This is a genomic window from Coleofasciculus sp. B1-GNL1-01, from assembly GCF_040220235.1.
GTDB lineage: Bacteria > Cyanobacteriota > Cyanobacteriia > Cyanobacteriales > Coleofasciculaceae > Coleofasciculus.
Map to the genome: position 1 here is coordinate 1 of NZ_JAVJTO010000004.1, position 115,343 is coordinate 115,343.

Annotated in this window: 102 protein-coding genes and 2 pseudogenes (1 of these 104 running past the window's edge); 74 read left to right on the plus strand and 30 right to left on the minus strand. The window is 44.8% G+C overall.

The window, feature by feature from the left end; all coding sequences use genetic code 11:
• Nucleotides 1-273: 273 nt before the first annotated feature.
• Nucleotides 274-2,652 (minus strand): transglycosylase domain-containing protein, encoded by a 2,379-nt coding sequence (locus RID53_RS00200; RefSeq protein ID WP_446386309.1) that lies wholly within the window; start codon nt 2,650-2,652, stop codon nt 274-276.
• A 358-nt stretch (nt 2,653-3,010) separates the two neighbouring features.
• Between RID53_RS00200 and RID53_RS00205 the strand changes: the two genes are divergently transcribed.
• The 5 genes from RID53_RS00205 (at nt 3,011) to RID53_RS00225 (ending at nt 7,419) form a co-directional block, all read left to right on the plus strand.
• Complete coding sequence (locus RID53_RS00205) at nt 3,011-3,232, plus strand: hypothetical protein (RefSeq protein ID WP_446386203.1); 222 nt, start codon at nt 3,011-3,013, stop codon at nt 3,230-3,232.
• A 645-nt stretch (nt 3,233-3,877) separates the two neighbouring features.
• Nucleotides 3,878-4,177 carry a BrnT family toxin gene (locus RID53_RS00210; RefSeq protein ID WP_446386204.1) on the plus strand — a complete coding sequence of 100 codons (300 nt, stop codon included), beginning with the start codon at nt 3,878-3,880 and terminating at the stop codon, nt 4,175-4,177.
• Nucleotides 4,174-4,383, plus strand: a complete 210-nt coding sequence (locus tag RID53_RS00215) for a hypothetical protein (RefSeq protein ID WP_446386205.1) — start codon at nt 4,174-4,176, stop codon at nt 4,381-4,383. Before RID53_RS00210 ends, RID53_RS00215 begins: the two co-directional genes overlap by 4 nt.
• Nucleotides 4,384-5,462: 1,079 nt before the next feature.
• Nucleotides 5,463-7,076 (plus strand): B12-binding domain-containing radical SAM protein, encoded by a 1,614-nt coding sequence (locus RID53_RS00220; protein ID WP_446386206.1) that lies wholly within the window; start codon nt 5,463-5,465, stop codon nt 7,074-7,076.
• A 49-nt stretch (nt 7,077-7,125) separates the two neighbouring features.
• Nucleotides 7,126-7,419 carry a DUF2288 domain-containing protein gene (locus tag RID53_RS00225; RefSeq protein WP_006098254.1) on the plus strand — a complete coding sequence of 98 codons (294 nt, stop codon included), beginning with the start codon at nt 7,126-7,128 and terminating at the stop codon, nt 7,417-7,419.
• A gap of 408 nt (nt 7,420-7,827) precedes the next feature.
• Here RID53_RS00225 and RID53_RS00230 read toward each other — a convergent pair whose 3' ends face one another.
• The 4 genes from RID53_RS00230 to RID53_RS00245 all read right to left on the minus strand — a co-directional run bounded on the left by RID53_RS00230 (nt 7,828) and on the right by RID53_RS00245 (nt 12,001).
• Nucleotides 7,828-8,442 (minus strand): YdcF family protein, encoded by a 615-nt coding sequence (locus RID53_RS00230; RefSeq protein WP_446386207.1) that lies wholly within the window; start codon nt 8,440-8,442, stop codon nt 7,828-7,830.
• A gap of 258 nt (nt 8,443-8,700) precedes the next feature.
• On the minus strand, nt 8,701-9,681 hold the full coding sequence (locus RID53_RS00235) for an aldo/keto reductase (RefSeq protein WP_446386310.1): 981 nt from the start codon (nt 9,679-9,681) through the stop codon (nt 8,701-8,703).
• A gap of 181 nt (nt 9,682-9,862) precedes the next feature.
• Nucleotides 9,863-10,483: an LAGLIDADG endonuclease gene (locus RID53_RS00240; protein WP_446386208.1), complete on the minus strand. Its 621-nt coding sequence runs from the start codon at nt 10,481-10,483 to the stop codon at nt 9,863-9,865.
• 411 nt (nt 10,484-10,894) lie between these two features.
• Nucleotides 10,895-12,001, minus strand: coding sequence for a tocopherol cyclase family protein (locus RID53_RS00245; RefSeq protein WP_446386209.1), 1,107 nt, complete (start codon nt 11,999-12,001; stop codon nt 10,895-10,897).
• A 373-nt stretch (nt 12,002-12,374) separates the two neighbouring features.
• Here RID53_RS00245 and RID53_RS00250 point away from each other — a divergent pair, with 373 nt between their 5' ends.
• From RID53_RS00250 to RID53_RS00295, 10 genes are all read left to right on the plus strand, one after another.
• Nucleotides 12,375-14,216 (plus strand): fatty acyl-AMP ligase, encoded by a 1,842-nt coding sequence (locus RID53_RS00250; RefSeq protein ID WP_446386210.1) that lies wholly within the window; start codon nt 12,375-12,377, stop codon nt 14,214-14,216.
• Between the two features lie 65 nt (nt 14,217-14,281).
• The gene (locus RID53_RS00255) at nt 14,282-16,090 is read left to right on the plus strand and encodes an acyl-CoA dehydrogenase (protein ID WP_446386211.1); all 1,809 of its coding nucleotides are present in this window, start codon (nt 14,282-14,284) and stop codon (nt 16,088-16,090) included.
• A gap of 7 nt (nt 16,091-16,097) precedes the next feature.
• Entirely contained in the window at nt 16,098-16,496 is a 399-nt protein-coding gene (locus tag RID53_RS00260; protein WP_446386212.1) for an acyl carrier protein, read from the plus strand.
• Nucleotides 16,497-16,505: 9 nt separating this feature from the next.
• Nucleotides 16,506-16,673, plus strand: coding sequence for a hypothetical protein (locus RID53_RS00265; RefSeq protein ID WP_446386213.1), 168 nt, complete (start codon nt 16,506-16,508; stop codon nt 16,671-16,673).
• A 43-nt stretch (nt 16,674-16,716) separates the two neighbouring features.
• Nucleotides 16,717-18,186 (plus strand): MBOAT family O-acyltransferase, encoded by a 1,470-nt coding sequence (locus RID53_RS00270; protein WP_446386214.1) that lies wholly within the window; start codon nt 16,717-16,719, stop codon nt 18,184-18,186.
• A 51-nt stretch (nt 18,187-18,237) separates the two neighbouring features.
• Nucleotides 18,238-19,503, plus strand: a complete 1,266-nt coding sequence (locus RID53_RS00275; protein ID WP_446386215.1) for an NAD(P)/FAD-dependent oxidoreductase — start codon at nt 18,238-18,240, stop codon at nt 19,501-19,503.
• Between the two features lie 490 nt (nt 19,504-19,993).
• A complete protein-coding gene (locus RID53_RS00280) occupies nt 19,994-20,965 on the plus strand; it encodes a glycosyltransferase family 2 protein (protein ID WP_446386216.1) in 972 nt (323 codons plus the stop codon).
• A 116-nt stretch (nt 20,966-21,081) separates the two neighbouring features.
• Nucleotides 21,082-22,641, plus strand: coding sequence for a hypothetical protein (locus RID53_RS00285; protein ID WP_446386217.1), 1,560 nt, complete (start codon nt 21,082-21,084; stop codon nt 22,639-22,641).
• Nucleotides 22,642-22,861: 220 nt separating this feature from the next.
• Nucleotides 22,862-23,200 carry an SMR family transporter gene (locus RID53_RS00290; protein WP_446386218.1) on the plus strand — a complete coding sequence of 113 codons (339 nt, stop codon included), beginning with the start codon at nt 22,862-22,864 and terminating at the stop codon, nt 23,198-23,200.
• A 257-nt stretch (nt 23,201-23,457) separates the two neighbouring features.
• Nucleotides 23,458-24,468, plus strand: coding sequence for a glycosyltransferase family 2 protein (locus RID53_RS00295; protein ID WP_446386219.1), 1,011 nt, complete (start codon nt 23,458-23,460; stop codon nt 24,466-24,468).
• Nucleotides 24,469-24,538: 70 nt separating this feature from the next.
• Here the strand turns inward: RID53_RS00295 and RID53_RS00300 are convergent, their stop codons facing one another.
• Both RID53_RS00300 and RID53_RS00305 read right to left on the minus strand, forming a co-directional pair.
• Entirely contained in the window at nt 24,539-25,474 is a 936-nt protein-coding gene (locus tag RID53_RS00300) for a lysylphosphatidylglycerol synthase transmembrane domain-containing protein (RefSeq protein WP_446386220.1), read from the minus strand.
• Between the two features lie 193 nt (nt 25,475-25,667).
• Nucleotides 25,668-26,963, minus strand: a complete 1,296-nt coding sequence (locus tag RID53_RS00305; protein WP_446386221.1) for an acetylornithine/succinylornithine family transaminase — start codon at nt 26,961-26,963, stop codon at nt 25,668-25,670.
• A 623-nt stretch (nt 26,964-27,586) separates the two neighbouring features.
• Between RID53_RS00305 and RID53_RS00310 the strand changes: the two genes are divergently transcribed.
• The 3 genes from RID53_RS00310 (at nt 27,587) to RID53_RS00320 (ending at nt 29,622) form a co-directional block, all read left to right on the plus strand.
• Nucleotides 27,587-28,711, plus strand: coding sequence for an RNA polymerase sigma factor, RpoD/SigA family (locus RID53_RS00310; RefSeq protein WP_446386222.1), 1,125 nt, complete (start codon nt 27,587-27,589; stop codon nt 28,709-28,711).
• 63 nt (nt 28,712-28,774) lie between these two features.
• Nucleotides 28,775-29,272 carry an N-acetyltransferase family protein gene (locus RID53_RS00315; protein WP_446386223.1) on the plus strand — a complete coding sequence of 166 codons (498 nt, stop codon included), beginning with the start codon at nt 28,775-28,777 and terminating at the stop codon, nt 29,270-29,272.
• Nucleotides 29,273-29,415: 143 nt separating this feature from the next.
• Complete coding sequence (locus tag RID53_RS00320) at nt 29,416-29,622, plus strand: glycogen debranching protein (protein WP_446386311.1); 207 nt, start codon at nt 29,416-29,418, stop codon at nt 29,620-29,622.
• 136 nt (nt 29,623-29,758) lie between these two features.
• Here RID53_RS00320 and RID53_RS00325 read toward each other — a convergent pair whose 3' ends face one another.
• Nucleotides 29,759-29,956, minus strand: a complete 198-nt coding sequence (locus RID53_RS00325; RefSeq protein ID WP_446386224.1) for a hypothetical protein — start codon at nt 29,954-29,956, stop codon at nt 29,759-29,761.
• Here RID53_RS00325 and RID53_RS00330 point away from each other — a divergent pair.
• From RID53_RS00330 to RID53_RS00355, 6 genes are all read left to right on the plus strand, one after another.
• Entirely contained in the window at nt 29,948-30,769 is an 822-nt protein-coding gene (locus RID53_RS00330) for an ABC transporter permease (protein ID WP_446386225.1), read from the plus strand. The two genes, RID53_RS00325 and RID53_RS00330, sit on opposite strands and share 9 nt — an antisense overlap.
• Before the next feature lie 36 nt (nt 30,770-30,805).
• Nucleotides 30,806-32,080, plus strand: coding sequence for an ABC transporter ATP-binding protein (locus RID53_RS00335; protein WP_446386226.1), 1,275 nt, complete (start codon nt 30,806-30,808; stop codon nt 32,078-32,080).
• Between the two features lie 58 nt (nt 32,081-32,138).
• Nucleotides 32,139-32,330 (plus strand): hypothetical protein, encoded by a 192-nt coding sequence (locus RID53_RS00340; RefSeq protein ID WP_446386227.1) that lies wholly within the window; start codon nt 32,139-32,141, stop codon nt 32,328-32,330.
• A gap of 207 nt (nt 32,331-32,537) precedes the next feature.
• Nucleotides 32,538-33,302, plus strand: coding sequence for a sulfotransferase (locus RID53_RS00345; protein WP_446386228.1), 765 nt, complete (start codon nt 32,538-32,540; stop codon nt 33,300-33,302).
• 25 nt (nt 33,303-33,327) lie between these two features.
• Complete coding sequence (locus RID53_RS00350; protein ID WP_446386229.1) at nt 33,328-34,245, plus strand: hypothetical protein; 918 nt, start codon at nt 33,328-33,330, stop codon at nt 34,243-34,245.
• A 54-nt stretch (nt 34,246-34,299) separates the two neighbouring features.
• Nucleotides 34,300-35,007: a class I SAM-dependent methyltransferase gene (locus tag RID53_RS00355; protein WP_446386230.1), complete on the plus strand. Its 708-nt coding sequence runs from the start codon at nt 34,300-34,302 to the stop codon at nt 35,005-35,007.
• 202 nt (nt 35,008-35,209) lie between these two features.
• Here RID53_RS00355 and RID53_RS00360 read toward each other — a convergent pair whose 3' ends face one another.
• Nucleotides 35,210-36,616, minus strand: coding sequence for a calcium-binding protein (locus RID53_RS00360; protein WP_446386231.1), 1,407 nt, complete (start codon nt 36,614-36,616; stop codon nt 35,210-35,212).
• 188 nt (nt 36,617-36,804) lie between these two features.
• Here RID53_RS00360 and RID53_RS00365 point away from each other — a divergent pair, with 188 nt between their 5' ends.
• The 11 genes from RID53_RS00365 (at nt 36,805) to RID53_RS00415 (ending at nt 48,891) form a co-directional block, all read left to right on the plus strand.
• Nucleotides 36,805-37,653 (plus strand): glycosyltransferase family 2 protein, encoded by an 849-nt coding sequence (locus tag RID53_RS00365; protein ID WP_446386232.1) that lies wholly within the window; start codon nt 36,805-36,807, stop codon nt 37,651-37,653.
• A 50-nt stretch (nt 37,654-37,703) separates the two neighbouring features.
• The gene (locus tag RID53_RS00370) at nt 37,704-38,618 is read left to right on the plus strand and encodes a sulfotransferase family protein (RefSeq protein ID WP_446386233.1); all 915 of its coding nucleotides are present in this window, start codon (nt 37,704-37,706) and stop codon (nt 38,616-38,618) included.
• A 131-nt stretch (nt 38,619-38,749) separates the two neighbouring features.
• The gene (locus RID53_RS00375) at nt 38,750-39,838 is read left to right on the plus strand and encodes a glycosyltransferase family 1 protein (RefSeq protein WP_446386234.1); all 1,089 of its coding nucleotides are present in this window, start codon (nt 38,750-38,752) and stop codon (nt 39,836-39,838) included.
• 208 nt (nt 39,839-40,046) lie between these two features.
• Nucleotides 40,047-41,246 carry a glycosyltransferase family 4 protein gene (locus RID53_RS00380; RefSeq protein ID WP_446386235.1) on the plus strand — a complete coding sequence of 400 codons (1,200 nt, stop codon included), beginning with the start codon at nt 40,047-40,049 and terminating at the stop codon, nt 41,244-41,246.
• A gap of 25 nt (nt 41,247-41,271) precedes the next feature.
• The gene (locus tag RID53_RS00385) at nt 41,272-41,976 is read left to right on the plus strand and encodes a hypothetical protein (protein ID WP_446386236.1); all 705 of its coding nucleotides are present in this window, start codon (nt 41,272-41,274) and stop codon (nt 41,974-41,976) included.
• A 187-nt stretch (nt 41,977-42,163) separates the two neighbouring features.
• Entirely contained in the window at nt 42,164-43,189 is a 1,026-nt protein-coding gene (locus tag RID53_RS00390; protein ID WP_446386237.1) for a glycosyltransferase family 4 protein, read from the plus strand.
• On the plus strand, nt 43,186-44,595 hold the full coding sequence (locus tag RID53_RS00395) for a hypothetical protein (protein WP_446386238.1): 1,410 nt from the start codon (nt 43,186-43,188) through the stop codon (nt 44,593-44,595). The genes RID53_RS00390 and RID53_RS00395 overlap by 4 nt, the downstream gene beginning before the upstream one ends.
• The gene (locus tag RID53_RS00400; RefSeq protein WP_446386239.1) at nt 44,555-45,814 is read left to right on the plus strand and encodes a glycosyltransferase family 4 protein; all 1,260 of its coding nucleotides are present in this window, start codon (nt 44,555-44,557) and stop codon (nt 45,812-45,814) included. Before RID53_RS00395 ends, RID53_RS00400 begins: the two co-directional genes overlap by 41 nt.
• Nucleotides 45,815-45,883: 69 nt before the next feature.
• A complete protein-coding gene (locus RID53_RS00405) occupies nt 45,884-47,026 on the plus strand; it encodes a glycosyltransferase (protein ID WP_446386240.1) in 1,143 nt (380 codons plus the stop codon).
• A complete protein-coding gene (locus tag RID53_RS00410) occupies nt 47,027-48,226 on the plus strand; it encodes a glycosyltransferase (RefSeq protein ID WP_446386241.1) in 1,200 nt (399 codons plus the stop codon).
• A 59-nt stretch (nt 48,227-48,285) separates the two neighbouring features.
• On the plus strand, nt 48,286-48,891 hold the full coding sequence (locus RID53_RS00415) for a YdcF family protein (RefSeq protein ID WP_446386312.1): 606 nt from the start codon (nt 48,286-48,288) through the stop codon (nt 48,889-48,891).
• A 393-nt stretch (nt 48,892-49,284) separates the two neighbouring features.
• Here the strand turns inward: RID53_RS00415 and RID53_RS00420 are convergent, their stop codons facing one another.
• Entirely contained in the window at nt 49,285-50,700 is a 1,416-nt protein-coding gene (locus tag RID53_RS00420) for an NCS2 family permease (RefSeq protein WP_446386242.1), read from the minus strand.
• A 43-nt stretch (nt 50,701-50,743) separates the two neighbouring features.
• Between RID53_RS00420 and RID53_RS00425 the strand changes: the two genes are divergently transcribed.
• On the plus strand, nt 50,744-52,294 hold the full coding sequence (locus tag RID53_RS00425) for a dolichyl-phosphate-mannose--protein mannosyltransferase (RefSeq protein ID WP_446386243.1): 1,551 nt from the start codon (nt 50,744-50,746) through the stop codon (nt 52,292-52,294).
• Between the two features lie 160 nt (nt 52,295-52,454).
• On the opposite strand, the gene RID53_RS00430 is transcribed toward RID53_RS00425, so the two are convergent.
• On the minus strand, nt 52,455-53,078 hold the full coding sequence (locus RID53_RS00430) for a Uma2 family endonuclease (RefSeq protein WP_446386244.1): 624 nt from the start codon (nt 53,076-53,078) through the stop codon (nt 52,455-52,457).
• 325 nt (nt 53,079-53,403) lie between these two features.
• On the opposite strand from RID53_RS00430, the pseudogene RID53_RS00435 reads away from it, so the two are divergent.
• The 4 genes and pseudogenes from RID53_RS00435 to RID53_RS00450 form a co-directional block, all read left to right on the plus strand.
• Nucleotides 53,404-53,526, plus strand: a pseudogene (locus RID53_RS00435) (Uma2 family endonuclease); the annotation flags it as partial.
• 404 nt (nt 53,527-53,930) lie between these two features.
• Complete coding sequence (dnaK, locus tag RID53_RS00440) at nt 53,931-55,988, plus strand: molecular chaperone DnaK (protein WP_446386245.1); 2,058 nt, start codon at nt 53,931-53,933, stop codon at nt 55,986-55,988.
• Between the two features lie 216 nt (nt 55,989-56,204).
• Nucleotides 56,205-57,200, plus strand: coding sequence for a DnaJ C-terminal domain-containing protein (locus tag RID53_RS00445; RefSeq protein ID WP_446386246.1), 996 nt, complete (start codon nt 56,205-56,207; stop codon nt 57,198-57,200).
• A gap of 141 nt (nt 57,201-57,341) precedes the next feature.
• Complete coding sequence (locus tag RID53_RS00450; RefSeq protein ID WP_446386247.1) at nt 57,342-57,521, plus strand: hypothetical protein; 180 nt, start codon at nt 57,342-57,344, stop codon at nt 57,519-57,521.
• A 64-nt stretch (nt 57,522-57,585) separates the two neighbouring features.
• Here RID53_RS00450 and RID53_RS00455 read toward each other — a convergent pair whose 3' ends face one another.
• The gene (locus RID53_RS00455) at nt 57,586-57,798 is read right to left on the minus strand and encodes a hypothetical protein (protein ID WP_446386248.1); all 213 of its coding nucleotides are present in this window, start codon (nt 57,796-57,798) and stop codon (nt 57,586-57,588) included.
• A 146-nt stretch (nt 57,799-57,944) separates the two neighbouring features.
• On the opposite strand from RID53_RS00455, the gene RID53_RS00460 reads away from it, so the two are divergent.
• The 6 genes from RID53_RS00460 to RID53_RS00485 all read left to right on the plus strand — a co-directional run bounded on the left by RID53_RS00460 (nt 57,945) and on the right by RID53_RS00485 (nt 62,893).
• Nucleotides 57,945-60,431, plus strand: a complete 2,487-nt coding sequence (locus RID53_RS00460; protein ID WP_446386249.1) for an NACHT C-terminal helical domain 2-containing protein — start codon at nt 57,945-57,947, stop codon at nt 60,429-60,431.
• Nucleotides 60,432-60,483: 52 nt separating this feature from the next.
• Nucleotides 60,484-61,137, plus strand: coding sequence for a restriction endonuclease subunit R (locus RID53_RS00465; protein ID WP_446386250.1), 654 nt, complete (start codon nt 60,484-60,486; stop codon nt 61,135-61,137).
• Nucleotides 61,138-61,425: 288 nt separating this feature from the next.
• Nucleotides 61,426-61,656 (plus strand): hypothetical protein, encoded by a 231-nt coding sequence (locus RID53_RS00470; protein ID WP_446386251.1) that lies wholly within the window; start codon nt 61,426-61,428, stop codon nt 61,654-61,656.
• Nucleotides 61,653-62,066: a PIN domain-containing protein gene (locus RID53_RS00475; protein ID WP_446386252.1), complete on the plus strand. Its 414-nt coding sequence runs from the start codon at nt 61,653-61,655 to the stop codon at nt 62,064-62,066. The genes RID53_RS00470 and RID53_RS00475 overlap by 4 nt, the downstream gene beginning before the upstream one ends.
• Nucleotides 62,067-62,310: 244 nt before the next feature.
• Nucleotides 62,311-62,565 carry a hypothetical protein gene (locus RID53_RS00480; RefSeq protein WP_446386253.1) on the plus strand — a complete coding sequence of 85 codons (255 nt, stop codon included), beginning with the start codon at nt 62,311-62,313 and terminating at the stop codon, nt 62,563-62,565.
• A complete protein-coding gene (locus RID53_RS00485) occupies nt 62,558-62,893 on the plus strand; it encodes a hypothetical protein (RefSeq protein ID WP_446386254.1) in 336 nt (111 codons plus the stop codon). The genes RID53_RS00480 and RID53_RS00485 overlap by 8 nt, the downstream gene beginning before the upstream one ends.
• 8 nt (nt 62,894-62,901) lie before the next feature.
• Here the strand turns inward: RID53_RS00485 and RID53_RS00490 are convergent, their stop codons facing one another.
• Entirely contained in the window at nt 62,902-64,011 is a 1,110-nt protein-coding gene (locus RID53_RS00490) for an AAA family ATPase (protein ID WP_446386255.1), read from the minus strand.
• 416 nt (nt 64,012-64,427) lie between these two features.
• On the opposite strand from RID53_RS00490, the gene RID53_RS00495 reads away from it, so the two are divergent.
• The 10 genes and pseudogenes from RID53_RS00495 to RID53_RS00540 form a co-directional block, all read left to right on the plus strand.
• Complete coding sequence (locus RID53_RS00495; protein ID WP_446386256.1) at nt 64,428-65,867, plus strand: cation:proton antiporter; 1,440 nt, start codon at nt 64,428-64,430, stop codon at nt 65,865-65,867.
• Nucleotides 65,868-65,880: 13 nt separating this feature from the next.
• A complete protein-coding gene (locus RID53_RS00500; RefSeq protein ID WP_446386257.1) occupies nt 65,881-66,054 on the plus strand; it encodes a hypothetical protein in 174 nt (57 codons plus the stop codon).
• Nucleotides 66,055-66,148: 94 nt separating this feature from the next.
• Nucleotides 66,149-66,511, plus strand: a complete 363-nt coding sequence (locus tag RID53_RS00505) for a cation:proton antiporter subunit C (RefSeq protein WP_446386258.1) — start codon at nt 66,149-66,151, stop codon at nt 66,509-66,511.
• Entirely contained in the window at nt 66,508-67,941 is a 1,434-nt protein-coding gene (locus tag RID53_RS00510; RefSeq protein WP_446386259.1) for a cation:proton antiporter, read from the plus strand. The genes RID53_RS00505 and RID53_RS00510 overlap by 4 nt, the downstream gene beginning before the upstream one ends.
• 47 nt (nt 67,942-67,988) lie before the next feature.
• On the plus strand, nt 67,989-68,378 hold the full coding sequence (locus tag RID53_RS00515; RefSeq protein ID WP_446386260.1) for a Na+/H+ antiporter subunit E: 390 nt from the start codon (nt 67,989-67,991) through the stop codon (nt 68,376-68,378).
• Complete coding sequence (locus RID53_RS00520) at nt 68,375-68,656, plus strand: hypothetical protein (protein ID WP_446386261.1); 282 nt, start codon at nt 68,375-68,377, stop codon at nt 68,654-68,656. The genes RID53_RS00515 and RID53_RS00520 overlap by 4 nt, the downstream gene beginning before the upstream one ends.
• Complete coding sequence (locus tag RID53_RS00525) at nt 68,640-68,924, plus strand: monovalent cation/H(+) antiporter subunit G (protein ID WP_446386262.1); 285 nt, start codon at nt 68,640-68,642, stop codon at nt 68,922-68,924. Before RID53_RS00520 ends, RID53_RS00525 begins: the two co-directional genes overlap by 17 nt.
• Nucleotides 68,917-69,522: a DUF4040 domain-containing protein gene (locus RID53_RS00530; RefSeq protein WP_446386263.1), complete on the plus strand. Its 606-nt coding sequence runs from the start codon at nt 68,917-68,919 to the stop codon at nt 69,520-69,522. Before RID53_RS00525 ends, RID53_RS00530 begins: the two co-directional genes overlap by 8 nt.
• A complete protein-coding gene (locus RID53_RS00535; protein WP_446386264.1) occupies nt 69,522-70,193 on the plus strand; it encodes a Na(+)/H(+) antiporter subunit B in 672 nt (223 codons plus the stop codon). Before RID53_RS00530 ends, RID53_RS00535 begins: the two co-directional genes overlap by 1 nt.
• Before the next feature lie 24 nt (nt 70,194-70,217).
• Nucleotides 70,218-70,419, plus strand: a pseudogene (locus tag RID53_RS00540) (element excision factor XisI family protein); the annotation flags it as partial.
• A 57-nt stretch (nt 70,420-70,476) separates the two neighbouring features.
• Here the strand turns inward: RID53_RS00540 and arfB are convergent.
• Nucleotides 70,477-70,893: an alternative ribosome rescue aminoacyl-tRNA hydrolase ArfB gene (gene arfB, locus RID53_RS00545; RefSeq protein WP_446386265.1), complete on the minus strand. Its 417-nt coding sequence runs from the start codon at nt 70,891-70,893 to the stop codon at nt 70,477-70,479.
• Nucleotides 70,894-71,003: 110 nt separating this feature from the next.
• On the opposite strand from arfB, the gene RID53_RS00550 reads away from it, so the two are divergent.
• From RID53_RS00550 to RID53_RS00560, 3 genes are all read left to right on the plus strand, one after another.
• On the plus strand, nt 71,004-72,713 hold the full coding sequence (locus RID53_RS00550) for an ABC transporter ATP-binding protein/permease (RefSeq protein WP_446386266.1): 1,710 nt from the start codon (nt 71,004-71,006) through the stop codon (nt 72,711-72,713).
• Between the two features lie 173 nt (nt 72,714-72,886).
• A complete protein-coding gene (locus RID53_RS00555) occupies nt 72,887-73,153 on the plus strand; it encodes a Precorrin-3B methylase (RefSeq protein ID WP_446351456.1) in 267 nt (88 codons plus the stop codon).
• A gap of 181 nt (nt 73,154-73,334) precedes the next feature.
• Nucleotides 73,335-74,180: a TlyA family RNA methyltransferase gene (locus tag RID53_RS00560; protein ID WP_446386267.1), complete on the plus strand. Its 846-nt coding sequence runs from the start codon at nt 73,335-73,337 to the stop codon at nt 74,178-74,180.
• A gap of 108 nt (nt 74,181-74,288) precedes the next feature.
• Here RID53_RS00560 and RID53_RS00565 read toward each other — a convergent pair whose 3' ends face one another.
• Nucleotides 74,289-74,591, minus strand: coding sequence for a DUF6464 family protein (locus RID53_RS00565; protein ID WP_446386268.1), 303 nt, complete (start codon nt 74,589-74,591; stop codon nt 74,289-74,291).
• 303 nt (nt 74,592-74,894) lie between these two features.
• Nucleotides 74,895-75,293, minus strand: a complete 399-nt coding sequence (gene speD / locus RID53_RS00570) for an adenosylmethionine decarboxylase (protein ID WP_446386269.1) — start codon at nt 75,291-75,293, stop codon at nt 74,895-74,897.
• A gap of 837 nt (nt 75,294-76,130) precedes the next feature.
• On the opposite strand from speD, the gene RID53_RS00575 reads away from it, so the two are divergent.
• The 6 genes from RID53_RS00575 (at nt 76,131) to RID53_RS00600 (ending at nt 86,244) form a co-directional block, all read left to right on the plus strand.
• Complete coding sequence (locus tag RID53_RS00575) at nt 76,131-77,300, plus strand: AI-2E family transporter (protein ID WP_446386270.1); 1,170 nt, start codon at nt 76,131-76,133, stop codon at nt 77,298-77,300.
• Nucleotides 77,301-77,617: 317 nt separating this feature from the next.
• Entirely contained in the window at nt 77,618-78,628 is a 1,011-nt protein-coding gene (locus RID53_RS00580; protein ID WP_446386271.1) for a 3'(2'),5'-bisphosphate nucleotidase, read from the plus strand.
• 777 nt (nt 78,629-79,405) lie between these two features.
• Complete coding sequence (locus tag RID53_RS00585) at nt 79,406-80,920, plus strand: ATP-binding protein (RefSeq protein WP_446386272.1); 1,515 nt, start codon at nt 79,406-79,408, stop codon at nt 80,918-80,920.
• A gap of 57 nt (nt 80,921-80,977) precedes the next feature.
• Complete coding sequence (locus RID53_RS00590) at nt 80,978-81,379, plus strand: response regulator (RefSeq protein ID WP_446386273.1); 402 nt, start codon at nt 80,978-80,980, stop codon at nt 81,377-81,379.
• A gap of 182 nt (nt 81,380-81,561) precedes the next feature.
• Nucleotides 81,562-84,270, plus strand: coding sequence for an ATP-binding protein (locus tag RID53_RS00595; protein ID WP_446386274.1), 2,709 nt, complete (start codon nt 81,562-81,564; stop codon nt 84,268-84,270).
• 261 nt (nt 84,271-84,531) lie between these two features.
• Complete coding sequence (locus RID53_RS00600) at nt 84,532-86,244, plus strand: adenylate/guanylate cyclase domain-containing protein (RefSeq protein ID WP_446386275.1); 1,713 nt, start codon at nt 84,532-84,534, stop codon at nt 86,242-86,244.
• Nucleotides 86,245-86,480: 236 nt separating this feature from the next.
• Here the strand turns inward: RID53_RS00600 and RID53_RS00605 are convergent, their stop codons facing one another.
• Nucleotides 86,481-88,460 carry a protein kinase domain-containing protein gene (locus RID53_RS00605; RefSeq protein WP_446386276.1) on the minus strand — a complete coding sequence of 660 codons (1,980 nt, stop codon included), beginning with the start codon at nt 88,458-88,460 and terminating at the stop codon, nt 86,481-86,483.
• A gap of 555 nt (nt 88,461-89,015) precedes the next feature.
• On the opposite strand from RID53_RS00605, the gene RID53_RS00610 reads away from it, so the two are divergent.
• The gene (locus tag RID53_RS00610) at nt 89,016-90,611 is read left to right on the plus strand and encodes an alkaline phosphatase D family protein (RefSeq protein ID WP_446386277.1); all 1,596 of its coding nucleotides are present in this window, start codon (nt 89,016-89,018) and stop codon (nt 90,609-90,611) included.
• Between the two features lie 118 nt (nt 90,612-90,729).
• On the opposite strand, the gene RID53_RS00615 is transcribed toward RID53_RS00610, so the two are convergent.
• The 6 genes from RID53_RS00615 to RID53_RS00640 form a co-directional block, all read right to left on the minus strand.
• Nucleotides 90,730-92,016, minus strand: coding sequence for a glutamyl-tRNA reductase (locus RID53_RS00615; protein WP_446386278.1), 1,287 nt, complete (start codon nt 92,014-92,016; stop codon nt 90,730-90,732).
• Nucleotides 92,017-92,311: 295 nt separating this feature from the next.
• Nucleotides 92,312-93,352, minus strand: a complete 1,041-nt coding sequence (gene glpX, locus RID53_RS00620; protein WP_446386279.1) for a class II fructose-bisphosphatase — start codon at nt 93,350-93,352, stop codon at nt 92,312-92,314.
• A 152-nt stretch (nt 93,353-93,504) separates the two neighbouring features.
• Complete coding sequence (locus tag RID53_RS00625; protein WP_446386280.1) at nt 93,505-94,425, minus strand: class I SAM-dependent methyltransferase; 921 nt, start codon at nt 94,423-94,425, stop codon at nt 93,505-93,507.
• Between the two features lie 188 nt (nt 94,426-94,613).
• A complete protein-coding gene (locus tag RID53_RS00630; protein ID WP_446386281.1) occupies nt 94,614-94,745 on the minus strand; it encodes a hypothetical protein in 132 nt (43 codons plus the stop codon).
• The gene (locus RID53_RS00635; RefSeq protein WP_446386282.1) at nt 94,742-95,740 is read right to left on the minus strand and encodes a diguanylate cyclase domain-containing protein; all 999 of its coding nucleotides are present in this window, start codon (nt 95,738-95,740) and stop codon (nt 94,742-94,744) included. Before RID53_RS00635 ends, RID53_RS00630 begins: the two co-directional genes overlap by 4 nt.
• Before the next feature lie 2 nt (nt 95,741-95,742).
• Entirely contained in the window at nt 95,743-95,871 is a 129-nt protein-coding gene (locus RID53_RS00640) for a hypothetical protein (RefSeq protein WP_446386283.1), read from the minus strand.
• 201 nt (nt 95,872-96,072) lie between these two features.
• On the opposite strand from RID53_RS00640, the gene RID53_RS00645 reads away from it, so the two are divergent.
• Together RID53_RS00645 and RID53_RS00650 are read left to right on the plus strand one after the other, a co-directional pair.
• Nucleotides 96,073-96,462 (plus strand): hypothetical protein, encoded by a 390-nt coding sequence (locus tag RID53_RS00645; RefSeq protein WP_446386284.1) that lies wholly within the window; start codon nt 96,073-96,075, stop codon nt 96,460-96,462.
• Nucleotides 96,440-97,456, plus strand: coding sequence for a S66 peptidase family protein (locus tag RID53_RS00650; protein ID WP_446386285.1), 1,017 nt, complete (start codon nt 96,440-96,442; stop codon nt 97,454-97,456). Before RID53_RS00645 ends, RID53_RS00650 begins: the two co-directional genes overlap by 23 nt.
• Before the next feature lie 31 nt (nt 97,457-97,487).
• Here the strand turns inward: RID53_RS00650 and RID53_RS00655 are convergent, their stop codons facing one another.
• The 4 genes from RID53_RS00655 to RID53_RS00670 all read right to left on the minus strand — a co-directional run bounded on the left by RID53_RS00655 (nt 97,488) and on the right by RID53_RS00670 (nt 103,492).
• The gene (locus RID53_RS00655) at nt 97,488-98,357 is read right to left on the minus strand and encodes a DUF4388 domain-containing protein (protein ID WP_446386286.1); all 870 of its coding nucleotides are present in this window, start codon (nt 98,355-98,357) and stop codon (nt 97,488-97,490) included.
• Nucleotides 98,358-98,887: 530 nt separating this feature from the next.
• On the minus strand, nt 98,888-100,753 hold the full coding sequence (ilvB, locus tag RID53_RS00660) for a biosynthetic-type acetolactate synthase large subunit (RefSeq protein WP_446386287.1): 1,866 nt from the start codon (nt 100,751-100,753) through the stop codon (nt 98,888-98,890).
• Between the two features lie 529 nt (nt 100,754-101,282).
• Nucleotides 101,283-101,951, minus strand: coding sequence for a hypothetical protein (locus tag RID53_RS00665; protein WP_446386288.1), 669 nt, complete (start codon nt 101,949-101,951; stop codon nt 101,283-101,285).
• Complete coding sequence (locus tag RID53_RS00670; protein ID WP_446386289.1) at nt 101,948-103,492, minus strand: AAA family ATPase; 1,545 nt, start codon at nt 103,490-103,492, stop codon at nt 101,948-101,950. The genes RID53_RS00665 and RID53_RS00670 overlap by 4 nt, the downstream gene beginning before the upstream one ends.
• A gap of 311 nt (nt 103,493-103,803) precedes the next feature.
• Between RID53_RS00670 and RID53_RS00675 the strand changes: the two genes are divergently transcribed.
• Together RID53_RS00675 and RID53_RS00680 are read left to right on the plus strand one after the other, a co-directional pair.
• Nucleotides 103,804-105,609, plus strand: a complete 1,806-nt coding sequence (locus RID53_RS00675; protein WP_446386290.1) for a tetratricopeptide repeat protein — start codon at nt 103,804-103,806, stop codon at nt 105,607-105,609.
• A 478-nt stretch (nt 105,610-106,087) separates the two neighbouring features.
• Nucleotides 106,088-108,121: a tetratricopeptide repeat protein gene (locus RID53_RS00680; RefSeq protein WP_446386291.1), complete on the plus strand. Its 2,034-nt coding sequence runs from the start codon at nt 106,088-106,090 to the stop codon at nt 108,119-108,121.
• Nucleotides 108,122-108,262: 141 nt separating this feature from the next.
• Here RID53_RS00680 and RID53_RS00685 read toward each other — a convergent pair whose 3' ends face one another.
• Genes RID53_RS00685 through RID53_RS00695 form a run of 3 tightly spaced genes read right to left on the minus strand, consistent with a single transcriptional unit; the run spans nt 108,263 to nt 110,593 of the window.
• On the minus strand, nt 108,263-109,144 hold the full coding sequence (locus tag RID53_RS00685) for a hypothetical protein (RefSeq protein ID WP_446386292.1): 882 nt from the start codon (nt 109,142-109,144) through the stop codon (nt 108,263-108,265).
• Nucleotides 109,110-109,793, minus strand: coding sequence for a helix-turn-helix domain-containing protein (locus RID53_RS00690; protein ID WP_446386293.1), 684 nt, complete (start codon nt 109,791-109,793; stop codon nt 109,110-109,112). Before RID53_RS00690 ends, RID53_RS00685 begins: the two co-directional genes overlap by 35 nt.
• Nucleotides 109,793-110,593 carry a TIGR04255 family protein gene (locus RID53_RS00695; RefSeq protein ID WP_446386294.1) on the minus strand — a complete coding sequence of 267 codons (801 nt, stop codon included), beginning with the start codon at nt 110,591-110,593 and terminating at the stop codon, nt 109,793-109,795. Before RID53_RS00695 ends, RID53_RS00690 begins: the two co-directional genes overlap by 1 nt.
• A 232-nt stretch (nt 110,594-110,825) precedes the next feature.
• Here RID53_RS00695 and RID53_RS00700 point away from each other — a divergent pair, with 232 nt between their 5' ends.
• From RID53_RS00700 to RID53_RS00715, 4 genes are all read left to right on the plus strand, one after another.
• Entirely contained in the window at nt 110,826-112,355 is a 1,530-nt protein-coding gene (locus tag RID53_RS00700) for a YifB family Mg chelatase-like AAA ATPase (RefSeq protein ID WP_446386295.1), read from the plus strand.
• 195 nt (nt 112,356-112,550) lie between these two features.
• Nucleotides 112,551-113,726, plus strand: coding sequence for a DNA cytosine methyltransferase (locus tag RID53_RS00705; RefSeq protein ID WP_446386296.1), 1,176 nt, complete (start codon nt 112,551-112,553; stop codon nt 113,724-113,726).
• Nucleotides 113,716-114,705, plus strand: coding sequence for a hypothetical protein (locus tag RID53_RS00710; protein ID WP_446386297.1), 990 nt, complete (start codon nt 113,716-113,718; stop codon nt 114,703-114,705). The genes RID53_RS00705 and RID53_RS00710 overlap by 11 nt, the downstream gene beginning before the upstream one ends.
• A gap of 73 nt (nt 114,706-114,778) precedes the next feature.
• Nucleotides 114,779-115,343: the start of an ATP-binding protein gene (locus tag RID53_RS00715; RefSeq protein ID WP_446386298.1), read on the plus strand. 809 nt of this gene lie beyond the right edge of the window; the window shows 565 of its 1,374 coding nt (coding positions 1-565); its start codon is at nt 114,779-114,781; the stop codon falls past the right edge of the window.

The following is a 115,343-nucleotide window of genomic DNA, read 5'->3' on the forward strand; positions in this document are numbered from 1 at the left end:
AATACTTTGAGGCGTATGGACAGTGGATAAAGTGCCAGGAAATGGGGTAGCATCCTTCCTAAGTATGGCATCACCTTGTTCAGGGAAAATGTACCCTTGCTCCCCCAGCTCCCTCAGCTTCCCCTGCTTCCCCTGCTCCCCCTGCTTCCCCTGCTCCCTCAGCTTCCCCAGCTTCCCCTACTCCCCCTGCTTCCCCTGCTCCCCCTCACCTCACCACTTATTCAGCAAGCCCTACATATCATGTCATGCCCTTGAAGGTCGTGAAGGAAAACCTTACTCCTCAGAGGCGGGAGGCGCTGTTACTGGTGCTGGTGCTGGTGCTGGTGCCGCCGGAGCGGGTTCAGGTGCAGCTTTGCGCGAGGCTGGAGGCGCTGGGGGCGGTGCTACAGGCGCTGGGGCGGGTGCAGGGGCTGGCGGAGCCGAAACCGCCGCAGGTTGAGCTGGGGCTGGGGCTGGGGCTGGCGGAGCGGGTTTGGGTGCAGGTGCTGACCGTCTGGGGGGTGGGTTGCTGGGCGCTGTGTTGCGAACCGGGGCTTGGCGACGGGTAGAACGGGCGGGTGCAGGTTGGCTCCTAGTGTTACTGCGACTACTTCCACCACTGCTTCTGCTGCTTGAACGGCGTGGGGTATAACTACGACTGGTGGAACGAGAGGTTGATCGTCTGGTGGTCGAAGCGCGGCGGCTTGTCCGTCTTCTGCTAGAGTGAGTCTGGGTTGTCTTCTTGGTATAGGTTTTTTTCGGCTCGATCGGTTTGGCTTCAATCGTCCCTTCCCGACCATCGAGTTTATCCGGTCGATCCGGAAAGTCTTCCGCCCTCATATTTTCGACGGCTTCTTCCATAAATTCGCGCCAAGCGATCGCGGCGGTGCTACTGGCTCCCCAAGTTGGTTTATTATCATCATTACCTAGCCAAACACCAGTCACCAGTTGGGGAATATAGCCGATGAACCAGAGGTCGCGGGCTTCGTCTGAGGTTCCCGTTTTGCCCGCTACGGCGCGATCGCGTAACTGAGCGTTCCCCCCTGTCCCCGACGTGACCACATTGCGGAGCATCCAGGTCATAATCGCAGCCGTGTCTTCGTCAATGGCTCGCTCGCGTTGGATCTGTTCTCGATAAATCACCTTACCCTGTCGATCCAGGATGCGGCGAATCCCATGGGGGTGGACGTGTATGCCTTGAGTGGCTAACGTGCCATAAGCACTGGTCAACTCCAGTAAATTCACTTCTGACGCCCCCAACGCCAAGGAATAGGTTTTGTTGAGGGTCGATTCAATGCCCATTTTCTCGGCAATTTCCACTACCGGGTCCCAACCCACCTTGATTAAGGTTTTCACTGCCACAATGTTCACTGAATGGGTGAGAGCATCCCGAATCGAAGTCCAACCGCGAAAGTTTTCACTATAGTTCTTGGGTTCATAACCATCCACGACAAAGGGGGCATCCTGATAACTTTGATAGGGAGAGAAACCTGCCGCGATCGCGGTTGTGTAAACAAATGTTTTAAATGTCGAACCTGGTTGGCGTTGTGCCTGGGTGACGCGGTTAAATTGCTGATCTAAAAACTCCTTACCCCCAACCATGGCTTTGATTTGACCATTACGCGGATCAATTGCCACTAATGCGGCTTGTTCAAACCGTTGGTATTTGCCATAGGTTTCGATTGTCTCTGCCACCGCCGCTTCTGCGGCTACTTGCCATTGAGGATTGAGGGTTGTTTCCACGATCAATCCCTTTTTACCCAAAACATCGGGGGGAACGTATTTCGGCAGTTCTTGTTGAATATATTCAGTAAAATAAGACGCCTGTCGATCTAAACGCTTCGGGTTGCTGCGCTTTGTCCTTAAAGGAGTCGCGATCGCGGCGTCTGCTTCCCCTTCGGTAATATACCCATTTTTCTGCATCCGGCGTAGCACCACATTCCGCCGCTCTTGGGCTATTTTTTTATTAATAAAGGGAGAATACTCGCTCGGTGCGGGTGGCAAGGCAGCTAAGGTTGCCATTTCCGCTAAGGTCAATTCTGTGACAGGTTTACTAAAATACACCCAAGCCGCATCCGCGACGCCATACGCCCCAGACCCCAAATACACCAGATTCAAATAGCGCTCCAAGATTTGATCTTTCTCCAAATCCTGCTCAATTTTTTGCGCCATCCGCATTTCTTTGAGCTTACGCCCTAGGGTTTGTTGCTGATCAAAATAGACAATCCGCGCCAACTGCTGGGTAATCGTACTGCCGCCTTCCACCACATCTCTGGCTAACAGATTCGAGAACGCCGCCCGGACAATCCCTTGGTAATCCAGTCCGCTATGCTTTTCAAAGCGTTGGTCTTCTATCGAAATAAACGCTTGCTTCAGCTTGTCCGGAATTTCCCATATTTTTAGATTATCGTGAGTCGCAGGTCCAATTTGGTGGAGAATCGTACCATCAGCCGCTTTTACGGTAATCGTCTCATCCCGGATATAGGTCAACACATCATCCGTGGACTCCGGTAAGGTTTCTTCCAGGGCTTGCCAACCCAAACCGAAGGCGATCGCACCACCACTGATCCCCACCATTCCTATCCCCACCCAAAACTTACGCCGACGATAGATAGGAGGGGGTCCGACAAATGACTTAACCAGGGTACTCGAAATTCCCTTGATCCCATTCATCGTCACCGTTACACCCCGGCGGCATCGTTTTGCCATACCCAAGCCTGGTGACGGTTTTTGCTGGGAGTCTGGTTGAATCTGATCCTCTTCCTCTGAGGCAGACTGGGCGGGTTGTTCCGTTACCGCCTCTGAATTCAACTGACTTGATGGATCTTCGTGCTTTGGGATAGAATTTGACACTTGAACTCCTCAATTAAACCACAAGCCGCCATGACCTCTTGCTTATTTTAGGGCTTGGGATCAAAATTTGCCGGATGGATGAAGCCAAGCTTCCTTCTCAGTAAAATCCCGATGAGTAAGACTTGGCAATATAGCGTCATCCTAGCATCGGTTTCGTTGGCGTTGAGGTGTCGCCTGGGTGCAATCGATTTTGTCTGCCAATGGTTATCATTTTTTCTTTTTAAGCCGTTTAAGTCACTCCAGCGCTCAAATTGTATCTCAACTATTGGAAAAATCCCACCGTACCCAGGGATACTGGGATTGGAGCCAGTTCGGACACCATAAGGCGATCGCACTTAAAGAGGTAACATCTGGAGAGCCAAACACAGATTACCTAGTGCAAGAAGGCAGAAATAACTGAACAGCTAATATCTCCCCCCGCTTCCCCTGCTCCCTCTGCTCCCCCTGCTTCATCGTATCTACGAAGCTGCTCAAGTATTTTTATGCCCGCTGCACTAGCGCGATCGCATGAATTATTTATCCCGTAGGGTGCGTTAGGCGCTGGCTTGGGTTTAGTTAAAAAATTGAGGATTTTCTCGCCGTAACGCACCGTTTTCGGTTGGGATGGTGCGTTACACTTGCGTTTTCACACCCTACAGCGATCGCACTTCATTTCAACCTAATGCGATCGCACTTCTATTTTTACCCATTTATACGATAGAGGCTTGACTTTGGTTAATTTATTAGGTACTATTTTATCATGGAAAAATGTGCCAGCCTATAGACTCTTTCCTCATCACTTCAAAAACACAGATTACACAGATTGAATAACACTAAAGAGAAGACTCAAAGCGTGAAGGACGCAGATTGACACAGAGGACTTAATAATATCCCGACAATTCTTACATCTCCTGCCAATTGAGAACTAACACCTCTGTGAAAGAGCGTGCAACTAACCTCTCACCCCCCACCGCTACCGTTTCTCTAAATCCGTGAAATCAGTGTTACTGTGATCGCAACAGCTAGGTTAGAATTGTTGTAGCCTAGGCAGAGAGTGAGGTAAGGATTGCGTTATAGCTTTGATTGGGACTCGACCAAAAACCAGCAAAACATTCGTAAACACCGGGTTTCTTTTCGTCAAGCTGCGACAATCTTTCGAGATCCCAACCAGCTTTCTATTTATGATGAGGAACATAGTCAGGATGAGGAACGCTGGATTACTATGGGAATAGACAGCACAGGTGTGGTTCGCGTTGTCGTACATACTTATGAACAGATCAACGATGAATTGTGCCAAATTCGGATTATTTCGGCACGTAAAGCAACAAATCAAGAAATGAGCCAGTATAGGGAGGGGAATCAATGAAAGCAGACTATGATTTTTCTAAGGGTGAACGAGGCAAGTTTTATCATCCTGATACCGTTTTCAGCTTTCCCATTTATCTTGAACCTGATGTCAATGAGGTTATGAACAAGCTTGCTAATGAGAATGGCGTTGAGGTTGAGATATTGGTGAATGAATGGCTCAGAGCTAATATAAAGCTGATTGAAAGTGTTCGGCGAACTAATTGATAGGGCGATCGCACTTCTATTTTTACCCATTTATACGATAGAAGCTTAAGCTTGACTTAGGCTAATTTTTTAGGTACTATTTCATCATGGGAAAATGTGTCCGCCTATAGACTCTATACTCATCACTTCAAAAACACAGATTGCACCGATTGAATGTCACTAAATAGAAGACTCAATAGCGAAGCACACAGATTGACACAGAGGACTTAATAATTTCCCGAAATTCAAACATCTTGTGGCTATTGATGACTAACACCTCCGTGAAATCAGTGGATGCTCACCTCTCACTTCCCACCGTTTACGCTTCTCTAAATCAGCGAAATCAGTGTTACGGCGATCGCTACTTTGAGCCTAATAGTTTGTCTTATGGGGCGTGTGTTCCGATCCAAAACCAAACTAGATCATTTACCAATTTGTGGCTGTTGTATCCATGGCTACAGACATTGTTTAGGCTTTCCTTCAAGTTGTTTGGGCTACACTTGTCAAGTTCTGATAATTCAAACTATTCTTTCCCAAAAAAAAGTTTGAATATTTAAATCTGTTTGATGTCTTAACACAACATCATAATTGCTCGTTTTTTACTCAGTTTCCGGAATAATCTACGAATTATCAGGGGATTCAGCTAATGTGAGCCAGATGTGCGATGTTCAGGTATATTATCTATGGTGGATATTTTGTGTGCAAAAATAATTCAAATACAGCTAAACCCCGTGAATCTTGGTAAAACATTGTATAAGTTCTGGTTTTCGTCTCCCGCCCAACGTTCCCTTGGAGGCATGTATTTTGGTAAAGTTGGGATAAAAATTATTACAAGGGATTGACAAAAACACAGAGTACACAGACAAGGAAATGGCACAGACAGAATACTAAATCGTGAGGGACACAGATTCACACAGACAACTAACTAATTTCCCCACAATCATCTTTTTCTCTTTTGCCTCCCCAGAACTAACGCTTCTGTGAAATCAGTGCTATTAACCCCCCAACGCCCCACCCTTACCATCTCCAAAAATCCGTGAAATCAGTGTGCCAGATTCTTACAATAGAAAGCACAAACCTAATTGCCTCAAACGCTGCTTGTGACTGCTTCTGCTTTTACCGCTGAACGCCTACTCTTTACACCCACTACCCCCGAAACCGATGCCATCCCCACCATCTTTGCCTTTCCCAATGACTACACCGTAGGCATCACCAGCCTAGGCTATCAGGTGGTTTGGGCAACCCTAGCCTCGCGATCTGACCTCCAGGTGAGTCGCTTGTTTACTGATTGCCATGAACCATTGCCCAGACAAGCCGAATTACTCGGCTTGTCTATATCATGGGAACTCGATTATGTCAATATATTGTCCCTACTTGAATCCTTAGAGATTCCGGTACGATCCGCACAACGAGAGGATCGCCATCCCCTCGTGTTTGGTGGCGGACCCGTTCTAACTGCAAACCCTGAACCCTTTGCTGATTTCTTTGATCTGATCTTGTTAGGGGATGGGGAAACCCTATTAGGGGATTTCATTAACGCTTATAAACAGGTTCGCCAAGCCGATAGACCCGAAAAATTGCGGCATTTAGCCCAAGTTCCAGGGATATATGTTCCCAGTCTGTATACCGTAACCTATCAGGATCAAACAGGCGCGATCGCATCCATTCAACCTGTTGATGCCCAGATACCCCCAACAGTAACCAAGCAAACCTATCGCGGTAATACTCTATCCGCCTCCACCGTTGTCACGGAGAAAGCCGCTTGGGAAAATATTTACATGGTGGAAGTGGTACGCAGTTGCCCAGAAATGTGCCGTTTCTGTTTAGCCAGTTATTTAACCTTGCCCTTTCGCACGCCGAGTGCCACGGATTCGTTGATTCCAGCGATTGAACGCGGATTGACGGTAACTAAGCGGATTGGCTTACTGGGGGCGTCGGTGACTCAGCATCCAGAGTTTGAAGTCTTGCTGGATTATCTGGCACAACCAGACTATGATGATGTCCGCTTGAGTATTGCCTCAGTGCGAACCAATACCGTCACGCCCAAGCTAGCGGAAACCTTGTCGAAACGGGACACGCGATCGATCACTATTGCTGTGGAAAGTGGTTCGGAACGATTACGGCAAATTATTAATAAGAAATTGAATAATCAGGAGATCATCCAGGCGGCAATTAATGCCAAGGCGGGAGGATTAAAGGCACTCAAGCTTTATGGGATGGTGGGTGTTCCCGGAGAAGAGATGTCTGATGTGGAACAAACCGTAGCCATGATGCAGGCGATCAAAAAAGCCGCCCCAGGTTTACGTTTAACGCTGGGATGTAGTACATTTGTTCCCAAAGCCCATACCCCCTTTCAATGGTTTGGCGTGAATCCCGCCGCCCAGAAGCGGTTGAAGTATTTACAGAAAACCTTGCGATCGCAGGGGATTGACTTTCGCCCGGAAAGCTATAACTGGTCAGTAATTCAGGCGCTAATCTCTAGAGGCGATCGCCGATTGTCGGAGTTGTTAGAATTAACACGGCATTATGGCGACTCCGTGGGCAGTTTTCGACGGGCATTCAAGCAGTTAAAAGGCAAGTTGCCAGAATTGGATTTTTATGTACATGACGATTGGTCAACAGAGCAAATATTGCCTTGGAGTCATTTACAAGGATCTTTACCTCAAGGTACATTAATAAAACATTTGGATGCGGCGATGTCTATTAGTCATTAGTCATTAGTCATTCGTCCTTTGTCCTTTGTCATAAGTCCTTCGATAACTCATGCAAGATTTAAAAGCCGAACTCGCCCAATCTGTCGATGAAGCTGCTTGGGACTGGCTGGTTCCTCATGCTAAACGAGATGTTGTGATTGTGGTGAAGCCAGAGTTAGATTTACTCGATGTGGGAGTCGCGATCGCGAATGATGATACGTTGTCTGTCCAGTCTTGGATTAGTCACCAACAGCTTCACAAACCGTTTGCGAATCAGTTAGCCGATTGGAATAGCGATCAAAGTAAACGTTTTCAAGCTTTGATTGTACAACCCTATGTTTTAGTGCAAGAACTCGCCGCCTAAAACATTGCTGAGTTTAACCTCATTAATCGGTTATATTCCAGACGTGCCATGGAACGTCTGTAGCAAGTCATTGGAGGGGCGGGTTTAGCCACCATTGTAGGGGCGGGTTTAGGGACAATTGTAGGGACGGGTTTAGGGACAATTGTAGGGGCGGGTTTAGGGACAATTGTAGGGGCGGGTTTAGGGACAATTGTAGGGGCGGGTTTAGGGACAATTGTAGGGGCGGGTTTAGGGACTAAATTCAGATCTTCACCGATAAAGGAACAACAAAACCCGCCCTCCCCACCGATAAAGGAACAACAAAACCCGCCCTCCCCACCGATAAAGGAACAACAAAACCCGCCCTCTTCACCGATAAAGGAACAACAAAACCCGCCCTCTTCACCGATAAATAAACTCTCATACGTTTTATTTGTTCAGGAAATTGGATGTCTGACCCAGAGTCGCGCCAGTATGTCCAGTTGTCACCCACAATAACGCCCTCGCACCATCCCGTAGGGATTTCTCAATCGGTTCCGGATCACGTCCTAATGACACCGGGACAGGTTTAATAGTGATCCCGCGACTACCAAATACAATTTCACCAATTACCCGCGCCCGTAACATGTGATCGTCGGCTGTAATCAAATAGACACCATCGATTCCTTGGGCTTTCAACTCATCCACCAACGTCGTAAAGTTCGTCACCGTATCGGTAGCGCGGCGATCAATATGCAGGTGATTGCGGGGAATTCCCGCCTTGGCGAATACCTTTTCGGTGTACCAAGACGGACTACCCGACGATACCCAGATGTGGAGATCGGGGTGATGCTGGGCAAAATCCGCCGCAAACAGTTCTCGTTCTTCTTCTCCCCCTAAAACCAAAATAGCTTCCGGCTGGATCAAATAACTTTGAATTTGCTTATAGCCACAGAATAGCGAAACCGCCAAAATCGGCATCAGCCAGGATAGCAATCTAATCTTAGAGCGCCGCGATCGCGAAAACCCATATCGCCGTTGACGCACAGAAATCCTCAAAAGCATGAATAAACAGATGAATCAGGTGGTATCAAGGAGGAGCGCTCGTTTGGGCGGAACCTGGAAATCCCCCCTACATCGCAAGATACCAGTCTAAAGGTACGCTTAACCGCAATGCAATCCATTACTGGAAAAGTTCCACGATCCCCTGAAAACTTTCCACTCTAATTCTCTGCTAGTCCGTAAAGCTTCTAAAAATCTACTGTCAGATGACTTCAAATTAGGCAGCCGCCGTGATAATATTCGACACAAAGGTGGAAGATGTCACCGATTGACACTGCTCATGTCCGGATAGCGATCGCCTGCGGCAATGTTCTGGGGAGCTACCTCGTCAATGCGCTGGAGTTGGTCTTGGGTGAAGGTGATGGTCGTTCCCTCAACATTCTCCTCCAAGTATCGGCGATGCTTGGTTCCAGGAATCGGTACAATGTCATCACCTTGAGCCAATAACCACGCGATCGCTAGCTGACTTGGAGTGACCCCTTTCTCCTGGGCAATTTCCTTAATCCGCTCAACCAGTTGCAAATTCTTGCTAAAATTTTCCCCTTGGAACCGAGGTGAACTTCGGCGGTAATCATCCGGTGCTAAATCCTCTGGACTGGTAATCCGACCCGATAGAAATCCTCGACCCAGTGGACTATACCCGACAAAACCAATCCCTAATTCCCGAACTGTAGGCAGAATCTCGTCTTCTGGATCACGACTCCAGAGCGAGTATTCCGTCTGCAACGCAGTAATCGGGTAAACCGCATGAGCGCGTCGAATCGTCGCGGTAGCCGCCTCAGATAGACCAATGTAGCGTACTTTACCCTGTTGGACTAACTCAGCCATTGCTCCAACCGTTTCCTCAATCGGAACATTCGGATCAACTCGGTGTAAATAGTACAAGTCAATGTGGTCAATCCCCAGCCTTTCCAGGGATGCATCACACGCTTGATGGACATATTCAGGACGCCCATTGACGCCACGAATCTGACTATCTTGACCCCGCACAATCCCAAACTTCGTGGCTAGGATAACTTGGTCGCGATGGTTGGCAATTGCTTTACCCACCAACCGCTCATTATCGCCACAACCATACATATCTGCTGTATCCAGAAAGGTCACTCCCAGTTCCAGCGCCCGGTGAATGGTAGCAATGGATTCGGCTTCATCCCTACCACTGTAGAACTCAGACATTCCCATACATCCCAGCCCTATGGCTGAGACCGTCAGTCCATTTTTGCCGAGTTGTCGTGTCTTCATCATTATCCTTCTGTTGTTAATCGTGTTTGTCGATTCGGGTAATCGATTTGAAAACACAGGGATGTCAACAATGACGTTTTACTGACGGGACTGGCCGGATTCGAACCGGCGACCTAGCGCTTCAGATTGGTGTGAGTTTCCTCACTCTCTGGACTATCCCTTCACCTTGGGCGTATCGCCTTTAGGTGGTAGCCGTTCTGTTTAAGGACGTTTGTACTTTATAGAGCATACTGTCGTGGATGTAAGGGCGAATGAACGCTAAAAAGCGTTTTCCTTCCTTCGTTCCCATTCGCAGACGATAAAGTCCTTTGGCTTTACTCAGCCCCCACTTAAATCCCCAAACCTCGGCAAAATAAGCAACAATGATCTCATTTTGTTCTTTAGAGAGATAAGTATTCAGCTTAAGCGTTAAAGCGTGAACCTTTCCGTCTTTTTTGGGGAAGGACTTAGACCCATCATCCATAAACCAAATTGCTATTCCCTGGGGGGTTAAGAAATTCAGGAACGTTCGCGTGATTGTTTGGGTTCCAGCTTGATAAAGCCTCTTAACTAAGACCCGTGTCAGGGGAATCAACTTTGGTTCTAGGCGAATTTGGTCATAGCCCTTTTTTGTACTCCAGCGTCGGAGACTGACTGGTTTACCAGTTATCTGTTCGAGAAGCTTTTTCTTAAATAAGAGATACTCCTCATACTTCGATGAATTCTGGATAAAGAAATTGTTTTGATTTCTTTTTCCATCACCTAATAACAGTCCAGCCAGAATACCGCGTTGCTCTACTTTCGATGAGACATTATAGTCCATCTTTTATTGGTGTCCTTAAACCAGTCTCTGCACCTTCCGATTCGTTTTTAGAGTGGAGTTTTGCCAGATTGACTTAAACTCAAACAAATCGGCTTGGCTCAAGATTACCGTATCTGGGATCAGATTTAGGCTTCCTTGAATTTGACTACATTCACTCGTCAGGTTTCCCTGGCGGTGCCCGATTTTTCAGGAGGCGCTTGCTCTATCCATCTGAGCCACAGCCCCATTTCAACTCAACTATTATACCCAATCCTTTCTCTCTAGTCATTTGGTCGGGGCGGGTTTTGCAGCTAAGCTAGGGATAACAATCAATATTAGTCCCTAAACCCGCCCCTACACACAGACATGCCATAGCACATCTCCCCCATCTCCCAGACGTGCCATGGCACGTCTCTACATGCTCCCCAGCTACTAGGAAATCCAGGGCAATTTCGCCTCACCTATCCACGCCTCATCCCAAGGTTCGCCTCCCACTTCTAAGCCGCACAGTGAGCTATGGGCGTTGAGAATCGTTTTCGGGGTTCCTCCTTGTCGCGATCGCAATTCCAGCGTAATCTCACCCTGCATGGTATCGCGGCAAATAAAGATTAAACCCTGTTCCGTTGGGGCGCGGAGGGGAGTACCTGGTCGATTTGTTGTACTGGTTAACTCAACCTCATAGTCAGCATTACGGGCTTGCATTTGCCAACTTCCCCAGGGCTGAATCTGCCAGCACACCTGGGAATTCCAGGGAACGAATTCATAAAATTTACCCTGATAGTGGATACCAATTAATGCGGCGGATTCCATCCACCACAGCACGCCGCGCCTACCGCCCCCCGCCGTGAGTGCTAAGTCGGGTTCATGATCAAAACTGTTGCAATTGAGCCAAAACCACTTTTGCGGAAACGAACGCCCCCAGTTCTTTTCACCGTAAGCGGGAGCATTGGTAAACTCGTAGCGTTGACCCTTCCACTCAATCCAACCCGTCGCCCAGCCGTGAGCCATTAAAATCTGCCAACCGGGTTCAAATATCTGAAAGGACGATAACCAGCCGGCTGTGGATTGCTGAGGCTCATCGCGACTTGCCCAACCATAGATGGGTTCAATTTGATAGCGCCAATGACAGTAATCTCCAGTAGCGGGATCGCTAATTTTACCTTGATTCCAGGTGGCGGTGGCTTGATACCCTTGCTGGATGTGATTATCAAAGGTTAGGGGATCTAAATATTTGGCGGGAATGGCTAAGTCCGTTTTACCCCAATGTCCTAGGGCTAATGATGAGGGAGATGCCCAAAATTGCTCAACATCTGGAAAAGTACGGCAGAGGTAGCCATCCTCAGGACCCAAAACTTGAGCCGAGCCACCACTGTGGGGTTGACAGCCAATGGGATCTTCAATGGAATACATAAAACCAAAAGTCTGACCCCAATCGGGCAAGGTGACTCGATAGTACCACCCTTCAAAGAAGCGAGAACTACTTCCATCCCAGTGATAGCCGCTATGGGGGGTTTGCAGGAGATTGGCGAATTGGTTCATTGTTTATGGTTCATTGTTCATTGTCGTTAGCGTTATCACAAAGGCTGTGAGGTGAGGTGCGGAGGGTGCGGAGGGTCTGCCAGTAAACAAAGGACGAATGACGAACGACGAACGACGATCAAAACTTTACCAAAACTTTATAGAGAATTAGTATCATTCATAAATATTAAGCCATAATGATCTAAAGCACTGGAAGAAGAATAATTATGTCACGTTTTGTTATCAATTTTTAAGATGAGTTAAATGTGCGTGCGGATCGGGGTAGCTGAGCTAAGGTGGCGAATCAAACACCGACTACGAATGGATGGAGCGATCGCGGCGACAAGGTCTTAGACTTAGCCCCAGCCAACTGCTTAGATAAGGTTATATAAAGATGGTTCAAAACCCTGCGAGTTCTACAGTTTCCCTAGCTGAATTTTCGACACTGACAGAACTGCTGCGTTGGAGGGCGCGACAGCAGTCGGACAAGTTAGCGTATAAATTTCTCGTTGATGGCAAGCCAGATGGACCGGAACTCACTTATGCAAAACTTGACCGTTTAGCCCGGGCGATTGGCGCTTGGCTACAACAGCACAGTGCTAGAGGAGAGCGAGCGTTACTCCTGTATCCCCAAGGATTAGAGGTGATTGCCGCCTTTTGTGGCTGTTTGTATGGGGGAATTATCGCGATTCCGGTGCCGCCTCCCGATGGGGGACGGATGAAGCGCACGTTACCCAGACTGCGATCGATTGTTCAGGATGCTCAAGCCTCGATTTGTTTAACTACAGGTCGAATTCTGTCTCTACTGGAGAATGGACGGGAGGACTTTCCGGAATTCGATCAAATGCAATGGCTGGATACTGAACAGGTGGATCTCAATCTGGCTCAAGCATGGCAAGATCCACAAGCAAGTCGGGATGATCTGGCGTATCTTCAGTACACATCAGGGTCAACCTCCACACCCAAGGGCGTGATGCTATCTCACCATAACCTGATGTTTCATTCCGGCTATCTGAATGAAGCCTGCGGTTACGATTCAGATAGCGCCACCGTGACTTGGATGCCTTATTTCCATGATTACGGGTTAGTCCAAGGCATGATCCAACCCCTCTATAACGGTACGCCCTGTTATGTGATGTCGCCCTTCTCCTTTATTAAGCAACCGATGCGCTGGTTAGGAGCAATTACCCATTATCGGGCAACCCATAGCCAAGCACCGAACTTTGCTTACGATTTGTGCGTGCGGCGGGCAAAACCAAAACAACTGGCAAAACTGGATTTGAGCAGTTGGCAAGCGGCGGGAAACGCGGCGGAACCAATTAACCCGAAAGTAATGCAGGCGTTCTTTGAAACCTTTGAACAGTGTGGGTTTCGCTGGAATGCCTTTGCTCCGGCGTATGGATTAGCGGAAGATACGTTGCTGGTATCCAGTAAGCCATTACTGACTCCGCCCGTTCTCTGTATCCTGGATGCGTCTGCTTTAGAAAAAAATCGGATTGTTCCCCTATCTAGCCCCCAAGAGGGAGTAAGGATGTTACCCAGTTGCGGTCGTCTGGTTTGTGATACTCAAGTGGTTATCGCTAATCCTGATACATTGACCCAATGTGAGCCTGATGAAGTAGGAGAAATTTGGGTGAAAGACCCCAGTGTCGCTCAAGGGTATTGGCAACGACAAGAGGCGACAAAGGAAACCTTTCAGGCTTATCTGACAGATACTGGCGATGGTCCATTCTTGCGAACCGGGGATTTAGGATTTTTACGGGATGGTGAACTGTTTATTACGGGTCGGATTAAAGACCTAATTATTATCCGAGGTACGAATCATTATCCGCAAGATATTGAATGGACAGTGCAGCAGGTTCACTCCGCCTTGCGTCCTGATTATGGGGCGGCATTTTCCATCGAGGCTGGCGGCGAGGAACGGTTGATTGTGTTGCAGGAGGTTGAACGCCGGACTCACGATGTCAGCTTTGAGGAAGTGATTACGGATATTCGCCAAGCGATCGCTGAGGAACATGAAATCCCAGCGTATGCGGTTGTCTTAGTTAAATCTGGCACGATTGAGAAAACCTCAAGTGGCAAGATTCAGCGCCGTGCGGCGAGAACCAAGTTCCTGGATGGAGAACTGGGTGTGATTGCCGATTGGAGTGAAAATCCGAAACTGACGAGTAAGTTCCGTACTCTCCAGGGAGAAGTGGATGCTTTGGCGCAGCAATTACAAGTTCCTAAGTCTTAGGGTTTGTCATTCGTCATTCGTCATTTGTCATTTGTCATTTGTCATTTGTCATTCGGTACAGGTTTATGCATCAACTGAAACAGTATCAAATAGCGGAAGCGCTAGAACGGGATTTGGGCGATCCGGGTCATCCAGAGAGTACGATGTCCTTTAAACGGGTGATGGAACTGGATGAGAGCGAAGAGTTTCCAGAAGCGGAAGTGGATTGGCTTTATAACTGGAAACTGCAAGATTACTATGTTCCTGAAAACTGTGGTGGGAAGTTTTCCTCCTTTGAGGAATTCGTCGCCTTTGTCCGGGTGATGTCACGGCGGGATCAGACGATCGCGATCGCATTCACCACGATGTTCTGGTCATTCCTTACCTGGATGGCGGGGACAGATGACCAGAAAAAGAAACTCTCCCAGTTTATCCGCGAGGAAAAAGGGACAATGTGTCTGGCTTATTCCGAACGGGCGCATGGGAGTGACTTGATTGGCGGTGATGTAACAGCTAAAAAAGTTGAGGGCGGCTATCTCCTGAATGGTGAAAAGTGGCCCATTAACCGCGCCACTCGTTCCGGGGTAACCTTTGTTTTAGCCAAAACCGATGAAGAGGAGGGCGCTCGCTGTCTCTCCTTATTTATGGTGGACAAACGTCAACTTGACCCCTCCAGCTACTACAACCTGCCCAAAATCCTCACCCATGGGATTCGTGCTTCGGATATGAGCGGAATCGGGTTTAAGGATTGCTTTATTCCCGAAGCAATGCGGTTAAAGGAGGAAGGTGCGGGGTTAGAACTCGCACTCAAGGGATTCCAAATCACCCGCATGTTGTGCGCCGCTTTTTCTCATGGTGCGGCTGATACGGCAATGAGAACCACGCTGAACTTTGCCGTTAACCGGGTTATTTATAACAAAACCGTTTTCGATATCCCCCAACCTCGACAAACCCTAGTCGATGCCTTTATTGACATGTTGGTTTGTGACTGTGAAACCATTGGTGCCGCTAGAGGGTTTCATATTATCCCCGAACAATTCTCGGTTTGGGCGGCGGTGGTGAAATACTTTGTCACCATCAAACTAGAGGAGGTGATTAATAGTGTTTACGTTGTCCTCGGTTCCCGCTTCTATATGCGCGATGAGCATGACTACGGCATATTCCAGAAACTGCTGCGGGATAATTCAATTATCAGTATGTTTGATGGCAGTAGTGTGGTAAACCTCCATGCTCTAATTCTCCAGTTTCGCCAAATTGCTAAATATCGCTCCAGACGCAAGCAGAAGACGATGGAGGGAATTCAATCTCGTCTGGATACCATTTTTTCCCTAGAAAAATCTGTGCCGCCCTTTGAGCCAGAGAAACTGGGATTATTTGGTCGCGGGGCTGATGATGTGCTGCAAGGGCTAGAAATTGCCTGGGAACAGCTTCAGGCGCTGACGACGGAAGCGGATGTTGACGCCGACGTATTGGAAAAAATTATCAGCTTAACTACCATTGTTCTAGAGGAACTCGATGCCTTCGACGAACGCATTGCCAACTCCGGATTTGAACATGGTCATGATCAAGATCCCGAACTCTTTGAACTGGCGAAAAAATACTGCGACTTACACGCCGCCGCCGCGTCAGTTCACACTTGGATTTACAACCGGACAATCTTGGATGACTTCTTTGCTAAAGGGGAATGGTTAGTCCTAGGACTTTATCGCCGCTTACGCCCTTGGCGATCGCTGCCCAATATTGTCCCGAAAGCGTACAGTGAAAATGTGGCACAACACCTGCTGAAGCTGCATCAGGAAAACAAAATGTTTTCCATTGTACCGATTCAACTCGCCCAAACTGAAACACAAGAGGAAAAACCCCATGCAAGTGCAGAACTCCAACTCCAAGCCTAATGACGTTATGGTTCAAAGTGACGTAGAAACGAACAATCAGTCTGTTGATTCGGTTCAAGCGATTCAAAATTGGATGGTGAATCAACTGGTTGAACAACTGTCCCTAGATGCCAAAAACATTGATGTTACCGAACCCTTAACCCGCTATGGGTTGGATTCCATTGATGCGGTAACCATTGTCGGTGAACTCGAAGATTGGTTAGAGGTAGAATTACCTTCAACATTATTCTGGGATTACCCGACGATTGAGAAATCGGCTCAATATTTAGTTGAAGAATTCGATGTTTCAGCCGCATTAGACAACGCCGAACCCACCGCCGCCTCTGAGACGAAAGAAGCGAAGCCCGAAGCATCGGCAAAATCTGGCAAAGGCTGGGGTGGATTTTGGAAAGGATTGGGAGGGTAGAGACGTGCCATGGCACGTCTGGGAGATGGGGAAGCAGGGGAAGCAGGGGGAGCAGGGGGAGCAGGGGGAGATGGGAGACAAAATTTCTATAGCCTATTCCCTATTCCCTATTCCCTATTCCCTATTCCCTGTTCCCTAACAAATGACATAAACGTAGCTTGCTTGGCGCTCCCTTGAGTATGACGAATGACAAAGGACAAAAAAAGGAGGAAGCCGTTAATTGAATTTTTCTGACTTTTCCTTCTGGTGGATACTACTGCTTTACGCCATTCCTTTCTTTGCCATTCGCTATGTGGGCAAATCCCTGAAGTTATGGCGAGACAACTTTGACACCATCGGCTTGGCGGTGATGTCATTGATGTTATTTTTGAACGCCAGTCGCTCCAGTTTTGCCATTTTTATCGTTGAAATTATTTTCAACTACTTCATGGTACGGCTGATGCTTCGGCGTCGTGGCAATGGTGCCAAGTTAATTGCTGCGATTGTCATTATCACTGATATTGCAATCCTCGCTTACCTCAAATACTTGACATTTTTTGTCGAAGATGTATTTGGCATCGTCGTACCGGGATTCAGGAATAACTGGGAACAAGGCTTTCCCTTGCCCATTTTTCAACAGATTCCCCCTGGTGTTTCCTTCTACACCTTCCAGATGGTGGCGTTTGTGGTTGATTCCCTCAGACCCAAATATAAAAAACCCATCGCCTTTCTGGATTACATTAACTTTATTGCCTTCTTTCCGCAAATTGTCGCAGGACCAATCGAACGGCGGGCTGACTTATTACCCCAAATTCAATCGTTTCGCTTTAAATTCACAGCAGAAAACTTTGAACATGGGTTCCGGTGGCTATCTTTGGGCTTCTTTATGAAGTTGGTGCTAGCCGACAATATCGCCCCCTACATTAACTTACAAGAAACCGCCAATCCCTGGATGGTTTGGTTTTTTGCTTACTTATTTACTCTGAGAATCTACTTTGATTTTGCCGGGTACAGTTTTATGGCGCTGGGTGTGGCGAGAATATTGGGAGTAAAACTAACCGTGAACTTCCTGGCACCCTATACCTCCGTCAGTATCCAGGAATTTTGGCGGCGATGGCACATTACCCTAAATAACTGGTTTCGCGACTATGTGTTTCTGCCGTTGATGGGTTCTAAAAAACAATTAGCCGCTTTCTTTTTATTCATCACCTTTACCCTATCCGGATTCTGGCATGGTGCGGCGTGGAATTTTATTATTTGGGGGGCGTATCACGGCTCGTTACTGTTGCTATTGCGCTACACAGGTAGACCCTTTCAACGCTTGATGGGGAAAGGAAAACAAGTCTCCCGATTTCAGTTTATCTCCTGGGCGCTAACCTTTGGTTCAGTGACGCTGGGGTGTCTGTTCTTTATGGACACAAATACTCTGCGATTGCTGTCAAAGTTACAAACGCTGGTTACGCCGTGGGCTTATTCTTTGTCCAATTTAGGTAATTTCTTCAGTTCCTACAGCTTGAATGAAGGTACGGCATTAATTGTGACCCTTTTGCTTGCCAATGGCGTTTTATTTATGGAACATTTAGCCGTTTGGCAAAAGCGTAAGTTTGAATATGAATTGTTACTATTGCCTTGGGTGTCGCGAGTTTTATTAGGATTAACCATCCTATTCGCGGCGAATCAGCCCTCTGAGTTTATCTACTTTGAATTCTGATGGAATCAAAAGCTATCTGGCTGGCTTGAGGTTGAATGAGTACTATGAACAATGAACAATGAACCATCTATTCACATTTGCATTTTAGGGGGTGGTTTTGGTGGACTTTATACCGCCTTATACCTGCAACGGTTTCGCTTGTTTAAATCACCGAAGTATAAAATTACCTTAATTGATCGCAAAGATCATCTGGTGTTTACGCCCTTGCTCTATGAACGGGTGACCCAGGAACTACAAGCCTGGGAAATTGCCCCCCGTTATCGAAATTTAATTAAAAACACAACGGTTGATTTTTGTCAAGGAAATATTCAGGCGGTCGATCTAGAAAAACGCCAAGTTAAGCTGCAACTAGAAACTCTATCAGAATTAGGGCAAAATCTCAAAATCCTAAATTATGACTATTTAGTATTAGCCGTTGGTGCCGAGATGCGCTTAGAGGGCGTACCGGGTGCGGCGACTTACGCTTATCCCTTTCGCACCGTTACTGATGCAGAACGCCTCAACCAACAGCTTAACCAGTTGGAACAGTCGAATTTGTCCCAAATTCGCATCGCGGTGATCGGTGCAGGACCGAGTGGTGTAGAGTTAGCTTGTAAACTGAGCGATCGCTTGCAAGAACGGGGACAAGTACGACTAATTGAACGGGGTCAACAATTGCTGAAAAGCTTTACCCCCTACAGCCAGAAATCAGCCTATCGCGCCTTAACCGCCCGTCGGGTACAAATGGATTTTGTCACTAGCGTAGAGGCGATTGAACCGGATCACATTACCCTGATTAATCAGAACGGAAAAACCCTTATGCCTGTTGATTTGGTGTTATGGACAGTGGGGACTCGTTCCATTGAATGGGTAAGCCATCTCCCTTGTCAGCAGAATCCTCAAGGTAAGATACTCACCCACCCTACTTTACAGGTTGTGGATTATCCAGAAGTCTTCGCCCTAGGGGATATGGCAGAAATTCAAGATTCCGAAGGCAGACTCCCCAAAACCGCACAAGTAGCTTACCAGCAAGCCGATTGTGCGGCAAAAAACCTGTATCGGGCAATTAGGGGTAAACGCTTAAAGCCGTTCCGCTATTTACATCTCGGAGAAATGTTGACCTTGGGAAAAGGGGAGGCGGTGGTGTCCAGTTTTGCCCTAAAGATAAGCGGTCGTTTGGCTGGTATGATTAGACAATTCGTTTATCTCCAGCGATTGCCCACCCTACGCCATCGCTGGCGGGTGTTGCAGCATTGGGTCGGTCAATGGTTGGTTAATTTAAGGCGACAATTAGCACAGCTCTTTTGGAAACGGCGACGAAAAACGGTTCAGCGTTGATTGTCCTTTGTCATACTCAATATTCGTGCCAAAATTGACCGGGTGATGAAATCAAGAACGCTGAATTCCCTCGACTAGATTCGTCGCCTCTTGCGATTAGATCAGTCATGGAGTTTTATTTTGTAGATGAACGGACTGTCCCACCCGGAGAAACTCAGGATGTAGAGAAGCAGATTCAGTGGCAGCAATCTTGTTCCCCAGATGCTAAAGGCAATGAGTGAGAAGGGATAGGAATAAAAGAGAATCAATCGTGAAGTGTTAAGGGTATATAGCGCTTCGCTAAGCGTGTATTTACACAAAGCGAGATGAATGCTTGATTAGGAGGATTTTAGAACACTTGTACTGTAACTACGCGAGAGCGAACGGCTATAATTTCTAGCTCTCTTGGGGATATTTGCTCAAATCAAAATTAGTTCTCCCAACGTAATAGAGTTCTTCTAAAACATGCTATTTAATTCTTCCATTTTTATCTTTATTGGGTCAATCACCTATGCTAGACCATTTACCTAAGCCTAAGACACTCTCTCTTAAGAACTATCATATTGCGGTTTTGCTTCCATGCCATAACGAAGCATTAACGATTGCCCAAGTCGTAACTGAGTTTCAATCTACACTCCCAGAAGCCAAGATTTATGTATACGATAATCATTCAACCGACAATACGGCAGAGCAGGCAATGACGGCAGGTGCTGTGGTTCGGCATGAGCCTAGGTTAGGCAAGGGTAACGTAATCCGGCGCATGTTTGCTGATATAGAAGCGGACATCTACATCATGGCAGACGGTGATAACACCTATGAGGTCGCAGCAGTACGTCGATTGGTGCAGCGCCTGTTAGCAGAACAGCTAGATATGGTTATCGGTATGCGTCGCCCTGGGGCGGGAGAAAATGCCGCCTACCGTCGTGGTCATCGGGGCGGCAATGCCTTTCTCACAGGCTTGGTGAAATTCCTGTTTGGGGCGCGGCTTTTGGATATGCTTTCTGGCTATCGAGTATTTTCGCGCCGATTTGTCAAATCATTTCCAGCACTCTCTAGTGGTTTTGAAATTGAAACTGAGTTCACCATACACGCGCTAGAACTGAAAATGGCATTTGCCGAAGAGCCAACGTTGTACATTGCCCGACTCCCAGGTTCACACAGCAAACTCAAAACCTTTAAAGATGGTTGGCGAGTTTTAGGAACGGCATTATTGTTGTTTAAAGAAGTTCGACCGTTCCTTTTCTTTGGTATTATTTTTGTCGGGCTTGCCCTGATCTCCCTAATTCTGGGGATTCCTATTGTGAAGACTTTTCTGGAGACAGGATTAGTGCCACGGTTCCCCACTGCTATCCTAGCCGCTTCGATTATGTTGCTAGCTTTCCTGAGTCTCACCTGCGGTCTTATCTTGGATTCTGTTGCTCGTGGACGTCGAGAGGCAAAACGCATTGCCTACCTTGCCCATCCACTACCTGAATTTGACTGACACTATAGCATCGTTATTGCTCAATCAGGTTTAAATTGATTAATCATTCAATCTTTGTCAAAATAATTAATCGCCAATTTTAATAGTTAATCAAAAATTGATGCTAATTAATTTCTATGAAAACTTTAACAAAAATAATTTTGATTTCCTCACTATGGATTACCGCCGTCAACTCAGGAACGCTTGGTGTTCTCGATACTGATCTGAGATTGCAAATGGCTCATGCCTGGTGGACGGGAACGGAAGAAGTACAAGTATCCCCAGATTATCAACTCAAAGTGCGGGGAGATATCCAAGCTGGCGTTATAGGAACGGGTGGAAAGCGTTACATCGCTTACGAACAGGGGCAGTCTTTACTCATGCTTCCAGGTGACTGGTTGGGAACCCAGTTGCATAGCTTTTTTCCGGAAATACCATCAAAAATAATCCGGGACTTAACCGTTAACTTCTTAATTTTCATTCCCTTAAATGTGGCTACTGTAGTCGCTTGTTTCTGGTTACTGAGACTTTTTGACATTGAAGAACGAGTTGCCGGATTAACCAGTATTTCCTGGCTACTTGGCACGACAGTTTTACATTACGCCCAAGTGCATCAGCATAATAATCAATTGCTGCTATTTACCATCATTGGTTATGCAGGTGCTTTAGCTTATGTGCGAAGTGGACGCTCTCGCTTTGTCTTCATCAGCGGACTCGCCTTAGGTGGGGCTGTCTTAATCCGAATTACCAGTATTGTTCATGCGTTTACCGTCGTCCTTTTTCTAGTCGGGTGTCTGGCGTATCAACGCCGTGACAACCTTCAAGTGATTAAGCAAGTCGGATTATGGATAGTCGGTTTTATTCCGTTTACGTTACTTGGACGCATTTTTGATTATATCCGCTACGGGAGCTTTTTAGCCACAGGGAAAAGAGTCGAAAAGCAGCAATTAGATACTGATCCCATGTGGACAGGTTTGCCGGATCTGCCGGATAATTATCCCCTAATCAATGAACCATTGGTAGGAATTATCGGTCCCTTGCTATCACCTGCTAAAAGCATTTTTGTTTATGATCCCTTACTTATACCCTGTTTAGTATTGGGCATCCTCCTGTGGCGAAAACTGTCACCATTCATGCAGTGGTATCTAGTTACGGGAGTGTTAAACTTGGGTTTACATCTAGTTGCCTACAGTCGGTTCTTTTTCTGGCATGGGGATCATGCTTGGGCAGCCAGATATCACGTTACCTCTGTCCATCTCTTACTCATCCCTCTTTTAGCTTTATTTATACAGCATCTTCTATCGGCGAAGACGTTAAAGGCTTGGTTGATGAGAGGAATCCTGGCAATTGCCATCCTGGCTCAAATTGCATCGGTGGCAATGCCCATGAACTTAGAAATTTATCAAAAAAAGGTAGGAATGCCAGGAACTCGTTTTGATGCCCGTCTAGCTCAACGCTTGAATAATATTGTTTGCTTGGTTGATGGGTCTTTCACGGAAGGATGTGTCGAGATGAATCCTAAAAAAAAGGGGTTTGTAGAGCATTTAAACCACGTATACTTTTTGCCATTTAACTTGAGAAAAAAAGCCGTAGAAAATCCTGAATTATTAAAACTTTCACAAATTTTGTTAATTTTTTGGATAGTTGTGGTAACTTTGGCGATTGGGACGACGCTATGGTTCTGTTACGTCGGCTGATGAGAGAGGTGTTGGCTTGCTGTTTAAACCGTTCTTAGGAGACTAAATAAGGTATACTAAATCCCTAGTGAGACCTAATCTCATTCCTCATTGTTAACATTTTGGCTTATTCGGCGGGTTAGCGTAACGGAGGATTGCCTATTGACTGGCAAATTACATCGTCTTGATCAATAAAGCTCACTCAATCGTTTATTTTTTTCCATATCGATAAGAATTGGTTATGAACAATCCTCTGGTTCTCAGCGTTCTGATTTTGATATCCGTCTCCTTAAACTCCCTCGGTCAAAGCCTTCTAAAACTAGGAGCTGGTCAAAATCCTCTAAATCTTTATCTATTCGGAGGTATTACGGCTTATGCAGTGAGTACAGTATTTTATGTACTCGTTTTGGGTAAACTTAATTTATCCTTGGTTTATCCCTTAGTTATTGGATTAACTATTACGGCAACCACTTTATCGGGAGCGATTCTTTTAAAAGAACATGTTCCCTATACCCATTGGGTAGGCATTGGTTTAATATTGAGTGGAATTTGCGCGATCGCTTTTGGCAGGATTTCCTAAACGGATTCAAGTGAAAAGATAGTGAATGTTTATTAGTAGACCCTAGAAATAAAGCTTCCCTTACAGAGAAAGCTTACATCATTCTATTAATAAGCTGAAATTTTCCCTACACCCCACACCTATTACCCACGCCCAAGATGCTATGAAAAACAAGATAAACAAAAGTTTGCCCCTAAAAATTATCTGTGTTACATTCTTTCGGAGAATTGCTATCATTCAAAAATTCAGGCTCAATTTGGAAAACTAGGACTTGAGAAATGGCGGATTCATTATCGTTTGAGACCTATCAAGCAAAAATCCTTTCACCAAATCCACTGGCGTTATCGGTGGTTGTCCCTATTTACAATGAAGTCGCTAGCATACCTCACCTGGTTGACGCTGTAGCAACCAGTTTAAGTGCCAATCAGCTTTCCTACGAAATCGTTTGTGTCGATGATGGTTCCCAAGATGGTTCCACAGAACTTCTCCTGGAATTAGCACGCAGCCGCCCGGACTTAAAAGCGGTGATTCTCCGCCGAAACTATGGTCAAACCGCCGCCATGTCAGCCGGATTTAAATATGCTCAAGGTCGCGTTATTGTGATGATAGATGGTGATTTACAAAATGATCCGGCTGATATTCCCGCCTTACTCGCCAAGATGGAAGAAGGGTATGATTTAGTCAGTGGTTGGCGCAAAGAACGACAAGATGCAGCTTTAACTCGACTCCTCCCCTCTAAAATTGCCAATTGGCTAATTGGGAAAGTGACTGGTGTCAAATTACATGACTATGGTTGTTCCCTAAAAGCCTACCGTTCTGAACTGGTGGCGGATATGCATCTCTATGGTGAGTTACATCGATTTCTACCGGCGTTAGCCTATATTGAGGGAGCAAGAATTACGGAAATTCCTGTGCGACATCATGCCCGTCGCTACGGTCAAAGTAAGTATGGCTTAGGACGAACATTTCGTGTAATTATGGATTTAGTTACCGTATTTTTCATGAAGAAATTTCTCACTCGTCCCATGCATGTCTTTGGATTATTCGGCTTGCTTTCCTTCGGTGTGGGATTGTTTTTAGGGCTATATTTAACCGTACTTAAACTAGGGTTTGGGCAGAATATTGGTGACCGACCTTTACTGATTTTAGCTGTTGTCCTTCTGTTAGCAGGAGTCCAGTTATTTAGTTTTGGTCTATTAGCAGAAGTGTTAATGCGAACCTATCACGAGTCCCAAGGGCGACCAATTTATCGAGTGCGGGAAGTAATAGGAGGAATGAAGGATGTGTAGGGTGTGGGGCGGGGGGAACGATTGAACCCGCTCTAACTTCCGTTGATTCACCTGCTTCAGGATCATTGATTTATTTTCCCGAAATCCCTTGCATACGTTCACTTAAAGTTGCCAGTCCAGCAGCGCTCATTTCTGCCAGAATACTGACCAAGCGAAATAGGGCAATACCCGTAAGGATGAGACCTTTAGGCAACTGCTGATCCAAAAGTGCGATCGCGGTGGCTTCAAATACCCCTAAACCGCCAGGTGCCCCAGGTACGACTAATCCCGTTAACCAGGCAAAACTAAACGCACTCAGTAATGGCAGAATCTGATTGGGAGTAATTGAGCCTACCGCCAGTAAGGTAAATAAAAATCCGGTTCCCCGAAATCCCAAAAAGCCGATTTCACCCAACAACGGCAATAAGGGATAGTGTTTAATCGGAAACTCTTGCGTATCTTGAATTTTCTTAAATCGGCTTAAGCGTTGAACAATAGGATTAAGAACTCGCGGATGAACTCCCAGCAACACCACGGCTAAACCCACAAATTTTAAACCCCATATTCGGCTATCAGACGCCATATTCACCCAACCCAATCCACCACTAATTAAGGCAATCGCTAACGCAGAAGCTGCCATTAACAGGGGTTCGAGCAACACGCTGATACTAGCAGCCCCCACGGAACCTCCTGCGCCCATGACAGCGGAAATTCGACCGTAGAAATGCCATACATTGCCGGGTAAATATTTAGCAACATTTGTTTTCAGATAAACTTGCAGCGCCTGACGCTGTCCAATAGGTTGTTTAAATGCCTTGAGAATCCACGTCCAAACCCAACCCGACCAAATATGTGCCAGAAGCGTGACCAAGACTGCGATCGCTAGCATTGTCCAACCCTGGGGATCAATGCGAATTCCAGTAATGTCTCGCCAATGATCTTTAAAAGCTTTGGCGATAAAAAATAGCGTCCCGCCCAGAATGACCCAGCGAATGTAGGGTTTTATCGATGACCAGACTTTTTTCATGGGCTAGGGGAGAAGCAGGGGAAGCAGAGGGAGATGGGGGAGATGAGGGAAGCTAGGGGAAATGTTGTAGGGGCGGGTTTGACTACTATCTTTTCGGTTACACCCAGATGCAACTAAACCCGCCCCTACTTAACGAAGGACAAATGACAAATGACAGACAAATGACAAATGACAAAGGACGAATGACAAACCCCTATTTACTGCTGGAATCAGCTAGCTTGGCTATGGATTCTTCAACGATTGTAGCGGCTGCATCCACTTCTTCCGCCGAGACAATCAAAGGCGGGACAAAGCGCACCACCTTCGGACCTGCGGGTACTAGCAACAATCCTTGCTCCATCGCCGCTTTCGCCACATCCACTGCTGTAAATTCTACATCCGCATTCAACTCCATTCCATTAATCAGTCCCCAACCGCGCACCTCATTAATGAGCTGGGGATAGTTCATCGCGATCGCTCTTAAACGAGTCCGTAACTGTTCACCCCGTTGCTGAACATTGTGCAGAATATCGTCCCGTTCCAACGTTTGAGCCACGGTTAAAGCCGTCGCACAAGCCAAAGGATTCCCGCCAAAGGTACTCGCGTGATCCCCAGGTTGAAACACATTACAGAATTGCTTACACAACATCGCCCCAATCGGAACACCACCCGCTAATCCCTTCGCGCTAGTAAAAATATCGGGTTCAATCCCTAGATTCTCATATCCCCAATACTTACCCGTGCGACCCATACCGACTTGTACTTCATCTAAAATCAGCAAGATACCCGTTTCGTCACAAATTTTCCGTAAGCGCAGGAAGTACTCCAACTCGCCGGGACGCACACCCCCTTCTCCTTGCAGGGGTTCAAGCATCACTGCGGCTACTCGTTGATCCCCTTCATCCAATTCTCCGATCGCATCTTCCAAAGCACCGATATCGTTATACGGCACATAATAGAATCCCGGCACCAAGGGGTCAAAATTTTTCTGATACTTGGGCTGACCCGTAGCTGTAATCGTCGCTAACGTGCGTCCATGGAAACTGGCATTCGCAGTCAAAATTACAGGTTTCTCAATCTCTAGAACCGTGTGGGCGTATTTCCGAGCCAATTTAATCGCCCCTTCATTCGCCTCCGCTCCAGAGTTACAGAAAAAGACGCGATCGGCACAGGAATGCTCAATCATCCACTGAGCTAATTCTCCTTGAGGGGGAATATAGTAAAGATTAGAAACATGGTGCAGGGTTTTGATTTGCTGCGTCACCGTTTCGATCAGAGCCGGATGAGCGTGACCCAAGGTACAGGTAGCGATCCCAGCGACAAAATCGAGATAATCACGTCCGGCTGTATCCCAAACTCGACAACCCGTACCCCGTTCTAGGGCGATGGGGAAGCGATTATATGTTCCCATCACGTTAGTATCGAAGTTGCTGGGATTGTATGCAGTCGATACACCCTCTGCTGATTCAGCAGGAATTCCGGGATTCTCGACGAGAGTTGGTTTGGTCACGAATATTATCTCCTAATTTGATTGATCATTTTTCAGGAAACAGGGAACAGGGAATACATAATGTTGGATCGGGCGGGTTAGTGACATTAGGGCAAAGTATCAAAATATAACAACAATATGATCAATTCAATCTCCCCCAGCTCCCAGACGCGCCATGGCACGTCTCTACATCTCCCCCAGCTCCCTCTGCTTCCCCAGCTCCCTCTGCTTATTTTCACCCGATCGGTAGAGAGTAAAACAGCCACCTGTATGAGATTCTGTATATAGCCCATTGAGTTTGCCGCTATAATCCATACATCTATGCTGTTCAATATTTTGTAATCAGGGCAACAACTAGCCAAATTGCTTCTGGTAGCCTTAGAATCAGTATTTTCTAATCCTAAACATAGAGAAGGTATCGAGATGGGGGTGCGCCTTGAATAGCGACTCTCACTCAAATCATCTCTTATGTTGTGTTGAGCTGTACAGCCCGTAGCTACAGCCAGTGTTGAAAAATTTTCATTGACAGTACCCATTTATATTCAGTCCATCTGCCCAATCTGTCTAGTTCAATCTATCTAACTGACCGATTGCCTAAAAACCCAATCACAAGCTTTCATAACACTCCTACTTCAAACCTAACTATGACTATCGCACAATTGAACCCAACTGCTACTCGTCAGTTTACAGAAGATACGGATTTTTCTCACCCTCAGAGTGAGCAAATCTCAGATAATGACCAAAATCAGGTCGAAGTCGAATTTTCCGAAACAGAGACTCGTGCCGGAAAAAGCCGACAATCTGGCTACCATAAAACTAGCTCTGATGATACAGTAGGAGCATTCTTCAAGGAGATGGCGCGTTACCCCTTGCTGAAGCCAGAAGAAGAGATTGAGTTAGCCACTCAGGTTCAATTCCTGGTAGAAATGGACGAAATGACTGAACGCTTGCACCAAGAGTTGGGACGCAAACCAACGAACGCTGAACTGGCTCAAGCTTTAGATCTGACCGAACGTCAATTTGAAAATCGTCTCTACCGAGGACAGATATCGAAGCGTAAAATGATTCGTTCCAACTTACGCTTAGTCGTTTCCATCGCCAAACGTTATCTTAACCGGGGAGTTCCTTTCCTGGATTTGATTCAAGAAGGCGCATTAGGACTCAATCGGGCGGCGGAGAAGTTCGATCCCGCCAAAGGTTACAAATTCTCCACCTATGCCTATTGGTGGATTCGTCAGGCGATTACCCGTACCATTGCCAATGACGCCCGCACGATTCGCTTACCGATTCACATTGTCGAAAAGCTGAATAAGCTGAAAAAAGTGCAGCGGGAACTCAAGCAGAAACTGCAACGGACTCCCAACGAAACCGAACTCGCAGAAGCCTTAGACATTAGCCGCACTAGCTTGCGTCAGTTGTTACAATTACGTCGGCGATCGCTCTCTCTCAACCATCGCGTGGGTAAAGGCGAAGATACAGAACTCGTGGATTTGCTGGAAGACAACGATCTGCACTTGCCCGAACAGCAGATGAGCGAATCGATGATGCGTCAAGAGATTTCCGATGTCTTGAGTGATGTTCTCACCGAACGGGAAAAGGATGTCATTTCTCTACGCTATGGATTAGCGACGCCTGAATCCTACACCTTAGAGGAAGTGGGCAGCATGTTCAACCTTTCCCGCGAACGAGTCCGTCAGATTCAGAGTAAAGCCATGCGGAAGCTGCGCCGTCCTCAAGTTGCTCGCCGCTTACAAGGGTGGTTAAGTTAGGATTGGTTTTGTAGTAAGCGCTTCAGCGCTGATGGCACGCTTCGTGCCAACTACGAACGAACAATGAGCAAGCTAAAGATACGACCCGCTACCCCAACAGATGTGCCAGTGCTGTTTGAACTCATTCAAGCACTGGCTGAGTATGAGAAGCTGTCTCACCTAGTCACAGGGACGATGGACGCTCTCCACGACCACCTGTTTGGGGCTAATCCTTATGTTGAGGCAATTCTGGCAGAGTATGAGGGGCAGACGGTAGGCTTTGCCCTGTTTTTCTCTAACTATTCCACCTTTTTAACCAAACCGGGCATTTACATCGAAGATTTATTCGTGCGCCCGGAGTTTCGGCGTCAGGGTATCGGGAAGGCGTTACTAACCTATGTTGCCCAACTAGCGGTAGAACGGGATTGTGGACGCTTAGAGTGGTCAGTCTTGGACTGGAATGAACCTGCGATCGCGTTTTATCAGCGCCTCGGTGCTAAAGTGCTACCCGACTGGCGCATTTGCCGAGTCACAGGTGATGCACTTCCCCAACTAGCGACACAAACCTTATATAATCATTAAACTCGTTGACAACTTATGTCGCCAAAGCTAATGAAATATCAAAAACTGTGTTTTTCCTCTTGCCGTCAGTGATCCCAGTCTTTTACAAAAATAAGTAGATTTACTTAAGATTGTGATTAACTGTTTCAGGGAATGAGGAGAACATCATGATTTGGGTGAATGAACAGGTCGATCCGGGAGGTTTGATTTATTCCTGTATCGCTTGTTGTGACGAGGCTCAAGCCAAAGACTGCCATGAATCGTTCCAGCAGAACTTGACAGAGGAGCAAAAATCAGCAGGTTGGGTAGCGCGTCTGAGAACTGTCAGTTCCTGGGATGAGGTGCCAGTCAATGCGTTGAAGCTGGACTGAGGAGATCTGTATAATCTGGGATTGTCGGGGCATGGGCGAAAATAGGAAGGCTATCACCCTTGATTCTCCTGTAGGGGCGACCCGCTTGCACAAATCAACAACTGTGTCCACTCAATTGGCTCGGGTCGCCCTGGACTCAACTTAAGTTGACATCAATGATCAAGGTGCGCTTATACAAATCCGTCAATGCCCACTCCAATTGGACTTTAAGGTTATTGGCATTTGTACAAAATATCATTAGCATCAAAAGATTGAAGCAAAGCAACCAAATGACCAATGACCAATGACCAATGACCAATGACCAATGACCAATGACCAATGACCAATGACGCAAGAACTGATAATTGAGGCTGGTCGCACCGAACAACAATATTGGAAAGACTTGTGGCGTTACCGGGAATTGTTCTACTTTCTGGCATGGCGAGATATACTGGTACGATACAAGCAAACCATCATTGGCATAGCTTGGGCATTAATCCGACCCTTTTTAACAATGGTGGTATTTACCATAGTTTTTGGTAAACTAGCAAAATTACCCTCTGAAGGCGTTCCCTATCCGATTTTGGTATTTGCGGCTATGTTACCTTGGCAGTTCTTTTCCAATGCCCTTTCCGGGTGCAGCAATAGTTTGATTAGCAATGCCAATTTAATCGCCAAGGTCTACTTTCCCCGCTTGATTGTGCCAGCCAGTGCCGTGATTGTCAGCTTTGTAGATTTTATGATATCAGGGATAATTTTGCTAGGCTTAATGGCGTGGTATGATTTCCTACCCAGTTGGCGAATCTTGACACTACCATTTTTTATTATAATTGCGTTTGCAGCATCAATGGGGGCAGGGTTATGGCTAGCGGCACTGAATGTAAAGTATCGGGATTTCCGCTATATAGTACCGTTTATCGTCCAGTTTGGTTTGTATATTTCGCCCGTGGGATTTAGTAGCACAATTGTGCCTCAAGAGTGGCGATTAGTCTATTCACTTAACCCTATGGTCGGGGTAATCGATGGATTTCGTTGGGCAATTTTAGGTGGAGACGCCAGAATTTATTTGCCAGGATTTCTTCTATCATTAGGATTGGTTTTTGGAGTATTGGCAAGTGGCATTTGGTATTTTCGTAAGGTAGAACGGACGTTTGCGGATGTAATCTAGGTATTTTCAGTGGATAAGCTAACTAGGTAATAGGTAATGTCTGACACGGTGATTCAGGTCGAGAATCTCGGTAAGAAATATATCATTGGTCATCAGCAGCAGAAGCGTAACAAAATGTTACGGGAGGCGATTGCCAATGGAGCTAAGTCTCTTGGACAAAGATTGCTGAGTTCTTGGGGGAAATCGCTAGCTAACCCAGCTTATGAAGAGTTTTGGGCGCTCAAGGATGTTTCGTTTGAAGTCAAGCAGGGTGATAGGATTGGGATTATTGGTCGCAATGGGGCAGGTAAATCGACGCTATTAAAGATTTTAAGCCGAATTACTGAACCAACAAGGGGTAGAATTAGGATTAAGGGTCGGGTTGCCAGTTTGCTAGAAGTAGGAACAGGGTTTCATCCTGAGTTAACAGGGAGGGAAAATATTTTTCTCAACGGTGCAATTCTGGGAATGAGCAAGGTTGAGATTAAGCGGAAGTTTGATGAGATTGTGGCATTTGCAGAAGTGGAAAAGTTTTTAGACACACCAGTAAAGCGGTATTCTTCGGGTATGTATGTACGGCTGGCGTTTGCTGTGGCAGCTCATTTAGAACCAGAAATTCTAGTTGTCGATGAAGTACTAGCTGTAGGAGATTCACAGTTTCAAAAAAAGTGTTTAGGCAAGATGGAAGATGTAGCACAGCACGAAGGACGGACAATTCTGTTCGTGAGTCATAATATGAATGCCATTGAAACTTTCTGCACAAGCGCTATGCATCTGAAGTCGGGTCAACTTTTTGGTACAGGCGCTGTATCAGACCAAATTGAACTGTATCTCAATTCCTTTCAGGATCAGAGTAAAATTACTTCAAATAATCCAATTCAGCTTGGGGAGAATCTAGAACTTCAGAGATTAGCAATTTCACCCAACCCTGTTGTGAGTGGAGAGCCTGTAGAATTTGTCCTTGAGTTTTGGTCATCTAAAGCAACTCAACTTGACGAAGCGGCACTATTAATTCATTCCGTAACGGGTATACGTGTTGCTCTCCTTAATCTTAAAACCAATGATCTTACTCATAAACTAGACGGTGCTAAAACTTATACAATCTTTGTAAGTACAAAATCTATTCCTTTGGTAGCAGGTGATTACAGTATAGGGCTTTTCCTAAGTTGTGGAAGTTTGATGAATAATTTTTTAGATTTATCAATTTTAACTGTTGTAGATAAAGGGGAATTTGGACACTCTTTTCTATATCCTAATCGTCTTCGAGGATTAATAGAACTAGATTTGAATGTTCATAGTTGTATAGGTAAAGATTTTATGGGAGGAAATTGAATCGTAAAATTAGATAGTTGTTATAAGATTTTAAAAATATCAATGAGCTAAATTAATTATGCCTGGAATTAGTACAATTTTATTTGTAGATAAAAATTTAGATAAATCCGAAATAAGAGGTAAAAGAATTATTGATGTTGGTTCATACGACTTCAATGGTAGTATTCGCCCACTAATTGAATCATGGAAACCTGCTGAGTACATCGGTGTTGATAATAAAATAGAAAGATTTACAAATAATGACTTTTAAAATGTTCATTTTGCAAAAATAGTTTTAAAATAAGAATTTAAAAAAATAGGCAATATTATAAAAGCGCCAATTAGTTTTTTATAAAATATTAACTTGAAGGAACTAGTCAACATGACTCTATACGGAGTGAGTACAAACATGATTTTCCTTTATTTAGGGCATCACAAATGTGCTTCAACTACACTACAAAATATTTTCCAGGAAACTATGATTTCTTTGGGAAAAAAACATGGTTGTATTACCTATCCACATCCAGAAATAGCACCTTTAGTCAAACGTCGCCAGTTTGAATGCTTGTCCATACGACAAGCCGACTACGCCAAGCTAAAAAACATGGAAAATTTCCGAGCATTTCATCTAATACGTGACCCTCGCGACATTATTGTTTCGGCTTATTTTTCACATCGTTATTCTCACGAAACGACTAACTGGCAAGAGTTACAGGAACATCGACAACAGCTTAATTCCGTTTCCCAAGAAGAGGGTTTATTGTTAGAAATGGAATTTGGAGTGACTAGATGTACTCTAGAAGCTTTACAAAATTGGCAATATTCTAATGCTCATATATTGGAATTAAAATTTGAGCAGTTTATTATTGATCCTGTGCAAACCTTTATTAATATATTTTCTTTCTTTGAAGTCTTAGATAAAAAATCAGCTAAAACAAAAAGGAACTTCAATTGGTTAAATTATTACAATAAAGTTATTTATTCCTATCGCTTACTGAGACCGTTAAAGATACCCTTAGCCAAAATAAAGCCCCAATATCTTAAGCAGATAGTTAAAAAATATTCCTTTGAAAATATGACTGGAGGGCGTCAACGAGGTCAAGAGGATATAAAAAATCATTACCGAAAAGGAGTACCAAACGACTGGACAAACTATTTCACCGACTTACATAAACATTATTTTAAAGAAAACTATCCAAATTTGTTGCTTAAAACTGGCTACGAAAGAGATGGTAACTGGTAATCGCTAGAAGTTACTTGAAAAAAAGATGGTTTTTAACAAGTTCACCCCACCACAAAAAAAAAGATACATGAAGATTGAAAAGATTATCTCGATGGCAAATAAGGAAGTGCGATTGCGATTTACGGCAATGGAGCGATCCTTACGCGCTACGGGCTGTCAACTCCCGCTGTGGGTAATTCCCTATGACGACAATCTTTTTGAGTTACCTAAAGGCTCTAGCTGGTGGGAAATTCCAGAAATTATCAATTGGCTGAACGTTCAGCAATCTTTGCCAGTCATGCGAAAGTATCAATGCCTGACAACCGGAAATTACCAATTTGTTGATGCAGATGTATGCTTTTTGAGGAATCCTGAAAAAGTATTGGAACCTCATTTTGGTTTTATTACCTCATGCGGACACTGGCATAATTCAAGCCACACCTATAGCGAACAATCAAAGCGCATAATGTCGCAAAAGACTACTACCTGGCAGAAAAGCGTCTTTAATACGGGGCAGTTTGCCTGTGATTTCCCTCTTTTTGAGATTGAGAAACTGAAGTCAGTAGCAATGCAACCAGATTTTATAGATACGTGCATTCAGTTTCGATTTCATGAACAACCAGGACTTAACCTGCTAGTATTTGAATCTGGAGTTGAGGTTACAAATCTTACTCTTCCTCCTTTGTGTATGGAATCAACTTGGGCTGGTGACTACCCCGGCGAATATGCTCACTACTGGATAGAACTACAACGCAAACCCTATTTAATTCACTGGGCAGGGATTAGAATGGATGTACCTCGACCTATCAATCAAATTTTCTATGATTTTCTTACTCAAGCTGAAAAAACTGAGTGGGATGAACAGGTTAAGCAGTGGAGTCAATTACATGATAAAAAGAATAGGTATATAGAAGGGATTGCTCATCGCTTTAAGCGTGCATTGAAGACGCTAATTTATTCATAAAGCCGTTGTTTACCCAAACTAATATTTTTGACAGAGGTAATCTTATTCGATAGGATGTTAAATTCAATTTTTAGATCTGTTGATTGGTTAATTCCTTTGTATCGATTTTATCGAACAAGTCGTAAGGCTAAATGGTTATTTGTTCGTCCTCAACAAATCAAGTCATATCTTAATAGCTTTGAGGTGCGAAAACTGCAATTGGGTGGGGGTTCCCATCCTCTAGCTGGCTGGTTAAACACTGATTTATATCCCTTTCAAGCGCCGGGGGTCGTTTTCCTTGATGCAACCAAACCATTTCCTTTTAAAGATGAAACTTTTGACTATATATTTAGTGAACACATGATAGAGCATATAACTTATCGGGATGGCTTGTTTATGCTTCGCGAGTGTTACCGAATCTTAAAACCTGGTGGCAAAATTCGGATTGCTACGCCTGACCTGAGTATCCTAGCTAATCTATACAGAGCAGAAAAAACTGAAAATCAGAAAAGATACATCAAATCAGTGATTGATACTTGGCTTCCAGACATGGAAATTTACAATGAGTGCTTTGTTGTAAACAATATGTTTCACAACTTTGGACATCAATTTATTTACGACCAACCCACCCTCCAATGCGCTATGGAGAAATTAGGTTTTATTGAGGTGACTCGCTGTCCAATTGGAGAAAGTGATGACGAGGTTTTTCAAGGAATTGAGTTTCATCTCAATGATGAAGCTATACGGTTTGAGACAATGGTGTTAGAAGCTAAATGCTTTTGATGTGATTCATTGAGAAGTGCTATATATACAGCTCTATTTTGTGAGAAAAACTACTCGACTAGGCTGGCAGAGATAACTTACCAGAAAAAATAATACCCTGACTCCCTCGGTTTTCGGAACTGCTGGAAAACATTTGCACAGAAGGCCTAGTCTCTGAAGTCCTATAATACACAACCCAGTCAAGTTCTACATCTGGCTATCTCTAGAAGACTATATCTACCAGAGGGTTAAAAGTTCCGCTGGCAATATCGACCGAGGCGATTATGTCCGATGGTCTAAAACTAAAAACTATATTAATAACATTTCCTCCCGCATTAATAAAATCATAGTCATTCAACCCTGCTCCTCGATCTGCGAGCTGAATCTGATCTACACCAGCTTCAAAATCTGTTATGTCTGCCTGACCGTCCCTTGAATAGTATACTCCAGAACCAGTTTCTCCGATGATGAATAAATCTTCTCCAGTGCCTCCTGTAAAAGTATCAATATCACCAGTTTTTCTTGCACCCTCTTCATAACCGATTAAGGTATCATTTCCGTCACCACCGACCAATATGTCATCGCCAAAACTGCCAAAAAGTTCGTCATCACCCTCACCCCCTGCCAGATTATCATTACCACTACCGCCAATGAGAGTATCCAGACCATTATTACCTTCAATCATGTCATTTCCACTTCCTCCCTCCAGAATATCATCGCCCTCTCCACCAAGCAGAATATCATCGCCATTCCCACCATTGAGGCTGTCATTCTCAGTACCCCCATCTAGAGCATCATTGCCACCCTCGCCGATTAAAGTGTCCTGACCAGCACCGCCACTTAGAATATCATTGCCTTGAATGCCAAAACCAGTGTCGTTGTCCCCAACTAGACGATCATCACCGTCCCCACCTTCAAGACGGTCATTATTATTACCTCCAATCAAGATGTCGTTACCAGTATTACCAATGAGAATATCATCACCGACTAATCCTTGCAGGGTACTGTCAATCCCAGCATTTGCCGTAATTTCGTTGTTTTTATTGTTGCCGATACCCTCATTTGCGTCGTACCAGAGAATCAGATTCTCGATCGAGTTAGGTAGAGTATAGCTAGTCGTGTTACTACCAAGAAAGTCATCTCCTCCAATGCGAACCGTATCTATTCCACCACTATCAAATACAGTGTTAGTAGGGGTGAGATCGATATAGAGGTCATCGCCTTCGCCTCCATTCACGAGCGTAGTCTTACTCCCAGGACGAATCTGATCATTGCCAGCACCGCCTTCCGCGTATACTAGACCACCGAAGATCCTGTTATCGAGTGCATTGCCTCTTAGGGCATTGATTCTGTTTCCGCCCCTTACATTTTCCAGGTTGTCTCCCAGAGTATAACCATTACCTAATTTATCTGAATCACTTATAATAACAAAATCATTACCTTGATTAGACTCTTCAGTGATCACATCACCAAAATCATCGACGAAGTAAGTGTCATCACCATCGCCCCCAATCATGGTATCGGCTCCGGCTAGAGCAATTAGTATATCATCAGAATCACCGGAGTCAGCAACTATTAAGTCGTCTCCTGGGGTACCAAATATTGTACCTGAGCCTGTTATTTCTGCCATTGTTCTGTCCTGAACGTATATGTTTTATGACTGTACATACATTTACTACATAGAGTAAACTTAAACTTAGTTGATAAGACTTGGCTTATAGTTTATTATAACTTATTATCAGCCAATTCTCACAATTAATATATAATTTATTACATTTGTGTGTATTTGCACTCATCAATCCCTAATTCCCTATTACCATGCCCTCAAGTCCCTTTTTTTCAGTCGTAATACCAACATATCACCGCAATGACCTACTGGTAAAGTGCCTCGACTGCCTAGCGCCTGGAAGGCAGACTATACCTGCCGATCAATACGAAGTAATTATCACGGATGATGGTTGCCAAGCGACTGCCGAGACAATAGTACTAGAATACTATCCCTGGGCTAAATGGGTGGCAGGATCAAGGTTAGGACCTGCAAGTAACCGAAACAATGGGGCTAAGTATGCTCAGGGAGAATGGCTAGTTTTCACAGATGATGACTGTTTGCCCGATCCCCAATGGCTAGAAGCTTATCGGGAGGCGGTAGCCGCTGAGACTGCTTGCTTAATTTTTGAAGGACGAGTATACGTGGATCGTCCCAGACGTAGCTTTAGCGAAACCGCACCAATCAATGAATTAGGAGGGTATCTTTGGTCTTGCAACTTTGCCATTCACAGGCAGTTATTTGAATTTTTAGGCGGTTTCGATGATCGATTTCCCTACGCGGCGATGGAGGACGTAGATTTGAAGTTAAGAATCACAAAGAGTCAACAAAAATTTATTTTTGTTAAAAGAGCGGCTGTCTGTCACCCTTGGCGATATAAAGGGGGATGGAAACAGCTAAAAAAGCGTCAAGAATCAGTTCTGCTCTACTTATCAATTCACCCGGAACAACTAACACACCTCAATTATCGCTTTTTTATTAGAAGCTTTTTTCGGACTATTATAGTAGGATTAAATGCCATCCAAAAACTAAATTTAATTGAAATAAAAGAACTTCTAAATGAAGCGATTTATTTCTTGCGAATGTCTATTTTGGTAACAACTAATTGTCATAAGTTGTAATTACAATAAGTAGTCAAACACAAGTTTCGGATCTCAAACTGTACAAGAATATGAAATATTCAAAAAAACTGAAAGGAAATTGCCCATTGAAGGTAGAATATGGCATAGTATTGGGCTGCCCTCGTTCGGGAACTACATTTCTGATGAAAGCACTTAAAGGCTTGCCAAATTCTGAGTGTATTTCCGGCTCTCATTTACCTGTATCTATTCCTCACATTGTTAGTTTTTCTTTGACTGAACCGCTGAAAAAAGCTTTGGCATTTGGATTTGAACATTCATTGCTCAACTACTTAGATGAGGCGACTAACAGTCAATGGCTAGCCTTGCAGAAATGGCTAAAAGGAAGTGCCAGCATCACCGAGTTGATTCAAACGATACAGCGCAAGCGAAAGGTAGAACGTATAGTTTATAAAGAGCCTTTTTTGGGATTTTCTCCAGAATTTATCTATAAAGCTCTCCCCAATTGCCGAATCATTCACATCTACCGGGATGGTCGGGATTGTGCTAACTCGCTTGTCCGCAGTTACAACGTACTGACTGATGAAAAATTACAAGACTTACGCACAGCAGAAATGCCTTTGGGTCGTCAATATGATTATCGTTACGTACCTTGGTGGGTTGAGGAAGAAAGAGAAGAGGAATTTATTGCTTGCACTCCCTATGTACGAGCAATCTGGATGTGGAAAGAGATAGTGAGCCGTTGTCATGATTTTTTTTCCCGTCCGGAGATCATTGCTAGTAACCGAATTTTGTTACTAAAGTATGAGGATTTTGTTAATGAGCCGCTTAAATACGGAGAAATTGTGGTAGAATTCCTGGGTTGTAAAATGAATAATAGATTGCGAAAAAAATTTAAACAAGCTAGTAACCGTTCAATTGGAAGTTACCAAGGACGTGATCCAAGAGAAATTGAAGTAGCTGAGAGAGTAGCCCAGGTGGAACTTGAAATTTATGAATATCTTTAATATTAATGAATAAAAGGAATAAATTGATGAACTTCACTAATATACCAAAAATAGCTGGAACTTTTTCTTGTCCTGAAACGTAGATAAAATCTAATATTAAATTGAGTAATTCAAGTTAAAATTAAAAACTGATGGTAATTATCCAAATTATCCCTTACCTGCCCCCAGCAATTAGTGGTGTAGGAGATTATGCGCTTAATCTTGCTTACCAACTCCATAAAGATTTTGACATCACAACCCATTTTGTTGTCGGAGATCCTAATTGGCAAGGTTCTACGCACCTCGAAGGTTTTTCCATCAGCCAGGTGACTAAGCATTCGGATGCTATTTTGTTATCTCTCTTACCGAGTAACCAAGCTACAGTACTATTACATTACGTCGGTTATGGTTATGCCAGAAGAGGTTGCCCTTTCTGGTTGGTGGAGGGATTGCAGCAGTGGTGTGCTTCTGGTATCAATAAATGCCTTGTGACGATGTTCCATGAAGTCTACGCTTCTGGACTCCCCTGGACAAGCGCTTTCTGGTTATCTCCCCTACAAAGAAAATTAGCCGCTTGCCTTACTCAGATAAGTACTCACTGCTTCACGAGCAAACAAAGTTACGCAGAAATACTCAATACCTTTAGCCGTAGTAAAAATATCTCAGTTACTACATTACCAATTTTTTCAACGATTGGAGAGCCGACTCAGATACTCCCTTTAGCAGAGCGTAGCAAACGACTAGTGATATTTGGAAGTCGAGGTAAACGGCTCAGGGTTTACAAAGAGTGCCAAGAACAACTAAGCAAAGCTTGTCAACTGTTAGAGGTGGAGGAAATCTGGGATATTGGACAACCTACAGGTCTGGCTTTATCCCCTGTCAATAACCTGACGATAGTTGAGAAGGGACAACAGCCAGCCAAGCAAATAAGTTGTATCCTCTTGAATTCCGCAGCAGGTTTATTGGATAATAACCCTAACTTCCTGGCAAAATCAACAATTTTTGCCGCCTATTGCGCTCACGGGGTATTGCCTATAATTTGCCGAGGTAGTGCCTTGCCAACAGATGGTATTGAATTGGGAAAACATTACTGGGTGGTTGATCATCGGGAAAGAGAGCTACCAAATAAAATAGACTTACAACAAATCACCAATAATGCTTATTCCTGGTATCAAACCCATAACTTGTCGTTACAAGCAAATATTTATGCCACCCATCTAAAAAATCAAAGTTCACAATAAGGAAATAAAATGAGGCTCTTTCAGACTAACTATGATAAATTACTACAAAAAAATCTCCACAATCTTTGCTACGCAAGCATCATGGAGATTTAAAAAAGCAATTTTATTAAATAAAATAGGCTTTTTATTTTGTTAGATCCTTTGCTATTTAAGGGTTTAAGCTCATTTAAATTGTTAATTTGCCATAACCAGTCTAAGAGAGCCTAAAATGAGTGAGCATAGATACCGATTACTCTTTGTTGTTTCTCATCCAATTCAATATGCGGTGCCGCTTTTTCGTTTAATGGCAGAGCATCCAAAACTGGATATACTAGTAGCCTATTGTAGCTTACAAGGAGCAGAACCGGGAATAGACTCGGAATTTGGGATAGAAGTAGCATGGGACATTCCATTGCTGGATGGTTATCCTTGGATTTATCTACCCAACCAATCTCCAAAACCAAGGTTAGGTAATTTTTTCGGACTGATAAATCTGGGGCTATGGCAGCTTGTACGCACAAATAGTTTTGACGCTGTAGTTGCCTATACAGGTTATGCCTATGCCAGCTTCTGGATTGTGGCAGCAGCAGCAAAAACTCAGGAAATGGCTCTTCTGTTTGGTACAGATGCTCATGAATTAAGTACCCGAGACAATCAATTGTGGAAAGTTCAGATAAAGAAGTGGCTATTGCCTCAGATTTTTAGCCTAGCAGATATCGTTATTGTTCTTTCATCTGGGGGATTGAAACTGATGTCTTCTCTGGGCATTCCTCAACAAAGGGTGCAACTAACGCCTTATGTGGTTGACAATCAATGGTGGATCACTCAGTCAGAACAAGTAAACCGAGAAGTGGTGCGGCAACAGTGGGATATTCCTCAAGCGGCAGTTGTTGTGCTGTTTTGTGCTAAACTCCAACCTTGGAAGCGCCCCCGGGATGTATTAAAAGCTTTTGCCAAAGCAAATGTTTCTGGTAGCTATCTAGTATTTGCTGGCGAAGGTCCTTTGCGAATAGAATTGGAAGCAGCAGCTAAAGCGTTGCAGCTTTCAGAGAGAGTCAAATTCCTTGGCTTTGTCAATCAGTCTCACATGCCCTCTATCTATCGGTCTGCTGATTTGTTTATTTTGCCCTCGGAATATGAACCATTTGGTGTAGTTGTAAACGAGGCAATGCTATGTGGTTGTCCAGTTACTGTGAGTGATCAAGTCGGTGCCCGTTATGATCTTATCCATCCTAGCGAAACTGGAATAGTATACCCTTGTGGTAATGTGGATGCCTTAGCAGCAATTTTACAATCGTTGTTGCCGGATAAGAAGCGACTAAAGCGGATGGGAGAAGCCGCTTACCAACGAATGAAAACTTGGTCGCCTCGCGAGAATGTAGAAGCTTTAGTCAAGGCGATAGAAAGATCTGTAAAACATAAAGCATAAGACGAAAATTGTTTTTGAGGTTTTAATGTTAAACGATAAGGACAGATATTTAATTGTAGGCACTGGACGCTCCGGCTCCAGCTTATTAGCCGCTATTCTAGCGGATGCAGGAGCAGACTTCAATCTACCTAGTGTATTAACATGGAATAGAAGCTCCGGAGCTTATGAACATCCTAAGCTTATTTGTGCTTGCAAATGGTTTTTTCGATCGCACAAGGCAGCTTTCCTTTCAGACCAATTGCGTCGCTTTTGCGAAATTAGGATGGAAAGGGAATTATTGCTCCTTTGGCAAGAGGCAGTGTTTGCCAAGTATCCAAATGCAGTTTGGTTGATTCATTTTATCCCCAGGTTAGGCTATAGTCCTAAGGTAATTTTATCTTATAGAGAATTTACAAGTTTTAGCCTGAGTGAGTATTTAAAAAAAGGAGTATCTATGCCTGATTTAGTGAAAAAGTATTATGAAATTAATAGTACGGCAATGTTGGCATTAAATGTTTTTGGTGGGGTGGCAGTAAGTTACGAGGAGTTGGTAGATAAAAATGATACAATGTGGGCAGATGCAATTTCTTCATTAACCAATATAGACAGTCAAAAAATTATATATTTTCGCAATCAGAGAGTCAAAGAGATAAAAAATAAAAACAATTTTTCCATTTACTATGATGAGAAAACCACGAATATTTATCAATCCATGGTTGAGTTAAAAGGCAAATTAATAAAAAACAATTGACACTAATCCTCCTAAATACCGCTACTATGGATAATTAAAGTTGATAATGTATATATAGCAATCCTATTTAGGTTGTGGCAATTTTCAAAAGTGAACCCCCTGCTATACCTAGGTTTCAATCCGTTCACTTGTTGCATCCTATTTAAAATTGCTATACTGCTTATTCAGAAATTTTACAAGTCAATCAATGAAAATTTTGCTCTCATCCAGGTTGTTTCATCCGAGCTTAGGTGGCAGTCAGAAAAGTGCAGAACTTTTGGCTCGTGAATTTATAAACCTGGGACAAGAAGTTAAAGTTGTCACCCAAACTATTGGTAGTAATACCGCTGCAGATGGTTCCCTGTTTCCATTTGATGTCATTCGCCAACCCAATCCTATACAGTTACTTAAACTTGTCCATTGGTGCGATGTATATTTTCATAATGGTATCAGCTTGAGGGATGCTTGGCCGCTTCTTATAATTAGAAAACCTTGGATCATTCGGCATTTATCCTGGCTCCCCTCTGTTGGTATTAGTCATTCATCCTTGAGGGGGCGTCTGAAACATTTTATTATCCGATTTTCGGTATCGACTGCAGTCAGTAAAGCAATCGCAGCTCATTTAAGATATCCTTCTACTGTGATTCCTAGTCCTTATCTTGATGATTTATTCCGTTTCATTCCTGAAATTAATAGAGACAAAGAACTCATTTTTTTGGGACGGTTAGTTTCGGACAAAGGCGTAGGATTGTTACTGGAGGCACTGTTTAAGTTAAGAGATAGTGGATTGAAGCCTAAGTTAACAATTATTGGTCAAGGTTCCGAAGAGTATAAGTTGCATCAAAAAGCTATAGATTTGGGAATCCAAGAGCAAGTGTATTTTATGGGTACAAAGGTTGGCGAAGAACTGGTAGAGATACTCAATGAACATCAGATTATGATTGTTCCTTCACGGTGGAACGAACCTTCAGGAGGTGTGGCTACGGAAGGAATTGCCTGTGGTTGCGTTGTTGTGGGATCAGAGGGGGGAGGTTTAAAAGATATGATTGGTCCTTGTGGACTCACTTTCCCCAATGGGAATGTCAACGCATTAACCGAAATTCTGTTGGATTTATTGAAAAATCCCGATAAAATTGCAACTTACAGAGCAAAAGCCGCCAAGCATTTGCTAAGCTACAAGAAAAAGACTGTGGCAAAAGCATATTTACAAGTTCTTGAGGCTGCTGTTCAATGAAATTGCTAATCGGTCTGTTAGCTGCTATAGTTATATTCTATATTTCATCCCTTAACTGGCGTCACACCGTTAAGGCAGTTTTATTCATTTTGGTGGTTGAAGGAGCATTGCGAAAATGGATATTTCCGCAAGCGAGCGACCTGATATATTTCTTGAAAGATTTTCTACTTTTAGGAGCTTACTTGAGTTACTTTGGATTTTTAAAATCTACTAGACAATCCCGGGTTAAAAATTTATGGATAAATATGCTAATTTTTTTTGTTACAGGTTGGTGTATATTTCAAGCTTTTAATCCCAGTTTAGGGTCGCTGGTTGTCGGCATTTTTGGACTCAGAGGATACTTGCTTTATATTCCCTTAATTTGGATAATACCAAATCTGTTTCAATCAAGGGGAGAACTAGAACAGTTTCTGCGTTCACACCTTTTACTAGTGATTCCTGTGGGCATCTTGGGAATTGCCCAATTCTTTAGTCCACCGTCGAGTCCAATTAATGTCTACGCCCCCGGAGACGTGGCAGATGTTGCCACATTTGGAGGAGGAACGGGTATTGTCCGAGTGACCGGTACTTTTTCCTACCTCAGCGGTTTCTCTGTCTATTTATTAGTCTGTTTTGCTTTACTAATACCTCTAGTTTCCCTCAAACAATCTCGCAGGTGGCAGTCTATCTATATTACTGAGCTGCTTTTAGTAGTGGTCAATTCTTTTATGACGGGTTCACGAGGTTTGATCATCTCTGAGATTTTGTTTCTGTTTGGTTATTTTGGTATCAGAGCCTTTATTCTGCCTTCAGGTGTTGTGCGCTTAATCAAACGGTTCTTTGTACCCATCCTTGGCATTTCTCTGGCTGTTACCTTTTGGTTCCAACCAGCTATTGAGGTATTTTGGATGCGCACTACTTCTAACCAAGATTTGCCTGAACGCATTCAGAGAAACTTGACACAACCGTTTGAATTTTTCCAGTATAAAGCACTGGATGGCTATGGTACGGGAGCAACTCACCAAGCGACGCCAGCCCTGCGTGCAGCTCTGGATCTGCCAAGAGGAGAGTTAATTCCTACCCAATTTGAAGGAGAAATGGGTAAAGTTTCATTAGAAATTGGTCCTATTGGTTTTTTTCTGTGGTATGCTTTAAGAGCTAGTCTAGTGGTATATTTGGGTTTACTTGTATGGAAATTAAAAATACCATTCTTGCGTCAATTAGCCCTTGCTGCCTTTCTAATCCATGCCATCAATCTCCGTGGACAAGTAGTTTTTAATCACACATTTTCGATTTATTACTGGTTTCTGGCGGGCTTCATCTTTTTGTTGCCTAGACTGGAACAGATAGAAAGTTGGCAACAGTACCACCAACAGTTTAAATTCCATGGTCAAATCCCAAATTTCCCTCATTCATCCAACCAGTAATCCCTTTGCTCGCAATGCGGCAATCGCTTTAGCGGAAGCGGGTTTACTAGAGGAAGTAATCACAACGTTTATTTACAATCCTCAAGGAACTATTGCATCTTACTTAAGACTATTTCCCTCACAACTCAGGAAATCTATTGTCCAAGAACTAGGACGGCGCACTTGGATATCTCCAAATGGAGTACCTATAAGAATAAGAACCCATCCCTGGCGAGAAATCCTACGAGTAGCCCTGGTAAAAACAGGTCTTGGTCAGCGTTTAGGCTTTGGACAACATGGACCTATCGATTGGGTTTATGCTTGCCTAGATCGCCACGTTGCTAAGTATCATCTTCAAAACCTTGATGCTGTTTACGGTTACGAAGATGGTGCAGCTACTACGTTTCAAACTGCTAAGCAAAGAGGCATCCTGTGCTTATATGATCTACCTATTCCCTTTTACCGCTTGAGTCGAGCTATCCAATTGGAAGAAGCCGAACGATTTCCGGAGTTAGCACCAGCACTGCAAGCGATTCAGGAGCCTGCTTGGAAGATTGAGCGTAAGGAGCAGGAAGTCCAGTTAGCTGATCATATATTTGTAGCATCTTCATTTACTAAAACATCTTTACTAGAGGTTGGTGTAAAATCTGAAAAAATTAGTATTATTCCCTACGGTGCGCCAACTGACTATTTTCAACCTAAACCCAAATCGGATAAACTGTTCCGAGCTTTATTTGTGGGTCGTGTTAGTCCCCGAAAAGGAGTTCACTATTTACTAGAAGCATGGCAGCAATTAAAGTTACCTGAAGCCGAGTTGTTGTTGGTTGGAATTAACGAATTTCCTCAAGGCTGGCTCGCTCAGTATAGTGATGCTTTTAGCTATATTCCCTCTGTACCTCATAACTCGTTAAATCAATACTACAGTGCTGCTAGTGTTTTTGTTTTTCCATCCTTAGTTGAAGGGTTTGGGCTAGTACTCTTAGAAGCAATGGCTTGTGGTATTCCTGTAATTACTACACCTAACACAGCAGGCTCTGATATCATTACCAATGGTGTAGAAGGTTTTATTATACCTATTAGAAGCGTAGAAGCCTTAAAGGAAAAACTGGAGTGGTGCTATAGTCATCCCCTAGAGTTGGCTCGTATGGCACAAGCCGCTCATTGTAAAGCCGAAGAAAATACATGGAAAGTTTACCGCAAAAAAATGGCAACTATAGTGCAGAAGATTTTATTTGATTAAAATATTTATATTTATTTGTCTTGATCCTCCTACGTTAAAAATCAATTAAATATTAAAAAAACTAAAAAAATGAAAGAAATACATTTATGGAGTCCTAATATATTTAATTTCAAAGGTGGCATCCAATTGTTTTTAGATACCTTCATAAAGGTAATGCAGCAAATTGCTCCAAATAAAAACTATCATATTTTCCTGAAACACGATAATAGATTGTATTCAAAAATACCATTTTATAGAAATACAAAATTTCACTTTTATGGGCAATTATTCTTGCCATTAAGAACATTTATATTTGCTGTTAATATTTTAATTTATGGATTCTGGAAACAGCCAACTCTAATTATAGCAGGTCATGTCAATTTCACGCCAGTTGCTTATTGGCTAAAATGTATAGTTGGAGTTCCATATTGGATAATAGTTTATGGTGTAGATGCTTGGAATATTGAGCGTCCAGCCCTAAAGACTGCTCTAGCTAATGCCGAATACATCCTTTCCATCAGTAGTTACACCCGTGATCGCCTCCTCAAAGAGCAAAATATCGACCCAGCTAAAATTTCACTTTTACCCTGTACTTTAAATGCCGATCAATTTAAAGTTACTTCTAAACCTCAATATTTACTAAAACGGTATGGACTGACAGCAAATCAACCGATTATTTTGACTGTAGCTAGATTAGACAGTAGCGAGAAATACAAAGGATATGATAAGATTCTGCTAGCCCTACCGGAAATTCGTAATAAAATTCTAGATGTTCACTATATCCTAGTTGGTAAGGGAAGCGATCGCGCCCGCATTGAACAACTCATCACCAGCCTCAACCTCCAAGATTGTGTTACCTTAACGGGCTTTGTTCCCGATGAGGAATTGTGTGATCATTATAATCTTTGTGATGTGTTTGCTATGCCCAGTAAAGGTGAGGGATTTGGCATTGTTTACCTAGAAGCCCTAGCTTGTGGTAAGCCTACCATTGGTGGCAATCAGGATGGAGCAATCGATGCACTTTGTCAAGGAGAATTGGGTGTGTTGGTCGATCCTGATAATATAGAGGAGATAACCAAAACCATCATTCAAATCTTGCAAGGTATCTATCCCCATCCCCTCCTTTATCAACCTGAACTACTGCGCCAGAAAGTTATCAAAACTTATGGGTTTGAGCGCTTTAAAGAAACTTTGGCAGAATTACTCCAAACAACGGAACTGGGAGTGCAATAGGTGAAAGTTCTACACGTTATTCCCTCCGTTAGTCCAGCTTTAGGGGGTCCTACACAGGTTGTACTTAACTTAGTTCAAGTATTGCGAAAATGGGGTATTGATGCTGAAATTGTCACCACTAATGACAACGGTGCAAGACTTTTAGATGTACCATTAAATCAACGCATTACATATAGACAGGTTCCTGTTTGGTTTCTGCCGCGATTTTCTCCACCTTTAAAAGAGTTTATCTTTTCGACAGCACTGACTCAATGGTTGTGGCAGCATATTCAGGACTATGATATCCTAGACAACCATTATCTTTTCTCCTACGCCTCCACCTGTGCTGGTGCGATCGCTCGCTGGTATCAAATTCCCTATACCGTCCGTACCATGGGTCAACTCAGCCCTTGGGCATTGGAGCAAAGTAGGTTAAAAAAACAACTATACACCTTCCTAATTGAACGTCGCAATCTCAACCGTTCTGCTGCTATTCACTGCACATCAGCTAGTGAAGCCCAAGATGTGCGTAACTTTGGCATTCCAACTCCCACCGTTACCCTTCCTCTAGGGGTGAACTTACTTCCAGATTTCCCGGAAGCTAAACAGAATTTACGTCATCGCTATGGAATACCGAATCAAAAGCCAATTGTACTGTTTTTATCTCGCCTGCACTATAAAAAGCGTCCCGGTTTGTTAATCCAAGCCCTTAGCAAACTCACTGTTCAAAACTATGATTTTCACCTGATATTGGCGGGTTCAGGTGAACCAGACTATGTGAATCATCTACAAAAATTAGTTGCCTCTCTTGGTTTAGTGAAATATACATCATTTGCGGGTTTTGTTACGGGTGAAGATAAAAACTTACTCCTTCAAGGTTCTGATATTTTTGTCCTCCCTTCTTTTTCCGAAAATTTCGGAGTAGCAGTAGCCGAAGCCATGGCGGCGGGATTACCCGTGATTGTTACGCCGGGAGTACAAATTTCACCCGAAATTGCTGAAGCCAACGCGGGATTAGTTGTAGAGGGAGATGTTGAGACTCTTGCTGATGCGATCGCGACTTTGCTAAACTCTCCTCATCTACGCCATGAACTCGGCGAGAATGGCAAGCGCTTGGTGAGTCATCGATATTCCTGGAAGGTGATCGCTCAAAATCTGATTTCTGTCTATACTGCAATAATCGAGGGGAAACCTTTGCCGGATCATCTCAGTAATTATTGATCAGCCGTCAAATCAGTGACATTTCCCCCTATCCCGCTAGTACAAATATTCTGGTGAAAATCTGCCGTCATCAATTTAAATGGAGATGCTGTTTAACCAGCGCTACTCTGATCCTGATCCTACTGAGTATCATTCCCCTGCGGCTGGCGATCGCACAATACCAATCCCCTCATCCCCAAGCTATTCTAACCTTAGGCGGTGGGCGCGATCGCGAACGATTCACCGCCCAATTTGCCCAAACTCACCCCTCCCTAGATATCTGGGTGTCTAGTGGTTCACCCCCAGACGTTTTGTATGCTATTTTCCAAAACGCCAATATTCCGATCCAGCGCATTCATCTCGACTATCGCGCTGTTGATACCGTCACCAATTTTACCTCCCTAGTGGCTGACTTCAAACGCCACCAAATCCAACATATCTACCTAATCACCTCAGACTATCATATCCCTAGAGCCAAAGCGATCGCGACTCTTGTCCTTGGAAGCCAAAGCATCACTTTCACCCCAGTCGCCGTACCCTCCAACCAACCCCCTGAATCCTGGCTACGGATTCTTCGTGATAGCATTCGCGCCCTACTCTGGATTATCACAGGTCATACTGGCGCTAGACTTAAACCACAATTGATTTCCTTTGTCCTTCGTTATTTATCCTTTGTCCTTTGTTAGTTGTCATATAGCAATCCTATTTAGGTTGTGGCAATTTTCAAAAATGAAACCCTTGCTATACCTGGGTTTCGAGCATTTCGCTTGTTGCATCCTATTTAGGATTGCTATATCATTGACTTAAAACGAATATTGTTGACTTAAGAGAAATATCGTTAACTTGGACACTAGAAAAGGAATTTATTCTCTTTAAGCTTAAAGTAAAAATCAAGCTTATTAGGTAATTATAGCAAATCGCTAGGCGTGTATTTACAACTCCCGTACCTGAAACTGAGTCCAGATGGGATGTTTGTACAAACAAAGTGTAACTAGACCAGCGCGAAGCGCTATAATTTAACCCGTTTTAACGGGTTTTAGCTTTTAGCCCGAACTTGAGTTCAGGGCTTTAGTCAGTGCTTACCCACCACTATTCATCGCCATCACGATAAAACGCAGCACAAAAATCCCCGCCAAAACCCACACCGCGATCGCGACTTCCTGGGCTTTCCCCTGAAAGCCTTTAATTAACGGGTAAGTAATCAATCCAATCGCCAAACCTTCCGCGATCGAATACGTCAATGGCATCATTAAAATCGTTAAAAAGGAAGGAATTGATTCTGCTGGATCATCCCAGTGAATCCCCCGCAAATTCCCCGCCATTAATACTCCCACAATTACCAATGCTGGCGTCGTGGCAAACGGCGGAATTCCGGAAAGTAACGGAATAAAAAATATCGAACCCATAAACAAAAACGCCACAACAACAGCCGTAAACCCCGTGCGCCCCCCTTCCGTAATCCCTGAAGCTGACTCAATATACGTCGTCACCGTCGAGGTTCCCAAAACCGCCCCTACTGTTGTCCCCACCGCATCCGCCATCAATGCTTGATTCGCCCTAGGCAATTCCCCTTGTTCGTTAATATAGCCCGCCTGCATCCCCACCCCAGTCAGCGTACCCACGGTGTCAAATAAATCCACAAACAGAAACACAAACACCACCGCCAGGAAATCCCAGCTATTCACCTGATTGATTTTAGCCAATCCCGCGATCGCAACTCCGACTAAATCCACGGGTAACTCAGGAACACCAATAATCCCCTGGGGTAACGGAGACACGCCGAGAATCCAGGCTAGCGCCGCCGTTGCCAAAATCCCCCATAGCAGCGCCCCGGTGAGGCGACGGGCGACAAATGCGGAGGTAATTAGGATACCCGCGATTGCAATTAATGTCGAAGGTTGACTCAAGTCCCCTAATTTCGTTTTCGTCACCGCATCAGCAGCGATAATCCCCGCCCCACTTAAGGCAATATAGGCGATAAATAAGCCAATTCCAGCCGCCGTTGCCCGTTTCAGACAATCGGGGATCGCTTTGACGATTAAATGACGGACATTTGACAGGGTTAGGGCAATAAAAATCAACCCTTCGATTAAGATAGCAGAAAGGGCAATTCGCCAGTCGATACCTAATCCCAATACCACCGAGTAGGTAAAAAAGGCATTAAGTCCCATACCGGGGGCAAGGGCAAGGGGATAATTCGCCCACAATCCCATAACTAGGGTAGCAATTGCCGCAGAAAGTGCTGTGGCGATGACCAATTCATTAAACAAATCTCCTGATGCTTGTAAAAAAATGGCATCGGATAAAATTCCCGGATTCACGACTAAGATATAAGCCATCGTCATAAAGGTGGTGAACCCTGCCAATAGTTCTATGCGGATGGTGGTTTGGTATCGATCAAATTTAAATAATTTAGCCAAAACTCCCGGCTGTTTCGCTGGTTGTCCAGACGGATTAGCCGGGGAATGCTTCTGATTTGGATCATGATGACTCATAAGTGTCGCCTGAGATGCCCTAAGATTTAGCCATTAGTATTATATGATTGGAAATTATAAATTATATCACTTATCAAAATATTGGTTTCGTCTTGGATTAATCGCTATTTTTTTAGCCTCAGTCCTACTCCGATTTTGGGGATTAGGTCGATTTAATACGCTGGTATTTGACGAGGTGTATTACGCCAAATTTGCCAATAATTACTTAACCGGAACAGAGTTTTTCAATGCTCACCCGCCCTTGAGCCAATATATTATCGCGATCGGGATGTGGCTGGGTTCTCATTTACCCTGGGATCAGCCGTCCATGAATGGTTTGGCGGGTTCATTACGATCGACCTGGAGTTATCGTTGGCTGAATGCGCTCACGGGTTCGTTTATCCCCTTAGTTGTCGCCGGAATTGCCTATCAGCTTAATCGGCGTCGCAGCTATGCGTTAATCGCCGCTTTGTTAGCTGGGGCGGATGGTCTATTTTTAGTTGAGTCTCGCTACGCCCTGAATAATGTCTATTTGGTTATTTTGGGATTATTGGGGAATTTATGTTTGTTAATCGCACTCAATCAATCTCAGTCGAAACGCTGGATAATTTTGGCATTATCAGGGGCTTTTTTCGGCGCATCTGCTTGTATTAAATGGAATGGCTTATGGTTTTTATTCGGGGTTTATCTACTGTGGGGGATGGCTGGGTTGCTTCAGTGGAGAGGAGATAGTTCAAAGTTTAAACCTTGGGTTGACGCAGGTTTAATTGCATCTGGGTCAAAAAGAGACAATAGTAGTGAAACCCGCCCCTACAAACCATGCACTCCAGCGAAGCGAAGGGTCAACACTCAACACTCAATACTTAAAACTTCCTTAGTTAATTTAACTCAATTAAACGGGATTCAATTTTTAGTAAATTTTGCCATAATTCCGGCGTTGACGTATAGCTTGCTTTGGATTCCCCACCTAATTATGAATCCCCAACCCGGATTTTGGGAAGCCCACTATAGAATTTTGACGTTTCACGAAAAAATCGGTAGTGGACCCGATGTTCATCCCTACTGTTCTAAATGGTACACTTGGCTAATTATGCTGCGACCTGTGGCTTACTTTTACCAAACTGCCCAAAATACCCGCGAACAAGTCCCGACTTACCCACCGTTACCCAAAGGATATGGTCAGGTGATTTATGATGTTCATGCGATGGGAAATCCTATCCTTTGGTGGCTATCAACATCAGCAATTTTATTGTTACTGTTGCTGTTGCTACAGCGTATTTGGTCAGGAATGTGTGGATATTTTCCACCCACAACGGTGAATTATATTAGCCTCTATTTAGGTCTTAACTGGTTAGCTCAGTTACTCCCTTGGATTGGGGTCAGTCGCTGTACATTTTTATACCACTATATGGGAGCTTCTGTGTTTTCCGGGTTAGGGTTAGCTTGGCTAATTGACCGTTGGCTACATCGGGAGCAAGAATCTTGGCAAATCGCGGCGATAACGGTTATCAGTTTAATTCTGTTGGCATTTGTCTTTTGGTTACCGATTTATTTAGGATTACCTCTATCTCCTGAGGGTCATCAACTGCGAATGTGGTTCCGTTCTTGGATTTAGATTATTTTCATTTTTCATTGGTAATATCGGGCGCTTGTAGGGGCGACCCGCTTGTATAAATGAACAACTTTTGTCGTCTCGATTTGGTCGGGTCGCCCTCTATGATTCGGTGAGATTGCAAGCATTTATCCCCTACGTTTCCCTACATTTAGGTGTACTATTACCCTTCTGTCATTGCCACAATTTGAAGCGTTCTTAGTTCTAACTGAGGAAACCAAGGAGACAGAATTGTCGCGTCTCCTTGATATCGCGCTGCCTGGTATTCATCGTCAATCAAACGATTGATCGTTACCGTGGGTTGTTTAGGAGATCCAATATATTGAACGCCTCCGAGTCCGGCATAATCGACGATCCAGTATTCCGGGATTCCGAGTGTTTCGTACTCATTTAATTTAATCCGGTAATCGTCCCGCCAATTGGTGCTGACAACTTCAATCACCAGGGGAGGTGGTATGTATGCTGCCGCAGATGCTGAACTTTGACGCATTCTTTGCCATTCGTCTTTGGCGAATACGACAATATCGGCTTTACGACTGGACTCATTTTCACCAGGGGCGTTATTCAAGCGAACTTGTTTGCTCTGACGGGGAACATAAGGCAGATTCAAGTCTTGGCAGTGGTTGATTAGGATACGACAAAGCCCATCAACAACGTCTTCATGTTTGGCTGTGGGTTCGCTGAGAGGCATAGCAACTCCTTGGACAAGCTCGAATGACCTACCGGAGCCGTCATCCCAGTTGAGAAATTCCTCAAAGGTCAGGGGTTTTTGCGCGATCGCGATCATTGTTATTGCTCCAATCCATCGGTCAGCTTGATTTTGCTTATGTCTATGTTAAGGTTAATGGCACTGAAATAAACAGTTTTGGAACGCCAAAATCCTTGATATAATATATAGTAGGGTGGGCATTGCCCACCAGCCTAACAGGAGCGTGACATTCATCTTCAGTGAATTTTTCTACCCAACTTCCAAATGTGTAGACGATAGGTTGGGTGGAGCGTCAGCGATACCCAACGATAACGATATGATTGCAGTGATTGATAAAACACCAGTCTCAATCGATCAATTCCTGGATTAGTATCCACAGATTTCAGAGAACCGCTACGAATTGCGGCGCTACATTGGCTCACCCAAGCAGCCAACGTTCACGGTTTGCACCATGGTGGATGGGGAATACGAATTACAGCAGTTTCGTGGCAATGACCGTATTATTTCTCCCACATTCCCCGAATGAGAATTAACGGTCAACCAGATTTTCCATCCAGGTGAATGAGCCAGTGGTGGGTGACGATCGCGCCTTGGTACGATAGACCTATCGTAGGTTGGGTGGAGCGATCGCGATACCCAACAATTGCCAGGTTTACGTCAATCTTTCGCGATTATTGACAGATAGATATGAGCGATGTTGGGTTTCGTTCTAAGGGGCAAACCTACGATCCTCTGCTCCCAGACGCGCCATGGCATGTCTGGAACATTGCTTCCCCTGTTCCTGGAATACCTCCGCTCCCCCTCTTCCTCACGATAGAATGGGTAAAATGACCAGCGATCGCACTGCCTCTGGTCAACTATCCATTAAAATCTCTAAAGTTATTGTATATAGCGATTTGGCATTAACAGCGAGAGGAGACAAAAGCACGCATGGGCAAGGTAGTCGGCATTGACCTAGGGACAACAAACTCTGTGGTAGCCGTCATGGAGGGTGGCAAGCCGGTTGTCATTGCTAATGCAGAAGGTATGCGGACAACCCCTTCTGTGGTGGCGTTTAGCAAGGAGGGGGAACGCTTAGTCGGACAAATGGCACGCCGCCAAGGGGTTCTCAATCCCCAAAATACGTTTTATGGGATTAAGCGATTTATGGGGCGTCGATATAGTGAACTCAATCCGGAGTCGAAGCGCGTCCCCTATACGATTCGCCGTGATCCAGAAGACGCGATTAAAATTCGCTGTCCTCGGCTGAAGCAGGAATTTTTCCCGGAAGAGATTTCGGCGATGGTACTGCGGAAGTTGGCGGATGAGGCGACTCGCTATCTGGGTGAAGAGGTGACGGGGGCGGTAATTACAGTTCCCGCTTATTTTAATGATTCCCAACGACAGGCGACACGAGATGCAGGGCGGATTGCGGGGTTGGAGGTGTTGCGAATTCTCAATGAACCAACCGCCGCTTCCCTAGCGTATGGGTTGGATCGCCAAGATAGTCAGACGATTTTAGTTTTTGATTTGGGCGGGGGTACGTTTGATGTCTCGATTCTAGATGTGGGGGATGGCGTTTTTGAGGTGAAAGCCACCAGTGGCGATACCCAGTTGGGGGGAAATGATTTTGACCGCAAAATTGTGGATTGGCTAGCCGAACAGTTCCTGGAAGCCGAAGGGGTAGATTTACGCCGCGATCGCCAAGCCTTACAGCGATTGATGGAAGCCGCCGAAAAAGCCAAGATTGAGCTTTCGGGGGTGGGGGTGACGGAGATTAATTTACCCTTTATTACCGCCACTGCTGATGGACCCAAGCATCTGGAAACCCGCCTGACTCGTCCCGAATTTGAGGGATTGTGTGGGGATTTAGTCAGTCGTTTACGTCGTCCCCTCAAACGCGCCTTCAAAGATGCGGGATTGACGCCTGTACAGATTGATGAGGTGGTTTTGGTTGGAGGTTCAACTCGCATTCCTTTAGTTCAGCAATTGGTGCGGAGTTTGATTGACAAAGAACCGAATCAAAATGTGAATCCCGATGAAGTAGTGTCCGTCGGCGCCGCCATTCAAGCGGGTATCCTGAGTAATGAAGTTAAGGATGTGCTGTTGCTGGATGTGACGCCGTTATCGATGGGATTGGAAACCATTGGTGGGGTGATGAAAAAGCTGATCCCCCGGAATACGACGATCCCGGTGCGGCGATCGGATATCTTTTCCACCAGCGAAAATAATCAAACCCTGGTGGAAATTCATGTTCTGCAAGGGGAACGGGAAATGGCGAGTGATAACAAATCCCTGGGACGGTTTAAGCTGACCGGGATTCCGCCTGCGCCTCGCGGGGTTCCCCAAGTGCAAGTGGCGTTTGATATTGACGCCAATGGGATTTTACAGGTAACCGCCCTGGATAAAACCACAGGACGGGAGCAAAGTGTGACAATTCAAGGTGCATCGACCTTAAATGAGTCGCAAGTGCAACAGATGATTCGGGACGCCGAGGAAAACGCCCAATTAGATCGTCAACGTCGGGAACGGGTAGAAAAGCGCAATCGCGCCGAAACCATGGCGACGGATGCGGAACGTCAACTCAAAGAAGTTACCCTGGATTTTGGCACTCAATTTGCCAGTGCGTATCGGCGGCGGATTGAAGCCTTGGTGCTGGAACTGCGAGACGCGATCGCCCAAAATGATGATCGGGGGATTGACCGGGCGCAGTCAGATTTACAAGATACTCTCTATGAACTCAAACGGGAGGTACGGTTAGCTTACGCCGACGATGAGGATGATGACTTTTTTGGCTCAATTCGCCGTGTCTTCACTGGAGAAGACGAAGAGGACGCCTATTGGGAACCCAGACGACGTGAACCCCGTGATCCTTATGATTACGGTGTAGGGACAGGTCGATCCAGTCGCCGACGCGATTACGAAAGACCAAGAAGTTATTCCCGTCGCGATGTCCGTTCCGCCCCCTTAGAAAATGATTGGGATGAAGAGGATGATGATTGGTTTTAAATCGTGTTGACCCTTCACTTCCGAAAGAGGGCATGGCGCGTGATTGTGTAGGGGCGGGTTTAGGGACTAATATTGATTGTTGTTCCTAGCTTGGCTGCAAAACCCGCCCCGACTAAGTTTTGACGGCGAGACCTATTTGACAAATGACAAATGACGAATGACGAATGACAAATGACGAATGACAAATGACGAATGACAAATGACAAATGACTGACAATGCAAAACTTTCGGAATTATTACGAGATTTTAGGAGTTACCCCCGATGCATCCAATGATGAGATAAAAAAGGCATTTCGGCGACTCGCCCGTAAATATCACCCAGATGTGAATCCAGGGGATAAACAGGCTGAAGAACGGTTTAAGGATATTAACGAAGCCAACGAAGTCCTGTCTGATCCCAGTCGGCGATCGCAGTATGATCAGGTTGGCAACTTCTTTAAGAAGAAAGGATTTACCCGTAAGGCGACGAAAACCAGTCCAGTCAGAACCGCCTTCTCCCGTAATGGTCGGGGGCGTACTTCTAGCCAAGAAGTGGACTATAGTGAGTTTGGTGACTTTAACAGCTTTGTTGAACAACTTCTAGGACGCCGTCCGCCTCGTCCTGGTATGGGAACAGAACGGACAGGAAGCCGAGTTGAGTCCTCAGATTCGTTTCGTCCTGGAACTCGTAGAACCGCTTATCGAGTTAATTCTAGCGCCCAGCCGAAAAATGTAGAGGCGCGATTAACATTACCTTTAGAAAAAGCCTATACCGGAGGAATTGAGCGAATTCGCCTCGAAGATGGTCGATCCTTAGAAGTCGAATTACCCGGAAACATGGTCACGAATCAGCGAGTGCGCCTCAAGGGTCAGGGAATCGCGGGTGGGGATTTATTTTTAATTATTACGGTTTCGCCCCATCCGTTCTTCAAGCTGAGAGGGTCAGATATTATTTGCCAGTTACCCGTGACAGCCGCCGAAGCGGTATTAGGAACGCCTGTAGACGTACCGACTCTGGATGGGCGCGTGAAAATGAATATTCCGGCGGGGGTGCAATCCGGTCAACGATTACGCCTTGCGAATAAGGGGTATCCTATAGAAGGAGAACGGGGTGATCAGTTAGTTGAAATTCAAATTGTAGTGCCGAAAACGCCAACTCCGCAAGCGCGAGAACTGTATCAGAAGTTGTTAGAAATTGAACGGTTTAATCCTCGGCGGGATTTGCCGATTTGAGGGAAAGGTAGAGGATGAGGGGAGAGCGATCATGTCACCTTGGTCGGTCGGGTTGACGAAAGAAAACCCAACACCCTCGAAACAAAGATAAAACGCGGTAGGATAAGGAGTCATTATCGGATATGAGGAGGAGATTTAGGTATGTACAAAAATGAAATTCTGGAAGAAATTCACCAATATCGAGAAGAATATGCTTGCTCATTTCAATATGATTTGAAAGCTATTTTTAATGATTTGCAAAAAAAGCAAGCAGCTCACAAAGACAGACTGGTTAAACTTCCGATCAAACGCTGGTCGAACCAAAAAATCAGCCGTTGCTAACGAGATATGGAGAGATTACAGTAATACTTACACTCTACCCAACCCACAAGAATCTTGTGAGCATTTATTTCTCTTCTGGTTGATCGGGAATAGATTTAAGCGGTGTTTTGAGTAATACCCAATCGAGATAGAGAATAAAAATATGCATTTTCGCAAAATTACTGACACGTTGAAGCTTGCGATCGCGCAGCACCCACGCCCAGAGTTTCTCGACCAGCAGTACCAGAACGATTTCGGCAGACTTCTCTAGAGCCAGAACTAAGATATTTTCAACCATTTCAATAACCTTGCTAGTTTGTTGACTCTTCTAAAGTCGCTGAAATGAAGTAAAAGCAAGGCTTTTGGCGTGTGTGAGTTGTGTATGCGCTATGGGTGACTTTTGCTTGATGTCGCTAAAATTAAGTAAAAGATTACTATTAGGCTATGGTTGAGCGATCGCTTAGGGCTTCTCCAGAGGGCAGAAAGACGGCAAAAACAGCGCTCATTGGCTGTCGTCTGACTCAGCAGCAATTGGCAGATGCATTAGGAGTCACTCGTCAACCAATCGGTAAGTTTTTCAAGGGTAAGCCTGTTGATCGCGAACTATTTGTCCGCATCTGCGAAAAGTTGAAGCTGGATTGGCAGGCGATCGCACAGAAAGATGATGAACTTGAAACAGAGCCAAACCGGAACCAAGACTCTGACATTGATGTTCTAGTCCAAGAAATCCGTAAGCAGGTCGAGCCTACCATCCGAGAGCGATGTGGCACAATGCGGGTACTGGATATGAGCCAGCCGATTGGTTTAGGCAAAATCTACACCAGCGTCAATATCTTGGAAAAACTGACGAAAACGAGAGGACTGGAATTAGCGGATCTGATGCGGGATACCTCTCCAGAGGAGTTTGATCGCTTCTGCTTGGGTAATGTCAGAGCAAGGCGCATTCCAGGATTGGAAGCGGTTGAGCAATTCTCCAAGTTGATGATTCTTGGGAAACCAGGTGCGGGAAAAACGACGTTCCTGAAGCATCTGGCGATTCAGTGCATCGGCGGGAAGTTTCAGACAGAAAGGATTCCGGTATTCATCACATTAAAAGACTTTGCCGAAACTGATGGGAATCCGGATTTGCTGGAGTACCTTGATCAGTCACTCCTGATGCACCCCGCTTTACAAAATGTGGTCTGTGCAGGTAGAGCATTAATTTTATTGGATGGCTTGGATGAGGTTAGAGATGCTGATAGCGATCGGGTATTGCGGCAAATTACCGTATTTTCACAGCAGTTTCCCCAAAATCAATTCGTCATTACTTGCCGGATTGCGGCACGGGAATACACGTTTGAGAAATTCACAGAAGTAGAAATTGCTGACTTTGACGACAAGCAAATTGCTGATTTTTCCGGTAAATGGTTCCGTAGCAAAAACGACCCGATTAAGGCAGAACGGTTCCTGCACAAGCTACAGGAAAATGAACCTATCCGAGAACTGGCAACGAATCCGCTATTGCTGACACTGCTATGTCTAGTTTTTGAAGACTCCGGCAGTTTTCCTACCAATCGCGCTGAACTATATGAAAACGGTGTGGATGTGTTACTGAAAAAATGGGATGTTAAGCGCAATATTGAACGCGATCACGTTTACAAAGGGCTGTCATTAAAGCGAAAAAAAGATTTACTCAGTCAAATTGCCCGAACAACTTTTGAAGAGGGAAACTACTTTTTTAAACAACGGCAACTGGAGCGCTACATCAGCGAATATATCCAAAATTTATCAGGTGCTAGCACTGATCTCGAAGCATTGGAAATAGATAGTGCAGCCGTATTGAAGTCGATTGAAGCACAGCATGGGCTGTTAGTGGAACGGGCAAGAGGTATCTATTCCTTCTCACATCTGACTTTTCACGAGTATTTCACTGCCCGTAAGATTGTGATGAGTTGCAATCCCTATGCTGCTGATGATCTGACGCTGCAAGAGTTGGTAAGTCACGTTGGTGAGAAGCGCTGGCGGGAAGTGTTTTTGCTAACGACTCAAAGTTTAGACCCTGCAGATGCATTGTTGCGGTTGATGAAAGCTCAGATTGATAGGCTGTTGGTAGGAAATGAGAGGTTACAGGAGTTTTTAATCTGGGTGGATGAGAAGGCGCGATCAGTTAAAGTACCATTTAAGTTGGCTTCCGTTAGAGCATTTTACCTCGCTCTTGAACAGAGATTAGAAATTGATTCTAATCAGGCTAACGTCCGGGAATTTCCTATTCCGACGCTAGCCTTTAGTATAGATCCTGATTTTGCTTTTGCTTATGATTTAGGAATTGATTTTGAGTTGCTCAAAACTTTATTAGCTTCTCAAATAATTGAAGAAGCTACTCGTTCTGTTAATATAAAAAGTTTGAGTTTTTATGATAATGACGGAAATTATTATGATGATGGTGGGGTTTATCTGGGTAAGGAAGATACATTTATACTGGGTGATGATGACTCCGATCTCAATCAGTACCAAGCTAAGGTTTATGGACAATTTTGGGACGACGTCAAAGAAAAATGGAATGTGGACAGTGATATAAGCCTCCATGACGAATTATATATTGTTTTTCAGTATCCCCTTGAGGAAAAACTAAGAGAAGAATTACTCTTTCTTAGAGAGCAATTACCTACGCCATTGGAATTTGCCAAAAATCCAGAAAATGAAGGTGAAGAAAACTGGAATGATTGGGGTGAATTTGACTGCCAAAGTTGGACTTTGTCTCTATTAAATACTATGCTGGAACATCGTAACATTGGGCAAGACTGGCAGTTTAGCGATACTGAGGAAGCATGTGTTCAGCAGTATTACAACGCTAATAAGCTGCTGGTGGATTGCCTAAATAGCGATTGTTATGTCAGCCGGGAAGTCAGGCAGGAAATTGAGGATACATTACTTTTGCCAATGTCTGAGTAGGTTCCCTCTCAATTACCATACGTTATGATAGCACCACACATCTAAAGGCTCTATGGTTGAAGTTATTCAGGCAAGCAATCTAGCTTTATATGAACTAGAAGAAAGGTTTAACCTGGTACAGGTTCAAGACTATGACTTTTTCCCAGAGTGGCAGAGTATAGCACCAGACTTGACAGCCTATGAACAGCATTGGCTTGATCAAGCTAAGGCAGATTTTCTCAGCCTTGCTAAGTATCCACTGCACGAAGAAATTGTCAAAATTGCTGTGTTAGCTCCAGTTTTGTCCATAGCAGGGTTATGTCGTGCGCCATTTGTTCCTGCGGCTGAAAAGCAGGTAGAAATTACATTTGAAGATGAAGATGAGGTGATTCGAGGACGAGTCGATTTGCTGGTACTTTATCGTAATCTTTGGGTTGCCACAATTGAAACCAAACCAAAACAAGCAGATGTACTCACAGCTTTACCCCAAGCTTTACTTTACATGATGGCAAGTCCGATTAGTTCCCTTCCCCTGTTTGGATTGTTGACAAATGGTAATCATTTTATATTTGTGAAACTGCTCAAGCAGGAGACACCGAGTTATGGCTTATCAGAATTATTTACACTCCTGCGACAGGAGAATGATCTGTATCGAGTTGTGGGAATTTTGAAGCATTTGAGGGAGTTGGTGCTGAGTGAAGATTGGCAAGCGCAGCAAGTTTACTAGAGCGTCAGTCGGCGTAACTAAAATTAGCGCTTATGTAAATAAATGCCATAGCACGTTTGTTAATTGTAGGGGCGGGTTTAGGGATGAAATCTAACGTAAAAGGGATGAAATCTAACGTAAAAGCCGATAACTGAACAACAAAACTCGCCCTTAAGAGCCGATAATTGATCAATAAAACCCGTACACCTGAATGTAGGGGATCTAGGCTTACGCCCTTATCGAAGTGCCGCATCAGCGCGGAAATCGTTATATAATGACTAGCATCTGTAGAAAGCTGGAGTCATTCCCATGTCGTTACAAGAACTAAAAGAACAGGCTTTCAAGTTATCCGTGAATGATCGCCTTGCACTCGTCAATGCTATTATTCAATCTCTGCAAGATACCCTCAATCCACAACCCAACCGAAAAACCCTGATAAACCAGATGCGAGGATTGTTGAAAACTGATCAGCCACCACCAACTGATACTCAAATTCAGGCAATCTTGGAAGAACGTCGGGTGGAGAAATATATCCAGTGAGAGTCCTGATCGATACTAATGTTATTTTAGATTATTTACTGGAACGAGAGCCGTTTTTGCAAGATGCACAAGCCTTATTTCAGGCGATTGGTTCTGAGCAGGTTATTGGTTATGTTACAGCAACAACGCTAACTGATATCTTCTACATTGCGAGAAGACAGACTCAGAGCGTTGAGCAGGCAAACCAAGTCGTCTCTATGACACTGGCAGTGATGGAAATTTGCCCAGTGGATCGCGCTGTATTGGAGGTAGCTTTAACATCTGGTATAAGAGATTTTGAAGATGCTGTGCAGGTTGCTTGTGCGATTGCTCAAACTTTAGATGCAATTGTTACCCGTGATACACAGGATTTTTATAATGCAACCGTACCTGTTTTATCGGTTAGTCAACTATTGGAACAGTTGGAATAACTCTGTACTTTAACACTAATGCGATCGCTTCCCTCCAACAGACTCAAGAATCCTGGGTAAGGGGGAAACCAGAAGTTCCGTTATTCCCTCCCCTTGCCCAAGGGAGGGTCAGAAAGGGGTCTGTCTCTAGGTATGGGAGTTTTTTAGCTTAAGTTGAATGGTAAGCCTTGCGCTCCTACAGTTGGTTGTACCGCACAGGAGAACCAGATTGCTATCATTTATGTGTAGCGGTGAGGACAGCGAAATGACGATTGCGGAGGTTCGTGAGCTGGTGCAATATGTCACCAACGTTCATGGTGAAACAACTGGCGTATTAGTTCCTCTGAATGTTTGGGAAGAGCTTCTGAAATCGTTACAGGCTTTTGCCGATGAGCTTGAACAAATTGATGAAGCAGAACCTAATGAGCAAATTCTAGCAGATTTGAAGGATTCCCTTCGTTATGTGAAAGCAGGGCAAACGTTCCCTATCTCTGAATTATGGGATGGAATTGATGTCTGAAAATTCGGCTGTTGAGGTTCGATTTACGTTGCCGTTTAAGCGTCGGCTGAAATCCCTCTCCAAGCATTATCGTCAGATTCGTAAGGATATTCAACCCATAATTGATGAGCTTCAGGCTGGAAATTTTGTTGGCGCTCAGATTGCTGGGACAAACTATGTTGTTTTCAAGGTGCGAGCAAAGAATAGACTCTTGCACTTGGCGATTAGAAATCGCAGCTATACAAACCAAACCCACCTACGTGGGTTTCCAACCTTTTTTGTTAGTCCTTACCTTGCGGACTTTGCTTGTATATGCCCCTCCAATTCTATTCTGAAGGCATGGTACTAAATTTGAAATCAACTCAAGCGCTGGCGTAGCCACAACGCCAACAGAGGGAGAGCCAGTCGATAATTTTGCTCGGAGCCATAAATCAAGCCTTTGTGTTGTAATCCCGCGATCGCGCCTTGGAGACTCCCCCCTCTGGATAGGTAATGTTTGTGAATATAATCGCGACTTTGGGGCTTGTCAGTCGGATCTAATGCCAGAGATTCCAACAGATGCGCCTGATTCGCCGGAAGCAGCATCAGTAATGACTCGAAAACCATGGATAGGTCAGATAATAGCTCTTGAATTGCCTGCTGGATGTGGCGATCGCGGATTAATCCGTCAGCCACTCGCACCGACTGGAGGCGTCGCACCAGTGCGGAAGCATCCCCTAAATGTCCCTGTACCGCATTGACAAACAATTCCAAGGCTTGCGATCGCGGATCGAATGTTAGCCCTTCGACATGCAGAACCTCCTGCGCCCAAGCCGCCACCACATCATTGGCTAAGGGGGCTAGCTGCACGATTTCTAAGCTATTTCCCAGTTCATCGGGATGAATGCTAATTTCTGCGATCGTTGCTACTAATACATAACTCACCTGAGTCTGACGCTCGATCTCTTGCTTCAAAAAATTTTCCCACACCCTATGACGATCCCAAGAGCGAATGTGGGGGAAGCTTTCCAAAATTAGCACCACCCGTTCACCTGTAGATTTGGCTAATTCTTGTAGGAGTTCCAGTAATCCCTCAAATGCTTTCCATTGCTGCTGTTGACTCTTTACCCGAACAGGTTTTAGCTGCGCTCTACCTCGTCTACTATCGTTGAGGACAAATAATTCAGCCGCTTTGTGTTCAATCCACTCTTGCATGAGAGCGTGAGCCGTTGTACTGAAAAACGTCTGATTGATGCTCTCGCACAACAATTGCACGAAGCGTTGACCATCAGTCACCCGGATACAGTCAACTTCCAGGATTTTCACACCAACTTCCCGAGCCGCTAGCCGTACCAGACTCCGCCGTCCGCTTCCCGGTACTCCCACAATCAACAGGTTGCCCTCATGGGCTAAAACCTGGATGATTCGCTGGAATTGCGATTGCCGTCCAACCAATTGAAACGGTGTTGATACATCCAAAATGGTCACGGTTTTAGTGTCCTGATAGCAAGAGTAGAAAGGTTCCGGCGGTACACCTTCAGTCCTTCAGCTGCCAACGGTATTCGGTGACTCAGGGCTGAGGTTAAGTATTGACTTGCCACGAATCGGTTCTTTAAGCCGACTATTGCATGTTTTATCATGTCGATCCTCTGCTCAAACCAACCCGTTGGTGTGGTATGAGTCTATCGTTGATATTGACACTTTTCAATAGTGTCAGTCTTTTATAGCACTATTAAAAGGTGCTATAAATGTTTTAGCACCTTTTCACCGGAAAGCATAGCCGTGTTAGCCGCCTGCCTATTTGCCACTATTCTGGGCGAATTTTTCGGCATCATCTTAAAAAAGACGCTAGCACGATATCATCCGACCTTAGAAAGCAGCGAGGTTGAGAAATACAATACTCCATGAGTACATTGACAATTGCCTGGATCGCACTACCGCTATTTGTGGGGTTCAGCATTTATCTGTTCCCCAAACTTGACCGATATCTCGCACTGGGCGTCGCCTTGGTTTCGGCTGGATATGCGTTGCAGTTATTATTTGTGGCTAAATCGCCCTTAACCCTGCAATTATTAAATAATTTCGGCGTCACTCTAGTCGCTGATCAATTAAGCGGTTTTTTTATATTGACCAATGCCTTGGTCACAACTGCCGTTATCCTCTACTGTTGGCATACCAATAAGACGGCGTTTTTTTATACACAGGCAATTATTTTACATGGCAGTGTCAATGCCACCTTTGTCTGTGCCGATTTCATCAGTTTATATGTGGCGTTAGAGGTCATTAGTATTGCCGCATTTCTGTTAATTGCCTATTCCCGAACCAATCGTTCCATTTGGGTGGCTTTACGCTATCTGTTTGTCGGCAATGTAGCCATGCTTTTTTATCTAGTGGGTGCGGTTTTAGTTTATCAGGCAAATTATTCCTTTGCTTATGAGGGGTTGAGTAATGCACCCATCGAGGCAATTGCCTTGATTATTCTGGGACTGCTGGGTAAGGGGGGCATTTTGATATCGGGATTGTGGTTACCCTTAACCCATTCCGAATCCGAGACCCCCGTATCCGCGTTGCTATCGGGGGTTGTGGTGAAAACGGGCGTGTTTCCTCTGGTGCGCTTTGCGTTGATGGTGCCAGAGGTTGATCCCATTGTTAGACTTTTCGGTGTGGGAACTGCACTGCTGGGAGTCGGGTATGCCGTCTTTGAAAAAGATACCAAGCGCACGTTAGCCTGTAGCACGATTTCCCAAGTAGGCTGGATACTCGCGGCACCGGAAGTCGGCGGTTTTTATGCCCTAGCCCATGGATTGGCGAAATCAACGCTGTTTTTGATCGCGGGTAACTTACCCAGCCGAAACTTTAAGGAACTTAAAGAGCAGCCAATGAATACCGGACTCTGGATTGCCCTCGTCATGGCTAGCCTATCAATTTCGGGCTTTCCCTTGCTCGTCGGCTTTAGCGCGAAGGTATTAACGTTGAAAAACGTCCTACCTTGGCAATGGATTGTCATGAACCTGGGGGCGGTGGGAACCGCGATGGTGTATGCCAAATTCATCCTTCTGCCCCATGGAAAAGGGAAGCCTGTTCGCTCCAGTTTCTGGACTCCAGTGCTACTACTACTCACTGCGCTGATTGCCGCAAGTGGAATGTATTTAGAAGTATACACCCTAGCAAATATCACCAAAAACCTGGCAATCATCGCCGTTGGAGGGTTGGTATACGGTTTGATTTTTCGGCGAGTGGTACTCAAAGTACCCCGTATGTTTGAGCAATTGGAGCATCTGATTGGGGTGATGGGAGTGATGAGTCTAGCGTTGATTCTTTTATTCAAGATGGTATTGGCATAAGGGAGATAAATTCATGAACCCCGCCCAATTTTTTCTCCCCCAGCTTCCCCAGCTTCCCCAGCTTCCCCAGCTTCCCCAGCTTCCCCTGCTCCCCCAGCTTCCCCAGCTTCCCCTGCTCCCCCTGCTCCCCCTGCTCCCCCTGCTCCCCCTGCTCAAACCAATCCGTTGCTGTGGCATGAGTCTATAATTGGCATTGACACTTTCCAATAGTGTCCGTCTTGGTTAGCACTATTAAAACGTGCTATATATGATTTAGCACCTTTTTCCAGGACAGCATACCCGTGTTAGAAGCCTGCATATTTGCCACCATCCTGTGCGGATTTTTCGGCATCATCCTGAAAAAAAACCTGGTGATGAAGATCATCTCCATGGATGTGATGAGTACGGGGGTTATTGCCTACTACGTGCTGATCGCATCACGCAAAGGTGAAGCCTTGTTCACACCGATTATTTCCGTCGAAAATGGGATTATTTCCCACGTCGAAAATGGCGCTTACTCTGATCCAGTTCCTCAAGCGGTGATCTTGACGGCGATTGTGATCGGCTTTTCGATTCAAGCGCTGATGCTGGTTGGCGTGATGAAGCTAGCACGGGATCATCCCACCTTAGAAAGCAGCGAGATTGAGAAGCACAACACCCCATGAATACATTGACGATTGTCTGGATAGCACTACCGCTATTTGTGGGGTTCAGCATTTATCTGTTCCCTAAACTTGACCGATATCTCGCACTGGGCGTCGCCCTAGCTTCGGCTGGATATGCATCTCACTTATTTGTGGCTCAGTCAACCTTAACCCTGCCATTATTGGATAGTTTCGGCGTCACCCTAATCGCTGACGAAATGAGCGCTTTTTTTATATTCACCAATGCCTTGGTCACAAGCGCCGTTATCCTTTACTGTTGGCACACGAATAAGACGGCGTTCTTTTTTACACAGATGATTATTTTACATGGCTGTGTCAATGCCGCCTTTGTCTGTGCCGATTTCGTCAGCTTATATGTGGCGTTAGAGGTGATTAGTATTGCCGCATTTCTGTTAATTGCCTATCCCCGAACCAATCGTTCGATTTGGGTGGGGTTGCGCTATCTGTTGATCAGCAACGTAGCAATGCTGTTTTATCTGATGGGTGCGGTGTTGGTGTATGAGGCGAATTACTCCTTTGCTTATGAGGGTTTGAGCAATGCTCCCATCGAGGCAATTGCCCTGATTTTTATGGGACTGTTGAGTAAGGGGGGTATTTTTGTATCGGGATTGTGGTTACCCTTGACCCACTCGGAATCCGAGACTCCGGTGTCAGCATTGCTATCGGGGGTTGTGGTAAAAGCTGGGGTGTTTCCCCTGATGCGCTTTGCTTTGATGGTACCAGAGATTGATCCCATTGTTAGAATCTTCGGCGTAGGCACAGCCGTGCTAGGAGTCGGTTATGCCGTCTTTGAAAAAGATACCAAGCGAATGTTGGCATTTCACACGATTTCGCAGTTAGGCTTTGTCCTAGCAGCACCCGAAGTCGGTGGTTTTTATGGGCTAACCCACGGGTTAGTTAAATCAGCGCTGTTCCTCATCGCGGGAACCTTACCCAGCCGTAACCTCAAAGAACTGCACCATAAACCGATTAATACCCCAATTTGGATTGCTTTAGTCATCGCTAGTTTCTCTATCTCCGGCTTTCCTCTATTGTCGGGTTTTGGAGCGAAGGTTTTGACGATGGAAAATCTTTTGCGCTGGCAAGTGATTGGCATGAACATTGCGGCTTTTGGAACGGCAATATCCTTTGCTAAATTCATCTTTTTGCCTCATAAATCACAAGGAGAAGGAAATGTCAAACCCGGTTTCTGGTTAGCCATGATCTTATTAATCGGGGGTTTAATTTTAGCAAATGTTGTGTATTACGAGGCGTATACGGTTAAGAATATAGTGAAACCCCTAGTCACTATCGCACTTGGATGGTTGGCATATTTTTTGATTTTCAAACGACTTGCCATAAAACTCCCTCGTATGCTTGAGCAATTCGATCATCTGATTGGGCTGATGAGTTTAATGTTGCTGTTGCTGTTCGGAATGGTATTCGTTTAATCTCAAACTCTTACAAATGACCAATGACCAATGACCAATGACAAAATATGATTGGACACCTGAATTTGATATTGCGATTAGCCATTTGGTTTTTGCTCACCGCTAGTCTGAGTGTGCCAAATATCATCATTGGTATCGCCGTCGCCTTTCTATTACCAGGACGCCCCAAAACTCCGGAATCCTTAAAGGATTGGTTACGGGTGCTGGGTGAGGTACTTGTGGCAATTCCCCAGGCATATTTTGAGGCATTTGAAATTATGTTCCGCCCTCATAAGTACGAAGATGTAATTATGGAACGGGTCAAACCCCAGCGTACACCTGGACTGGTTTTTCTGGATATATTTTTAATTACGTTTACCCCCAAGACTATTGTTTTAAAATACCACGAGGAAGGCTCCTATGAAGTCCACCGAATTAGCCGGAGAAAACGAACATGAATTTAATTTTAATTACTATGATGTTGGCGTTGCTAATCCCCATGTATGAGGCATGGCAGGATAATGATATTTGGCAAAAAATGTTGGCGTTTGCCAGTATCGCGACTAAAACCTCAATCATGATTCTGGTTGTTTCTGTATTACGGGATGACTGGATGATCGGAGTTGTGGGGGTGATTATTCTAAGTGTGGGAAATGCCGGATTAATGTTGTTGGCACATATCCTGAAACGCATGAGTGATTTAGCAGAAGAGTCCTATTATGATCAACGTGCTTAGTTATATCTGTATCGGGTTAGGAATTGTCTTCTGGTTTTGGGGAACTTTTCCGTTGATTGGTCACCGATCGGTATTATTTAAACTGCATACTCTTTCGGTGGCAGATACTCTTGGCTCAATGAGTATTATCGTCGGATTGTTGCTAAAAATACCCAGTGAGTGGCCCCTACTGATTCTCGCCATCATCTCCTTGGCGATTTGGAATACAGTGCTGGGGTATGTGTTGGCGTACTGTTCAAGTAGTGGGAAGGAGGTTGACTATGAATGAAAGTGATATCTATGTGATTATTGCGCTGCTGCCCTTAGCTTCTTGTATGTTGATCTTTCAGGTGAATCCTTACCATGCTTTGGTGATTCGGGGCATTTTGGGAGCGGTGGCGGCATTAGTTTATGCAGTGTTGGGCGCGGCGGATGTGGCGTTGACTGAAGCTTTGGTGGGTACGATGCTGGCGATTACGCTATATGCCGTGGCGGTGCGTTCATCTTTAACGATGCGTCTGGGTGTACTTGAAGACGGTGGCGATAAAGTGCCGACTACGGAAGAAGTTGAGCGGCATTTTGGGGAACTGATGGATGATTTACGCCGCATTTTTAGCAAACATTATATGCGTGTCGAGTTAGTCCCGTACACAGATCAGCAGGCATTACAACGGGCGCTGATGGAGAAAGAAATTCATGCTACCTGTACGCGATCGCATCAAGCAAAACTTGAGCCTCAAGACCCGACAGTACCTGAGTCTGAGACGCCATCTTATCACACCGCGACTCGGGTTCAACGCCTCTATGACATCATGCAAACCGAACTGTCGTCACCTGCGACACATTTAACCTATATCAATACACCAGATTCAGGGGAGAAACACTAATGAAATGGGTTTACATTGCAGCCGGGATAGCGCTGTACGTTATATTCCTAATCACGCCCAATATGTCAAATTTGGCACCGGATTTATCAGATATCTCTATCGTCGAAGCCGTTGTAGAAGACAGTGGCGTGTCCAATGTGGTTTCGGGTATCATTTTCCGGAATCGGTTGTATGACACCATCTTTGAAGTGGTGGTATTTACGATCGCAATTATGGGTGTGCGGTTTCTGCTGGCGGATGAAAAGCCGTTCTGCACTGTCTATCAGTTTACCGATCAACCCTCGATGATTTTGGCGCGTCTGGGAGCAACCATTTCCGCGTTGGTGGGTATCGAATTAGCGATTCGGGGACATCTTAGCCCTGGTGGTGGGTTTGCCGCTGGGGTAGCTGGGGGAACCGCGATCGGTTTGGTGGCGATTACTTCATCAACGGAGTGGATGCAGGAAATCTATAAGCGTTGGCACGCCTCTAGATGGGAGAAGGTTTCGGTGCTGGTTTTCATTGTCCTGGCGGTGATCACGCTAGCTGGATATGAGTTACCCCACGGAGAGTTAGGCAAACTGCTCAGTGGCGGGATTATCCCCCTGCTCAATATCCTTGTCGCCGTAAAAGTCGCCTTGGGTTCCTGGGCAGCTATTTTAGTGTTTGTTCATTATCGGGGATTGTTGTGATATCAAGCGCGGTGGGATCATATTGATACACAGCAGGATCACTATCAACTGCTTTATGTTGGTTGGCGTGGGAATAAACGTGATTTTGGCTGTATTCTGCATGTTGATTTTTGCCAACCGATTAGTCGCTATGGGAGTACCGAAACAAGATATCGTTTTGGCTTTCCATGAACCTGAAGTGCGCCAGCTTACGGGTTTTGGTACAGGTGAAGCGATCGCCGATTAATCCAAGTTATATCATGTCCGTCTAAACAGTCGGGCAGGATAGTTAAAGAGCAAGGTTTCATTCATCCGTTACCTTTCGTCGCATCGCTTTGATATGCGATCGCCTACTTTTGCTGTCCAGACGTTTCCGTTGAGAACTTCGAGTGGGCTTGCTTGGTTTACGGCGTTTGGGAAGTGCGATCGCACTCTTAATCAACTCTCGCAATCGCCGCCGCGCTTCTTCCCGATTCTGCTGTTGGCTGCGGTGTTTTTGGGCTTTGATGATAATCACCCCGTCTTTGCTAATACGCTGATCAGAACGTTTCAACAGCCGCTCCTTGTAGCGATCGGGTAGCGAGGAAGCCTGGATATCAAAGCGCAGGTGAATAGCACTCGCCACTTTATTTACATTTTGCCCCCCTGCCCCTTGAGAGCGCATCGCACTCATCTCAATCTCATCCTCTGGAATACTCACAGTATTAGAAATTTGTAGCATAATTTAACAATTGCCTAGAGATAAGTCACACCCATAGTTGAGCAGATTGTACCCAAGTTTGCCGTTAGTGATTGTCTTCCAGTAAACCGAGTTGTCACCCAAACAAGCCGATGGATCGATTGAATTTCAAGGTACTCCAGCAATTCTGGACGATCGCCAAATCCTACTGGTTAGGGGATGAGAAATGGCTTGCCAGAGGGTTACTCCTGAGTGTGGTGCTGTTTCTGCTAGCCTATACGGGATTGAGTGTCCTACTCAATAACAAGCGAGGGGTATTAATCTCAGCCCTTTCCGCCCAGGATGAAGCTCGCTTCTGGCAAACGGTGATCATTTTCATCGGCGTGCTGGTGATTTATGCACCTCTATTGGCGGGCTATACCTATTTACGCGATCGCCTCAGCCTACAATGGCGCAAATGGCTTACCCATCGATTCGTGGATAACTATTTTCGCGATCGCGCCTATTACAATCTGCACATCGGTAAAACCGAGATTGATAACCCAGATCAGCGAATTGCCGAAGATGTCAGGAGTTTTACCCAAGAGTCTCTCACCTTTTTGCTAGTGTTGGTGGAGTCGGTGCTGTCGGTGATTGCGTTCAGCAGTGTACTCTGGGGCATTTCTAAACCGTTGGTGTTTTTTCTGGTGCTGTATGCGCTAATCGGAACCCTGGTGACGACGTTTGTATTTGGTAAGCCCCTGGTGCGACTCAACTTTGAACAACTCAAGCGGGAAGCGAATCTCCGGTTTAGCTTGGTGCGAATTCGGGAAAATGCCGAAGCGATCGCGTTTTATCAGGGGGAGGAGCAGGAGTCGAATCAGGTTAAACAGCGGTTTTTTGATGTGTTTGAGAATGTCAAACGGCTGCTGGTTTGGGAGTTGAATTTGAATATTCTCACCAATGCCTATGAATTCATCCCCTTTATCCTACCTGCCCTAGTTGTCGCCCCGGCGATTTTTGCTGGAGAAATGGAGGTGGGTAAAGTGTCTGAGGCGCAGGGAGCCTTTATCCGCGTCTTCTTTTCCCTTAATGTTGTAGTTGCCCGTTTCCAGCAATTAACCACCTTTGGTGCTGGAATTAACCGTCTCTATACCTTTGCCGAATTTTTAGAACAGACAGAAGCAACCCAGGTATCGGATGAGCAGAAGCCACAGATTCAGAGGGTTGAGGCAGAGCGGCTGGCAGTTGAACACTTGAGCCTGCAAACGCCTAATTATCAACGGACGTTGGTAGAAGATTTGTCAATAGAGTTACCGACTGGAGAAGGACTTTTAGTCATGGGACCCAGTGGTTGTGGCAAAAGTTCACTGCTAAGAGCGATCGCGGGGTTATGGGATTCTGGTAAAGGTAAAATTATTCGACCCAAATTCGACCAGATTCTATTTTTACCCCAGCGTCCTTACATGGTGCTGGGAACTCTCCGCGATCAATTGCTCTATCCTAACACCGACATTGAAGTTGAGGAGCAACACTTGCAGCAAGTTTTAGAGCAGGTGAACTTAGCGGGTTTAGATGAACGGTTTGGCGGGTTTGATGCCGAACAGGATTGGGCAGATGTTCTCTCCTTGGGTGAACAACAACGGTTAACCTTTGCCCGGTTGCTGCTGAACCAACCCCAGTACGCTATTCTGGACGAAGCAACCAGTGCCTTGGATCTGGGGAATGAGGAACGGTTATATCACCATTTGCAGGCGAAAGGGACGACGTTTTTAAGTGTGGGGCATCGCTCGACGTTGACAAATTACCATCAGTCTTTGCTGGAACTTTCTCAGGACAAAACCTGGCAGATCAAAGAACTTATGGCTGGGGTTAAAGAATAATCGGAGTACCCGCAAGGGACTCAAGTCCCTTGCTAATAGCTTAAGTCCTTTAAAGAGGACTGCAATCCTCTCCGCCAATCCGTTGAAACGGACTTTGGCTATGAGACAGGGGTTTGAACCCCTGGCGGGATAACAACGGGTTAGGATTTAGGGTAGTGGGTTCTTATCGAAGTATGGCAAAGCAGAAAAATCCCCTCACCGGAGAAGCACTGATAAAAGAAGTCTGTCGGCGGATTCGGGTTGCCCGTAGCTACTGGGATGCTCATAATAACGCGGCTTGTCGGGGAGAGCGAGAACGGGCTTTAGCCCTTTACAACACGCTGACTAAAGAACAAAAAGAGCAGATTCCCCAAGTATTGCGGGTGTGGCTGCGCTACCGCAGTGAAAAGTATTTTGGCGCACATCGAACGCCACCCAAATCAAAACGCAAGTCGAAATAGAATGAAGCAGACATTTGTGTCAAGAAGATATTTCATTCCAGGGGTTCGCGTTCAGGTTTTGCCTAAACTTAATATGCCAGAGATCAACTCATTCAAGGACGGGGGGAACTTCAGGTTAACTTTACTTTTGTCCGACTACTTATGATAATAGGGTAAATTTATCTATTGATTGATTAGACGCTTGAAACAACGACTAGATACCTTATTAGTAGACCTTAACTTATGCGAATCCCGACAACAGGCACAACGGCTGATTCGGGCGGGAGAAGTGCGGGTGAATCAGCAGCTTGTTGATAAACCGGGAACTGAAATAGACACAACCGCCGAGATTAAAATTAATCAAAAATCCCCTTATGTTTCTAGAGGTGGGGAAAAGTTAGTCAAAGCCTTAGACGAGTTTGGTATAGCGGTAGCCGGACGTATTTGCTTAGATGGCGGTATTTCCACGGGAGGCTTTACCGACTGCTTACTACAAAAGGGGGCAAAACGGGTTTACGGTGTTGATGTAGGATATGGACAAGTGGCTTGGACATTGCGAAATGATGACCGGGTGATTTTGAAGGAACGCACAAATTTACGCTATTTGCAACCTGCTGATTTATATGGAGAACCCCTCGGAATAGACGAGGAGGATAAGGAGGAGATTTATCCAGATTTAGGGGTTGTCGATGTGTCGTTTATTTCCCTGACAAAAATCCTAGAAGCCTTGTGGAACCTGCTACAAGCACCGCGTGAGGTGGTGTTACTGGTGAAGCCACAGTTTGAAGTGGGACGAGAACGGGTTGGCAAAAAGGGCGTAGTGCGCGATCCTAAGGATCAGGCTGGCGCGATCGCCCAAATTTTACCAGCCGCCCAGAATTTAGGTTGGGTCTATCAAGGCTTAACTTGGTCACCTATTACGGGTCCTGCGGGTAATATTGAATATCTGCTCTGGCTAGGAATGGATAGTCAAATTCAGAGTCCTGATTTAAGTGAAATTCAAGACATCACTCAATCAGCTACCGCTTATTTTCGAGAGAAACCTTGAATCCAATTTATCTGGGGATCAGAGCGGGTTTTGTCGTTCAGTTACAGGAAATAAGGAAGGTTAATCCCTAAACTCGCCCCTACCAATCCACAGGTTGTGTATGTTACCTTAAGATTCCCTGGGTTGGTAGTCGCAACAGTTATCACAAGGACCTGACGGATTAACCGCACAGCGGATATAAGCCGAACGAGCATTAAATCGACAGGTAATATCACCAATTAAATAACCAACCCCTTCCAGATAATACTGATCAGGCGGTAATGGATTTCTTGGCAGTACCCTAGCCGTTGTTGATGCTTGAATCGAGTTTCTTAACCGGATTTGCGCTTGCTCCTTGGCTCTACGCATCACCCATATCGAAAGCACTGGGGGAGTCAAACCTAAGACAAACACAATAATTGTCTCGAACATGGTTTTTTCTCCCAGGTGACTTTACTTAACCTCGTAATCCCCTACTATACCTAATTAGGGCTTGCTGCACAAACTCAAAACCGCAAAGCCCATCAATACTTTGAGCTTTATTTACAGAGGGTTTTCTTCTAGGAAATGGCGTAGCATCCTTCATAAGTATGGCATCACCTTGCTCAGGAAAAATGTACCCTTGCTTCCCCAGCTCCCAGACGTAGCATGCTACGTCTCTACATTGCTCCCCCAGCTCCCCCTTACCACAACACTGATTCAGCAGCCCCTAATTAGGGCTAGTGGGGGAGGATATCAACTCACCATCTGATAGACTGACTCTTCAATTCGCTCCTGAATTTCCGGCATATTCTCAAAACCGCGTACAATTTCTCTCATTCGCACCCGCTTAGCTTGGAGCGCTGTTTGTAGCAGTTTCATCGCTTCCTTTGGCTTACCGCAGCCGCAAAAAAATAAATCAGCGGCAAAATAACCATGTTCGGGCCAAGTATGGATGGCAATATGAGACTCCGCCAATGTCGCTGTCGCCGTGACTCCGTGGGGACTAAACTGGTGTACACATAAATCAATTAGAGTTCCTTCTCCAACAGAAATCGCATCAATTAAGGCGCGGCGAATTCCCTCAGGATCATTGAGAAGGTCTTCAGGCGCTTCCCATGCGTCAACGACCAGATGAGTTCCCACTTGTTTCATTCTACTCGATCTACTCCACCCAATAAGATTTCAAAGACTCTATTTATAGCATAGACTTAATTCAGTCCTCAACTCATTAGAGATTTAACCCGATTCAGTATCAATGGCACTCTTTTGTTCCTTAGCACAGCATGGCGTAAATTTACCAACCCTTAAAATCCGTTGTACCTCGGCATGACAACAGAAATTTGACAGATGCCAGATATTGCGTCTAGATATGACTCCTGACTTCCGCCTAGGGGTACTAGGCGCTACAGCTAAGGCGCTCTATCCAACTTCATCTATTGATTAGGGTAACAAATAAATTATACCTTGGAGCAAATAACCCCGATTTCCGAGATCATTGAACTTGGTTCTATGCCGCCAAACAATTTTGCTTGAAAACTTCCATCACAATCTACTCCTAAAATCATCCCTCTTAAGCATGACCCGCTTAAGTTATAAATGGAGCAAATCTTTCCCACATTTCGCCACTTAATTATCTCTCAACCTAGAGTCGTTGACAATCTCATGAGGTGAGAAAATCTCTCATAAAGCACCCGGAAAGTTATGAACTCCAGTTAGACCTGAAAGTTGATCGCTAACCTGCTACCCTAAGTTTGGGGTCTTATTTGACTCAATGGCGACGTGATGATAGTCAACTATCCCACACTCACCTTAGGGAGAGAACGCGGCTGGCGGGAAACTGAAAGTCTTGTTGACCCGCCTAAGTTCCTAACCACTGGAACTAAGGTATCGGGGTCATGACACCCACAAATGCGTACCCGTTTGCAATTCTATCGTCTGAAGTTAAACCCTTTAAAGTGGACGCCAGGTTTTGCTAACCAGAAAACTGCGATGAATTCTATATTTTCACCCATTCAAAAAGTTCTAATCACATGGTTGCTGGTGTTAGTAACAGGTTGGGCGACGCTGAGTGCGCTGAGTTATGTAGGCGAAATCATTAGTATTTTGCTCACGGCATCTCTGATTGCATTTTTGCTCAACTATGCCGTTCGGGTACTGCGACCCTTCTTACCTCGAACAGTGGCGGCGATTTTGGTTTATTTAGTCGCGGCGGTTTTTGTTGTCTTCATTGCCCTCACGCTAGCACCACCCGTATTTAATCAAGGACGGCAATTAGTAACTCGGTTTCCCGAATTACTCGAACAAGGTCAACAGCAATTGGTGGACTTTCAAGCGTGGAGTTTGGAACATAATTTGCCCTTTGATGTGCGAATTTTAGGGTCTCAAATGTTGGCACGTATTCAAGCTCAAGCCGAAGCGATCGCGTCCACAGGTTTGGGCTTAGTTGTGGGGACATTTAGCTGGTTTATCGACTTAATTTTAGTCCTCGTTCTGTCGTTTTACATGCTCATTGATGGTGAACGACTATGGCGCGGTATTACCAGTATTGTCTCTGCCAAAATTCGTTATGGATTAACTCAAGCACTGCGACGCAATCTTCAGCGGTTTGTATCTGGTCAACTCTTACTGGGGTTATTTATGGCAACAACATTAACCTTGGGCTTCCGTTTATTACAAGTGCCGTTTTTTCTGCTGTTTGCTGTTTTTATCGGCTTTATGGAGATTATTCCCTTTGTTGGTGCCACTCTGGGAATTGCTACTGTAGTCATTGTTGTCGCCTTTATTGATTGGTGGCTAGCTTTGGAAGTCTTGGGAGTATCTGTCGCCTTGCAGCAGATCAAAGATAATTTAATTGCTCCCCGAATTATGGGCAACTTAACGGGTTTATCGCCCGTGATTATTCTAACGTCTTTGTTATTGGGGGCTAAAATTGGCGGAATCTTGGGCGTCATTCTGGCGATTCCGGTGACGGGTGTGGTGAAAAGTTTGGCGGAAATTGTACTTGACCCCACGTTACCACCTCAGACGGGAGATTTTTTCTCCAATCCTTTGAACGAAAAAAAATCCCAGAATACTTTGGCGATCGCGGCTAATACCGATGCTGATTCTGATAGTTCTAGTCAAGAGGCTCAGGGAATGGAACAATCAGAGACAATTTAAGCCCTCAACTAAAGCCCTCAACTAAAGTTGGGGCTAAAAGCTTAAACCCGTTAAAACGGGTTCAAAGGCTTACTTAGTAAGCTCGATTCTTGCTTTAGCTCCAAGATAAGAAAGTTATTGGCAGGCTTCTTAAGGTGAATAGCACTGAAATAATATGAGTTCGTAGTCGGCACGAAGCGTGCCTCAAGCGCTAAAGCGCTCACTACAAACGCTTAAGTCAGTGACATTCTTCTTAAGGTCAGCGACATTCTCCTTAACCTATTGAGAGCGAACAACCTCTATACTAACGGGGTCAAGATAGGATCTCAGCATAAACCATGTCCTACCAACGAGAAAAACAAGTTGCTATCCAAGCTGTAACGGCTGCGGCTCAATTGTGTGAACAAGTGCGTCAGGAAGAAGGTTCCTTAACCCTAACCAAACCCGATCGCTCTCCGGTGACGGTGGCTGATTTTGGTACACAAGCGGTTATTTGTCGGGTATTAGCCGAGGCGTTTCCCGGTGATTCCATCGTGGGTGAGGAAAACTCTAGCTTGTTGCGACAACCGGCGATGACGCAGCAGTTGACAGGGGTGACGCATTATGTTAAGTCTCAGATTGCTGAAGCGACACCGGAAACAATTATCACCTGGATTGATCGGGGTACGGGTCAAGTGGCAGATCGCTATTGGACACTTGATCCGATTGATGGGACAAAAGGTTATGTGCGGGGTGACAATTACGCGATCGCCTTAGCGTTAATTGAAGACGGTGAGGTCAAACTGGGGGTGTTAGGATGTCCGGCGATTCCGATTCATCCCCAGCAACCGGATGGCGATCGCGGCGTTCTGTTTGTCGGTGTCAAAGGACAAGGGACAACCCTCATCCCCCTCGCCGGAGGTCAACCTCAGACGATCCGTGTCAATGAATGCGATCGCATTGAGTCGCTGCGATTAGTCAAAAGCGTAGAATCGTCTCATGGGAACCCCGAATTGGAAGCCGCTATCACTCAATCCCTAGGTTTTACAACCCCCTCCCTCCAGATTGATTCCATGGTCAAATACGGCATTATTGCACGAGGGGAAGCCGATCTCTACATCCGTTTACCGTTTCCCCTGGAGTCCTCAAAACGGCAAAATATTTGGGATCATGCGGCGGGTGTTGTGGTCTTGGAAGAAGCCGGGGGACGAGTCACCGATATGTATGGTAAACCCTTAGACTTTGCCTGTGGGACGAAGCTGTTCAACAATCAGGGGATTATTGCCAGTAACGGGGCGATTCATGATGCGGTGTTAGCCGCCGTAGCACAGGAGATTCAAGCCGCTAAGACATCCCAATCCACACCCTAGTCCAACCAAAGAAGGCTCCCCTTATTTTGCCATTCACGATTTAATGTGTAATGATTACGGCGATCGGGTAGCTTGGCGAACACAAACACTGAAATATAGTAGTACTAAGACAGGGCGTGGACATTCTGTACTGTTCCCTGTTTCCTCTTGGACTAACTGATGTCCTTTCCGTATCCCGTAGTGCTATATAGGTAAAACGTTCACCGAGCTACCCAGAATTTGGATACGACTTGGCATACTACAATTTAACGTGCGGAGTCTGGGGTTCAAGGTTAGCCTAACAGCAAGCCCTGTATTTCAGAGTAATATTGTTGTATTACTATTAGTTTTTTAAATTATCGTTATAATCAGAGTAAAATAATGTTGAAATGTTATATACAGCGCTTTGCGCTGTAATAAAGTACAGTAGATCAAAGTCCCCCTTCAGATCCCCCTTCCGTCCCCCTTCAAAAGGGGGAAGCCAGAGGATGCTTCGCTTTTATTGCACGGGGATTTAGGGGGATCGACAATGTACCGCATAGCAGAGCAAACTGCTGTAATACCCAATAAAACATCAGGGACATATCGGCAGCAACGTGAATTTTGACAGGGTGTCGATGAACATCACGATTGCGCCAGTAACAGTAATCTGAGTCACAAGATTTTGCTAACTCTCTTTATAGCTGCAACTCCGCTTATCTAAAGCATCACAGGTTTTATAGGTGCAAATCAGTGATCTTTATGTCACTATCAGGATAATAAATTCAGCCCCACACATCCTTAGATTTAGCCAGCGTCATGAAAGCATCCCCCGCCATTTCCGGCAAAACTATGCTAGATAAATTACTCAGCAACTTGATGAAAGTTCTCATTGAAAATGGTGGGGCGCAAACCGGATTTATTCTTTTAAATAAAACAGGAGAATGGGTAATTGAAGCGTCTGGCAAGGTTGATTCTGGCAACGTTACAGTTTTACAGTCCATTCCTATTGAGAAACATTTACCCACATCTATTATTCACTATGTCACCCGTACTAAAGAAACTATTGTTGAGAAGGAAGCTGCACAACATGGAAACTTTACTCATGACCCCTATATCAAACTGAATTCAACTAAATCTATTTTATGTGCGCCACTGATCAATCAAGGTCAACTCAGTGGTATTGTCTATCTGGAAAATAATCTCACCACAGGCGCTTTTACTCCTGATAGATTAGAAATTATACAACTCTTATCCGGGCAAGCTGCGATCGCCATGGATAATGCTCAACTCTACAACAACCTTGAACAAAAAGTCACCCAACGCACCCAGGAACTCGCCCAAGCCCTCGAAGAACTCAAAACAACCCAAGATGAACTGATTCAAAAAGAAAAAATGGCGGCATTGGGACAACTCATTGCAGGCATTGCCCATGAAATTAATACTCCTCTAGGAGCCATTCGATCCTCGGCTAGAACGATTGCTAAATTCCTCGACCAAACCCTAGAACAGTTACCCGCACTGCTTAAATCTCTCTCAACAGAAGACTCTGCTGTTTTCCTAGCGTTACTGCAACGCTCACTGCAACAGCAATCAACAGTTTCCACGAAAGAAGAGCGTAAGTTGAAGAGAACCCTAAGACGGGAACTGGAAAACTCAGACATTGCTGATGCCGATATCATTGCTGAGAAGCTAGTCATTATGGGAATTACAGATGAAATTGCCAGCTTGATGCCCTTGGTACAAAGACCGGATAGTTGTCAAATCTTAGACGTTGCCTATAAACTGTCTGAACTCAAACGAGGTACTGCTACAATTAACACTTCCACCGACAGAGCCTCGAAAGTAGTATTTGCTCTGAAGACTTATTCTCGCTATGACCAGTCGGGAGAAAAGATAAGAGTGAAGCTGACTGAGGGGATTGAAACGGTTTTAGTTCTCTATCACAATCAACTCAAACAGGGAGTTGAGGTTATCCGAAACTACGCCGAAATTCCACCTGTATCTTGTTATCCTGATGAATTAAATCAAGTGTGGACAAATCTGATCCATAATGCCTTACAAGCGATGGATAACCGGGGAACTTTAACCATTGATGTCACTCAAGAGAATCAACAGGCTAAGATTAGCATTACCGATAGTGGTTGTGGCATACCCGAAGAAATCAAAGGGAAAATATTTAATCCATTTTTTACCACGAAACCGACCGGAGAAGGAAGTGGCTTAGGACTTGATATTGTCAAGAAAATCATTGATAAGCATGCGGGCAACCTGACTGTAGAAAGCCAGCCAGGTCAGACAACCTTCAATGTTTTTCTCCCCATGCAGTCTTAGCCGTAACCCAGGACTGACAATCAAGACGAATAACCAATGACTAAGGACGAATGACCAATGAGTAAACCCATTATTTTATGTGTTGACGACGAAAAAGACATTTTACAGAGTCTGAGAACGCAAATCATGGAGGCATTTGGCAATGCCTACGGCTACGAAGTGGCGGAAGATGCGGATGAGGCTTTAGAAGTCATCGATGAACTCATCGAGGATGAAATGCAAATTATTATTATTGTCTCGGATTGGTTAATGCCTGGGATGAAAGGAGATGAGTTTCTAATTAAAGTGCATCAGCAATTTCCTAACGTAGTTAAAATTATGCTCACGGGTCAAGCCGATGAAGTTGCCATTCAACGAGCCAAAGAGCAAGCCAACCTCCATTGCTGCTTATTTAAGCCTTGGTCTGAACCTGAATTAATAGAAATCCTAAAATCCGGTTTAGCCCAACTTGACTCATAAGACGGTCAGGATGAAATTAACCCACGAAAAATGATCTAAGTAGGTTAGTGGAAATAAACTCAACCTTATGAAGTTATGTTAACAAGCCTCAAACCCTTACAAATGACACATGACGAATGACGTAGCTTGCTTCTCGCGAAAGCGAATTCCCCACCGTTAACTTTAATTGTCCCCGCCTACTTATGAGCTATGGTTCTATTATTAATAAACTTCCCTTACGGATAGTTCTTATTGTACCCTTTGTACTGCAAATTCTTGGTGCAGTAGGATTGGTGGGTTATTTGTCTTTTAAAAATGGACAAAAATCAGTGAACAATTTAGCGAATCAATTAATGGAAAAAAGCAATGATCATATTAAAGACAATATTTCCGATCACTTAAGCTTACCTCATAAAATTAATGAAGCCAATAAAACATTGCTAAACTTAAAAACTTTCGATTTAGAAAATACTCAAAAAATAGAGCAATATTTTTTACGACAATTACAAATTTTTGACAATGTTACCAGTATAGTATTTGGCAGCCAAGCCAAAGATTTTATTGGAGTAGAATTACGAAATAATGAACAATTAGTAGTGATGAAGTCAAATCCTGCTACTAATTATAACTTACATACCTATGAGGTGAATAAAAGAGGAGAATACATCCAAAAAATCAGTATTAGTAAAGATTATAACCCAACAATTAGACCTTGGTATACAAAACCAGTAGAAGCAAAAGCCGAAGTTTGGAGTGATATTTTTCCTCAATTAGATACAAAAGGGTTAACCTTAGCAGCCGTACAACCCGTTTATGATACTCAGGGCAATATTCAAGGCGTTATTAATAGTAGTTTTTATTTGACGGCTATTAGTAATTTTTTACAACAATTAAAAATTGGCAAGACGGGTCAGAGTTTTATTATTGATGAATCAGGCTATTTGGTTGCCACCTCTACTTTAGAACAGTTAGCAAAAGCTCAAAATGATCAACTAGAAAGAGTATTGGCTATTAATAGTCAAGATACAATCACTCAAGAAACTGCTTTATATATCTCAAATAGGTTATTAAATGACAATCCCACGATCAATGGTTTAATTGTTAAAACTATAGTTATTAACAACCAAAAATATTTCCTACAAGTCAGTCCTTATCGAGATGAATTTGGATTGAACTGGTTTGTCGTAGTCGTGGTCGCTGAGTCGGATTTCTTAAAAGAAATCAATGCGAGTAAACGTCAAACAATTTTTCTTTGTATCTTAGCCTTAATCTTGGCAACCGTGATTGGATTTATTTCTACACTTTGGGTAACCAAACCGATCATTCAACTCAACCAAAGCTCCCAAAAAATTGCTCAAGGAGAATTTAATCAAACGGTCACGATTAACCGAGAAGATGAACTCGGTCAATTGGCACATTCGTTTAATAAAATGGCGTCTCAATTACAAGATTATTTTCAAACCTTGGAAGAAAACGAAAATCGGTTAAGACAATTCCTGGAAGCTATACCTGTAGGAGTTGCCGTTCATGAAACTAATGGTCAGATATGTTATTTGAACCAGACGGGACAAAAATTATTAGGAATTTCCTCTCATTTAGAAGCCAAAAAAGAGGAACTCAGTCAAGCGTATAAAATTTATCAAGCCAATACCAATCAACTGTACCCGATAGACGCTCTACCTATTGTTAATGCATTACAAGGAAAAACGGTTTATCTTGATGATTTAGAACTCCATCAACCCGATAGAATCCTCCCCTTAGAAATTTACACAACACCTATTTTCGATGAACAGGGTAAAATTATTTATGCGATTGCTGCCTTTCAAGACATTACCAAGCGTAAACAAGCCGAGAAGCTTCTAGCCGACTATAATCGCACCTTAGAAACTCAGGTTACTGAACGAACCCAGGAACTCGCCCAAGCCCTCGAAGAACTCAAAACCACTCAATATGAACTAATCCAAAAAGAAAAAATGGCAGCTTTAGGACAACTTATTGCAGGCGTTGCCCATGAAATTAATACTCCTCTCGGAGCCATTCGTTCCTCTGCCGGAAATATTGCCAAATTCCTAGACCAAACCCTAAATCACTTACCCACACTGTTTCAATCCCTCTCTACAGAAGACGCCGCTATTTTCCTGGCTTTACTACAACGCTCACTACAACACCAATCAATTTTCTCTACGAAAGAAGAGCGGAAATTTAAGAGAGCCTTAAGACGGGAACTGGAAAACTTGGATATTGCTGATGCCGATATTATTGCCGAGAGGCTGGTGATTATGGGGATTGCTGACGAGATTGTACCCTTCATCCCTCTGCTAAAAAGACCGGACAGTTTGCAAATCTTAGAACTCGCCTATAAACTTTCCGAACTCAAACGAGGTACCGCTACCATTAATACCTCCACAGAACGAGCCGCGAAAGTGGTATTTGCGCTGAAAACCTATTCTCGTTATGACCAGTCGGGAGAAAAGATAATAGTCAACCTGACTGAGGGGATTGAAACCGTTTTAACTCTCTATCACAATCAACTCAAACAAGGGGTTAAAGTGATCCGAAACTATGCCGAAATTCCACCTGTACCCTGTTATCCCGATGAACTGAATCAGGTGTGGATAAATTTGATCCATAATGCTTTACAAGCGATGAATAACCGGGGAACCTTAACCATTGATGTCACGCCAGAGAACCAGCAAGTGAAGATTAGCATTATCGATAGTGGTTGTGGCATACCCGAAGAAATCCAAGGAAAAATATTTGAGCCATTTTTCACAACTAAACCGGCTGGAGAAGGGAGTGGCTTAGGACTGGATATTGTCAAAAAAATCATTGAAAAACATTTGGGTAACATAACTGTAGAAAGTCAACCTGGTCGAACGAAATTTAGTGTTTGTATTCCTCTTGAATTCTAGCGGTAAGACTGAATTCTCTATAGAAATAAGGTTAGACATGAAACCCCATTAGTTTATGTGTTTATAACGATAAATATATTTTATACCAAGCACGCTTATACTAGAATATTAACCCTATAATAGTCAACTAAGTAGTCGGACAAAAGCAAATAATATTGTATTAGTTTTTGTAAATAGTCCTCAACCCCTTACCAAGGAAAAAGGACATAGCTTGCTTCTCGATGAAAGCGAGTATGACCAATAACAAACGATTAATGACAAATGATAAACAAAAAACCAGTCATTATCTGTGTTGATGATGAAGCCAATATACTCAAAAGCCTCAGGACAGAACTTCAAGAGGCGATAAGTAACGAGTATCTGATTGAAATTGCTGAAGGTGGAGAAGAAGCATTAGAGTTAATTGAAGAATTGTTAGAGGATGGTTATGAAGTTCCTTTAATTATTTCCGACCATATTATGCCAGATATGAAGGGAGATGAGTTATTAAAGCACGTTCATGTCCTTTCTCCCAAAACCCTCAAAATTATGCTGACTGGACAAGCTGATTTAGAAGCCGTGGGACGGGCAATTAAGTATGCAAAATTATATCGTTATATTGCCAAACCTTGGGAAACGGAAGACCTAAAATTAACAGTTGTAGAAGCCGTAAATAGTTATCTTCAAGATAAACAACTCGCTCAAAAAAATATCGAACTCCAGCGTTTGAATCAGGAGTTAGCTGAATCGGTTAAGTTACTCAGTGCTAGTGAACGCAAATTTCGGGCAATTTTTAATCATACCTTTCAGTTTACTGGAATGCTCTCGGTTGAGGGCATTCTCTTAGAAACTAATCAAACCGCCTTAGATTTTAGCGGATTGCAGTTAGAAGACGTGGTGGGAAAACCATTCTGGGACTGTTACTGGTGGACAGTTTCCCCCGAAACCCAAGCTCAGGTCAAAGGGTCATTTGAAAAAGCGGTTGGCGGTGAATTTATCCGCTATGAAATCGATATCTTGGGCGCTGACAAACGTACTGCGACGATTGATTTCTCAATGAAGCCAATTTTTAATGACAGCGGTATCGTTGAATATCTAATTGTTGAAGGTCGAGATATTAGCGATGTCTATCGGGAACTGCACTTACGCCAAAAAGTTGAAGCGGAACTGATTCAACTCAACGAAGCTTTATCCCGCTTTGTCCCCCGTCAATTTCTCCAGCTTTTAGAGAAAGACAGTATTATTGATATCCAATTAGGCGATGAAGTGGAGCAGGAGATGTCGGTTTTATTTTCCGATATCCGCGACTTTACCACCCTGTCGGAAACGATGACGCCTGAGGAGAATTTTAAGTTTATTAACGCTTATCTCTCCCAGATGGAACCCGCGATTATTGAGCATCAGGGATTTATTGATAAATACATGGGGGATGGGATTATGGCGTTATTTAGTGGCAGTGCTGATCATGCCCTCCACGCTGGAATTTCTATGTTACAACGGTTAGCTAAGTATAATCAAAATCGGGTGAAGTCGGGATATCTACCCTTGGAAATTGGCATCGGCATAAACACGGGTTCTTTAATGCTAGGGACGGTTGGTGGACGACACCGGATGGATAGTACGGTCATTAGTGATCATGTCAATTTAGCCTCCCGGCTGGAAAATCTAACCAAAAAGTATGGCGTATGCCTGTTAATGACCCATTACACATTTGCACGTTTACAAAACCCCACCGAGTATCATATTCGTTTTATTGAGCAGGTAAAAGTCAAGGGAAAATCAAAAGCTGTGGCAGTTTTTGAAGTCTTTGACAGCGATGAGCCTCAGATCAAACAGAGTAAGTTAGTGACGAAGACAATGTTTGAACAGGGAGTGTTTTTGTACTATCAGCAACAAATACAACAAGCGGCTCAACACTTTGCTGAAGTGGTGAAGATTAATCCAACCGATACCGTTGCTCAACTCTATCTGATGCGCTGTCAGTCTGATCAGTAGGGGCTTTTGTTGTCCCCTTTGAGATGGGTCTATTCATGTTATCCCTAAATCTGCCCCTACATCTAGGTTGGGATCAGGGCGGGTTTTGTTGTGCAGTTTGAGGTTGGTCAATTCATTTTATCCCTAAACCCGCCCCTACATCTGATGTCTTTTTTGATCAAGGGATTTCTACTTTAATGTCTTCTCCCAGACGTGCCATGGCACATCTCTACATGGTTCCCCCATCCCTTACTACCCTAACGCCCCAATCTTTCCCTGGCTTTCTCACGCAAGTCGGCAGCTTTTTCATGATCCGGTTCCAGTTGCAGGGCTTTATCCAGAGACGGAATCGCTTCCGTGGTGCGCCCTAATGCCATCAGCGCTTCACCGCGAGTTGCCCAAGCATCGGCGGAGTTCCGTTCCAGTTCAATCGCCTGATCTAACGCTTGAACCGCCTCAGCGGAACGTCCCACCCCTTGCAGTGCTATGCCATAGCGAATCCAGCCTCGGGCAAAATCGGGATAGTATTTCGTTACCCGTCCATACAGTTGCAGGGCGTCGATGATCTGGTTTTGTTGCCGTAGGGCATCGGCTTTGCTGACTAAGGCGTCGGCATAATCGGATTGGTACGCGAGGGCGTCATTACAGGCGACTAGGGCTTGTTCGGGTTGTCCCAGTTGATTGAGGCTGTAGCACCGTCCCCAATAAGCAGGGGCGAAGTCGGATTGCAGTTCGATCGCCTGATCATAAACTAGGATCGCTTTCTCGTATTCTCCGGCTTGTCTTAAGTCTTCGGCTTCAGCGAGTAAGGATTCAGCCGTGGGTTCGGGGGTTGGGGAGGGAGAAGGAGAAGGAGAAGGAGTTGGGCTAGGGCTTTCAGCGGGGACATCCTCAATTTGAGACTGATGATTCAATTGAGAGGGGAGTAGAATCAGGGTGACGGTAACCGTCGAACTAACCACGATCGCGATCGTGGCAATTGTCCAGGGCTGCATCAACCATTGCCGAAATCCGTGGCTTCTACTGGCTGTTGACACCGTTGCGGTGGGTTCAAAGTCCTGAGGTTGACTTAGGGATACGGTAGCATCAGTCCGCCCCGGGGTGGGCTGAGAGGTTTGGGTGCGTCCGGTGTCTTGGGTTTGACTCGAGGATGATTCGCTATTCGACTCCTCGACTTCAATCAGCGTCGATTCCGTTGGTGTCGCCTCCCACGCCTGAGTCTCGGCGGAATCAGCGGCTAAATTTTGACTCTCCTGATCCGTCGGCGCTTGGGGATCAACCAGGGGCGGCAATTCACACTCAGGGACTAACGGTTGGGGCGGTGACGCCGACTCCAATAATGGCGCGGGTAAATTCTGGAAGGCTAACAGGGTTTCTTCTGCGGTTGCATAGCGATCGCGAAAGTCATAGCGCACCATCTTATCCAAAATTTCCCCAAATTCTGGACTAATCTGCTTAGCATATTTGCGCCAGTTGAGTTCACCCGTATCGGAGTCTTCTTTAATATGTTTGGGATGAATTCCCGTTAATAATTGAATCCCAATAATCCCCACCGCATAAACATCACTACTATAGCGAGGTTTTCCTGCCAGTTGTTCATTGGGCATATATCCCTTAGTGCCGATAGAAATCGTCACATTGGTCAGCCCTGTTTCCGGATTCAGCGACTCACATCTAACCTGTTTCACCGCCCCAAAATCAATCAGCACAATTCTGCCATCAGCGGCGCGGCGAATCAAATTGGCTGGCTTGATATCCCGGTGGATCACATTTTGTTGATGGACAAATGTTAGTACCTGCAATATATCTTGCAGGAGGGATAGAACTTTTTCCTGTGACCACGTCAGATGAGAGTCTATCTCTTTACTTAAAGGTTGTCCTTGAATATATTCCTGAGCCAGATAAAATTCCTGATTTTCCTCAAAATGAGCCAAAAGCCGGGGAATCTGCTCATGATTACCCAGTCGATAGAGGACTTGAGCTTCCGTTTGGAAGAGGCGTCTCGCTGTTTGCAGCCCCTCCTCATCATCATCGCTCACTTGAGGTTTTAATTTTTTAACCACGCATTGGGGATGACCGGGCAAATGCATATCCCGCGCTAAGAAGGTTTGACCAAACCCTCCGACCCCTAGCTTTTCGATAACGTGATAGCGCCCGCCTAGAGGTTTATTGTCCCAAGCGTCTTGAGAACCCGACACCATCGTTTTTGTCAGCGCCCCTGTTGAATTTTTCTTCATCACTAGACACGTCCAGAAATTACACGTCAACCCACGATTCAAAGGGTCTTTGACTAATTTTTAGACAAGTCTAATTAACCATCGCATTGAAAACAGCACCCCACTAACTTGTCTTATTCTTTCTCTGGCAATCCACCCTGAGTTCATTGTTTATTTTTTCCAAGATAGTCGCTAATTCACCGACAGGAAGTTTACCGACGAATCAGTTATTCTTGTTTCTTTTCAAAAATAACCTTGACCGATAACTGTCGTTCGATCAGTTTGAGGTCTTTTAACTCTGGCTTACCCGACACGTTTCTGGAAACACTGCACCTTAGAGTCGGCTCACCTGACTCCAGGGAACCAGATGCCTACCATGTTAATTATAGAGGCGATACTCACTCTCTAACAAAAAAGCGCTTAAAATGAGGACATTCAAGTGTAAATTGACCAACGGCGCAAAGAAGCTGAACCTCTGATGACCAAAGACTTTTGTCTGTTTTGTCTAGTCATCAACGCTGAGGTGTAATTGAATTATTTGCTCTACTGTTCGCATTTGGGGCATCATTTTTATCTATGGCACGGAAAAATCAGCGAATCAACCGTCGCCGCTTTCTGGTTACCTCAGCCTTAACCAGTAGCGGATTGATCACCGCTAACCTATTATCGAAATCAGGATTAGCCCAGAGTACAGCACCGGGAATTGTCACTTCAGAGAAAATGCGTCCGCAAATCCCTTATGGGGTGGCTAGTGGCGACGTGAGTCGTGATCAGGCGATTATTTGGAGCAAGAGCGATCGCGTCAGCCGGATGATTGTAGACTATGATACCAGCGAATCCTTCCGCAATCCACAACGGGCGATCGGACCGGCGGCATTAGAAAGTAGTGATTACACTGCCCGACTCTATCTGACCAATCTACCACCCGGTCAACAGATTTTCTATCGCGTCACCTTTCAGGATTTAGCCGACTTAAATCGCTACAGCGCCCCCGTCACTGGTACATTCCGCACCGCGCCTATCGACAAACGCGATATCTTTTTTATTTGGTCAGGTGACACGGCGGGTCAAGGTTGGGGAATTAATCCTGACTGGGGCGGAATGAAAATCTATGAAACCATGCGACAGTTAAATCCCGACTTTTTCATCCATTCGGGGGATTACGTTTATGCCGATAACCCTATTGTTGCTCAGGTGCAACTGGATGACGGTAGCATCTGGAAGAATATCACTACCCCAGAAAAGTCTAAAGTCGCCGAAACGCTCCAAGAATTTCGCGCCAATTATGTTTATAATCTCCTAGATGAAAATATCCGCCGCTTCAATGCTCAAGTTCCCCAGTTCGTGCAATGGGATGACCATGAAACCACGAATAATTGGTATCCGGGGGAACAACTTTTAGAGGATGACCGCTATACGGTTAAAAGTGTCTCATTGTTAGCAGCCAGGGCAAAGCGGGCGTTTTTGGATTATACTCCGATTGATGTTAACCATACCCATCCCGAACGGATTTATCGGTCGTTTCAGTATAGTCCATCCCTGGATATTTTTATCCTGGACATGCGAAGCTACCGAGGACCGAATACCGCCAATCGTCAGACTGAACCTAGTGAAGAAACAGCGTTTTTAGGGACAGAACAGATTAGTTGGTTAAAACAACAGTTACGCAATTCCTCAGCCACCTGGAAAGTCATTGCCAGTGATATGCCGATTGGACTGATGGTTCCCGATGGAGAAACCAAGTTTGAGAATGCGGCGAATGGGGATGGTCCTCCCTTAGGACGGGAGTTTGAACTGGCAGATTTACTCCGATTTATCCAGCAAAATGAGATTAAAAATGTCGTGTGGTTAACCGCCGATGTTCATTATGCGGCGGCACATTATTATGATCCGAATCAGGCTCAGTTTACGGAGTTTAATCCCTTCTGGGAATTTGTCGCTGGACCCCTGAACGCGGGAACCTTTGAACGGAAGCTACTGGATAATACATTTGGTCCCCAAGTTAAGTTTCAAAGTGTCTCATTCGACTTAGAACCCAATCGTCCGCCCAGTGAGGGATTACAGTTTTTTGGCACAGTAAACATTGAGGGGAAGAGTGAGGTGATGACGGTGGCGCTGCATAATCTTGAGGGCAAAACCCTCTACAGCGTTGATTTGATACCAGAAATTTAACAGACAGATCCCCGACTTCTTGGAGAAGTCGGGGATCTTGCTTAAGGCTATACTTCAAAAAAAAGAGAGGGAGGATACTCACTCAGCATCACCCTCCTACTCTCTTCATCTCCCACGCTTAACCAAACTGTTCTTCAATCTCTAAATTAAACAGCGTTTGCAGCGTCTGCATGGCTTGACGTCTGGCTTCAATATCCTGCTGCGCCCTTAACTGCACCATCGGATCATGGAGGATTTTATTGACAATTCCCCGTGTCAACGCTTCGATGATTTCTTGATGTTTATCGGCAAACTCTGAACCTAAACGAGATAAGGCTTTTTCTAATTCCTGTTCCCGGATACCTTCGACTTTCTCCCGCAGACTACTAATAGTACTCACGGTTTCTAGCGATCGCCACCAAATCTCAAACGCTTCTACCTCTTGTTCCAGTAAGTTTTCCGCTTCCATTGCCATCTGACGGCGGCTTTCGGTATTTTGCGCCACTACTGCTTTTAAGTCGTCCACATTAAAGGCTTGAACCTGTTCAAGTTCATTGACATCAGCATCCACATTACGCGGTACGGAAATATCAAATAGCATTAAGGAGCGATTGGGATCAAGATGGTCTTCCAGTTTAGCCCGATCCAGAATCGGTTCTGTCGCACTGGTACTGGTAAACACCATATCCGACTCCGGAATCACCTCCATCATCTCAGACAAGGGATGTACCGTTATCTGAGCATTCTCAAACTGCTTTGCCAACTCCTCAGCCCGACGAGTTGAGCGATTGATAATGGCGATTGACTCAGCCCCTTTGGAAAGCAGGTGTTGCACCAGCAAACGCGACATCTTCCCCGCCCCGATAATCGCCACTCGGTAAGCCGCCAAGTTTTGCACTTCCATCTGGGCAAGTTCCACCGCCGCTGAACTAATCGAAACCGCCCCGGTACCAATGCTGGTTTCCGTGCGGACTCGCTTTCCGGCGGTAATCCCTTGTTTAAACAGTCGATTCAACAGGCGTCCAATTCCCTTGTATTGCTGACCGATTTTGTGGGTATGCTTGACTTGCGATAAGATTTGTCCTTCACCTAGGACTAGACTGTCCAGTCCCGCTGCGACGCGCATCAGATGCATCACCGCATCTTGATGTAACAAAATAAACAAATGGGGGCGTAATTGATGCAAGGGGACAAGAGAGTTATCAGAAAGGAATTGACTGACTTCACGCACACCCTTTTCCGTTTCTGCTGCCACAATATAAATTTCTAGGCGATTGCAGGTACTAAGGATCGCCACTTCTTCAACATGGGGGTAGCTACAGAGTTGTTGCACCGCCCCTTCTATTTGGGCTTCGGGAATGCTTAGTTTTTCCCGGACTTCAACGGGCGCTGTTTTGTGGCTTAAACCTACGACGGCAATATTCATTGTGTTCTCCAAATCTCTGTCGTTGGGTTGGGTCAACTATCAGGCTTGTTTTTTTTAAAGATAAAGAAAATTGAGAAATTTTTCTGAATGGGATGAACAATTGGGCATGAGTTCACAGATTCAGAGATGAAATTTTTTACCGGGGGAAAATCGATTTGCCCGTTAATCAACACTAAGCCAGAGTAAGTAGCATTATCATTGCTTATACTCTGGCTTTAACGCTTTTTTCTCCTCTCGATGACTATAATTCGAGACGGAGAAATCCTGCAACAAACAATGGATAAATTTACAGTACTTATCGTAGTTGCAGGGTCTTGGGCTGATCAAACAGATGGACAGTATCCACAAATCGAGCCGTCTTGGACTGGGTAGAAATAACCAGACTTTGAGTCCGCGCTCCCCCATGGAAGAGTCGTACCCCTTCCATCAAGGTACCCGGCGTAATCCCACAAGCGGCAAATAGCACGGTGTCACCTGAGGCTAGCTCATGAGTATTGTAGACCTTATCAGGGTCGTTAATGCCCATTTCTTGGAGCCGCTCTAGGTTCCCCTCTTTGCTTTCACCAATCAAACCCGTTTGTACGGTTGCTGGGTCATAAATTAGCTGACCTTGGAAATGTCCTCCTAAACAGCGCATCGCCGCAGCAGAGATAACGCCTTCGGGTGCAGCACCAATACCCATCAGAGCATGGATATTTGTCCCTGAAAAGGCACAAGAGAGAGCCGCAGAGACATCTCCGTCACTAATTAGCCGAACTCTCGCGCCAGCCGAGCGGATTTCCTCAATCAGTCCCTTGTGGCGATCGCGCTTCATGACCACGACCACAAGTTCCTCAATTGCCCGATCCAGACATTCCGAGAGAATTTGCAGGTTCTCTGTTGCCGATTTATTGATATCGACATGATTTTTAGCCGCAGGAGGCGCCGCTAGCTTTTTCATGTAAAAGTCAGGTGCCGCAAACAGCCCTCCCTTCTCAGAAATGGCTAGCACCGCCATTGAACCGGGTTGCCCATAAGCCACCAAGTTCGTCCCTTCACAAGGGTCAACGGCAATATCGACTTCAATCAGTTCATCGGGATTACAAAAGTTCTTCGCATCCGGCTGGTTACAGATGCCCACTTGTTCACCGATATACAGCATCGGGGCTTCATCTCGCTCCCCTTCTCCAATCACGATGCGACCTCGCATGTGAATGTTGTTCATCCGCTCCCGCATGGCTTCGACTGCCACATGGTCTGCCTCGTTTTTATCACCTTTGCCCATCCATTTGGCAGAGGCAAGTGCTGCCTGTTCGACAACTTCAATAATTTCTAGTCCTAGCGTAGTTTCTAGCACGAAGCTTTTCCTCTCAACTGCTTAGTTTTTCCCTGGTGTTATTTACTGTCCCCAGTCTAAAAGTCTATCAGAGACGGGGATCTCCTCGAAAGAATGTCGAGTATTGGTTTATGTTAAGTTTTGCTACGATTAGGTGTTTCAGACGTAGCACGCTACGTCTCGACTTGGGTAATGATTGTCCGATGGCGGGGACTATTCGGCATGATCATCGGTGGCTGGAATCCTGCTTGGGCGATCGCTTGTTCGATATCCAAGGTAATATACTCGTCAAAGTAAGGCTCAGTGCTTTTGAATAAAGTAAAAACGTAAGCTGGCATCGTCGCATACACCTGAGACTGAGGATTCATATCCATCAGGGTAAGATAGCCACCCGGACGTAATAACCGCCGTGCCTCCCGTAGGATTGCCTTTGCCGCCGTTTGGGGTAATTCGTGGAATACCAAAAAGACAGACACCAAATCATAGGAAGCATCCGGTAAACCTGTCGCTTCAGCCGCCGCGTGTTTCCAGTTAATGTCTGTATGATGCTGTTTGGACTTATATTCGGCAACAGCTAGAAAGTAAGGCGATAAGTCTACACCCGTCATATTTGCCTGGGGATAAATCTGTTGTAGGGCAAAGGTACTCATTCCCACACCACACCCCAGATCCACAATATCTTGCGGCTCAGTTTTAACTTGCTTTTGCACCAACTCATGGTAACTCTGCCGCAGTTTAGCGTCTCCTTGGAGTTTATCCTCAGGATAGAGATTGGCATGAACCGCATAAGCCGCAACTTCGTGTTCAAACGCCGCATCCCACTGAAGATTTCCCTGGTCATAAGCATGGAAGGGGCGCAAATAATAATCCGGGTAGGTTACCTGGGGGTTTTGGACTTGATTCAGATAACTATCCCAGTCCAGAGAACGTAACTCATTGACCTGTTTTGTCCAAGGTACGCCAATTTTTTCCGCTCGCTTGACAATCATCTTACGAGCTTGCTGCTTGGCTAAATTAGCCAAAGGTTTAATGGCAAGGAAACCATTCACCAAACGTGAGGCTAATTGGGGTGTTGTGTTTACCGTAGTCGTCATAAGAGTTCTTAGCGATTATCTGTTTTGGGGATTAGCATGTACACAATATTGGCAATCCTACGATATTTAAGCAACAGCATACCACCCCCCTACACTCAAGTTTCCTGTTGACAACGTGCTACGCTATGGAAGTTGGTGGAAATAAACTCAATTCTATTAAATTGATAAATAGCCCTCAAACTCTTACCTTAAGGAAGAATCACCCGCGTTTTAACGGGGTGAGTATCCAATAAAACAAATAACCAATGACCAATGACCAATGACCAATGACCAATGACCAATGACCAATGACCAATGACCAATGACCAATGACGATTCAAACTTTTGCCACATATCGATTACGCCCAGAGGCTTTCGCTTGATACAAAGCCATATCCGCTTCAGTAACTAGCTTAGCTGGTGGAGTATCCGGCTCAGGATAAAGACTGGCAACACCTAAACTGAGTGTGACGTATTCACTAATAGCTGAAGCTGCATGGGTAATCTTTAAACTATAAACCAAGCTGCGTAATTCTTCAGCCACTAGAGACGCACCAATCGTGGTGGTATTGGGTAACACAATCGCAAATTCTTCACCACCATAGCGAGCGACTAAATCAACAGAACGTTTGGCACAAAAACGTAAAGCATCAGCTACCCTTCGCAAACAGGCGTCACCGGCTTGATGACCGTAGGTATCATTATATTTCTTGAAAAAGTCGATATCACATAGAATCAGAGACAAAGGCGACTCTTCTCGAATCATGCGCCACCACTCATCATCAAGGTATTGATCAAACCGACGGCGATTGGCTACACCCGTTAGTCCATCTAACGTGGCTAAACGTTGTAACTCTCGATTGGCTTGTTCAAGTTGTTGATAAAGCTGAAACTGTTGAATTAAACGCCGTACTCGTTGACGCAAGACAGCTAAGTGAATTGGTTTGGTGATATAGTCAGTAGCACCAACGGCAAAGGCGCGGTCAACGGATTCTGGATCATCCAGATTGGTAATCATTAACACCGGCGTTTGGGAAACTCCCTGTAACCCTTGAGCCTCCAAATGTTCGCTATCGGGTGATGTCTCGTCTTCGTCTGAGAGTTTTTGTAAGTGTTTGCAACAGGTAAAACCATCCATGACCGGCATCAGGGCGTCTAGCATGACCAGATGCGGTTTGAGACGCTGATAAACGTCCAAACCCTGTTCGCCGTTGGTTGCTTCAACAACTTTATAGCCTTCTTTTTCCATGACTCGGCGTAAAAGTTCTCGTATAAACTGGTCATCATCAACCACCAAAATGGTTGGCGGTTCTTCGGGCAAAGAAACTAATTTCATCCTTAAGAATGCTGATATTGCCGTCTTTGGGTCTGTAAGATTAATGTGACCCGTTGATACTCAGCCTCTAGCTGGCAAAACTGCGCCAGTGCTGCCATGGGATCACCACCCTTGCTTATCTGTTCTAGCATCTGACGAAACGGGTAGATTGTCCTAGTTCCTAAAATCCCATGACTTCAACGTGTCAATTTCATCAATCGAGTCTCTATACGTCTGTTGAGGATAGCTGTAGCATGGATGCCATTAACCTGAGGCATGTTCCAGGGAATGATTGATCACCTCCAAATCGAGAGAAAGAGTATCTTTCCCTACCATAGCCTGAAGCAATTGCCATGTCTCTGGGTGTAATGGCTGAATTGTTGGAGTTGTTGACTAGCTATCGCGAATTTTGCCGGCAGATGCTGTTCAACGAGTCAGATTCCGCACTGTCAGATCAAATGTCTGTAATTAATCGGATACAAAAAAATAATCGTTTCTATACCGATCGCGCGGTGATGACACAAACCAAGCATCAATCCCGGTTCAGGAGTTTAATGCCTAGCTGCGGCGAGTTGACCAAAATCTGGCAGATGCAATATCTCTATTATTATTGCTTGATGTTTAGAGATGATTCAAGTAAGTCAATTCTAGCTCTTTTTCCCAGCTTGGTACTCCCAGCCATTTTTCACGTTGTCTATTGTAGTTTTCCGGGACTGACCATTGAGCCAACCCTTTTCCGGTAATCGCCGTGCCTTGCTTAAACTCTTGGGACTGACGCTGTTGGCAACCCAAGTCCCTGTAACGGCAAACCCCCTACCCCTTCTCAAACCACGACGCCTGAATCCTGGCGATACCGTAGGGTTGATTAGTCCAGCCGGTCTAGTTGACCAAAAGACCCTTGATGAAATCGCTCCCATTTTATCACAACTCGGTTTGAAAACCAAACTGGGAACCCATCTTTTCGACCAATACGGCTATCTGGCGGGTCAAGATGTTGACCGCGCTGCTGATGTGAATGCGATGTTCGCTGATTCCTCTGTCCAGGCTGTGCTGGCAATGGCAGGCGGATGGGGATGTAATCGAATTTTACCTCTGTTAGACTACCAGCTAATCCGCCAAAATCCCAAAATCATTATCGGCTATAGCGATGTTACCTCACTGCTGTTAGCGATTTATACTCACAGCAACCTGATCACCTTTCATGGACCACTCGGAACATCAACCTGGAATTGGTTCTCAATCCAACATCTGCAACGCATCTTGTTTGATGGACAAGCTATGACACTGCAAAATCTATTGAGTACTCCTGTGGAAACCATTACCAAGGGTAAGGCAAGGGGGCGTCTGGTGGGGGGAAATTTATCGCTGGTGGCGGCGCTGGTGGGGTCAGATTATTTACCCGATTGGCAGAACTCTATTTTGTTTGTGGAAGATATACGAGAAGAGGTTTACCGGATTGACCGCTTGTTAACCCAGCTCAAACTCGCTGGAATTCTCGATCAAGTGGCTGGATTTATTTTTGCACAATGTACAAATTGTCCTGCAGGTGAGGCGAATGAACCATCGCTGACGTTGCGGCAAGTCTTAGCTGACCATATCAAACCGTTGGGGATTCCTGCCTGGTATGGTTCGATGATCGGTCATATTCAGGATAAGTTCACTGTCCCTATCGGCGGAATGGTAGAAATTGATGCGGAGCGAGGCACAATTCGTTTATTAGAATCGGTGGTGATATGATATCTCATCCACTCATCAGCCCTTGCTCTAACTAAGCCGCCCGTAACGGCAGATGCTTGGACTTATCGGCTAAGAAACCCATTAGATTGTGCAAAAATGAGTGGCTGACTGGCTGATCGGTCGCTTCTGGATGGAGTGGTGTCGCGATCGCGTCCACAGATTGAGGACAGGGGGTATGAATCACTAAGGGAATTTCTTCGACCAATCCGACTGACATTAATCGAAAAGCAATCTGCTGTACCGTTTTTACCGAAAGTCTGAGTTGTTTAGCAATTTCCCTCAAGGACACAGTGCCACTGGTATACTCCCAGACTTGAGATTCTAAGGGGTTGAGGGGATAACGAGGGTGTCCTGTCACACTAAGCAACCCAGCATGAACATCCGGTAGTTTATCGCTTAGGACATCCCAGTTACGCAAAGAACGTAATCCTAGTAAATTGGCACCTAGGGTATTTAAGCTCAAACCCGTCATTCCTAACATGGGGAGTTTAACTTCATGGCTGAACTTAAAATGACCTGTTTTGAGTTGAAACAAGGTACAGGTGGGTTGTAACACTTGGACTTGGAACAACCATTTGATTTGTTGAAGGGTTAACAACCCATGTTTTTGCAGATATGTACCCAAGGGTTGCTCCTGAGGCAATGACTCACTCAACTGAGTTAACTGACTTCTATCCATCCATTGGCGTTGAGCAATTAACTTGATTAATCCTAGATGCTTTAACTGAGAATCAACTGCCACAATTCGACCGCGATAGACCCAAACATAGCAAACGCCATTGGGGGTGACAGGAGTAGAAACATCAGTATTCACAGTGAGTAAACCCGTATGATGCCCTTTACCAAGGAGCCGAAAAATTTCGGGTAATGAAAAGTCAGTGAGTGAGCCTGTAATGCACATTGTTCTTACGTTGATATCAGTTTTGTTATTGAGGATGCAAATAGCAGGGTAACGCCTTCAAAGTTAGCCTGTTTAGCTTGATCCCGAAAAAAATCTGTAATTTTTACTACTCTTAGTTTAATCCCTGATGAAAGTTTCATACAATTGCTTTTTACTAAGTTGTGTTAAGAAAGGAGAATCTTTATTAAATTACAACTCGAAAAGTTGCGCCTTATCACCATTGTCATGTTTTTCCGTCATCCATTTGTACCTAAGACGATTCTTTCTCGGTTAAAGTTTATTTAACATCCTACTGAAGGTAGACAATATTAAAGATGGGGAAGGTGAGGAAGGTGAGGAAGGTGGGGAAGATAATATTTTAAAGTTTTTTTACCCTTCACTTGGTTCGAGGCGAGGGCAGGGCGCGTGAATTAACTCACCATCTCCCCTATCTCCCCCATCTCCCCTATCTCCCCTACCCACTCAGATTCAAGACGTTCCGTGAAAAGTTAGCACCTCCCCCACTGCCCTTACCTGGCGCTCGTCACCAATTAGCTCAGAGCAACCGTTGATTGTAGATCCAACAGTTTCGTGCCGCATTCACAACAACATTTATGAGTCGCTGGATTTTCGGTTCCACAGTTAGAACACGTCAGGATAGTGGGTGAAATCGGCTCTGGGTTATGAGGGTGCAATCCCATCATGTCACTATTGGTATGACCAGGAGCAACCATGGGATAACAGTCTTCATTGCGGGTAACACGCACATCTAATAGCACTGGACCGTCATGGTTAAGCATTTGAGCGATCGCCTCAGGTAATGCATGACGTTCAGTTACCTTAATGGCATTAATCCCGTACACCTGAGCCAGATTTACAAACTCTGGGGTACCGACTTCCAGATTCGTCGCTTCATAGCGATCGCCATAGAACAAATGTTGCCATTGGCGCACCATTCCCAGCCAACCATTGTTGAGAATGACAATCTTGACGCCAATGCCATACTGGGCGATCGTACCCAGTTCCTGCATATTCATCTGGAAACTCCCATCACCACTGATACAAATCACGGGTTCTGAGGGGAGAGCCATTTTGACTCCCACAGCCGCAGGCAAACCAAATCCCATTGTCCCTAAACCGCCACTCGATATCCAACGACGGGGCTTATTTTTCAGGAATTGAGCCGCCCACATCTGGTGTTGACCGACATCAGTGGTGTAATAAGCGTGGGGGGATTGACGAGCCACTTCCACAATCACTTCTTGGGGCGAGAGATTCTCCTGGGGATGGGGCAAATCTAAAGGATACTCATCCCGCCACTGTTGCAGGCGATCGCACCACGCTTTCGTTTGTTCTGGATCGATACCATTCCCGACTTGATCAGAACGCCGCAATAGGTCAATTAACACCTGCCGCACGTCGCCAACAATGGGTACATCAGTGTTCCGATTTTTCCCCACTTCCGCCGGATCAATATCGATGTGAATCACCTTCGCCTCAGCCGCAAACTGTTTCGGCAAACTTGCCACCCGGTCATCAAAACGGGCACCCAAGGCGATTAACAGGTCACATTCACTCACGGCAAAGTTAGCATACGCCGTGCCGTGCATCCCTAACATCCCCAAAGCCAGGGGATGGGACTCATCAAATGCGCCCTTACCCATCAGCGTCGTGGTTACCGGAATCTGGAAATGCTCTGCTAGTTCCAGAAGTTCTCCCTGGGCACTTGCCGCGATCGCACCGCCACCTACATAAAGTAAGGGTTTCTTCGCCGCCCGAATCAACTCTAGTGCTTTGTTAATCTGGTTTAAATTCCCTTTCACCGTAGGACGGTATCCCGGTAGCTTAATCGTACCCGGTTCCACGGGAAAGTAATCAAATTGCTCAATTCCGACATCTTTGGGAATATCAATCAACACGGGTCCCGGTCTACCCGTACTGGCGATGTGAAACGCTTCCGCCACAATCCGGGGAATATCGCGAGCCTCATTCACTAAATAGGAATGCTTGACAATTGGCAGCGTAATGCCGAAAATATCTATTTCTTGGAATCCATCCGTACCAATTGCCCCACGGGGAACCTGTCCCGTAATTGCAATCATTGGCACAGAGTCCAAACTCGCCGTGGCTAAACCCGTGACCAAATTCGTGGCTCCCGGTCCGGAGGTTGCCAAACAGATGCCCACTTTACCTGTAGCCCGGGCATACCCGTCAGCAGCATGGGCAGCCCCTTGTTCGTGTCGCACCAGAATATGTTGGAGTTCGCCTGCGACTTCCGCTTGGTAGATTTCATCGTAAATCGGTAGATTCGCACCGCCCGGATAACCGAAAATATGCTTCACACCATGGCGCTTTAAACTATCAATCAGGGCAAAAGCGCCGGATACACGCCTGACTCTCACTGTTTCAGATTGCACAGCTAGTGCCTCCACTTAGTCTAACAATTACATGAGGAACGTTACTAATGAGTGCTAACCCAAATCTGGGTAAGCGGTTTGCTAATTTCGATACAGCTTAGAGTTTTACTCAATGATTTGACTTTCTGTGAAAGACGATTTTAATTGTTCATGAAATAACCCAATTAGAACGAAAATTTTATATTTTTTTAATTTTGCTACGTTTAGCTTGGGTTATAAAACTTAAATTATCCCTAAAGGATTGGTGATAAAAATTGCGAATTACCCTGGCGTTATTTCCCTGTAAGTGGAGCAATTCATTAGGTTTTAACTGGATGTGGTTGGTGTGAATAGATTGAACAATATGTTCTTGATCGGCTAGAGTGCTTTTATAGCAATAATAATGGAACGCGGTGGGGCTTGTGAACTAACCATTACTTTTTTCTTTTTCTTTGATGTAACAAGTAATAGACTTGAAGCCCAAATATAGCAATGATATCGGTTTTATAAATTTCCACAAATTTAAAATAACAGGTACGGAATAGATGACTTAAGGAACCACATCTTGAGGATCATCTACCCATCTCTGTCTTTTGAGCATTTGTTTTATATCTGATTCTAATACTTGAAAGGTAGGTAAAGTCCGCAGTGGCGAAAAGTCATCGATAAGTTCAGCGATTCGTTGAATCTTCTCTCGCTCTCTGGCGCGAAATTTCTTTAGCCGCCGACCTGTCAACCCACTCGCTTGGCACAGAAGTTGACAAAGATATTGTTTTGGATCAGGTAACTCCTCAAGTTTCTCTAAACTTGGTAAATTTAAAGGTTGCTTTCCTCTAGGATTTTCTGACGCCCTACGTATAGCTACCTCGTCAAATAATAACCAAGCTTCTGTCATCCGAACAGGCACAACACAGATAAACGGCACAGAAACTGATTGCCTAATACCCTCAACGGCTTTTTGAATTTCAGAAACTCGTTTCTCACGAGGTTCTTTTTCGGCATCCCTATGTATAAATAAAAGGTCGCAAGGGTAAAGGTTCAAACTCAATTCAATTCTCTTTGAGTTATTCTGTGGTTGTTGTGGCAAGCGTCGAAAATCAGCCCACTGGGACTGGATAGCACATTCAACTCCGTGTAATCGCAATAACCAAGTCAGAATAGGTAGTAGCGCCTTGTCAGAACTCCCATCAGATAGTAATGTGTATCGTATTTCCTTCATACAAATTCTTTGGGAAAGCCTAAAATTAGAGGTTGAATGTCTTCTCTATCCAAAACTCTACGTTTTTTAGACGGGGTAGGTTTTAAAGATAAGTTGGTTTCCAGTTGCCCATTGCCATTTAGCTCTGGCTGTTCTGGAGGAACTGGATTTAAGTAGGCGAGAAGTTTACCTAAAGGAACGGTACTTGTATTTTCAGTTTCCGCAACTTTAACGTGTCGCCAAGTATTCGGTAAATAACTAAAGCGTACCCCTTTAAACAATTGTCCTGACGGTGCTTTTTCTTCCTTCAACTCAGCAACCAAAAGACTATCTTCTGGTACTTGCTGTACAACGGCTGGCGAGTGGGTATTGATGATCACTTGGCGTAGGGGATTGTCTTGATCAACGGGTTCTTCAACATCCGTAGCGATGTCTTGTAGGAGTCTGAGAATCTTCGGGATACGCTCTGGATGAATACCATTTTCCGGTTCCTCTAGGCACAACAAACCTTGAGCTTCTGGGTCTAATTCCAGTACCGCTAACGCTAAAAAACGCATCGTTCCATCTGAGAGCGATCGCGCCGGATGGGTTGTACCATCTCTAGTGGTGATCATTAATGTGAGCAGTTCGCGACGATCATCCCGCTCTATTCCTACCTCCTCAACATCATCGAGCAATTCTGCCAAACGACCTGCAACTTGAGCATAAACCTGCGCTTCGGCTTCCTGATCAGATTTGCGGAGATTTTTTCTCAGCCGTGCTAGATGATAGAGAGTTGAAGCTAGATGAGAGCCATCTGTTCCTAATTTTGTCGGCGCCGTAAATTCGTCGGGTTGTCGCAACGAAGAAGGTTCTAGCTGTAATAACTGCCACGATTGCATTTCCCGACGTGCTAGTAATGCTGTTGGGCTTTCGGCTGCATTGGTTACAGACAGTACAGTTCGAGGCAGATCAGCTGCTGATCGAGCTAAGGATCTACCACTGCTTCCGCCATCTTGATGAAGCTTAATCACTCGATTTGTCCCCTCACCTTCTGTAGAAATAAAATAAGGGACTCGGCGCTGTCCTTTCACCGCCGACTTGCGCCAAGTTTTCGCCTTGTGATTAAATAGCAAATGCTTAGGGGCATCACCAAGATTAATATGAACTAACTCTTCTTTAAGTAGTTCCAGTGACCCTAATGAACGGAGACTATCATCTTGTCGATAGGCTAGCTTGATAGAGTAGCGAAGAAACGTAATACTAGCTCTGGCAGTTTGTCCTAAATCATCAACACCTTCACCTGGCACAATCATCTCAGCTTCAAATGACATCTGTGAAGCGTATTCATTACCAATTCGATGAAATAGACTGCGGACATCTCCTGTCCTACCTCCCTCATCTCGAACAGATAAAGCGGCTTCAATCAGCGGAAGATCGGCTAAGGCTGACAAAAACCTAATCGCATCAAACAAGTTAGATTTGCCTACGCCATTTACACCCGCTACACAGGTAAATGGACTAAAGCGGACATCCACATTAACAAGGTTTTTAAAACCAGAAACTTTTAGCCTGGTTAGCATAATCTTAATCCTATACAGTCTTTTAAAAGCTGTTCTATACTAATCATCAATTTACATACATCTGATTGATTTTAACTCATATCCTTCATCCATTTCAATAAACATAAGTTGGTTGATAATCCGTAACGCTTCCGGATTGCCTTGCTATCGTTTTGAGTCGGGGTGAATTGAGTGACATCAGGGTAAAAAATAAAGTAGAGTGAAACCCACCCCGATACGTTGACCAGTTTTTTATCCCCTGCCCTAACCTCAACCAAAAAGGATTGCTATAGTACAGGAAGGATAAATACTGGCATCAGGGGGCAAACCAGGTGAAACCATTAGCAGACCTCAAAGCCTTAATTCAACAAACTGAAGCAAAAGGGGGAAGCCAAGACCCCAGTCTGGCGAACTTATATGCTCAACTCGGACAACTCTACCAAAGCCGACTGGAAAACGGGGAATTTGAGGATTACCAGCACGAACTTGCCCTCGCCGTTGAATATTTCCATAAAGCGGTTGACCTGCAACGACGATTGGGGTTAGACATTGACTTAGCGACAACGCTGAATCATCTGGCGGAACTCTACAGAACCCAAGGACGCTATGACCAAGCCGAACCGCTTTATCTGCAAGCCTTAGATTTAAGGAAACGTAACTTAGGAGAGAACCATCCTGATGTCGCCACCAGCCTCAACAACCTAGCGCGACTCTACCACTCTCAGGGACAATATCCCCAAGCCGAACCTCTCTATCTCCAAGCCTTAGACCTAAGGCAACGTAACTTAGGAGAGAACCATCCTGATATCGCCATTAGCCTCAACGATATCGCCGCCCTCTACTTCTTCCAAGGGCGCTACAACGAAGCTGAATCTTTTTACCTGCAAGCGTTGGACTTAAGGAAACGCAATTTAGGAGAGAACCATGCCGATGTTGCTACCAGTCTTAACAACCTCGCCTTACTTTACTTCTTACTGGGACGCTATGACCAAGCCAAACCGCTTTATCTGCAAGCCTTGGAACTGAGGAAACGCTTACTGGGACGGAACCATCCCGATGTTGCCACTAGCCTGAATAATTTGGCAGAACTCTACAGAACCCAAGGACACTACACCCAAGCCGAACCCCTCTATCTGCAAGCCTTGGAGGTAATGAGGCGTCTGCTAGGAGATGAGCATCCCGATGTGGCGACTAATATGAACAATCTAGCTGCACTCTATTTCTTCCAAGAACGCTACGACGAAGCCGAACCCCTCTATCTGCAAGCCTGGGAAATCAGGAAACGCTTATTCGGTGATAATCATCCCGATGTGGCACAAAGCCTCAACAACTTAGCCGGACTCTACTTCTCTCAAGGACGTCAGGGTGAAGCCGAACCTCTCTATCGCCAAGCCTTGGAAATCTGGCAACGTTTATTGGGTGATACTCATCCGGATATCGCCACCAACCTGAATAATTTAGCATTACTCCACCACTCCCAAGGACACTACGAGGAAGCTGAACCCCTCTATCGCCAAGCGTTGGACTTAAGGAAACGGTTATTCGGCGCGAACCATCCTGATGTAGTGACCAGCTTGAACAACTTAGCCTTGCTCTACCATTATCAAGGACGCTACGAGCAAGCCGAACCTCTTTATGTGGAGGTGTTGGATGTGGGTAGACAGTTATTAGGAGAGGAGCATCCCGATGTTTTAACCAGCCTGAATAACTTAGCCGCACTCTATAAAAATCTCGCCGAACTTTATTCCACGCAGGGACGCTACGATGAAGCCGAACCTCTCTATCTGCAAGCCTTAGAGTTGCGGAAACGCTTACTGGGAGATGAACATCCCGATGTAGCACAAAATCTGAATAATTTAGCCATACTCTACTTCTTTCAAGGACGTCACGACAAAGCCAAAGAGTTCTATTCCCAAGCTTGGGAGTTAGGAAAACGCTGGCTAGGGGATGAGCATCCAGATGTGGCACAAAATTTGAATAATTTGGCAGGACTTTATTCGTCTCAAGGAGAATATGAATTAGCCGAACCCCTTTATGTCCAAGCGTTGACGATTTGTGAAGAACGACTCGGCGCTAATCATCCGACTACAGCAACAATCCGGAAAAATCTTGATGATCTGCGTGCAGCGATGGGATAATTTTTAGGGGAGATGGGGAAGATAGGGGAGATGGGGAAGATAGGGGAGAAAAACGAAATCGACAGACAGCTAAAGAGAATGTACCCTATAGGAGTGGGTGTTGCTGCCAAACGCTCCGAATCAGGGATAACTCTTGTCGAATGTGCTTAGGATTGATTCGGATTAACGCGATTCACAATAACTTTGTCATTTTTTGAGGTGAACTCGACTATAAACTCTTAAACACAACTAGCTATAGCAGTTCCAAATGAAACGTGAAAATATTACCCCTCCCAAACCCTCCCCTTAGCAAGGGGAGGGCAGGGGTGGGGTTCACAACTCAAATGAAAACGCTATATGACTGTAAGCGAATGAACCCAAAGCACTGGAATTTGGGCATAAGCTGCATAGTCTTAATGTTCTAGAGTATGGCAATCGTCAAAACCGATGAGGTTCACCGAATCGTTCAAGAGCGATTACAAGATTGGAGGTTAATTTCATGATGACGGAGTTGTCTGACCCGACAGTTCATAATGAACAAACGTATGGCGATTTACTGACAGCGATTCAAGCCAGTCAAGGTAAGTTGAGTGTAATCCTAGCGGTTTGTGATGATATCCATTTTCGCAACCAACTGATTGAACGCTATGAAAGCGAACTCGTCGCCTCTGTGCGATCGCATCGCGTTACCTTGGTTAAGGATGACCCGAACCTGAGCCACGCCATTACTGAACTCGTCCAAACCGATGACGATTTACCTCAGGGGGGAAACGCCGTTGTCACCGTGACGGGTGCGGAGCAACTTCTCTGGCTCAAATTCGACGCCCAGCATTCAGAACAGGAAAATTTTTTCGCCTCCTTACCAGAAACCCAAGACGCATTATCCGTCTTGGCTTGTCCACTTGTCCTGTGGCTAACTCACCAACTAGAGAGTCAGCTAAGTCAAAACGCCCCAGAGTTCCAAAATTGGTGTCAAGCTGTCTTTCGCTTCCACTCCAAAAAAACAACTGCTATTCCCATTCAAAACATTGAGTCATTCCGCCATCTTATCGAAGAAAGCGACGCTTGGGATCAAAGCCTATCAGTCTTTCCCGTCGCCGATGTCAACGCCTTGATTGAGTACACCAAAGCCAAACGCGGCGTCAACGATTCAAATTTGGCAACCTTATATGCTCAAGTCGGACACCTTTATCAACGACGCTTAGAACAGGGTGAATCTTTAGATTATCCCCAAGAACAAGCCTTAGCCGTTGAGTATTTGAGTCAAGCCATTCAGCTAAAAAAAGAACTCGGCTTAGAAACAACCTTAGCTGAAACGGTGAATAATTTAGCCGAACTCTACCGACTGCAAGGACGCTATAGGGAAGCTGAACCTCTTTATTTAGAAGCCTTAGAACTCAGAAAAAGTTTGTTGGGCGATGCTCATCCTGATGTCGCCACCAGCCTCAACAACTTGGCAAAACTTTACCAGGCTCAAGGACAGTACGCTCAAGCCGAACCTCTTTATCTGCAAGCCTTGGACTTGAGAAAACGCTTACTGGGTGATGATCATCCAGATCTCGCTCATAGTCTCAACGATTTAGCCACCCTCTATTTTTGTCAAGGACGCTATGAGGACGCCGAACCCCTTTATTTGCAAGCTTTGGACTTGAGGAAACGTAACTTAGGCGATGATCATCTAGAGGTGACAATCAGCCTTAGCAATGTCGGATTACTCTATCATTATCAAAGACGCTACGAAGACGCCGAACCTCTTTATCTGCAAGCCTTAGACATCGAAAAACGCTTACTGGGCGAGGATCATCCGGATGTAGCCACCACCTTGAACAATCTCGCCGCCCTTTATAAGTCTCAAGGACGCTATGAGGATGCTGAACCCCTTTATCTGCAAGCCTTGGACTTGCAAAAACGGTTATTGGGAGAGAACCATCCCGATGTCGCCACGAACCTTAACAATCTTGCTGCTCTGTACTTCTCTCAAGGACGCTATGAGAAAGCCGAACCTCTCTATTTGCAAGCCTTAGACATCAGAAAAGGTTTATTGGGAGAAAATCATCCTGATGTGGCACAAAGCTTAAATAATTTGGCAGGACTTTATTTCTCTAAAGGACCCAATAACAAAACCGAATCGTTTTATTTAGAAGCGTTAAATATTCGGAAACGCTTATTGGGAGAGAACCATCCTGATGTGGCAACTAGCCTGAATAATTTAGCTTTACTCTATCATTATCAAGGACACTACGACAAAGCCGAACCCTTCTATCTGCAAGCCTTACATCTGAGAAAACGTTTATTTGGAGATATCCATCCTGATGTAGTAACCAGTATGAATAATTTGGCATTACTCTATCATTATCAAGGACGCTACGAGCAAGCCGAACCCCTCTATCTCCAAGTCTTGGAACTCGGTAAACGTTTATGGGGAGAAGACCATCCCGATGTCGCGCTCAGTTTAAATAATTTGGCAGCCCTTTACAAGTCTCAAGGACGGTATGAACAAGCGAATTACTTAACTTCCAAGCTATGGAATTGAGGAACGGTTGATGAGAAGATAAGGCGGACAAGGAAGACAAGGCAGATCAATTACTATTACTATATCCTTGAGGGAAGCGAAGGGTCAAAACTTACGTCTTTTCGTTGAGCAACATACGGTGAAAAGTAAGAAATATGGACTTCAACTTCCAGTATTATTTCTTGAGGAGAGGTGATCTAAATCAAGCGGATCGCTCTCAACATAATCTTTTGCGGTCATGTCTTCCAAAGACACAACTAAACCATGTACAGATTTAAATCGCCCCGATTCAGGAAGTAATTTCAACCATTTTTCCAGATATTGATGCCATTCTTTTTCCTGAAACTGAACCTGTTCTTCATTACGGATAAACCAAAACATCAGTTCAATTTCATCAGCATTCCAAGATGGTGCTGCACGTACTCTAATTTCTCGTAAGGCACGAAGGGCATCCCCTTCAACGCTTAATTTATCGTGCTTATCTTGCATCCGCTTTTGAAGTTTTTGTGCAAATGCAATGAATTCATCAGGAAAAGCAAATCGAACTCGCTTCCGTGCTAATGCTTGTCCTAATGCCCTAACCTCGTCATCGTTTTGGCATCCTGGGATACGCTTCCATTCTGCAACAACAGCCTTTTCTACTGTCATCACACGATCAAGATCAGCAACCAGACTATATTCAGAAATTCCTGGAATATAGGCATACTGAGGTCGTCTACTTCGTTGGATCTCGTTCAAACGTTGTTTATTAACCTCTACAAGAGGCACCACCTCTATAAATGGACGATCCCAACAAGAACGCACAATATCACATGTTTGTGTAATTACAGCAAAACCCTTGACCTCGGATTCTGCAAGGTCAATTTCTTCTTGTGCAACATTAACAGAGTCCTCTGTTAAAGGACGTTTAGGATTAAAGCGGTAGAGGAACCAATGTTCTCCAAGGGTACAATCACCTTGACGCCACTCTCCAACAGCCGCGTCTACTTGCTGAATCCAAACATCACGCTCATTGCTCACTACTGTTTCTTCTACTCCTTGCAACTCTGGCTGGTCTGGAGCGTCCAACCTCACGATGGATAGTATCTTGGAGAGCATCGACTAAATCTGCTGGATTTGGTGGCATACGTGACCTATCGGCATATTTGGATAATGGCTTTAGCTGCGGTTTATCAGGAGCATTACCAAAACCAAGAATCTGTTTTACCTTTTCGTGTTCACCTGCTACCAGTAAATCAAAAGGAGATCTACCATCACTATCCGGTTTCAACAAGAGACTGCGATTGAGACTTGCGCTCCCTCGGTTAATGTACTGAATAGTGTTTAAAAGTTGATCCAGTTTCTGCTTATTAGATTGAGATAGCTGTTGTCCACTTGCCCAAGCATGAAGACTTCTACGAGAAACATCGAAGAGTTTAGCGATTTGCTCCCAGGTCAATCCACTCAACTTCCTCAGTTTGTTAACAGCTTTCTGCGTCGTTTCTCTAGATTCAGTGGACGGTCGAGTCACACCACTTGTTGTCATGTCCCAAGCAACTAACGCACTGGAAAAAACAGTGGCTCTGGAAGCCGTTGTGCTAGAACGGTCTATAAACATTCTAAAACCCCTAAATGGATGAGTATCTAATTTCCCCATAGCTCCAAGGGCAGAAGTACTCGATAACTGAGCGTGTTTTCTTCCTAAAATAGTCATCACACTTCTCCTCCAAATCGTCGCAAAAATTCATCCTGTACTGCCCATCTGAAGAATGTATAAATTCTCTCAGCAAAATTCTGTGCTTCACTCATCAATGTCTCAACACTGAAGTCTCGGATATTTGATTCTGAAAACATATCTATATCCAATATCCAGCTTGGTTTATTAATAGGTTCAATTGCATCGGGATCAAACGTGGCATCAGAAGACATAAGTCCCCATCTAGCGATAATTTGCTCACCTCTATCTGGAATAACAAACCAAGATTCATTAATTGTTTGAGAAATATATTCTCTAAACTCAGTAGCGACGATACCAGCTATCTCAGGTTTCACAAGTAATGATATATCCTCAAGTTCTTGACCATCAATTCGATCGATATAGCGTAACCCAAATCGTTCAATAACCTTGGGATTAAAATTTTTGTCAAGTGCTATTAGCACGTTTTTAAAACGTTCTATAAAATCGCTACGACTTGAGTAAGCCGTTGTTTCTATTGCCACAAAGTTGGGTGCTAATGAAACTCGCCAACTATTTGTTGTGTCTAAAAATCGCCAAGTTAATTGAGGTGCAGTTTGCACAATATCTGGGGAACCCAAAACTAAACCCTGAGTCTGTTCCAGATGTAGGATAGGATATGTTTCTCGAATTGCCTCTTGAAATGAACCCACAAACTCTTTTTTCTCAATCGAAAGAATAGGTGGAAAGCGCACTTGTGCAATCACTCGCACCAAAGGTGCATCTTTCAACGGTACTTCTTGAGGTGGTTGTGCAATGAGTGGATTGGTATTGACCACTTTCTACATCCTTTTTGGGACTTGAGCGAGAAATTGGGCATAGATTCAGATATGAGAGATACTACGCCTATCGCTATCGTAAAGCAAAAGTGTGAAGTAGAGTGTGAAGTTTAAGAAATGTAAACTTAATTGGTGTCATGGGGCACTATTGAATGATCGCCTGCACCCGTTAAAAATAGACGGCTGCGATCGCACGTCCTATAATTGCCAATGAAACTCAGGATCAACCGATATGCTTGCCAGGGTTTGGAGTGCTTCGCTAGTCGGCATTGATGCGGTGAAAGTCGGTGTGGAAGTCGATGTGTCAGGCGGATTACCGGGAATTGTTGTTGTGGGATTACCGGATACCGCCGTCCAAGAATCACGAGAACGGGTGAAGGCGGCGTTAAAAAATGCTGGCTTTGTTTTTCCCATGCGGAAAATCGTGATTAATCTCACCCCCGCCGACTTACGCAAAGAAGGACCCAGCTTTGATTTACCCATTAGTGTGGGAATTCTCGCCGCCTCGCAGCAAGTCAATCCTGAATTATTAGGGGATTATCTATTTTTAGGGGAAGTCTCCCTGGATGGGAATTTACGCCCCGTTGCGGGTATTTTACCCATCGCCGCCGCCGCCCAAAGTTTGGGGATTTCTGGATTAGTCGTACCCGCCGATAATGCCCAAGAAGCCGCCGTAGTGCGGGGACTAGACGTGTATGGATTCCAGCATCTGGCTGATGTGGCAGATTTTTTGAATCAACCAGAACGTTATTCCCCGGTAACCATGGATGAATTACCCCAATCATCCTCCTATCAGTTTACAGGCGGAAACTTAAACGAAGTCAAAGGTCAATCCCATGCGCGTCGGGCGTTAGAAATCGCGGCGGCTGGGGGTCATAATTTAATTTTTGTGGGTCCACCGGGAAGCGGAAAAACCATGCTGGCGCGACGATTACCGGGAATTTTACCGCCCTTAAGTTTTGAAGAAGCCCTGGAAGTTACTCAAATTTATTCTGTCGCGGGATTACTTAAAGATAAAGGCAGATTAATTAGACATCGCCCCTTTCGCAGTCCCCACCATTCTGCCTCAGGTCCATCATTAGTTGGGGGTGGTAGTTTTCCGCGTCCCGGAGAAATTTCCTTGGCGCATCGAGGGGTATTATTTCTGGATGAGTTAACTGAATTTAAGCGCAATGTATTGGAATTTTTGCGTCAACCTTTAGAAGATGGTTATGTGACCATTTCTCGCACCCGACAATCCGTCCTATTTCCGGCACAATTTACCTTAGTTGCTAGTACCAATCCCTGTCCCTGTGGTTACTTTGGTGACACCCTGCAACCCTGCACCTGTTCAGCGCGACAACGGGAGAACTATTGGGCAAAACTTTCGGGTCCGTTGATGGATCGAATTGACTTACAAGTTGCCGTGAATCGTCTCAAACCCGAAGAGATTACTCGACAACCCCAAAGTGAAGCATCAGAAGCCGTAAGGGAGAGAGTAAAAGTAGCCCGCGATCGCGCCCGTCATCGCTTCAATTCAGAACCCTCCCTGCGCTGCAATGCCCAGATGCAAAGTGGTCATTTGAGACAATGGTGTCATTTAGATGATAGTAGTCGCAATCTTTTAGAAGGGGCAATTCGCAAACTCGGACTCTCTGCCCGGGCAAGCGATCGCATCCTGAAAGTTGCCCGCACGATCGCCGATTTATCGGGGGCGGAGACGCTGCAAACGTCACACATTGCCGAAGCTATCCAGTATCGTACTATTGATCGAATGCAGTAACACAGATTACACAGATTATAATCATACAGGCAGAAGACTCAATGGAGAATGACACAGATTAAGTAGGTTGATAGAAATTCACTCAACTATATTAAGTTATGTCAATAAGTCTAAAACCCTTACAAATGACAAATGACAAATGACAAATGACAAATGACAAATGACAAATGACAAATGACAAATGACAAATGACAAATGACAAATGACATCTGTACAACCGTTGAGTTATTTTGCGGGATTGGAGGATTCCGGATAGCGGCGGATCAGAGAAATATAGCCACAATCTGGGCAAATGATCGGTGTCCAAAAGCCTGTCAAGTATACCGCGATCGCTTTGGAAAGGCACAATTACATCAGGGTGATATTTATCAACTCGTTGATGAAATTCCACCTCATGATCTGTTAACGGCTGGTTTTCCCTGTCAACCGTTCAGTAGTGCGGGCAAAAAAAAAGGAGTACGAGATCCACGCGGTCATATTTTTCAAGTGATTGTTGATGTCCTGAAAAAACACAAGCCCCAGTTTTTCATCTTAGAGAATGTTAAACGCTTGTTATCGATGGAGGAAGGGACTCATTTTGCCACGATACTCAGTGAGTTAGCGCATTTGGACTATACGATTGAGTGGCGTTTGGTCAACGCTATGCATTTCGGTTTACCTCAAAATCGTCAACGAGTTGTCATCCTGGGAACCTTAGACAAGGATACAAAGGATAATTTTCCCAATATCAGACTTGCCTCAACTGAAAATATCGCTGAGTTATCCGACTCAACGTTTCAAACCCTGACTAATATTGGACAATGGACAAAAATAAAAGACCACGGTAATAGATTTCCGACGTGGGGACTCGCCCAAACAGGTCGTTTTTTTGGCTACAACTTTGCCCAATTTTATCTAGCTACGCCGATTGTTCCATTACGGGCAATTCTTGAGTCAGATGTTGATTGCCAATTTGATTTTACTGAGTCTACGTTAAACCGTTTACAAACCAGTACCCCAGTTAATAATTTCGTTCAAGGTGTACAAATCCTCTACAATCAAAGTGGAGGAGCGCGAATGGGTTACACTGTATTTGGTATTGATGGTGTTGCACCAACACTTACCTCAACAACGAGTCGCCACTATGAGCGTTATAAAATCGGTAATCAGTTCCGCCGTCTGACTAATGTAGAATATGCTCGCATTCAAGGGTTTCCAGATGAACATTGTGCTGGGATATCTATCTATGATCAATATGCTCTTTTCGGAAATGCCATTCCCCCGGTTATGGCTGGGTGGGTTATGGATTGTATCTTAGAAAATAAGAGCGTCCAACTTAAAACACCTAAATTTGAACAACTATCACTTTTCTCTATGACCGATGCTTTCTAAAGAAGAATTACGCGCCATATTAAAGGAATCACTGGATACAATAATTCAGGACGTTAATCGCGCTCTAAATGGAGAAAACACGGAACAATTAGTAGATGTATTAACTCGTGTGGGACAAGGCGGAAAACTACCGAAATGGTATGAGCAGTTACGAACTCAGCATACATTGCCTAACTTAGATGGTAAGACAATTGGTAGTGTTATTGAAATGTTGTTAATTGCGGTACTCGAAAAGATTATATTTCAAGGTCTTGAGATACCGCCATTACGGGTTAATCCAGCGCGAGGAGTGGACTTTCCCGATTTAGATCTGGGTATTAAATCCCCTTCAGAAAACTACTGCACCAGTGAACCCTTTTTCTCTGCCTATGAAAGATTACTGGGTTCTGAGTATGATGTGCTGGTTCTACTCACTGACTACCAAACTGCTAAGAAAAATCCACCATTGAGACTGCAAATTATTAAGTTTAAGTACCTCTACAAAACTCAGCTAGCAGATTATCGGCTTTGCCAAATTGCTAAAAAGCATCGAGAGTGGTTGGTAACCGAAAACGAATCTTGGGCAAAGAAGGTATTTCGATTTCTAGCTTATGTGAATCAAAGTGACTGGCGTGCCAAACAACTGCTGCGTTTGTTGGACTGTCTTCAGGATGCGACATCAGTACACCGTTATATTCAGCAGGCTGATGAAGATTTTCAAAAAATTAATAAAAAACGCATTGCCAAAGATGCTGAACCCATTCCCCGATCAGATATTGAATCGTTACACAAAATAAATTCTATTCAGCCGTTTTATCTAGGTGTTATTGATGCCGCCGATAATTGGGTGATCGAGATGCAGAAGGACTTAGCGAGATTCCCTAATAGTAATGAGTGGTCACGTCTTTTGACCAGTCCATTGGATGGTCAAATTGGCATGAGTCCGGCGTTGCAGTGGCGATATAATTTCAGTCGCGTTTTTGGGGTGAATCAGTCTTAATAACGAGTAGAATAAAGTATCCCTAACTCAATTCTGGGGCTAGGGACAAGGTTACAGCTAAATCTAAGATGGTATGAGTATAGATTTACTGGCATTTTTTAAGGCAACAAATCCGGGTCAGACGATTAATATCGCTGATCCAGACGATCGCAAATACTATATTGACTTCTCTCCGGTTCGGGGTGGGACGGTTATTGAGGAGTTGAAGGAGAATATTACCATATTCTATGCGAATCAGCCGAGTTGTGATTTGTTTACGGGACATATCGGCTGTGGCAAATCTACGGAGTTACTGCGGCTGAAGGCGGAATTGGAGGCGGAGGGGTTCCATGTTGTTTATTTTGAGTCGAGTGATGACTTGGAAATGGCAGATGTGGATATTGCAGATGTGTTACTGGCGATCGCACGGCGGATTAGTCAGAGTTTAGCAGATGTGGCGATCGCGGAACCCCAGGGATTGAAGCGGTTGCTGAAACGGACGGCGGAACTGTTGCAGACGGAGTATGATTTATCGGAGGTGGAGTTAGGCTTGCCGAAAATGCCAGGGATTCCCGATGTGAAAGTGAAGGCGAATGACAAAGGGGCGTTGTCTTTAGCGTTCGGGATTGGTAAGATTACGGCTAAGGCACGAGCGGATT

Bases quoted from the DNA above. Each gene is read 5' to 3' on its own strand.
- RID53_RS00200 (WP_446386309.1), bottom strand. From the start codon at position 2,652: ATGAATGGGATCAAGGGAATTTCGAGTACCCTGGTTAAGTCATTTGTC.
- RID53_RS00215 (WP_446386205.1), top strand. From the start codon at position 4,174: ATGAAAGCAGACTATGATTTTTCTAAGGGTGAACGAGGCAAGTTTTAT.
- RID53_RS00225 (WP_006098254.1), top strand. From the start codon at position 7,126: ATGCAAGATTTAAAAGCCGAACTCGCCCAATCTGTCGATGAAGCTGCT.
- RID53_RS00230 (WP_446386207.1), bottom strand. From the start codon at position 8,442: ATGCTTTTGAGGATTTCTGTGCGTCAACGGCGATATGGGTTTTCGCGA.
- RID53_RS00235 (WP_446386310.1), bottom strand. From the start codon at position 9,681: ATGAAGACACGACAACTCGGCAAAAATGGACTGACGGTCTCAGCCATA.
- RID53_RS00240 (WP_446386208.1), bottom strand. From the start codon at position 10,483: ATGGACTATAATGTCTCATCGAAAGTAGAGCAACGCGGTATTCTGGCT.
- RID53_RS00245 (WP_446386209.1), bottom strand. From the start codon at position 12,001: ATGAACCAATTCGCCAATCTCCTGCAAACCCCCCATAGCGGCTATCAC.
- RID53_RS00250 (WP_446386210.1), top strand. From the start codon at position 12,375: ATGGTTCAAAACCCTGCGAGTTCTACAGTTTCCCTAGCTGAATTTTCG.
- RID53_RS00255 (WP_446386211.1), top strand. From the start codon at position 14,282: ATGCATCAACTGAAACAGTATCAAATAGCGGAAGCGCTAGAACGGGAT.
- RID53_RS00260 (WP_446386212.1), top strand. From the start codon at position 16,098: ATGGTTCAAAGTGACGTAGAAACGAACAATCAGTCTGTTGATTCGGTT.
- RID53_RS00265 (WP_446386213.1), top strand. From the start codon at position 16,506: ATGGCACGTCTGGGAGATGGGGAAGCAGGGGAAGCAGGGGGAGCAGGG.
- RID53_RS00275 (WP_446386215.1), top strand. From the start codon at position 18,238: ATGAACAATGAACCATCTATTCACATTTGCATTTTAGGGGGTGGTTTT.
- RID53_RS00280 (WP_446386216.1), top strand. From the start codon at position 19,994: ATGCTAGACCATTTACCTAAGCCTAAGACACTCTCTCTTAAGAACTAT.
- RID53_RS00285 (WP_446386217.1), top strand. From the start codon at position 21,082: ATGAAAACTTTAACAAAAATAATTTTGATTTCCTCACTATGGATTACC.
- RID53_RS00290 (WP_446386218.1), top strand. From the start codon at position 22,862: ATGAACAATCCTCTGGTTCTCAGCGTTCTGATTTTGATATCCGTCTCC.
- RID53_RS00295 (WP_446386219.1), top strand. From the start codon at position 23,458: ATGGCGGATTCATTATCGTTTGAGACCTATCAAGCAAAAATCCTTTCA.
- RID53_RS00300 (WP_446386220.1), bottom strand. From the start codon at position 25,474: ATGAAAAAAGTCTGGTCATCGATAAAACCCTACATTCGCTGGGTCATT.
- RID53_RS00310 (WP_446386222.1), top strand. From the start codon at position 27,587: ATGACTATCGCACAATTGAACCCAACTGCTACTCGTCAGTTTACAGAA.
- RID53_RS00315 (WP_446386223.1), top strand. From the start codon at position 28,775: ATGAGCAAGCTAAAGATACGACCCGCTACCCCAACAGATGTGCCAGTG.
- RID53_RS00330 (WP_446386225.1), top strand. From the start codon at position 29,948: ATGACGCAAGAACTGATAATTGAGGCTGGTCGCACCGAACAACAATAT.
- RID53_RS00335 (WP_446386226.1), top strand. From the start codon at position 30,806: ATGTCTGACACGGTGATTCAGGTCGAGAATCTCGGTAAGAAATATATC.
- RID53_RS00340 (WP_446386227.1), top strand. From the start codon at position 32,139: ATGCCTGGAATTAGTACAATTTTATTTGTAGATAAAAATTTAGATAAA.
- RID53_RS00345 (WP_446386228.1), top strand. From the start codon at position 32,538: ATGATTTCTTTGGGAAAAAAACATGGTTGTATTACCTATCCACATCCA.
- RID53_RS00350 (WP_446386229.1), top strand. From the start codon at position 33,328: ATGGTTTTTAACAAGTTCACCCCACCACAAAAAAAAAGATACATGAAG.
- RID53_RS00355 (WP_446386230.1), top strand. From the start codon at position 34,300: ATGTTAAATTCAATTTTTAGATCTGTTGATTGGTTAATTCCTTTGTAT.
- RID53_RS00360 (WP_446386231.1), bottom strand. From the start codon at position 36,616: ATGGCAGAAATAACAGGCTCAGGTACAATATTTGGTACCCCAGGAGAC.
- RID53_RS00365 (WP_446386232.1), top strand. From the start codon at position 36,805: ATGCCCTCAAGTCCCTTTTTTTCAGTCGTAATACCAACATATCACCGC.
- RID53_RS00370 (WP_446386233.1), top strand. From the start codon at position 37,704: ATGAAATATTCAAAAAAACTGAAAGGAAATTGCCCATTGAAGGTAGAA.
- RID53_RS00375 (WP_446386234.1), top strand. From the start codon at position 38,750: ATGGTAATTATCCAAATTATCCCTTACCTGCCCCCAGCAATTAGTGGT.
- RID53_RS00380 (WP_446386235.1), top strand. From the start codon at position 40,047: ATGAGTGAGCATAGATACCGATTACTCTTTGTTGTTTCTCATCCAATT.
- RID53_RS00385 (WP_446386236.1), top strand. From the start codon at position 41,272: ATGTTAAACGATAAGGACAGATATTTAATTGTAGGCACTGGACGCTCC.
- RID53_RS00390 (WP_446386237.1), top strand. From the start codon at position 42,164: ATGAAAATTTTGCTCTCATCCAGGTTGTTTCATCCGAGCTTAGGTGGC.
- RID53_RS00395 (WP_446386238.1), top strand. From the start codon at position 43,186: ATGAAATTGCTAATCGGTCTGTTAGCTGCTATAGTTATATTCTATATT.
- RID53_RS00400 (WP_446386239.1), top strand. From the start codon at position 44,555: ATGGTCAAATCCCAAATTTCCCTCATTCATCCAACCAGTAATCCCTTT.
- RID53_RS00405 (WP_446386240.1), top strand. From the start codon at position 45,884: ATGAAAGAAATACATTTATGGAGTCCTAATATATTTAATTTCAAAGGT.
- RID53_RS00420 (WP_446386242.1), bottom strand. From the start codon at position 50,700: ATGAGTCATCATGATCCAAATCAGAAGCATTCCCCGGCTAATCCGTCT.
- RID53_RS00425 (WP_446386243.1), top strand. From the start codon at position 50,744: ATGATTGGAAATTATAAATTATATCACTTATCAAAATATTGGTTTCGT.
- RID53_RS00430 (WP_446386244.1), bottom strand. From the start codon at position 53,078: ATGATCGCGATCGCGCAAAAACCCCTGACCTTTGAGGAATTTCTCAAC.
- dnaK (WP_446386245.1), top strand. From the start codon at position 53,931: ATGGGCAAGGTAGTCGGCATTGACCTAGGGACAACAAACTCTGTGGTA.
- RID53_RS00445 (WP_446386246.1), top strand. From the start codon at position 56,205: ATGCAAAACTTTCGGAATTATTACGAGATTTTAGGAGTTACCCCCGAT.
- RID53_RS00450 (WP_446386247.1), top strand. From the start codon at position 57,342: ATGTACAAAAATGAAATTCTGGAAGAAATTCACCAATATCGAGAAGAA.
- RID53_RS00455 (WP_446386248.1), bottom strand. From the start codon at position 57,798: ATGGTTGAAAATATCTTAGTTCTGGCTCTAGAGAAGTCTGCCGAAATC.
- RID53_RS00460 (WP_446386249.1), top strand. From the start codon at position 57,945: ATGGTTGAGCGATCGCTTAGGGCTTCTCCAGAGGGCAGAAAGACGGCA.
- RID53_RS00465 (WP_446386250.1), top strand. From the start codon at position 60,484: ATGGTTGAAGTTATTCAGGCAAGCAATCTAGCTTTATATGAACTAGAA.
- RID53_RS00470 (WP_446386251.1), top strand. From the start codon at position 61,426: ATGTCGTTACAAGAACTAAAAGAACAGGCTTTCAAGTTATCCGTGAAT.
- RID53_RS00480 (WP_446386253.1), top strand. From the start codon at position 62,311: ATGACGATTGCGGAGGTTCGTGAGCTGGTGCAATATGTCACCAACGTT.
- RID53_RS00485 (WP_446386254.1), top strand. From the start codon at position 62,558: ATGTCTGAAAATTCGGCTGTTGAGGTTCGATTTACGTTGCCGTTTAAG.
- RID53_RS00495 (WP_446386256.1), top strand. From the start codon at position 64,428: ATGAGTACATTGACAATTGCCTGGATCGCACTACCGCTATTTGTGGGG.
- RID53_RS00500 (WP_446386257.1), top strand. From the start codon at position 65,881: ATGAACCCCGCCCAATTTTTTCTCCCCCAGCTTCCCCAGCTTCCCCAG.
- RID53_RS00510 (WP_446386259.1), top strand. From the start codon at position 66,508: ATGAATACATTGACGATTGTCTGGATAGCACTACCGCTATTTGTGGGG.
- RID53_RS00515 (WP_446386260.1), top strand. From the start codon at position 67,989: ATGATTGGACACCTGAATTTGATATTGCGATTAGCCATTTGGTTTTTG.
- RID53_RS00520 (WP_446386261.1), top strand. From the start codon at position 68,375: ATGAATTTAATTTTAATTACTATGATGTTGGCGTTGCTAATCCCCATG.
- RID53_RS00525 (WP_446386262.1), top strand. From the start codon at position 68,640: ATGATCAACGTGCTTAGTTATATCTGTATCGGGTTAGGAATTGTCTTC.
- RID53_RS00530 (WP_446386263.1), top strand. From the start codon at position 68,917: ATGAATGAAAGTGATATCTATGTGATTATTGCGCTGCTGCCCTTAGCT.
- RID53_RS00535 (WP_446386264.1), top strand. From the start codon at position 69,522: ATGAAATGGGTTTACATTGCAGCCGGGATAGCGCTGTACGTTATATTC.
- arfB (WP_446386265.1), bottom strand. From the start codon at position 70,893: ATGCTACAAATTTCTAATACTGTGAGTATTCCAGAGGATGAGATTGAG.
- RID53_RS00550 (WP_446386266.1), top strand. From the start codon at position 71,004: ATGGATCGATTGAATTTCAAGGTACTCCAGCAATTCTGGACGATCGCC.
- RID53_RS00555 (WP_446351456.1), top strand. From the start codon at position 72,887: ATGGCAAAGCAGAAAAATCCCCTCACCGGAGAAGCACTGATAAAAGAA.
- RID53_RS00565 (WP_446386268.1), bottom strand. From the start codon at position 74,591: ATGTTCGAGACAATTATTGTGTTTGTCTTAGGTTTGACTCCCCCAGTG.
- speD (WP_446386269.1), bottom strand. From the start codon at position 75,293: ATGAAACAAGTGGGAACTCATCTGGTCGTTGACGCATGGGAAGCGCCT.
- RID53_RS00575 (WP_446386270.1), top strand. From the start codon at position 76,131: ATGAATTCTATATTTTCACCCATTCAAAAAGTTCTAATCACATGGTTG.
- RID53_RS00580 (WP_446386271.1), top strand. From the start codon at position 77,618: ATGTCCTACCAACGAGAAAAACAAGTTGCTATCCAAGCTGTAACGGCT.
- RID53_RS00585 (WP_446386272.1), top strand. From the start codon at position 79,406: ATGAAAGCATCCCCCGCCATTTCCGGCAAAACTATGCTAGATAAATTA.
- RID53_RS00590 (WP_446386273.1), top strand. From the start codon at position 80,978: ATGAGTAAACCCATTATTTTATGTGTTGACGACGAAAAAGACATTTTA.
- RID53_RS00595 (WP_446386274.1), top strand. From the start codon at position 81,562: ATGAGCTATGGTTCTATTATTAATAAACTTCCCTTACGGATAGTTCTT.
- RID53_RS00600 (WP_446386275.1), top strand. From the start codon at position 84,532: ATGATAAACAAAAAACCAGTCATTATCTGTGTTGATGATGAAGCCAAT.
- RID53_RS00605 (WP_446386276.1), bottom strand. From the start codon at position 88,460: ATGAAGAAAAATTCAACAGGGGCGCTGACAAAAACGATGGTGTCGGGT.
- RID53_RS00610 (WP_446386277.1), top strand. From the start codon at position 89,016: ATGGCACGGAAAAATCAGCGAATCAACCGTCGCCGCTTTCTGGTTACC.
- RID53_RS00615 (WP_446386278.1), bottom strand. From the start codon at position 92,016: ATGAATATTGCCGTCGTAGGTTTAAGCCACAAAACAGCGCCCGTTGAA.
- RID53_RS00625 (WP_446386280.1), bottom strand. From the start codon at position 94,425: ATGACGACTACGGTAAACACAACACCCCAATTAGCCTCACGTTTGGTG.
- RID53_RS00635 (WP_446386282.1), bottom strand. From the start codon at position 95,740: ATGAAATTAGTTTCTTTGCCCGAAGAACCGCCAACCATTTTGGTGGTT.
- RID53_RS00640 (WP_446386283.1), bottom strand. From the start codon at position 95,871: ATGCTAGAACAGATAAGCAAGGGTGGTGATCCCATGGCAGCACTGGCG.
- RID53_RS00645 (WP_446386284.1), top strand. From the start codon at position 96,073: ATGTCTCTGGGTGTAATGGCTGAATTGTTGGAGTTGTTGACTAGCTAT.
- RID53_RS00655 (WP_446386286.1), bottom strand. From the start codon at position 98,357: ATGTGCATTACAGGCTCACTCACTGACTTTTCATTACCCGAAATTTTT.
- RID53_RS00665 (WP_446386288.1), bottom strand. From the start codon at position 101,951: ATGAAGGAAATACGATACACATTACTATCTGATGGGAGTTCTGACAAG.
- RID53_RS00670 (WP_446386289.1), bottom strand. From the start codon at position 103,492: ATGCTAACCAGGCTAAAAGTTTCTGGTTTTAAAAACCTTGTTAATGTG.
- RID53_RS00680 (WP_446386291.1), top strand. From the start codon at position 106,088: ATGATGACGGAGTTGTCTGACCCGACAGTTCATAATGAACAAACGTAT.
- RID53_RS00690 (WP_446386293.1), bottom strand. From the start codon at position 109,793: ATGACTATTTTAGGAAGAAAACACGCTCAGTTATCGAGTACTTCTGCC.
- RID53_RS00700 (WP_446386295.1), top strand. From the start codon at position 110,826: ATGCTTGCCAGGGTTTGGAGTGCTTCGCTAGTCGGCATTGATGCGGTG.
- RID53_RS00705 (WP_446386296.1), top strand. From the start codon at position 112,551: ATGACAAATGACATCTGTACAACCGTTGAGTTATTTTGCGGGATTGGA.
- RID53_RS00710 (WP_446386297.1), top strand. From the start codon at position 113,716: ATGCTTTCTAAAGAAGAATTACGCGCCATATTAAAGGAATCACTGGAT.